108 protein-coding genes (2 of these 108 cut by a window edge) are annotated in these 115343 nt (G+C 57.7%); 44 read left to right on the top strand and 64 right to left on the bottom strand.

Annotated features, from left to right (window positions below; all coding sequences use genetic code 11):
- The 6 genes from pal to folD all read left to right on the top strand — a co-directional run.
- Positions 1–487 carry the 3' portion of a peptidoglycan-associated lipoprotein Pal gene (gene pal, locus ACN0TS_RS03740; protein ID WP_417257961.1) on the top strand. The gene continues 53 nt to the left of window position 1, outside the view, so only the last 487 of its 540 coding nucleotides appear in the window; the start codon falls outside the window, past its left edge; the stop codon is at positions 485–487.
- Between the two features lie 36 nt (positions 488–523).
- Positions 524–1360 carry a tol-pal system protein YbgF gene (ybgF, locus tag ACN0TS_RS03735; RefSeq protein WP_417257960.1) on the top strand — a complete coding sequence of 279 codons (837 nt, stop codon included), beginning with the start codon at positions 524–526 and terminating at the stop codon, positions 1358–1360.
- Between the two features lie 33 nt (positions 1361–1393).
- The gene (tilS, locus tag ACN0TS_RS03730) at positions 1394–2647 is read left to right on the top strand and encodes a tRNA lysidine(34) synthetase TilS (protein WP_417258181.1); all 1254 of its coding nucleotides are present in this window, start codon (positions 1394–1396) and stop codon (positions 2645–2647) included.
- A gap of 78 nt (positions 2648–2725) precedes the next feature.
- On the top strand, positions 2726–4645 hold the full coding sequence (gene ftsH, locus ACN0TS_RS03725; protein ID WP_417257959.1) for an ATP-dependent zinc metalloprotease FtsH: 1920 nt from the start codon (positions 2726–2728) through the stop codon (positions 4643–4645).
- A gap of 218 nt (positions 4646–4863) precedes the next feature.
- Positions 4864–5193, top strand: a complete 330-nt coding sequence (locus ACN0TS_RS03720) for a chorismate mutase (RefSeq protein ID WP_417257958.1) — start codon at positions 4864–4866, stop codon at positions 5191–5193.
- On the top strand, positions 5190–6092 hold the full coding sequence (gene folD, locus ACN0TS_RS03715; protein ID WP_417257957.1) for a bifunctional methylenetetrahydrofolate dehydrogenase/methenyltetrahydrofolate cyclohydrolase FolD: 903 nt from the start codon (positions 5190–5192) through the stop codon (positions 6090–6092). Before ACN0TS_RS03720 ends, folD begins: the two co-directional genes overlap by 4 nt.
- Positions 6093–6096: 4 nt before the next feature.
- On the opposite strand, the gene ACN0TS_RS03710 is transcribed toward folD, so the two are convergent.
- The 3 genes from ACN0TS_RS03710 to ACN0TS_RS03700 form a co-directional block, all read right to left on the bottom strand.
- Positions 6097–6621: a GNAT family N-acetyltransferase gene (locus tag ACN0TS_RS03710; protein WP_417257956.1), complete on the bottom strand. Its 525-nt coding sequence runs from the start codon at positions 6619–6621 to the stop codon at positions 6097–6099.
- Positions 6622–6755: 134 nt separating this feature from the next.
- The gene (locus tag ACN0TS_RS03705; RefSeq protein WP_417257955.1) at positions 6756–7556 is read right to left on the bottom strand and encodes an NAD(P)-dependent oxidoreductase; all 801 of its coding nucleotides are present in this window, start codon (positions 7554–7556) and stop codon (positions 6756–6758) included.
- Positions 7557–7678: 122 nt separating this feature from the next.
- The gene (locus ACN0TS_RS03700; protein ID WP_417257954.1) at positions 7679–8992 is read right to left on the bottom strand and encodes an ATPase; all 1314 of its coding nucleotides are present in this window, start codon (positions 8990–8992) and stop codon (positions 7679–7681) included.
- 192 nt (positions 8993–9184) lie between these two features.
- Here ACN0TS_RS03700 and ACN0TS_RS03695 point away from each other — a divergent pair, with 192 nt between their 5' ends.
- On the top strand, positions 9185–10822 hold the full coding sequence (locus tag ACN0TS_RS03695) for a hypothetical protein (RefSeq protein ID WP_417257953.1): 1638 nt from the start codon (positions 9185–9187) through the stop codon (positions 10820–10822).
- Positions 10823–10834: 12 nt separating this feature from the next.
- Here the strand turns inward: ACN0TS_RS03695 and ACN0TS_RS03690 are convergent, their stop codons facing one another.
- From ACN0TS_RS03690 to ACN0TS_RS03635, 12 genes are all read right to left on the bottom strand, one after another.
- Complete coding sequence (locus ACN0TS_RS03690) at positions 10835–11329, bottom strand: A24 family peptidase (RefSeq protein WP_417257952.1); 495 nt, start codon at positions 11327–11329, stop codon at positions 10835–10837.
- Positions 11329–12183 carry a tetratricopeptide repeat protein gene (locus ACN0TS_RS03685; RefSeq protein ID WP_417257951.1) on the bottom strand — a complete coding sequence of 285 codons (855 nt, stop codon included), beginning with the start codon at positions 12181–12183 and terminating at the stop codon, positions 11329–11331. Before ACN0TS_RS03685 ends, ACN0TS_RS03690 begins: the two co-directional genes overlap by 1 nt.
- Before the next feature lie 121 nt (positions 12184–12304).
- Entirely contained in the window at positions 12305–12883 is a 579-nt protein-coding gene (locus ACN0TS_RS03680; protein WP_417257950.1) for a tetratricopeptide repeat protein, read from the bottom strand.
- A gap of 42 nt (positions 12884–12925) precedes the next feature.
- A complete protein-coding gene (locus tag ACN0TS_RS03675) occupies positions 12926–13900 on the bottom strand; it encodes a type II secretion system F family protein (protein WP_417257949.1) in 975 nt (324 codons plus the stop codon).
- Between the two features lie 70 nt (positions 13901–13970).
- Positions 13971–14939, bottom strand: coding sequence for a type II secretion system F family protein (locus ACN0TS_RS03670; protein ID WP_417257948.1), 969 nt, complete (start codon positions 14937–14939; stop codon positions 13971–13973).
- Positions 14940–14957: 18 nt separating this feature from the next.
- Positions 14958–16403, bottom strand: a complete 1446-nt coding sequence (locus tag ACN0TS_RS03665) for a CpaF family protein (protein WP_417257947.1) — start codon at positions 16401–16403, stop codon at positions 14958–14960.
- 31 nt (positions 16404–16434) lie between these two features.
- Entirely contained in the window at positions 16435–17691 is a 1257-nt protein-coding gene (locus ACN0TS_RS03660) for an AAA family ATPase (protein ID WP_417257946.1), read from the bottom strand.
- A gap of 204 nt (positions 17692–17895) precedes the next feature.
- On the bottom strand, positions 17896–18552 hold the full coding sequence (locus tag ACN0TS_RS03655) for an OmpA family protein (RefSeq protein ID WP_417257945.1): 657 nt from the start codon (positions 18550–18552) through the stop codon (positions 17896–17898).
- Positions 18553–18556: 4 nt separating this feature from the next.
- A complete protein-coding gene (locus ACN0TS_RS03650) occupies positions 18557–19993 on the bottom strand; it encodes a type II and III secretion system protein family protein (RefSeq protein ID WP_417257944.1) in 1437 nt (478 codons plus the stop codon).
- 243 nt (positions 19994–20236) lie between these two features.
- Positions 20237–21079, bottom strand: coding sequence for a Flp pilus assembly protein CpaB (cpaB, locus tag ACN0TS_RS03645; RefSeq protein WP_417257943.1), 843 nt, complete (start codon positions 21077–21079; stop codon positions 20237–20239).
- Positions 21080–21350: 271 nt separating this feature from the next.
- A complete protein-coding gene (locus tag ACN0TS_RS03640) occupies positions 21351–21548 on the bottom strand; it encodes a Flp family type IVb pilin (RefSeq protein ID WP_417257942.1) in 198 nt (65 codons plus the stop codon).
- Positions 21549–21581: 33 nt separating this feature from the next.
- Positions 21582–21779: a Flp family type IVb pilin gene (locus tag ACN0TS_RS03635; RefSeq protein ID WP_417257941.1), complete on the bottom strand. Its 198-nt coding sequence runs from the start codon at positions 21777–21779 to the stop codon at positions 21582–21584.
- A 512-nt stretch (positions 21780–22291) separates the two neighbouring features.
- Here ACN0TS_RS03635 and ACN0TS_RS03630 point away from each other — a divergent pair.
- Positions 22292–23071 (top strand): lytic transglycosylase domain-containing protein, encoded by a 780-nt coding sequence (locus tag ACN0TS_RS03630; RefSeq protein ID WP_417257940.1) that lies wholly within the window; start codon positions 22292–22294, stop codon positions 23069–23071.
- Positions 23072–23135: 64 nt separating this feature from the next.
- Here ACN0TS_RS03630 and ACN0TS_RS03625 read toward each other — a convergent pair whose 3' ends face one another.
- The 10 genes from ACN0TS_RS03625 to tldD form a co-directional block, all read right to left on the bottom strand.
- Positions 23136–23873 carry an SDR family oxidoreductase gene (locus ACN0TS_RS03625; protein ID WP_417257939.1) on the bottom strand — a complete coding sequence of 246 codons (738 nt, stop codon included), beginning with the start codon at positions 23871–23873 and terminating at the stop codon, positions 23136–23138.
- A complete protein-coding gene (locus ACN0TS_RS03620) occupies positions 23870–25195 on the bottom strand; it encodes an FAD-binding protein (protein ID WP_417257938.1) in 1326 nt (441 codons plus the stop codon). Before ACN0TS_RS03620 ends, ACN0TS_RS03625 begins: the two co-directional genes overlap by 4 nt.
- The gene (locus tag ACN0TS_RS03615) at positions 25176–26180 is read right to left on the bottom strand and encodes a lysylphosphatidylglycerol synthase transmembrane domain-containing protein (protein ID WP_417257937.1); all 1005 of its coding nucleotides are present in this window, start codon (positions 26178–26180) and stop codon (positions 25176–25178) included. The genes ACN0TS_RS03620 and ACN0TS_RS03615 overlap by 20 nt, the downstream gene beginning before the upstream one ends.
- Before the next feature lie 166 nt (positions 26181–26346).
- On the bottom strand, positions 26347–26976 hold the full coding sequence (locus tag ACN0TS_RS03610) for a 3-oxoacid CoA-transferase subunit B (RefSeq protein ID WP_417257936.1): 630 nt from the start codon (positions 26974–26976) through the stop codon (positions 26347–26349).
- A gap of 29 nt (positions 26977–27005) precedes the next feature.
- A complete protein-coding gene (locus ACN0TS_RS03605) occupies positions 27006–27782 on the bottom strand; it encodes a hypothetical protein (protein ID WP_417257935.1) in 777 nt (258 codons plus the stop codon).
- Positions 27779–28828, bottom strand: coding sequence for a GSCFA domain-containing protein (locus ACN0TS_RS03600; protein WP_417257934.1), 1050 nt, complete (start codon positions 28826–28828; stop codon positions 27779–27781). The genes ACN0TS_RS03605 and ACN0TS_RS03600 overlap by 4 nt, the downstream gene beginning before the upstream one ends.
- A 14-nt stretch (positions 28829–28842) precedes the next feature.
- The gene (locus ACN0TS_RS03595) at positions 28843–29541 is read right to left on the bottom strand and encodes a CoA transferase subunit A (protein ID WP_417257933.1); all 699 of its coding nucleotides are present in this window, start codon (positions 29539–29541) and stop codon (positions 28843–28845) included.
- A gap of 160 nt (positions 29542–29701) precedes the next feature.
- Positions 29702–32332 (bottom strand): type I DNA topoisomerase, encoded by a 2631-nt coding sequence (gene topA / locus ACN0TS_RS03590; RefSeq protein ID WP_417257932.1) that lies wholly within the window; start codon positions 32330–32332, stop codon positions 29702–29704.
- Between the two features lie 139 nt (positions 32333–32471).
- Positions 32472–33626 carry a DNA-processing protein DprA gene (gene dprA, locus ACN0TS_RS03585; protein ID WP_417257931.1) on the bottom strand — a complete coding sequence of 385 codons (1155 nt, stop codon included), beginning with the start codon at positions 33624–33626 and terminating at the stop codon, positions 32472–32474.
- 358 nt (positions 33627–33984) lie between these two features.
- Entirely contained in the window at positions 33985–35406 is a 1422-nt protein-coding gene (gene tldD / locus ACN0TS_RS03580) for a metalloprotease TldD (RefSeq protein ID WP_417257930.1), read from the bottom strand.
- 179 nt (positions 35407–35585) lie between these two features.
- Here tldD and coxB point away from each other — a divergent pair, with 179 nt between their 5' ends.
- From coxB to ACN0TS_RS03530, 10 genes are all read left to right on the top strand, one after another.
- Complete coding sequence (coxB, locus tag ACN0TS_RS03575) at positions 35586–36491, top strand: cytochrome c oxidase subunit II (RefSeq protein WP_417257929.1); 906 nt, start codon at positions 35586–35588, stop codon at positions 36489–36491.
- A 133-nt stretch (positions 36492–36624) separates the two neighbouring features.
- Positions 36625–37563 carry a heme o synthase gene (gene cyoE, locus ACN0TS_RS03570; protein WP_417257928.1) on the top strand — a complete coding sequence of 313 codons (939 nt, stop codon included), beginning with the start codon at positions 36625–36627 and terminating at the stop codon, positions 37561–37563.
- Entirely contained in the window at positions 37563–37742 is a 180-nt protein-coding gene (locus tag ACN0TS_RS03565; protein WP_417257927.1) for a hypothetical protein, read from the top strand. The genes cyoE and ACN0TS_RS03565 overlap by 1 nt, the downstream gene beginning before the upstream one ends.
- Positions 37742–38323 carry a cytochrome c oxidase assembly protein gene (locus ACN0TS_RS03560; protein WP_417257926.1) on the top strand — a complete coding sequence of 194 codons (582 nt, stop codon included), beginning with the start codon at positions 37742–37744 and terminating at the stop codon, positions 38321–38323. Before ACN0TS_RS03565 ends, ACN0TS_RS03560 begins: the two co-directional genes overlap by 1 nt.
- Positions 38324–38361: 38 nt before the next feature.
- Positions 38362–39165 (top strand): cytochrome c oxidase subunit 3, encoded by an 804-nt coding sequence (locus ACN0TS_RS03555; RefSeq protein ID WP_417257925.1) that lies wholly within the window; start codon positions 38362–38364, stop codon positions 39163–39165.
- A gap of 85 nt (positions 39166–39250) precedes the next feature.
- A complete protein-coding gene (locus ACN0TS_RS03550) occupies positions 39251–39922 on the top strand; it encodes an SURF1 family protein (RefSeq protein WP_417257924.1) in 672 nt (223 codons plus the stop codon).
- A 41-nt stretch (positions 39923–39963) separates the two neighbouring features.
- The gene (gene thrC, locus ACN0TS_RS03545) at positions 39964–41346 is read left to right on the top strand and encodes a threonine synthase (protein WP_417257923.1); all 1383 of its coding nucleotides are present in this window, start codon (positions 39964–39966) and stop codon (positions 41344–41346) included.
- Complete coding sequence (locus tag ACN0TS_RS03540; protein ID WP_417257922.1) at positions 41343–42602, top strand: M16 family metallopeptidase; 1260 nt, start codon at positions 41343–41345, stop codon at positions 42600–42602. The genes thrC and ACN0TS_RS03540 overlap by 4 nt, the downstream gene beginning before the upstream one ends.
- On the top strand, positions 42602–43192 hold the full coding sequence (locus tag ACN0TS_RS03535; RefSeq protein ID WP_417257921.1) for a GNAT family N-acetyltransferase: 591 nt from the start codon (positions 42602–42604) through the stop codon (positions 43190–43192). The genes ACN0TS_RS03540 and ACN0TS_RS03535 overlap by 1 nt, the downstream gene beginning before the upstream one ends.
- Before the next feature lie 108 nt (positions 43193–43300).
- Positions 43301–44719 (top strand): FAD-binding oxidoreductase, encoded by a 1419-nt coding sequence (locus tag ACN0TS_RS03530; protein ID WP_417257920.1) that lies wholly within the window; start codon positions 43301–43303, stop codon positions 44717–44719.
- A gap of 168 nt (positions 44720–44887) precedes the next feature.
- Here ACN0TS_RS03530 and ACN0TS_RS03525 read toward each other — a convergent pair whose 3' ends face one another.
- Together ACN0TS_RS03525 and ACN0TS_RS03520 are read right to left on the bottom strand one after the other, a co-directional pair.
- On the bottom strand, positions 44888–45418 hold the full coding sequence (locus ACN0TS_RS03525) for an adenine phosphoribosyltransferase (protein WP_417257919.1): 531 nt from the start codon (positions 45416–45418) through the stop codon (positions 44888–44890).
- Between the two features lie 32 nt (positions 45419–45450).
- Positions 45451–46326 (bottom strand): S-methyl-5'-thioadenosine phosphorylase, encoded by an 876-nt coding sequence (locus ACN0TS_RS03520; protein WP_417257918.1) that lies wholly within the window; start codon positions 46324–46326, stop codon positions 45451–45453.
- Between the two features lie 218 nt (positions 46327–46544).
- Between ACN0TS_RS03520 and ACN0TS_RS03515 the strand changes: the two genes are divergently transcribed.
- Positions 46545–48152 (top strand): SulP family inorganic anion transporter, encoded by a 1608-nt coding sequence (locus ACN0TS_RS03515; protein ID WP_417257917.1) that lies wholly within the window; start codon positions 46545–46547, stop codon positions 48150–48152.
- Positions 48153–48228: 76 nt separating this feature from the next.
- Here the strand turns inward: ACN0TS_RS03515 and ACN0TS_RS03510 are convergent, their stop codons facing one another.
- The gene (locus ACN0TS_RS03510) at positions 48229–48813 is read right to left on the bottom strand and encodes a flavin reductase family protein (RefSeq protein ID WP_417257916.1); all 585 of its coding nucleotides are present in this window, start codon (positions 48811–48813) and stop codon (positions 48229–48231) included.
- Between the two features lie 141 nt (positions 48814–48954).
- Between ACN0TS_RS03510 and ACN0TS_RS03505 the strand changes: the two genes are divergently transcribed.
- Together ACN0TS_RS03505 and ACN0TS_RS03500 are read left to right on the top strand one after the other, a co-directional pair.
- On the top strand, positions 48955–49446 hold the full coding sequence (locus ACN0TS_RS03505; RefSeq protein WP_417257915.1) for a GNAT family N-acetyltransferase: 492 nt from the start codon (positions 48955–48957) through the stop codon (positions 49444–49446).
- A 46-nt stretch (positions 49447–49492) separates the two neighbouring features.
- On the top strand, positions 49493–50269 hold the full coding sequence (locus tag ACN0TS_RS03500; RefSeq protein ID WP_417257914.1) for an EcsC family protein: 777 nt from the start codon (positions 49493–49495) through the stop codon (positions 50267–50269).
- Positions 50270–50275: 6 nt separating this feature from the next.
- Here the strand turns inward: ACN0TS_RS03500 and ptsP are convergent, their stop codons facing one another.
- The 6 genes from ptsP to ACN0TS_RS03470 all read right to left on the bottom strand — a co-directional run bounded on the left by ptsP (position 50276) and on the right by ACN0TS_RS03470 (position 57189).
- The gene (ptsP, locus tag ACN0TS_RS03495; protein ID WP_417257913.1) at positions 50276–52525 is read right to left on the bottom strand and encodes a phosphoenolpyruvate--protein phosphotransferase; all 2250 of its coding nucleotides are present in this window, start codon (positions 52523–52525) and stop codon (positions 50276–50278) included.
- Positions 52526–52857: 332 nt separating this feature from the next.
- Positions 52858–54093: an aspartate kinase gene (locus tag ACN0TS_RS03490; protein WP_417257912.1), complete on the bottom strand. Its 1236-nt coding sequence runs from the start codon at positions 54091–54093 to the stop codon at positions 52858–52860.
- 139 nt (positions 54094–54232) lie between these two features.
- Positions 54233–54727 carry a DUF1178 family protein gene (locus tag ACN0TS_RS03485; protein WP_417257911.1) on the bottom strand — a complete coding sequence of 165 codons (495 nt, stop codon included), beginning with the start codon at positions 54725–54727 and terminating at the stop codon, positions 54233–54235.
- Between the two features lie 106 nt (positions 54728–54833).
- Entirely contained in the window at positions 54834–55307 is a 474-nt protein-coding gene (locus ACN0TS_RS03480) for an NUDIX hydrolase (RefSeq protein WP_417258180.1), read from the bottom strand.
- Between the two features lie 76 nt (positions 55308–55383).
- Positions 55384–56685 carry a 3-deoxy-D-manno-octulosonic acid transferase gene (locus tag ACN0TS_RS03475; protein WP_417257910.1) on the bottom strand — a complete coding sequence of 434 codons (1302 nt, stop codon included), beginning with the start codon at positions 56683–56685 and terminating at the stop codon, positions 55384–55386.
- Positions 56686–56898: 213 nt separating this feature from the next.
- Positions 56899–57189 (bottom strand): hypothetical protein, encoded by a 291-nt coding sequence (locus tag ACN0TS_RS03470; protein WP_417257909.1) that lies wholly within the window; start codon positions 57187–57189, stop codon positions 56899–56901.
- Between the two features lie 255 nt (positions 57190–57444).
- On the opposite strand from ACN0TS_RS03470, the gene rfbC reads away from it, so the two are divergent.
- Genes rfbC through rfbA form a run of 4 tightly spaced genes read left to right on the top strand, consistent with a single transcriptional unit; the run spans position 57445 to position 60772 of the window.
- Positions 57445–58005, top strand: coding sequence for a dTDP-4-dehydrorhamnose 3,5-epimerase (gene rfbC / locus ACN0TS_RS03465; RefSeq protein ID WP_417257908.1), 561 nt, complete (start codon positions 57445–57447; stop codon positions 58003–58005).
- 3 nt (positions 58006–58008) lie between these two features.
- On the top strand, positions 58009–59058 hold the full coding sequence (gene rfbB, locus ACN0TS_RS03460) for a dTDP-glucose 4,6-dehydratase (RefSeq protein WP_417257907.1): 1050 nt from the start codon (positions 58009–58011) through the stop codon (positions 59056–59058).
- Positions 59055–59906 (top strand): dTDP-4-dehydrorhamnose reductase, encoded by an 852-nt coding sequence (gene rfbD / locus ACN0TS_RS03455; RefSeq protein ID WP_417257906.1) that lies wholly within the window; start codon positions 59055–59057, stop codon positions 59904–59906. The genes rfbB and rfbD overlap by 4 nt, the downstream gene beginning before the upstream one ends.
- On the top strand, positions 59903–60772 hold the full coding sequence (gene rfbA, locus ACN0TS_RS03450) for a glucose-1-phosphate thymidylyltransferase RfbA (RefSeq protein ID WP_417257905.1): 870 nt from the start codon (positions 59903–59905) through the stop codon (positions 60770–60772). Before rfbD ends, rfbA begins: the two co-directional genes overlap by 4 nt.
- A gap of 41 nt (positions 60773–60813) precedes the next feature.
- Here rfbA and ACN0TS_RS03445 read toward each other — a convergent pair whose 3' ends face one another.
- The 3 genes from ACN0TS_RS03445 to ACN0TS_RS03435 are packed head-to-tail and all read right to left on the bottom strand — an operon-like array spanning position 60814 to position 63840.
- Positions 60814–61635, bottom strand: coding sequence for a metallophosphoesterase (locus tag ACN0TS_RS03445; protein WP_417257904.1), 822 nt, complete (start codon positions 61633–61635; stop codon positions 60814–60816).
- Positions 61632–63161: an O-antigen ligase family protein gene (locus ACN0TS_RS03440; RefSeq protein WP_417257903.1), complete on the bottom strand. Its 1530-nt coding sequence runs from the start codon at positions 63159–63161 to the stop codon at positions 61632–61634. Before ACN0TS_RS03440 ends, ACN0TS_RS03445 begins: the two co-directional genes overlap by 4 nt.
- A gap of 4 nt (positions 63162–63165) precedes the next feature.
- Entirely contained in the window at positions 63166–63840 is a 675-nt protein-coding gene (locus ACN0TS_RS03435) for a hypothetical protein (protein WP_417257902.1), read from the bottom strand.
- 242 nt (positions 63841–64082) lie between these two features.
- Between ACN0TS_RS03435 and ACN0TS_RS03430 the strand changes: the two genes are divergently transcribed.
- A complete protein-coding gene (locus tag ACN0TS_RS03430; RefSeq protein WP_417257901.1) occupies positions 64083–64532 on the top strand; it encodes a hypothetical protein in 450 nt (149 codons plus the stop codon).
- Positions 64533–64561: 29 nt separating this feature from the next.
- On the opposite strand, the gene ACN0TS_RS03425 is transcribed toward ACN0TS_RS03430, so the two are convergent.
- The 9 genes from ACN0TS_RS03425 to ACN0TS_RS03385 all read right to left on the bottom strand — a co-directional run bounded on the left by ACN0TS_RS03425 (position 64562) and on the right by ACN0TS_RS03385 (position 74120).
- Positions 64562–65095 (bottom strand): hypothetical protein, encoded by a 534-nt coding sequence (locus ACN0TS_RS03425; protein WP_417257900.1) that lies wholly within the window; start codon positions 65093–65095, stop codon positions 64562–64564.
- Positions 65096–65315: 220 nt separating this feature from the next.
- Positions 65316–65750 (bottom strand): glyoxalase superfamily protein, encoded by a 435-nt coding sequence (locus ACN0TS_RS03420; RefSeq protein WP_417257899.1) that lies wholly within the window; start codon positions 65748–65750, stop codon positions 65316–65318.
- Entirely contained in the window at positions 65747–67138 is a 1392-nt protein-coding gene (locus ACN0TS_RS03415; protein WP_417257898.1) for an MATE family efflux transporter, read from the bottom strand. Before ACN0TS_RS03415 ends, ACN0TS_RS03420 begins: the two co-directional genes overlap by 4 nt.
- Before the next feature lie 227 nt (positions 67139–67365).
- On the bottom strand, positions 67366–68286 hold the full coding sequence (locus ACN0TS_RS03410) for an aldo/keto reductase (protein WP_417257897.1): 921 nt from the start codon (positions 68284–68286) through the stop codon (positions 67366–67368).
- A gap of 80 nt (positions 68287–68366) precedes the next feature.
- Entirely contained in the window at positions 68367–69428 is a 1062-nt protein-coding gene (locus ACN0TS_RS03405; protein WP_417257896.1) for an ABC transporter ATP-binding protein, read from the bottom strand.
- 12 nt (positions 69429–69440) lie between these two features.
- Positions 69441–70967 (bottom strand): DUF5060 domain-containing protein, encoded by a 1527-nt coding sequence (locus ACN0TS_RS03400; protein WP_417257895.1) that lies wholly within the window; start codon positions 70965–70967, stop codon positions 69441–69443.
- 27 nt (positions 70968–70994) lie between these two features.
- A complete protein-coding gene (locus ACN0TS_RS03395; RefSeq protein ID WP_417257894.1) occupies positions 70995–71867 on the bottom strand; it encodes a carbohydrate ABC transporter permease in 873 nt (290 codons plus the stop codon).
- Entirely contained in the window at positions 71864–72763 is a 900-nt protein-coding gene (locus ACN0TS_RS03390; RefSeq protein ID WP_417257893.1) for a carbohydrate ABC transporter permease, read from the bottom strand. The genes ACN0TS_RS03395 and ACN0TS_RS03390 overlap by 4 nt, the downstream gene beginning before the upstream one ends.
- A 121-nt stretch (positions 72764–72884) precedes the next feature.
- On the bottom strand, positions 72885–74120 hold the full coding sequence (locus ACN0TS_RS03385) for an ABC transporter substrate-binding protein (protein ID WP_417257892.1): 1236 nt from the start codon (positions 74118–74120) through the stop codon (positions 72885–72887).
- Between the two features lie 214 nt (positions 74121–74334).
- On the opposite strand from ACN0TS_RS03385, the gene ACN0TS_RS03380 reads away from it, so the two are divergent.
- Positions 74335–74571 (top strand): hypothetical protein, encoded by a 237-nt coding sequence (locus tag ACN0TS_RS03380; protein WP_417257891.1) that lies wholly within the window; start codon positions 74335–74337, stop codon positions 74569–74571.
- A gap of 38 nt (positions 74572–74609) precedes the next feature.
- On the opposite strand, the gene ACN0TS_RS03375 is transcribed toward ACN0TS_RS03380, so the two are convergent.
- Together ACN0TS_RS03375 and ACN0TS_RS03370 are read right to left on the bottom strand one after the other, a co-directional pair.
- Positions 74610–75395 carry a 3-keto-5-aminohexanoate cleavage protein gene (locus tag ACN0TS_RS03375; protein ID WP_417257890.1) on the bottom strand — a complete coding sequence of 262 codons (786 nt, stop codon included), beginning with the start codon at positions 75393–75395 and terminating at the stop codon, positions 74610–74612.
- Entirely contained in the window at positions 75392–76711 is a 1320-nt protein-coding gene (locus ACN0TS_RS03370; protein ID WP_417257889.1) for an aspartate aminotransferase family protein, read from the bottom strand. The genes ACN0TS_RS03375 and ACN0TS_RS03370 overlap by 4 nt, the downstream gene beginning before the upstream one ends.
- Before the next feature lie 111 nt (positions 76712–76822).
- Between ACN0TS_RS03370 and ACN0TS_RS03365 the strand changes: the two genes are divergently transcribed.
- From ACN0TS_RS03365 to ACN0TS_RS03350, 4 genes are all read left to right on the top strand, one after another.
- Complete coding sequence (locus ACN0TS_RS03365; RefSeq protein ID WP_417257888.1) at positions 76823–77689, top strand: MurR/RpiR family transcriptional regulator; 867 nt, start codon at positions 76823–76825, stop codon at positions 77687–77689.
- A 31-nt stretch (positions 77690–77720) separates the two neighbouring features.
- The gene (locus tag ACN0TS_RS03360) at positions 77721–78689 is read left to right on the top strand and encodes a TAXI family TRAP transporter solute-binding subunit (protein ID WP_417257887.1); all 969 of its coding nucleotides are present in this window, start codon (positions 77721–77723) and stop codon (positions 78687–78689) included.
- Between the two features lie 93 nt (positions 78690–78782).
- Positions 78783–81389 carry a TRAP transporter permease gene (locus ACN0TS_RS03355; RefSeq protein WP_417257886.1) on the top strand — a complete coding sequence of 869 codons (2607 nt, stop codon included), beginning with the start codon at positions 78783–78785 and terminating at the stop codon, positions 81387–81389.
- Positions 81386–81817 carry a universal stress protein gene (locus ACN0TS_RS03350; RefSeq protein WP_417257885.1) on the top strand — a complete coding sequence of 144 codons (432 nt, stop codon included), beginning with the start codon at positions 81386–81388 and terminating at the stop codon, positions 81815–81817. Before ACN0TS_RS03355 ends, ACN0TS_RS03350 begins: the two co-directional genes overlap by 4 nt.
- A 56-nt stretch (positions 81818–81873) precedes the next feature.
- On the opposite strand, the gene ACN0TS_RS03345 is transcribed toward ACN0TS_RS03350, so the two are convergent.
- Both ACN0TS_RS03345 and ACN0TS_RS03340 read right to left on the bottom strand, forming a co-directional pair.
- Entirely contained in the window at positions 81874–82476 is a 603-nt protein-coding gene (locus ACN0TS_RS03345; RefSeq protein WP_417257884.1) for a class I SAM-dependent methyltransferase, read from the bottom strand.
- A gap of 138 nt (positions 82477–82614) precedes the next feature.
- On the bottom strand, positions 82615–83397 hold the full coding sequence (locus tag ACN0TS_RS03340) for a DeoR/GlpR family DNA-binding transcription regulator (protein WP_417257883.1): 783 nt from the start codon (positions 83395–83397) through the stop codon (positions 82615–82617).
- Between the two features lie 261 nt (positions 83398–83658).
- Here ACN0TS_RS03340 and glpD point away from each other — a divergent pair, with 261 nt between their 5' ends.
- From glpD to ACN0TS_RS03325, 3 genes are all read left to right on the top strand, one after another.
- Complete coding sequence (gene glpD, locus ACN0TS_RS03335; protein WP_417257882.1) at positions 83659–85293, top strand: glycerol-3-phosphate dehydrogenase; 1635 nt, start codon at positions 83659–83661, stop codon at positions 85291–85293.
- 151 nt (positions 85294–85444) lie between these two features.
- Positions 85445–86932 carry a glycerol kinase GlpK gene (gene glpK / locus ACN0TS_RS03330; protein ID WP_417257881.1) on the top strand — a complete coding sequence of 496 codons (1488 nt, stop codon included), beginning with the start codon at positions 85445–85447 and terminating at the stop codon, positions 86930–86932.
- Between the two features lie 83 nt (positions 86933–87015).
- Complete coding sequence (locus ACN0TS_RS03325; protein WP_417257880.1) at positions 87016–87192, top strand: hypothetical protein; 177 nt, start codon at positions 87016–87018, stop codon at positions 87190–87192.
- A gap of 100 nt (positions 87193–87292) precedes the next feature.
- On the opposite strand, the gene ACN0TS_RS03320 is transcribed toward ACN0TS_RS03325, so the two are convergent.
- Positions 87293–87736 carry an Lrp/AsnC family transcriptional regulator gene (locus ACN0TS_RS03320; RefSeq protein WP_417257879.1) on the bottom strand — a complete coding sequence of 148 codons (444 nt, stop codon included), beginning with the start codon at positions 87734–87736 and terminating at the stop codon, positions 87293–87295.
- A gap of 117 nt (positions 87737–87853) precedes the next feature.
- On the opposite strand from ACN0TS_RS03320, the gene rocF reads away from it, so the two are divergent.
- On the top strand, positions 87854–88780 hold the full coding sequence (rocF, locus tag ACN0TS_RS03315) for an arginase (protein WP_417257878.1): 927 nt from the start codon (positions 87854–87856) through the stop codon (positions 88778–88780).
- 23 nt (positions 88781–88803) lie between these two features.
- The gene (locus tag ACN0TS_RS03310; RefSeq protein ID WP_417257877.1) at positions 88804–89853 is read left to right on the top strand and encodes an ornithine cyclodeaminase; all 1050 of its coding nucleotides are present in this window, start codon (positions 88804–88806) and stop codon (positions 89851–89853) included.
- A gap of 13 nt (positions 89854–89866) precedes the next feature.
- Here ACN0TS_RS03310 and ACN0TS_RS03305 read toward each other — a convergent pair whose 3' ends face one another.
- Positions 89867–90934 carry a LuxR C-terminal-related transcriptional regulator gene (locus tag ACN0TS_RS03305; RefSeq protein ID WP_417257876.1) on the bottom strand — a complete coding sequence of 356 codons (1068 nt, stop codon included), beginning with the start codon at positions 90932–90934 and terminating at the stop codon, positions 89867–89869.
- Between the two features lie 257 nt (positions 90935–91191).
- On the opposite strand from ACN0TS_RS03305, the gene ACN0TS_RS03300 reads away from it, so the two are divergent.
- Both ACN0TS_RS03300 and ACN0TS_RS03295 read left to right on the top strand, forming a co-directional pair.
- Positions 91192–95703, top strand: a complete 4512-nt coding sequence (locus tag ACN0TS_RS03300) for a peptidoglycan-binding protein (protein ID WP_417257875.1) — start codon at positions 91192–91194, stop codon at positions 95701–95703.
- A 118-nt stretch (positions 95704–95821) separates the two neighbouring features.
- Complete coding sequence (locus ACN0TS_RS03295; RefSeq protein WP_417257874.1) at positions 95822–96946, top strand: SH3 domain-containing protein; 1125 nt, start codon at positions 95822–95824, stop codon at positions 96944–96946.
- Positions 96947–97010: 64 nt separating this feature from the next.
- Here ACN0TS_RS03295 and ACN0TS_RS03290 read toward each other — a convergent pair whose 3' ends face one another.
- From ACN0TS_RS03290 to ACN0TS_RS03280, 3 genes are all read right to left on the bottom strand, one after another.
- Positions 97011–98432 (bottom strand): GGDEF domain-containing protein, encoded by a 1422-nt coding sequence (locus tag ACN0TS_RS03290; protein WP_417257873.1) that lies wholly within the window; start codon positions 98430–98432, stop codon positions 97011–97013.
- An 89-nt stretch (positions 98433–98521) separates the two neighbouring features.
- Positions 98522–99775, bottom strand: coding sequence for a 3-oxo-isoapionate-4-phosphate decarboxylase OiaX (oiaX, locus tag ACN0TS_RS03285; protein WP_417257872.1), 1254 nt, complete (start codon positions 99773–99775; stop codon positions 98522–98524).
- 29 nt (positions 99776–99804) lie between these two features.
- Positions 99805–101166, bottom strand: a complete 1362-nt coding sequence (locus tag ACN0TS_RS03280) for a four-carbon acid sugar kinase family protein (RefSeq protein ID WP_417257871.1) — start codon at positions 101164–101166, stop codon at positions 99805–99807.
- A 256-nt stretch (positions 101167–101422) separates the two neighbouring features.
- Here ACN0TS_RS03280 and ACN0TS_RS03275 point away from each other — a divergent pair, with 256 nt between their 5' ends.
- Entirely contained in the window at positions 101423–102250 is an 828-nt protein-coding gene (locus tag ACN0TS_RS03275; RefSeq protein ID WP_417257870.1) for a phosphogluconate dehydrogenase C-terminal domain-containing protein, read from the top strand.
- An 82-nt stretch (positions 102251–102332) separates the two neighbouring features.
- Here ACN0TS_RS03275 and ACN0TS_RS03270 read toward each other — a convergent pair whose 3' ends face one another.
- Positions 102333–103037, bottom strand: a complete 705-nt coding sequence (locus tag ACN0TS_RS03270) for a sugar transferase (protein WP_417257869.1) — start codon at positions 103035–103037, stop codon at positions 102333–102335.
- 261 nt (positions 103038–103298) lie between these two features.
- On the opposite strand from ACN0TS_RS03270, the gene modA reads away from it, so the two are divergent.
- From modA to ACN0TS_RS03250, 4 genes are read left to right on the top strand one after another with little or no spacing between them, the layout of a single operon-like run.
- Positions 103299–104072 (top strand): molybdate ABC transporter substrate-binding protein, encoded by a 774-nt coding sequence (modA, locus tag ACN0TS_RS03265; protein ID WP_417257868.1) that lies wholly within the window; start codon positions 103299–103301, stop codon positions 104070–104072.
- The gene (modB, locus tag ACN0TS_RS03260) at positions 104069–104761 is read left to right on the top strand and encodes a molybdate ABC transporter permease subunit (RefSeq protein WP_417257867.1); all 693 of its coding nucleotides are present in this window, start codon (positions 104069–104071) and stop codon (positions 104759–104761) included. Before modA ends, modB begins: the two co-directional genes overlap by 4 nt.
- Complete coding sequence (modC, locus tag ACN0TS_RS03255; RefSeq protein WP_417257866.1) at positions 104758–105840, top strand: molybdenum ABC transporter ATP-binding protein; 1083 nt, start codon at positions 104758–104760, stop codon at positions 105838–105840. The genes modB and modC overlap by 4 nt, the downstream gene beginning before the upstream one ends.
- Positions 105841–105849: 9 nt before the next feature.
- Positions 105850–106608 carry an SDR family NAD(P)-dependent oxidoreductase gene (locus tag ACN0TS_RS03250; RefSeq protein WP_417257865.1) on the top strand — a complete coding sequence of 253 codons (759 nt, stop codon included), beginning with the start codon at positions 105850–105852 and terminating at the stop codon, positions 106606–106608.
- 71 nt (positions 106609–106679) lie between these two features.
- On the opposite strand, the gene ACN0TS_RS03245 is transcribed toward ACN0TS_RS03250, so the two are convergent.
- Positions 106680–108869, bottom strand: coding sequence for an NADP-dependent isocitrate dehydrogenase (locus ACN0TS_RS03245; RefSeq protein ID WP_417257864.1), 2190 nt, complete (start codon positions 108867–108869; stop codon positions 106680–106682).
- A gap of 247 nt (positions 108870–109116) precedes the next feature.
- Between ACN0TS_RS03245 and ACN0TS_RS03240 the strand changes: the two genes are divergently transcribed.
- Positions 109117–110142: a hypothetical protein gene (locus ACN0TS_RS03240; protein ID WP_417257863.1), complete on the top strand. Its 1026-nt coding sequence runs from the start codon at positions 109117–109119 to the stop codon at positions 110140–110142.
- Between the two features lie 5 nt (positions 110143–110147).
- Here ACN0TS_RS03240 and tsaD read toward each other — a convergent pair whose 3' ends face one another.
- From tsaD to ACN0TS_RS03205, 7 genes are all read right to left on the bottom strand, one after another.
- Positions 110148–111140 carry a tRNA (adenosine(37)-N6)-threonylcarbamoyltransferase complex transferase subunit TsaD gene (gene tsaD / locus ACN0TS_RS03235; RefSeq protein ID WP_417257862.1) on the bottom strand — a complete coding sequence of 331 codons (993 nt, stop codon included), beginning with the start codon at positions 111138–111140 and terminating at the stop codon, positions 110148–110150.
- Positions 111137–111736 (bottom strand): L-threonylcarbamoyladenylate synthase, encoded by a 600-nt coding sequence (locus ACN0TS_RS03230; protein WP_417257861.1) that lies wholly within the window; start codon positions 111734–111736, stop codon positions 111137–111139. Before ACN0TS_RS03230 ends, tsaD begins: the two co-directional genes overlap by 4 nt.
- A complete protein-coding gene (locus tag ACN0TS_RS03225; RefSeq protein ID WP_417257860.1) occupies positions 111733–112338 on the bottom strand; it encodes a hypothetical protein in 606 nt (201 codons plus the stop codon). Before ACN0TS_RS03225 ends, ACN0TS_RS03230 begins: the two co-directional genes overlap by 4 nt.
- Positions 112335–112805 (bottom strand): tRNA (adenosine(37)-N6)-threonylcarbamoyltransferase complex ATPase subunit type 1 TsaE, encoded by a 471-nt coding sequence (gene tsaE / locus ACN0TS_RS03220; RefSeq protein WP_417257859.1) that lies wholly within the window; start codon positions 112803–112805, stop codon positions 112335–112337. The genes ACN0TS_RS03225 and tsaE overlap by 4 nt, the downstream gene beginning before the upstream one ends.
- A gap of 74 nt (positions 112806–112879) precedes the next feature.
- Entirely contained in the window at positions 112880–113611 is a 732-nt protein-coding gene (locus ACN0TS_RS03215) for an SDR family NAD(P)-dependent oxidoreductase (RefSeq protein ID WP_417257858.1), read from the bottom strand.
- Positions 113612–113613: 2 nt separating this feature from the next.
- Positions 113614–114375 (bottom strand): DUF1365 domain-containing protein, encoded by a 762-nt coding sequence (locus ACN0TS_RS03210; protein ID WP_417257857.1) that lies wholly within the window; start codon positions 114373–114375, stop codon positions 113614–113616.
- A protein-coding gene (locus ACN0TS_RS03205) for an NAD(P)/FAD-dependent oxidoreductase (protein WP_417257856.1) crosses the window boundary here: on the bottom strand, positions 114372–115343 show its 3' portion. 327 nt of this gene lie beyond the right edge of the window; 972 of the gene's 1299 nt are visible here — the last part of the coding sequence; its start codon lies off the right edge, out of view; it ends in the stop codon at positions 114372–114374. The genes ACN0TS_RS03210 and ACN0TS_RS03205 overlap by 4 nt, the downstream gene beginning before the upstream one ends.

The raw sequence follows: 115343 nt of genomic DNA, 5'->3' as shown, positions 1-115343 counted from the left end.
TTTGGGCCTGTCGGCCTGTACCAACCCCGGTCGTTTTGGCGGCAATGGTGCGGATGGCATGAATGCAAACGCAGGGGCCAATTCCGGTATTATTCCCGGATCGGTGAATGATCCGACGTCGGTGGCCTATTTCAATCAGACCATCGGCGATCGTGTGCTGTTCCTTGTAGACCAGTCCACTCTGACCGACGAGGGGCGTGCGACCCTGCGTGGACAGGCGCAATGGTTGTTGGATAACCCTGATTACACCACCATCATCGAAGGCCACGCCGACGAGCAAGGCACCCGTGAATACAACCTTGCACTCGGCTCGCGCCGCGCTGCCGCTGTGCAAGCGTTCCTCATCTCGCAAGGGGTTCAACCGTCCCGCCTCAAAACCGTCACCTACGGTAAAGAGCGTCCATTGGCCGTGTGTTCCGACGAGAGCTGCTATGCGCAGAACCGTCGTGCTGTGACCGTTCTGGCCGCAGGCGCGGGCGTGAGCTAACCAACGTTCAAGACCAAACAAAGTGAGGCGCACGCGATGAAACGGGTGATCTTTGGGGCGGTATCTGCCCTTTGTATTCTAACTGCACAGGGCGGTGTCGCCCAAGACGCGCAAACGCTTGCCGATATCCGGCAAGAGGCAGCGGTCTTGTCGGTGGAGATCACCAAGCTGACGCGTGAGTTAAGCACCACGGGTGCGCCGAACACTGCCTTTGCGGGCGAAAGCACGTTGGAACGTGTGGACCTGATGGAGGCGGCTCTGTCGCGCCTGACCGCCAAGATCGAAGAGTTGGAATACCGTATCGGCCAAGTGGTCAAGGACGGGACCAACCAACTCGACGACATCAATTTCCGACTGTGCGAACTGGAGGCGGGATGTGATATCGGCAATCTGCCACCGCTCGCCCCGATTGGCGGCGTGGTCGAGACAGGGCCGACTGTCGCCACAGGGCCTGGCACTGAGGCACCGATGGATGGTGTCGGGTCGATGGCGATGACGGAGCAATCCGATTTCGATCACGCGATGAGCCTGTACGACGAGGCGCAATATGAAGCCGCTGCCGAAGCCTTTGCGACCTTTGCGATGACTTACACGGGTGGACCGTTGACAGGTGAAAGCCAGTTCATGCGCGGCGAGGCTCTGACCCAGTTGGGCCAGACTGCGGAAGCGGCGCGGGCCTATCTCGACAGTTTTTCCACCTCCCCTGAAGGCGACCGCGCTCCGACCGCTTTGTTGCGTTTAGGCATGTCGTTGGCGGCTTTGGGCCAAAAAGACCGTGGTTGTGTGATGCTCACTGAAGTGGGTAACCGCTTCCCCGGTGCGCCTGAGGATGCAGAAGCACAAACGGCGCGTCAGACCATTGGCTGTCCGTAAGGGGCAAGGTGTGGGACGAGTGTTGTGACAGGCATGAGCGAGACGGGACAGACCATGTTGCGTCATCAAATCGCGTCGGCCTTTGCCTATGACAAACCCGAAAAACTTGGTGTGGCCGTGTCTGGCGGCGGCGACAGCATGGCGCTTTTGCGGCTCTTGGCGGAGTGGGCCGCGTCGGAGCGGGTGACGCTTCATCCCGTGACTGTCGATCACGGTTTGCGTCCTGAGGCGGCCGCGGAGGCCCGTTTTGTGGCGGAGGCCTGCGAGGCGCTTAAACTCAAACATACGACTCTAACATGGACGGGGTGGTGCGGTCAGGGCAATGTGCAGGACGCCGCGCGGCGCGCCCGCTACGGGCTTATGACCGAATGGGCGAAGGCACGTGGCATTGATACCATCGCCTTGGCCCATACCGCCGATGATCAGGCGGAAACCTTTTTCATGCGCCTTGCACGGGCCTCTGGCATCGACGGGCTGACAGGGATGCAGCGGCGGCGTACTGCCGATGGTGTGACGTGGGTGCGTCCATTGCTCATGCAGGAGCGCGAAGAGTTGCGCGACTACCTGCGCAGCCTGAAACAGGTGTGGATCGACGATCCGTCCAATGAGGACGAGACCTATGATCGTGTGAAGGCCCGCAAGGCGATGGCGGCTTTGGAGCCGCTTGGTCTCGACATGCATGTTGTGGGGCGCGTGATGGACCATTTGGCGCAGGTGCGCTCGGCTCTTGATTTCGCCACCCATGACCATGCGCTTGACTGCATCACGGTTGAGGGCGGGGATTTGATCCTTGATCGACGTGCTTTTTTGGAAGGCTCCCCCGAGGTGAACCGCCGTTTGGTGGCTCATGCCCTGCGGTGGATTGCCTCGGCTGACTACGGACCACGTGGTGTGAAGCTGCAAGAGTTTCTATCGGCGATCTCTCGCGGACGGGATGCGACGCTGCACGGGGTGCGTCTCTTGGGCGGCGATAAAACGCTACGCCTGACCCGCGAGCACAGCGCTGTGGCGCAGGTGGTGGGGACTGTTGATCAGGTGTGGGATGGGCGGTGGTGTGTGCAGGCTGCTGAAAATAAACAGTTAATCGTCCGCGCCTTGGGCGATGACGGTTTGGCGCAACTTGGTGAGCGTTCCGATCAATGCCCGCCACGCGAAAGCCTGAAATCTTCACCGGCGTTATTTGACGGCGATATTTTGGTGTCTGCGCCTGTCGCAAACCACGGCGAGGGCCGCGCAGAATTGATTTTTCCGACCGGTCACTTCTACACTTCGCTTTTATCGCATTGAACTTACGCGCTCGATCCCTATTTTAAAGGAAAGCCCCGCGCCTATTCGCGCGGGCGACGTATTTTGAGGAGACCTCCCTTGGGTAATGCACGTAATCTCGCCTTCTGGCTTGTGCTTTTGATGCTCGTTGTGGCCCTGTTTAACGTTCTTGGGGGCAATCAAGCGTCCATGGCGTCGAATGAGATCGCATATTCCGACCTAATGAAGCGCGTTGACGCCGGGGAGATTTCCTCGGTCGAGATCGACGGCGAACGGATATTGTTTACAGGGGAGGACAATCGCCGCAGTTACGCGATTAACCCCGGTGATGATTCCATCGCGCGCGAACTTGTCGCCAAAGGCGTGGCCGTGAAAGGCACCCCGCAAGAAGAGAGCGGATTTGTTACAGTCCTGATGACCTTCTTGCCCTTCGTGTTGATCATCGGTGTCTGGATCTATTTCATGAACCGGATGCAGGGTGGCGGCAAAGGTGGAGCGATGGGCTTTGGTAAATCCAAGGCGAAACTGCTCACCGAGAAACATGGCCGCGTGACTTTTGACGATGTCGCAGGCATCGACGAGGCCAAGGAAGAGCTTGAGGAAATCGTCGAGTTCCTCCGCAATCCGCAGAAATTCTCGGCCCTTGGTGGGAAAATCCCCAAAGGCGCGCTGCTCGTTGGTCCTCCCGGTACGGGTAAAACCTTGCTTGCCCGCGCGATTGCGGGTGAGGCAGGCGTGCCCTTCTTCACAATTTCGGGGTCCGACTTTGTCGAGATGTTCGTCGGTGTGGGGGCCTCCCGCGTCCGCGATATGTTCGAACAGGGTAAAAAGAACGCGCCTTGTATCATCTTCATCGACGAAATCGACGCCGTGGGCCGCTCACGTGGCGCAGGCTACGGCGGCGGCAACGACGAGCGCGAGCAGACGCTCAACCAGTTGCTCGTCGAGATGGACGGTTTTGACGCCAACGAGGGCATCATCATCGTCGCGGCCACCAACCGCCCCGACGTGCTCGATCCCGCGCTTCTGCGTCCGGGCCGCTTCGACCGTCAGGTGCAGGTGCCAAACCCAGACATCAAGGGCCGCGAGAAAATTCTCGGCGTTCACGCTCGCAAGGTGCCGCTTGGCCCCAATGTCGACCTGCGCATCATCGCGCGCGGCACGCCAGGCTTTTCCGGTGCCGATCTGGCCAACCTCGTCAATGAGGCCGCATTGACCGCGGCGCGCATCGGTCGTCGTTTCGTGACGATGGAAGATTTCGAGAATGCCAAGGACAAGGTCATGATGGGCGCGGAACGTCGCTCTATGGTCATGACCGAGGACGAGAAAAAGCTGACCGCCTACCACGAAGCGGGCCACGCTATCGTCGGGCTGAACGTACCGCAACATGATCCGATCCACAAAGCGACGATCATCCCGCGCGGCCGTGCGCTTGGCCTCGTTCTGTCTTTGCCCGAGCGCGACCAACTGTCGGTGAGTTACACCAAATACACCTCCAAAATCGCGATGGCGATGGGTGGGCGTGTGGCCGAGGAGTTGATCTTCGGTAAGGAAAACATCACTTCTGGTGCGTCCTCTGATATCCAACAGGCGACCCGCATCGCCCGTGCAATGGTTACGCAGTTCGGCTTTGCCGAAGAACTGGGCTACGTCGATTATGCCAATGAGCAAGAGAGCCATTTGGGCAGCTACGGCGGTGCAACGAACCACTCGGCCGACACGCAAAAGATCATTGATGATAAGGTTAAAGAGATCATTGATGAGGGCTATGAAACAGCGCGTCGTATCCTGACGGAGAAGGCACAAGACCTCGAAAACCTCGCGCAGGGTCTTTTGGAATATGAAACGCTTACGGGCGCGGAAATCCAGAAGGTGATTGCGGGTGAGGCGCTGAATCGTGGTGATGACGACGATGGGTCGTCCTCCTCGGATACTGGATCGCCTTCGGTGACAGCCGTGCCTAAAACACGGGCCAAGCCGAAATCGGATGGCGGCATGGAGCCAGAGCCCTCTGCGTGATCTGTGCCGTGTGCTAGATACAAAACGATTTGAGAACCGCGCCTTTTGAGGTGCGGTTTTTCGTTGATGGGACGACGTATTGTGGTCTTGATCACGTGATGTCACAGTGCGTCCGGCGGTATCGTTGGGGGCGTTCAGATGACTTTTCGCCACCTTGTGCAAAGCGTGATCTTCAAACTCATTTAAACCCGTGCTACAGCGGGCGCGGAGGCCGCGACATGACATTTAAATCGCCGCAAGAATTCGACACGATGGCTGATCTGCGGATGCAGATTGACGAGATCGACCGCGCGTTGGTCCGTCTGCTTGCGCTGCGCCAAAAACACATTGATCGCGCGGCGGAGATCAAACCCGCAGCAGGTCTGCCCGCCCGCATCGAGTCCCGCGTTGAGGATGTCGTGGCAAAGGTACGTGCTGCGGCTGAGGTTGAGGGGTTCGAGCCCGAGACAGCCGCCGCGATGTGGCGCCTCATGATCGAGAGTATGATCGCCCGCGAAGACCGTGCGATGACCACCACCCCACAGCCCAATCAAGGAGCCAAGACATGACAGCTCAACTCATCGACGGAAAAGCCTTTGCCGCGACCGTACGGGCCAAAGTGGCCGACCACGTTGCCCGCCTCAAGGAAGCGCAAAACCTCACTCCTGGATTGGCTGTGGTTCTCGTCGGTGATGATCCCGCCTCCGAAGTCTATGTGCGCTCCAAAGGCAAATTGACCGTCGAAGTGGGAATGAAGTCATTCGAGCATAAATTGCCTGCCGATACTTCAGAGGCTGATCTTCTGGCTTTGATCGAACGGCTCAACGCCGACAGTGAGGTGCATGGCATTCTCGTGCAGTTGCCCTTGCCAAAGCACCTCGACGAGAGCCTTGTGATCAATGCCATCGCGCCCGAAAAGGACGTGGATGGATTCCACATTTCCAACGTCGGGCGGTTGGCTACGGGGCAAAAGGCAATGGTGCCCTGCACGCCGCTTGGCTGTCTGATGATGTTGCGCGATCACCTCGGCTCTCTGTCGGGGCTCGACGCGGTTGTGATCGGGCGGTCCAACATTGTGGGCAAACCGATGGCGCAGCTTTTGCTCGGCGATAGCTGCACCGTGACGGTGGCGCATTCGCGTACCAAAGACCTCGCCGATGTGGTGCGCCGCGCCGATATCGTTGTGGCCGCTGTGGGACGCGCCGAGTTTGTCCCTGGCGACTGGATCAAGAAGGGCGCGACCGTGATTGATGTGGGTATCAACCGCATTCCCGCGCCTGAAAAAGGCGAAGGCAAATCGCGTCTCGTCGGCGACGTCAATTTCGCGGAAGCCGTCCAGAACGCAGGTGCGATCACCCCTGTTCCTGGTGGGGTTGGCCCGATGACCATTGCGTGCCTGTTGGCCAATACGCTGACCGCGTGCTGCCGTACACATGGCTTGGCCGAGCCCAAGGGTCTGACGGCCTAAACGACTATAATTTCAGATACATATAGGTGGTGGCGTGCAGTGTCGCGCCATCAGGATCAAGGGCGAAATCAGGGATTTCTCCCGCCACTTCAAACCCCACTGACGCATAAAGCGGCTCAGCCACATCGCCGCTGCGTGTGTCCAAGGTGACTGTGCGTTTGCCGAGCGCACGGGCATGATCCAAGGCCGCAGCCATGAGCACCCGCCCGATGCCGCGTCGCCGCGCCGAGGGCGCCACCATCATTTTGGCGATCTCGCAGCGATGCGGTTGGTTTGGCGGCATAGAGGTGACCAGTTGCACCGTGCCGCAAAGGCCTGTGTTGTCGTGCGCCACAAAGAGCGCACGGTCGCCGCGCTCGACCTCTGGCAGTACGTTGCCTTGCCAAAAGGCGCGGGCGTCGGAGACGCCGAACGGGTGGACCATTCCAATGGCGGCGCCGTCTTCGACGCAGGCGGACATGAGGACGGCGAGACCGTCGACGGTTTGGGCCTCTATCGGTCCCGTCATATGTTTGATTGTGACGCTCATGCGTTGCGCTCCTCGGTTTTGGATCGAGGAAAACGCATCACAGGTGCGCAGGTCAATGCAATACGAAGGCCTGCCTCAGATTTTGAGCGTTTGGACGATGGGTTGGGCATATTTTAGGCTCGACCCATCGTATCTCAGTCAACGGGTTTGAGGCCGCGCATGTGTTCTATCAGCATCTCGGGAATGGCGGTCGAGGCGCCTTCGGGAACGGCATCGACCATGCAGCCGAGATCCTTGACAAAAATGGCGATTGTGTTGTCGGGCTCGTAGCCGTGTTTGGCAAATTCGATATCTTTGTAGCGTGAGGTGAACCAGTTTTGCGCCGTCGCGCCGTCAAAGAGATCAAGCAATTTATCCTCGTCCAGTCCTGCCTCACGGGCCCAATCGAGCGCCAGACGCCCGACGATAACATGCGAGGCGCAGAGCATGTTGTTGAGCACTTTGGCCTGAGCGCCCATGGAAAATTCGCCCATGTGTTTGAACAGTTTTCCCATGCCCTCGAACAGCACCATGTTGTCGGCCACTTGGGCCTCGGTTCCGCCGATCATGAAGGCAAGTGTGCCCTCGCGGGCGCCGACTTCGGCCCCTGACATCGGCGCGTCGATAACGTTAAGGTCTGCGGGGAGCTTCTCGCGCAGCGCCAACAGGTAGCGCGGCGAGACGGTGGAGGAGATGATGAGCGTGTGCAGGTCGGGAGCTGCTTCAATCATCTTTTGGGTTTCAAGCAGCAGCGCATCGGTCTGTGCCGCGTCGCGCACCACGGTGATGAGGGTGGTCAACCCGTCGGCAAAGGCCGCGACATCATTGGTGACGGGCAGGGTAAACTCGGAGGGGTCGCGAATGTCGAACCCCACCGCGTCGATCCCGTTTTTGCGCAAGTTATTGAGCATTCCGCCGCCCATTCGGCCGACGCCGGCCACACCGATTTTCGTCATTGGATGTCCTCCCTTTTCGGGGAGCATGACGTGGTGAGATCGGTTTGGAAAGTGAGAAGGCCTAATGCAAATGTGAAGCAGGGCTTCAAGGCGCGGGAGGATCATCCCCCGCGCGCATGATGTTAGTGGTCGAAGCTGCTTTCTTTGACGAACATGTTCGCCCACGCGCGGTCAATCAGCTCGGGTGTCATGTGATAGGGCTCGCCCTCAAACTCGTTGATGGCCATGATCTGATCAATCAGGAACACAGGTTGATAGTTCGCGTAGACGTTGTCGATCGTGCTGTATTTTTCCTGCAGCAAATGGATAAGCGACTGTTGATCGAGCGGCATACCTTTTTTCTTCGCCACCATCGCAAAGATTTTGAGGAAACCCGCCTGATCGGGGCCGTCAATTTTGATCTTGTAGAAAATACGACGCAGCGCCGCTTTATCGAAAATCTCGTTCGGGTGGAAGTTGGTGGAGAAAATCACCAGCGTGTCGAAGGGCACTTCGAATTTTTCACCCGATTGCAGGGCGAGAATATCCTTGTTCTCTTCGAGTGGCACGATCCAACGGTTGACGAGTTTTTGCGGTGGATCTTCTTGGCGGCCAAGGTCATCCACGATGAAGATGCCGCCAGTGGATTTAAGCTGTAGCGGCGCTTGATAGGTGCGTGCGGTTGGGTTGTAGACAAGGTCGAGCATGTCGAGCGACAATTCACCCCCTGTGACCACCGTGGGGCGCTCACAGCGCACATAGCGGCGGTCGAAGCGGTTGGCCGTGCGGCGCAGGGATGTTTCGCTGTCTTCGTTCTCTTCTCGTTTGACGTGCATCAGAGGGTCATAGACGGTGATGACCATGCCGTTGTATTCGATGGCCCGTGGCACATAGATCAGATCGCCCAAGGCATCGCGAATCCCGTTGGAAATTGAAGATTTACCGTTGCCGGGAGGGCCATACATCAGGATCGAGCGACCTGCACCAACAGCGGGTCCAAGCTGATCGAGCAAATCGGGCGGCAAGATGAGGTGCCCCATAGCGGAGACGAGCGCCTGCCGTGTGATCGTCATATTGCGCACGGATTGCTTTTTGACCTGCTCGGCGTAGCGTTCGAGCGGGACAGGCATCGGGCCAAAGTATTCCGATTGCGACAAGGCGTCGAGGGCGCGGGCTTTGCCCGTGTCAGACAGGCGGAAGCCCATCTCCGATCCTGATCCCGCATGCAATGTCCCTGTTGCCTCAACAAGGCCCTGTTCGCGCACATTATCCACGAGGTCTTGTGTCAGGGCGGCGGACAGGCACATGGTTCTTGAGAGTTGTGTGACGTGTTCCTGATTGGTCCGAAACATGGTTTTGAGCAAAATATCCCGCATCATCACCATGTTAAGGCCCGTGTCCTCCAACGTTTTGGGTTGGGTCGGGGCCAAGACATTCGGTTGCACTTGCATATTCATCGCAGGGTCTCTCAAATTGCTCGTGCTACGCATTGCGCAGCCGATTTGGTGGTTTGATCCTTGGTTAGAGGGGAAATTCGGCACCAATAAGGCCAATTTCGGATCTTTGTCTCTTTTGTGATGCCATGTTTGCCCGTACCTTGCCCGCGAACACCATTAACAGACATGACACCCAACCGAAGGTTCGGCCCCATGACCAAAATCCCCCCTCTACGTTATGCCCTCGTTCTCATTGCTTTGATTGTCGTTTGGGGCGGGATCGGGTTGGCCAAGGGCGGACTGTATGTCGACCGGTATGAGGGCGATACGTCCTATATGGTCGATATGATCGCGCGGATGTGGGCAGGGGCGGTGCCACATATTGATTTCGAAACACCGATTGGATTGGTGGCCCTGTTGCCCGTCGCATTGATGGCCAAGGCAGGTTTTGGCATTGGTCAGGCCTTTATCGCGGGGCAGGTTGTGATGGCGCTGATCCTCGCGCCGATGATCTGGCGTGTGGGCACATCGCGGCTGACGGGGATTTCCGCGTGGCTGTTCGGGGTGGTGAGCATCGCCTTTGTTCTCGCACTTGTGCATGGCGAAGACACGTTGTCGATTTCAGTGTCGATGTATTACAACCGTTGGGCATGGGTGATGGCCTTCGTCGCGATCTTGCTTGCCGTCATCGAGCCGCATAAGGATCTCGCCCATCCACGGATCGACGGGGCCTTTATCGGGTTGATGCTCACGGGCATGGCGATGAGCAAACCCACGTACTTTGTCGCGTTTTTCATTCCGATTGTGTTGGCTCTGGTGCTGCGCCGTGCCTATGCCTCGCTCCTCGCAGGTCTGGTGACGGGGGCGATCTGTGCCGGTGTGATTGCGCTGTTTTTCGGCGTGGGGATTTTTGAAGCCTATATCAGCGATCTGCTCACGGTGGTGGGGTCGGAGACCCGTGCCGCACCTGGTGTGCCCTTGTCCGAAGTGGTCAACGGCCCTCGGTTCTTTGTCGCGACGCTCGTGGCGATCCTGGCAATCATCGTGTTGCGGCAAAGTGGCCAGTCCCGTGCGGGACTGTTGCTGATGCTCTTGGTGCCGGGGTTCATTTATGTGACCTATCAGAACTTCGGCAATGATCCCAAATGGCTGATACTGCTCTGTATCTACCTGCTCGCGCATCGCCCTGTGCGTGGCATTCGGGTGCTGTTCAATGCCGAAGGAAAGGACGCGCTCGGGGCGCTTGCCCTTGTATCCTTTGCGTTGATTATGCCGTCGCTGCAAAACATCATAACCAGTCCGTTCCGCCATTACGCGGAGAACACCGAAAAATACAGTCTGCAAATTGATGGGCATCCGAAGACGGACGATGTCTTTGTCTATGATGACCGCTCAGCGGTGATGCTGGCGCGGCAATTCCTTGCGGACGATAAACCCGCGCTTGCCGCCTATGAGGCGGAGAGTAAAGCGCGTGATGCTACCACATTCCTTGGCGAGACGTTGCCACGCTGTACCTTGATGTCGGGGGACACGGCGATGGACCGTTATATTTCGGCACAGTTGAAAAAGCCTCCGTTGAACTATCCGCCCGAGGCGCAGTTTTACGTGGCAGACGTGGCTTCGATGGTGTGGATGATTGGCGGCTTCACTCCGCTAAAGGAGGGCGCACCGTGGTATTATGCGGGCACACCGGGCCTTGAAAATGCGGATGCGATTATCGTGCCCTTGTGCCCCTTGTCGGAGGCCTATCGAAAAGCATCGCTCAAGGCGTTGGAAAGTGCGGGATTGCAGTTGAAACCCGCGATCCGCGACGATGCGTTCCTGATCTATCCGATTGTGAAGGACGAGTAGGGGCCTGCGGCACTAGCCGGTAAAGGCCGCAAGCGCGAAATAGGTGACAAGCGTCCCAGCGAGGGCGAGGCCCATCGGGAATTTATTGTGGCCCCATGAGACCCAATCGGGAGTGGCGCGCCGCACGGCGGGGGTGGCTCGCAGCAAGCGGTGTGCCGCAAAGGCGCCGAGCAGGAAGGCGCAGAAAATCATCAAGACGGGCATTACATCTGCGACAGGGATGAACATCGACATGGCCGCGGCGAACTTGCCGTCACCCGCGCCGACACCTGCGAACATGAATAAAAAGATACCTACGCCATACATGATGATCCCGTGGGCAAAGCCCCATAGGTATTGATCAAACGGTAGGAAAAAAGGCGCAGTGACCACGTAGATCGCGGCCAAGGTCAAGACCAACCCGTTGGGCAGCTTCATCCGTTTGAGGTCATTGAAGGCGGAGAGAAAGGCGACGGGCGAGGTGGCAATGAGGAACCACAGCGCCGCACCTGTTGTCAGCGTCAGCATCAGTTCGTCACATTGTCCTCAAGGGCGCGCAAGCTGCGCACGGCGGCCTCGAAGTGCTGTGGATGCGTCTCGATGGCTTCCTTGATCAGACCTTTGCCGATCACGGTGTCGCCTGATTTCACAGCCGAGAGACCCAAGGTGTAGAGTAACTGGGCGCGTTCAATCTGTGTCATCTCGACGACGGGCAGATCGTATTTGCCCTGCGCGCCGCGGGCCAGAACCATGTTGTTCTTGGCCGTAAACAGCGAGGGATCATAGGTGATCGCGCGACCAAAGAGAACTTCGGCCTCTTTGTATTCGCCGCGGGTCAATTTGGAATAGCCCCAGTTGTTGAGAACCGAGGAGGGTTTGGTGGTCAGGCCTGCGGCAGTTTCATAGAAACTGTCGGCCTTTTTCCACTCTTGGTTGCTGTCGGCAATCATCGCCTCAAGGCGGTAGCGTTTGTAGGTCTCGTGGGTCGGTGGCACGGAGTTGAGTTGTTTCTCTGCGCCTTTCCAGTCGCCCACGCGGATTAGTGCGTCGGCGTAATCGACGCGGTCGTCGCTTGTCGCGTCCTCATGCTCCATCACGGCTGCCCATGCTTTGACAGCGGCATCGGCATGGCCTGCGCGGATCAGGGATTTGGCGAGGCCGCGTTTGAGATCAACGCGTGTGGGGTCTTGGGCAACGGAGCGCGAGAAGTAGGAGACCGCTTCATTGGGGTCTGCCGCGCCGAGCATCAATTCGTTGAGGTTGCTTTCGTCAATCACGTTGACGCCTGTTTTCGCCCTTTTCACTTCGGACATTGCGCCTTCGCATCCCGAAAGAGCCATCGCGCCCGTAAGAGCCAGCGAAATCATTACAATTTTACGCATGGTGCCTGTCACCTTTTTGTCTGCTCGTTCCGCTCAACTGCTCAGGGGCCGTTTTATAGCTATGGCTTTGCCCGTTTTCGGGTCGTTGTTGCCACAGATCGGGGTTGTCCCCGCGGTCCACCTAGCGTGCCAGTAGGAGATAGTCCCCCGTGCCACGACGCACCAAAGCGAAATCACTCTCGTTTTCATCAATATAAGCGGGGTTTTCGATTTTGGCGAGCGCCAAGCGTAAATTGTCGCGAATGTCGGCAGATTGGCCACTATCAAGGGCAAATGCGATGCGAAAGACCCGTTCGGCCTCCCCGTAATTGCCGCGCTCCATCAAAACGACGCCCAAGTTGTTCCACGCGGGGACAAAGGTTTCGTCCATATCCGTGGCACGGCGCAGGATGCTTTCAGCCTGACCCAATCGCCCCAGTTTGAGGTTGGCGGAGCCAATAGCGGAGAGGGTATCCACGGTGACGCCCTGTTCGCCTGCGGCGCGGTAATAGGATTTGAGGGCAAGCTCGTATTCGCCCGCTTCCATCAAACGGTGCCCGACCAAAAGCCCGTCCACGGTGTCGCCCGCGCGCCCAACTCCACTGGGGGCGTAGGGGCCATCTTTTAGCGGGTGAAGGCCGCCCGTGTTACAGGCGGCCAAAGACAGGGTTGCGGCGCAAAGAGCGGCAACGAAAGATAGACGGGTCGGGCGGCGCGGCATGTAGAGATGTCCTTGCTCGTTTTGCCGCGCCACGACCCGATTTTAGAACGATGTCGTGTTGAGCAGCGTGTAGATGTCATAGACCGACGGGCCGATTAGAATGATCAACAGCGGCGGCACTGTGAGCATCATTGTGGCAAGGGTCATCTTGGTAGGCAACTTGTTTGCGGCCTCTTCGGCGCGCATTACGCGTTTATCACGCATTTCGGCTGCGTACACACGCAAGGCATCGGCAATTGACGTCCCGAAGGCCTGCGATTGGATCAACACGGTCACAAAGGAGGCCACGTCAGCAACGCCTGCACGTTCGGCCATATCTTTGAGAACGTTGACCTTGTCCTTACCCGCTTTGATCTCATAGCTGACGATTTCAAACTCGTCTGCCAGAGCGGGAAACCCTGAGCGGATTTCCTTGGCCACGCGGATGATCGCCTGATCGAGCGATTGACCTGCCTCAACGCAGACGAGCATGAGGTCGAGTGCGTCGGGGAAACCATTGGTGATTTCCTCTTTGCGGGTCTCGACGCGGCGCGTCACCCAATACTTAGGGAAGTAATAGCCCACAGCGCCGGGAAGGACGATGTGCATGATCATCGCTTGGGTGCTGAGCTCCTGTGTCGAGCTTTTGATGAGCGCGAGGACCACACCAACCGCCAACAGGCTCAGGCCCAGAGCAAATTGCGAGAAGTGATACATCCGGACCGCGTTTTTCCCACGGTAGCCCGCTTGGATCAGCGTCAACTGGGCGGCGGAGTATTCTTCTTCGTTTTGCGGCTCGAGGAAGGCGGCATATTTTTCGAGTTTGTCGCCCTTCTTGTTGTCGCGCAGTTTGACGCCTTTGGCGTCAAAGGACTTGCTGTGGCTTGAGTCCTTGAGACGATCAAACGGGTCGCGCCGCTTGTTCATCAGCATAATCAATGCGCCAAGGACCATAACTGTTCCAAGCACGCCGATTAAAATCAGCGGACCAAAGGGGCCAAGCTCTTCTCCGAGCAGTTGTGTGAAAAGATCCGTCATGGGTTCTATCCTTGTGTGGCCGTTTCGGCCGTGTCTGGTCGTCGGCCGTGAAGGCCGTATTAGGGTCTGCTTAGACCTTGATGTTAACGAGGGCTTTCATCACGAAGATGTTGGCGACGAGGAAGCCCGCAACGATCAAAGCGGCAGGAATAAAGGCGGCTGTGTCTTTCACCGTGTCGTAGTAGTCGGGTTTGCCGACCGAGATCAGGATCAGCGCACCAAGCGGGAAGCCCGACAGGAATTTACCTGACCATTGGGCCTCGGCCGTGATGGCTTTCACGCGGCGGAACAGTTTGAAGCGTGAGCGGATCACCTTCGCCAAGCCATCGAGTACCTCGGCAAGGTTGCCGCCCGATTGCTGTTGGATGGACACGGCCACAGCGAGGAAGCGCAAATCCTGCATATCAAGGCGTTCGGCCATATCTTTGAGGGCTTCACCAACGTCACGTCCATAGGCGCTTTCGTCAGAGATAACGCCCATTTCGGTGCCAAGAGGGTCGGGGACTTCTTTGGCGACAATGCTGAGCGCGTTCGCAAAAGGGTGGCCGACGCGCAGCGAGCGCACCATCAATTCCACGGCATCGGGCAATTGCTCCTCGATCATCGCCAGGCGTTTTTTGGCTTTGCCGTTGATCCAGACAAAGACCGCGCCAACACCGATCACCACAGAGACCAACGCGCGTACCGGTACGGAGGTGGCGGTGCCGATGGTCAGGCCGACAAAGGCAATCACACCCAGAAACCCCATCAGCATCAACAGCTGAGAAGGGGTAAAGGCGATATTGGCCTTTTGCGCCTTCTCGGCGAGGATGGAATAGAGCGGGATCTGGCGTGAGCGCAGGTGTTGACCCATTTCCTTGCGGAGCTGGTTGAGAACCTGTTCGCGATCACCGTTTTTTTCGAGCAATTCGTAACGGCGGTTCACCTTTGAATTCAGCGAGATACTCTTGCCGAAAATGGTTAGGTAGATGCCTTCGACAAGCAGGAGTACCGCGACGAAGACGATCCCGTAGATGATTGGTTCAATAGAGAGGACCATGGGGTTTCCTTACGTGTCTTAAGAGAGTTTTGTGGGTTCAAACAGCGATGCAGGCAGATCGTAGCCCCACATGCGGAACCGCTCGGAATAGTGGGAGCGCACACCGGTGGCCGTGAAATGGCCGATGATCTTATTGTCGGGGGTGAGACCCGTGCGCTGGTAGCGGAAGACCTCCTGCATGGAGATAACGTCTCCTTCCATGCCCGTGATCTCGGTGATCGAGGTCATGCGACGTGAACCATCTTGCAGACGCGAGGCCTGCACGATGAGGTTCACAGCCGATGAAATCTGTGATCGCACGGCTTTGAGCGGCATCTCAATCCCGGCCATCGCGATCATGTTTTCAAGACGCGACACACCATCACGCGCCGAGTTGGCGTGGATTGTGGTCATGGAGCCATCGTGGCCTGTGTTCATGGCCTGCAACATGTCGATGACTTCTTCGCCACGGGTCTCCCCCACGATGATGCGGTCAGGACGCATACGCAGGGCGTTTTTCAAACAATCGCGCTGTGAAACGGCGCCTTTGCCCTCAACGTTGGCGGGGCGGCTTTCCATCCGGCCCACGTGGGTCTGTTGGAGTTGAAGTTCGGCGGTGTCTTCGATCGTCAGGATACGTTCATCGTTGTCGATGAAGGACGAGAGCGCGTTGAGCGTTGTCGTTTTACCGGAGCCTGTACCGCCAGACACAATGACGTTGAGGCGGGTGGACACGGCGGCTTGTAGATAGACCGCCATCTCTTCGGTGAAGGCGCCGAAACGCACGAGGTCGTCGATCGACAGCTTCTCTTTTTTAAACTTACGAATGGAGACGAGCGAGCCATCCACGGCCACAGGCGGCACCATCGCGTTGAAACGCGAACCATCGGCAAGACGGGCGTCAACGTAGGGGTTGCTTTCATCAACGCGGCGACCCACAGCGGAGACGATTTTGTCGATGATGCGGAGTAGGTGCTTTTCGTTTTTGAATGTAATATCAGTAAGTTGCAATTTCCCGTCGCGCTCAACGAAAATCTGTTGCGGGCCGTTGACGAGAATATCGTTGACCGTGTCGTCTTTCAAAAGTGTCTCGAGCGGGCCAAGGCCGCGCACCTCGTCGTAGAGGTTCTGGTTTAGTGTCGCACGCTCTTCGCGGTTGAGCACCATGCCAAGATCGGTCAGAGCTTCGGCGGTGATGGCCGAAATCTCTGCGCGCAACTCTTTCTCTGGAGCCTTTTCAAGGGCGGCAAGGTTGAGGTCTTCGAGGAGGCGTTTGTGCATCTCGACTTTGATGTCGGAGATACGTTCCTTGCGCTTCAATTCCTTGTCTGCGGGGACAACCTGCGCGGGTCGGGAATTGTCACGACGGGAGACCGCTACCTTTTGGGGGGCGGCTCCTGGAGCGGCGGGAGGAGGCACGGGAGTGGCTTTTGTGGCCACGGGTTGTGCCTTCGCAGTGTCGCTTTTTTTGTATCTCGAAAACATGCTCGTTAATCCTCAGGTACAGTGGGCAGCCTTATTCGGCGGCTTCCAGATGTTCGGCTTTGTGGGCGTGCAACGAGGCTGCAAGCTTCATAATTTCTTTGCGAAGCGGGGACTTGGCGGCTTCCAATGCGAGTGGCAAACCTTGGTCGCAGGCTTCGCGGACGATCTTTCCTCCGTCGGGGAGTTGCACGTCGATGGCGATTTCAAGGTTCTCGGAGAGCCGTTTGATCCGCGATTTTGCAGTCAGGTCCATGCCTTTGGGCGCACGGTTCAACAAGAACCGTAGTCTTTCCCATGGCAGGTCTTCGGCCTGAAGCGCGGTGCGCAGGCGCATGATGTTTTGCGCAGAGCGAAGATCCAGTTCAAAGGGCACGAAATAGAACTCGGACGCGTTCAAAACCGCTTCGGTCCAGTTGACCAAAGTTGTTGGCATATCCACGATCACATAGTCGAATTGCGACTTTGCCATCGCAAGAAGGCGTTCAATGTCTTCGCTGTTGATAAAGTCCAGCGGCAACAAATCTGGCGGCGCGGTCATCACAGAAAGGGTATCGTTGAACTCGACCAAGGCCTGACGGAAACTGTCGTCATCCATCAGTTCGGTTGAGGTCAAGAGCTCATAAATGGCTTCGCGGCGCGGCAGATCGAGATAGGTTGAGACCGATCCATATTGCAAGTTCAGGTCGATCAACACAACGCGGGGCTGTGGATCTTTCTTCTCGATATTGGCCAATTCCCATGCGAGGTTCACAGCAAAGGTGGTCGCACCTGCGCCACCGCATACGGCTTGCACCGGTAGGACAACGCCGTTTCGGTCATTTTTGGACTTGCCATAAAGCTGACCGGCGGATGTATCTATGAACTCGACTGCGGGAGCTACTTCAGGACGATCAAGGCGCTCAATCGCTTCGCCAAGCGCTCCTTCGGGGAGCGGGTAGGGGATGAAGTCCTCAGCGCCCAGCTGCAATAATTGGTGCAGCGCCATTGGCGACACTTCGTCAGCGATCAAAATGACCTTCACGCCCTGTGCTTTGGCCGCTTTGATCAAATCGGCAACCATTGCCAAGACGGCTTCGTCTTCTTGATCAATGGCCACGGCCACGAATTTGAGACTACCGCTGTCGGGTTGGCGGAAAAATAGGCGTGCGTCCTCAAACGAAAGATCACCCCAGGCTTCGCCCAGTGCATCTTCCATGTCTTCGATCAGGAGATCGAAGTTTTGCACATCTCGACTGATGGTACATGCCACCAGGGGTGCATCTGTCTGCAATGCAGTTTCACTCGTCATTGCCTGCGTCCTTCTTTGTCTCGGAGCGCCGAAAGGACGAGTGCATTGATTTTCAAATGAAAACCGCCACCCTTTCCTTTGGCGCGCAGTCCGACTCGGCTGTCGAACATACTGCTCCCAATAAGAAGAAGGTGACGGGGAAAGTGGGCAACAATGGGGCCGAAATCGCGTAATAATTCGCTATTTCAGAACATTGTTGATAATTTATTCCGTTTGTTCCTCACCGAATGCGATCAAATCGGACGGTGCCGTGGCACTTTCGATATATTCGCGGTGGATAATCTCGGCATAGCGGCTGTCCATCACAATTGGATTGCTTTGCACAAATCCCGACACTTCTGTCACAGTACGACGGTTGCGGCGTTCTGCGGCTTCGGTGACGACGATGGGTTGTGTCTCTCCGTAGGACACCATTGCTTCGAGACGCGATTTGGAAATCCCGTTGCGGGCCAACTCGTTGACGACCGCTTGAGCTCGGCGCAATCCGAGACGTTTGTTCGCGCTGTTCGAGCCAACCAGATCGGTGTGACCGTAAACGCGGAAGCGAACTTCTGGGAATTGAGCGATGAAATGGGCTTGCCGGCGGATCACAGCGCGCGATTCCGCGTCCAGAACCGCGGAGTTGAACGCGAAGTTCACCGTCGTTGGCACCGCAGCGGCGAAACGCTCGTTCAGGTTCACGGCGTATTGGAGTTCGCCGTTTTGAACCAACGTGTTGTTCATTGTTGCGTTGCCGAATTGACCGGCATTTAGGTAGCCACCTGCCTCTTCGTAAAAGCCGGAGAATGCTTTGGAATCGGAGCAGGCGGAAAGCGCCAATAGGGCCGACGCCGCGAGAGCTGATTTTGTCGTGACACGCATCTGATTACTCCATCACGTAGCCGTAGGACCCTTGGAAGTCCTGTTTCGCCACTTCGCCAGCACCGCCCGATTGGGGTTTGGTGTTGCCGCCGAATGTTTTGCCAAAGAGGAACATCTCTGCCTCGGTCGGGATACGTACGCGATCCGTTGGTAGGGCCAGAGCGGCACCCGATGTTGGCGAAACGAGGTGTGGGGTCACGATAATCACCAGTTCTGACTGAGCGCGTTGATAATCCATCGAGCGGAAAAGCGCGCCGAGAACGGGGATATCACCGAGCCACGGCACCTGACCGTTGAGGTCTTGGAAGTCATCTTGCAACAAGCCTGCAATAGCAAAGCTCTGACCATCACGCATTTCAACCGTTGTGGAGGCCTCGCGGCGTTTGAACGAGTTGAGTGAGAAGCCGTTGGAGGAGTAGTTCACTGTGCTGTCGATGCCCGAAACGGCGGCTTTCAATTCGAGGTTGATCTGATCGCCATTCACCACACGGGGAATGAATTCAAGTTCGACACCGAAGGGCTTGTATTCGATAGCAATGCCATCTTCCGTTTGAACGGGGATGGGGTATTCGCCACCTGCAAGGAACTTGGCCTGTTGACCCGAAAGGGCCGTGAGGTTGGGCTCTGCCAAGGTGCGGACAACGCCTTTTTGTTCCATGGCTTCGAGAACCACGGCCAATTCGACACCCCCCAAGGAGCCGCCAAATTTGATTGCGCCGAGCGCGTCCTCTTTTGCATTGAGCGGCCCTGTGAGGCCATTGCTTAGCATTGTTCCGGTTGATCCACCGCTCCAGTTGGTTGAGGGATCAATTGCACCCGTTGCCGGGTCGATGACGTTGATGTCGTTGAGAAACCCTACCGAGGAGGAAAGGTTTTTCGAGACCGAGCGCGCCATTTCGGCAAAGCGCACTTTCAGCATGACCTGCTGTGTGCCGCCGATATTCAGCAGGTTGGATACGCGGCCAGGGGCGTAGCGTTCAGCCAATTCGACCGCGCGTTCCATCCGCGTTACCGACGAGATGATACCGGATAGGACGATACCGTCATTGGCGGTGCGCACTTCGATCCCCTCACCGGGCATGATCTGGCGCAAGCGCTCTTTGAATTCTGTAATGTCGGGTGTGACCTGAATTTGCACGTTGGTGATCAACGAGCCATCAGGGGACAAAAGGGTCATGGTCGTACGACCAGGTGCACGACCAAGGACGTAGATCGAGCGATCCGATAAGGTCGAGATGTCCGCAATTTCCGCGTTCGCCACCGAGATCTCGGCGAACGGTTCATCGCTTTCGACCACGACTGCCCGGTTCATCGGAACGTTGAGCGTGCCTGACGGCGCGCCTGTCATGACACGAAGTTTGTCTGCGAAAGCTCCATGTGGGGTTGCGCCAATTACAGCACAGCCAAGGAGAGCTGCTCTAAATATATTCATCATTTTCATGTGATCCTGCCTCTGTGACCACGCCTCAAAAAGTGGGGTCTAGCGCCCCGATTGAAGACAACATGCGTCAAACGGCGATTTTTTGCAAGAATCAATCTGTTGGAGGTGTTTGGTGATGTGAATTGGGCACAGATCACAAATTGAGGCTGTTTGATTTGTGCAAGTATTAGCGCATTAACCTATTGAAAAGGCGACGCACCTGAGAGGTGAGCCGCCTTATGGTTTAGTTCGGTTGCCTTGTGCTTAATCATTGCATGGAATTGGCATTTCGATAATTTCGGCGCCTTTGCGGGTGCGCACGGTACAGACGCGAGCGCGTTCTGCTTCCACAACCACTTGCTCTTCGATGCCTAATAGAGCGTTTTGGTCGACTTGGACGGCTCCGATCTTTGTCTGGTCGTCGCGCCCGACCAGTGCGAGGGAGAGGCGACCAGAGGATTGAGCCTGTGCCAAGATGGCGACTTGGGCAGGGGTCACTTCGACAGTCACTGTGCGCGCGATGGTTGGTGACTGGCGTTCCCCGTCAGATGTTTGGTCGACAGCGACGAGAGGGATGGAGGACTGAATGAGTTTTGTCACGTCGCTTTGAGAGCCAGGCACGCGGCCTGTCCAGTACACGTCAACACGGTCACCTGGGCGCAAGAAGCCCGACACCCCTGTGGAGACGTTCACGGAGATTGCGAATGCGCGCATCCCCTGGCCAAGGCGGGCAGCGACGCCCGCGTCTTCACCGGGTTCGGTGACTTTTACAGCCAAGATCGGCTCCATCGCCTCAATACCCCGTAAAGCAATGCGAGGGGTATCTGTCCCTTGTGGAAACAGCTCTTCCTCGGTGCGGAACACGCCTTTAGGCAGACTTTCTTTTGGCCAACGAACTGTCTTTACGTTGTCGATGGTGACCGCATCGCCATAGCTGACACTGTCGGTTAGGACATATATGTCCTCAGTCTCAACGATCTGGGCGCGGTTTGCCCGTTCGGCGGCAAGTTCTGCCTGATAGGTCGACATATATCCGCGGGTCATATGGACAGCAAAGCCAGCGAGAGCCATGCCGATAACAAAAACAAGACCAAATATAAGACGCATGTGTGTTTCCTCTTGCTTAGGGCTTCGTTTGAAAGCCACGAGCGTTCCGGGCCAATATTCATTTGAAATGTGGCAAGTCAGTGGTCATGTCGCGGCACCGATAAGGATTTTTGGACAATCGAGATCAAAACCACTCATTGGTGCGCTTCGGCAATTTAGGACCATGGGACTATGAAAAGGGTAAAAGCCGCGCCCCTTGGGGCACGGCTTTGGTGTCTTGAGTCCGAACCTTGCGGCTCGAGATGGTAAGGCGAATGCCTTAACCAACGCTTTAGTCGACGTAGGACTGAACCGTACGAGATTGCAGGTCGGTAGAGATTTTGGAACCGAGCGATTTCGTGCCTTTCGAAACGGTAGAAAGAACAGCAACGCCGAGGCCAACAACTGCGGCAGTCAGAACGACCCAGTCAACAGTTACAGCGCCATCTTCGTCACGGTTAAAGCGGTTTGAGAGCTTGAAGAATTTCATGTTTTTGATCCTTAGATAAGAAGTGTGTGTGAATTAGTCGACGTAGGACTGAACAGTACGCGACTGAAGGTCGGTGGAGATTTTGGATCCGAGCGATTTCGTGCCGCCTGCAACGGTCGAAAGAACTGCAACGCCGAGGCCAACAACTGCGGCGGTCAGAACGACCCAGTCCACGGTTACGGCGCCATCTTCGTCACGGTTAAAGCGGTTTGCGAGTTTGAAGAATTTCATAGTATTCCCTCCTAGGGTCGTTTGATTTCATTTCCACGTCTTGGCGCTTCAGCGTCGGCGTTTCCCTTGCCGATGTGTCGCTGTCTGCGTTTCGATGTGGCTATATGGCCCCCGAACTGGGGCGAGAGTTGGGCAGCAATGGTACGTTTTTGGATCAGTTAAGTTTTTCGCGGATAATTTGGTTAAGTTATTGAAATATTTCAATAAAAAATCTTAACCATTTTTAAAAATTTTACTTTAGCGGTAAAAGTTGGGTTAATATCAAAATTCTATTGATCGCAAAAAGCTTCTAATCACTGGCCTGAAGGCGCGTTTTTTGCAATTCTGCAACAAACAGGCCCGATCAAACGTGGCCCCATCGAGCAGTTAGGTTCAGATTCTTGTCATTTCCTCGCATCTCTTCGCGTATCGCCCATGTCGTCTGCCTTTGCAGTTGCGCCATCCTGTTCGCTCCCGCTTACGGTCAAGAGACCGGGGGGCCGATTGTACCCAAAAAACTTGGCAGCAAGACTGTGACGACCACGCCTGCATGGGGCAAGGTGACGCCAAAGCGAATTGGTGTGCCCACGAGTGGCACCTCCAAGCGGATCACGGTTCAAATCCGCCCTGAGGATATTGCACGTCAGAAAGGCGTCAGGACGGAGGCTACCTCCAATACCGTGCAGGTGAATGCCGATCCCGAGGAACCTGCCGATCTCCAGGACTGGTTCTGGAACGCGGTGCCCCACGATGTGGGCGGCGCTGCCCCCGAGCGGTTTGCCCTCGCTCTTAAGGCGCTCGAAGCCCCTGAAGCTGTGGGCCTGTCCAAACCGTCTTTCCAGAACATTACGGATATCGCCAATTCCTATGGCACCGATTTGCTCATTCACTCTATTGGCACCAAGGTCAGCCCTGCCTTGGCTCTGGCCGTCATGGCGGTGGAAAGCGCGGGCAAAGCGGATGCGCAAAGCGGGGCAGGGGCGCAGGGCTTGATGCAGTTGATTCCCGCAACGGCGGAGCGATTTGGGGTCACGGACGCTCTTGATCCATCACAGAACATCAAAGGGGGCATTGCCTACCTCGATTGGCTGCTCACGCATTTTAACGGGGATTTGGCGATTGCTCTTGCGGGCTATAATGCCGGTGAGAATGCGGTCAGCAAATATAAGGGACCGCCGCCCTTTGCCGAAACACGAGCTTATGTACCTAAGGTGCTTGCGGCATGGCAGGTGGCGCGCAGGCTGTGCGTGACGCCGCCCGATCTGTATTCGGATGGCTGCGTGTTTGCCACCAACGCCATCAGGAGCGAATAGCAAAAGGGCGCCACATCGGGCGCCCCTTCTGTCTCTCGTATAAGGTATCGTCGATTTCGCGGCGTTAGATGCTCATCTTTTTAAAGATCGCTTCGGGGATGTGACGAATGATCAGCATGATGTAGCGCCAGAAAAACGGCGTGTAGATCACGTTCTTTTTCTTCTTCACCGCTTTGAGAATGTCATCGGCCACCTTTTCGGGGGGAGCGACGAGGAACATGCCATCGACATCCCATGTCATGGCGGTGTCCACGAACCCTGGCTTGACGGTGACAACATGGCCACCCGCGCGGGTCAGGCGATTGCGCAGACCCGACAGGTAGATGGCAAAGCCCGCTTTCGCAGAGCCGTAGACATAGTTGCCGATGCGACCACGGTCGCCCGCAACCGATCCCACGCCCACAACCGTGCCTTGCCCGCGCTCTTCGAGTTCGGGGGCAAGCATTTGCAAGAAGGTGGCGGGGCCTGTGTGGCTGTCTTGGATGACGCCTTCAATCAGGGACGGGTCGGCATCAATGGCCTCTTGGGCGGGCATGGAGCCGACGAAGACAGCACAGTTGATTTCGCCTTCCTCGGATGCGGCCCGTTCAATGATCGGCGCAAAGGTCTCGGTTTTGCGCGCATCAAAGGCCAAGGCTTCGGCGGCGGTGGCCCCACGGGCGACACAATCGGCGGCACTGGCGGTGAGGTCGTCCATGTCGCGACCGCAGAGCAATACGGTCGCACCCTGTGCGGCGAGTTTGCGGCTGAGTGCGCGTGCCATCGACGAGGTGGCACCTAGTATGATCCAAGTGGTGTTCATTGCGCTGTCTCCTGTGGGTCGCGCAGGCTCAGGCGGCGCACGATGTCTGTCTCGAGGTCGCGGTCGGGATCAGCCTTGTTCACGGCCTTTGCCCATTTGGCGTGATCGGGATACATGCCTGCGATTTGTTCTGCTGTCGCGACTCCATCCTTGGCGAAATAAATCCTTCCGCCCGCGTCACGGGCCAGATCGGTCAGTTCCTGAATGAGGAATTCTGATCCTTGGCGGTTGGGGAAGTCGACGGCAAGCGTATAACCTTCCATCGGGAAGGACATATAGCCACCACGTCCCGCGCCCATCTTTTTGAGCACAGCGAGCGGAGAGGCGAGGCCGGAGTTGGCGATGCGTTCCAACATGATGCGCAGACAACCAGTTTTATCCAGTGGCACCACGCATTGAAATTGGTTGAAGCCTTTTTTGCCATAGAGGCGGTTCCAGTTGTGAATCGCGTCGAGGGGAAAGAAAGGCTCGGAAATCGGCTTCACGCTCGTGCGTCCCTTGGCGGGAACGCGGCGGAAATACAGCTCGTTGAACAGCCGCACAATAGGGGCGGAGAGCGCCCAGCTTGGTGCGTCGAAGGGCACGGCGCGGGTTTTGTCTTTCTTGGCATGGACCCCAGAGGTGATTTCGCCCTCTTCGAGAATGCCTCGGCCAAGGGCATCGCCTTTGGCGGTCGCGTCGATCCAGCCCACGGTGTAGTCGGTTTTGCTGTCGTCAAAGGCCACGAGGAATTCGTCGAAGCTGTCTATGCGGCGTTCGGTCAGCACCATCATGTCGCCTTTGCAGGGCATGAGTTGCAGTTTAGCGGAGGCGATGACACCAGTTTGGCCGAGGCCGCCGACGGTGGCACGCCATAGATCTGGGGCGGATTTGGCGGTGATTTTGCGCGACTTGTCCCCTTGGATCAGCGTGATTTCGGTGACGTGTTGGCCAAAGGTGCCCGCCGTGTGGTGGTTCTTGCCGTGAACATCATTGGCGATACAGCCGCCGATGGTGGCAAAACCGGTGCCTGGCATGACGGGGGGAATCCATCCCTTGCCCGCGAAGGTGCGCCCAAGGTCACCGATGGGCATACCCGCCTCGACCTCGACCACACCCGTGTCCGCGTCAAAGGCGATGACACGATCAAGACGCGTCATATCATAGGCACGTCCCTCATCATTGAGAGCGGCGTCGCCATAAGAGCGGCGCATCCCAAAGGCGGGGGCGGTAACCTCGGCCACCATGCGTTTGAGCGCGGATTGGCGTTCGGGGCGGGCAACCTCACCTGTGGCGGTGCGGGCGCGGCCCCATCCGGTGTAATCAAGCGTTTTCCAAGTCATCGGAGACCTTCAAAGATTTGCGTTCTGCGAGGGGAAAGACCACGACACCAATCGCAATTGCGAACCAGAGTGTGGTCAAACGAATAATAGCTGTGGCGGGCACCGACATGGCGAGCGGTACGCCCTCAATGGCGAGAAGGGCGATCATCGCCGCCTCTGCGCCGCCCACACCTCCGGGGGCCCCAGTGAGGCCGCCCGCGAGTGTGGAGAATAGGAAAATGGCGATGGCTGTAGCGACAGAGACATCTGCGCCCATCCAGTCGAGCAAGAGATAAAAGGCGATGCCCTCGGCGAGCCATCCAAAGAGGGCAAAGACCGAGCCTACAAACATCACGCCGCCCCGCGAAAAGGGATCAAGTGAGCGGGCGGCGCGGCGGACGCGTGCAAAGGCACGAGGTGCTTTGCCCGTGGCGCGGTGGCCCCACTTGGCGATCGTGGCCAACAGGCGCGGACGGGTGACGATAAATGCGGCGGTAAGGGCCATGAGGGTCACGACAGGCCCGCCCGTAATGGCCGTGCCCGAGGACAGCAAGGCAGCCCCCATCAGGATCGCCATCGCGGCCAGATCAGAGGCACGGTCCACAAGCACAAGCGGGGCGGTGCGATCCATCGCCCAACCCGTCTCGCGTTTGATCCAGCGCATCCGCACCAGCTCACCCAAACGTCCCGGAGTGACAGTCATGGCAAAGCCGCCAAGGAAATGGCGCAGATTGTCGAAAAAGGACAAGTTTAACCCCAAATGGCGGGCAAAAAGGTGCCATCTCACGCCACGAAGGAGGTAATTGGCCAAGGATAAGCCCAACAGTGCTGCGACCTGCCACAGGGACAGTTTGCGAATCTGCGCCAGTGTTTCATCCCATCCCGTCGCCGCAGCCGCCCCGATCAGACCGACCACGACCAAGGCCAAAAGACCAAGCATGATAGCGCGGTCGCGCCATGCTGAGGTGGGCTTAAGGGTGGATGGTTGAGCGTTTGAAGCGGGCATGAGGCGGTGTCGTTCCACGATAGGGTCGTTCGATTGCTCGCATTTCTAGAGACAAAATAGGGCAGGAATATGATGCTGTTTCGATTTTATGAACAATCATGTGCTATGCAAAGCGGCCCCCGCATGAGCAGGGGCCGAGTATGTGAGGAGTGTGAAAACCGAGGTGTCAGTCGATGATTGTAGCTTCCGTTGCCGCCCGCAGTTCGGCTTCGGTGACGCCATCGGCGCATTCGACGATTTTCAACCCGCCTTCGACTACATCAAGTACACCGAGGTTGGTGATGACGCGGTCCACCACGCCCTTGCCTGTGAGTGGCAGGGTGCAGGTTTTGAGCAATTTGCTATCGCCATGTTTGTTGGTGTGATCCATGACCACCACCACACGGCCCACACCCGCAACAAGGTCCATCGCGCCGCCCATGCCTTTGACCAGCTTTCCGGGAATCATCCAGTTCGCCAGATCGCCTTTTTCGTCAACTTCCATCGCACCGAGGATCGCCATCGCGATCTTGCCGCCTCGGATCATGCCAAAGGAGGTGGCACTATCGAAATAGGAGGTCTGTGGCAGTTCCGTGATGGTCTGTTTGCCCGCGTTGATCAGATCGGCGTCCTCTTCTCCTTCGATGGGAAACGGTCCCATCCCGAGCATCCCGTTTTCGGATTGCAACGTCACCGTCACGCCCTCGGGAATGAAGTTTGGCACAAGCGTCGGGATGCCGATTCCGAGGTTCACATAGGTGCCGTCTTGCAGTTCGAGTGCGGCGCGTGCCGCCATTTGATTGCGATCCCAAGGCATGTCGTTCTCCTTTTCGCGTTTCCGCGTCTTTATGTATTGTGCGCCGCACGGGGGCGCATGTTCAAGAAGTCATTCGCGTATGCCGCAAAGGCAATGCGTGCGTAATCGGTGTTCAGATGGCGGTTATCGACGCGCTTGCCTGCGGCACCCTGTCCGCTGTTGGGCCACGCAAAGGCGTTGCGCGACCGAAAGGCATCGTGGCGAGTGGTTTCGGGTTGCGGCATGAAACCGTAGCCCGCTTCGGCAAGATGCACGTCAATACTCGCCTCAAACCGAGCCATCCACCGTGCTGTGCTGCTGCGATTGCTCAGTAAGGTGACGAAGCGTTCGTGGCCTGCGCCCTGTTTCCAACTGCGGGCGAGCGGGTAGGGGGCGGGCAGGTGTGTGATGCGGCCATCCGCGCCAAATCGCGCCGCAATGCCGTCGACCTGTGCGGCAACCGCGTCATCTATCAGGGCCTCGGCGGCGGCGGTGCTGATGAGCGGCTGGTCGTCACGAAAGGGCTCTTCCAACACATTATGAAGCGCCAACATGCGCGTCACGGATTGGAACGAAAACCGCTCGCCGACCATCAGGATATGATCGAACGGGGCCATGTCGACTTCGGTCACGCCGTTCCATTCCATCGCCACGTCATGGGCGTCGTCTGTGGCTCGAAATACCGTGCCTTCAAGGGACGTTGCGGCGAATTTCCCACCCGGTAGTCCAAAAACGCGTAGATCAAGGTCGGGAAAGTCCGTTCGCAAGTCGGGCAGGGCCTCGCGAAAGCACACGGTGTGGGACGTGCCGAGGATGAGCACCTTCATGGCACGCGCGCGCGAATGAGCGCCTCCTCACAGATCACATCGTCGTCGCCGTCATCGTCGCGTGGCGGCGCGGATGGCGGTGCATCTGTGTCCCCATCGGGGTCATGGGCGGCAAAGAACATGCGCATGGCTGAGGCCACTCCAACCTCCTCAATAGAGCGCAGGTTGTCTTTGAAAAACGATGAGCGCGCGGCGGGATTGGTGATGACTTCAAAAGACGGGAAATAGTCCACATCCTCATGGGTGGCGCTGAACTCTCCCGCTGCGGCGCGTAGCACGGCCTTGGAATAGGTCGATGCCGCAAGCACATGCCCGCCTGCCGCTGTGGCTGTCAAAGGCACAGGAGAGACTGTCAGCAGCATCTTCATCTGCGGGTTTATGACCTGCAATATCTCGCGCACCGCAGCCAGATCGGCCAGAATTTCGGAGGTTGTAAAGTTGTGGAACGTATAGATTGAGGCGTCAAAGTCGCCTGCGATTGTCCCCGGTGCGGTGGGGTAGACCGTGCCGCTGTCGCGGTGCATCCACACCTCTGTGAGGCCAAGCGTGAAGACGAAAACATCGGCCTTGGTCAGGGCCGCACAGATGGCTTTGAGGTGACTGGAACGAGCCTCTAGCACAAGCTCGGCGCTGTCCAGACCGTCGGGTTCGACATTGGGGCGCTGGGCATCAAAAAAGCGCCCGTCACGGGTCCACACAGGATTTGCGGGCGTAACATCGCCGTAGGCCTCGCGCAGCAGTTGCAGCAGTTGGCGCACCGTGTAGATGTTGCCGTAGCGTGCCGAATACATTGCGTAGCCGAAACGGTTGAGGGCCGCGCGGCTGAACATGCCTGTTGGAGATTCCGTGTCGATCACGCTCCAGTTGCGGTCTTTCAGAGTGCGATGGACATGTTGGGCAAAGCACGATCCAGCCGTCATAATTCCCGTATCTTTGGTGATCGGGAACTTCGGGCGGTAGAGATCCGCCACCGCATGTGGATCGCACGCCACAACGCCCGTGCGCCAAAAGGCTCGATCTTCAAGAGTATCATACGGGGACGCCACGGGCCGAACCGTCGTTACGCTGCGGGGCGGGTTGTGCGTTGCTCAATGCGCTTTTCGTGGTCGCCTTGGATCAAGCGATGCACATAGATGCCGGGCAGATGAATGCAATCGGGATCAAGCGAGCCTGTTGGCACGATTTCCTCAACCTCCATGATGCAGACCTTGCCGCACATGGCCGCAGGCGGGTTGAAATTGCGGGCTGTTTTGCGGAAAACCGCGTTGCCCGTCTCGTCGGCTTTCCACGCCTTCACAATGGAAATATCGGCAAAAATGCCCTCTTCCAGAATATAGGTCTCGCCGTTGAAATCCTTGTGTTCTTTGCCTTCTGCAATGACCGTGCCGACGCCCGTTTTGGTGTAGAAGCCCGGAATGCCGTGGCCACCTGCGCGCATACGTTCGGCCAATGTGCCTTGCGGGTTGAACTCCAATTCCAACTCACCAGACAGGTACTGGCGCATGAACTCGGCGTTCTCGCCTACGTAGGAGGACATCATCTTTTTGATCTGGCGGGTGTCGAGCAATTTGCCCAAGCCAAAACTGTCAACGCCTGCGTTGTTGGAGGCGACGGTGAGATCCTTGACGCCGCTTTCAACAATGGCGTCGATGAGCAACTCGGGGATGCCGCATAGGCCAAATCCGCCCGCCGCGATCAACATGCCATCGGTGAGCAAGCCGTCGAGCGCCTCGGTGGCGGAGCCATATACTTTGTTCATCTTGGGGTTCCTCTCAAATGGTGTTGGCTAACAGTGGCGAAGGCAATGCGCCCTGTCAATATTCTGCACCTGCGAAAGGATGGGCGCTGCGCGGTTGCGGTCAGACAAAAGGGCGCCACACTGGGCGCCCTTGATACGATCTCTGTTCTGACCTGTCCGCTTAGGCGTCTTTTGCCGCCGCTGGCTTTTTGGCGGGCGCTTTCTTCTTGGCTGCGGGTTTCTTTGCCGCCGCCTTTTTCTTTGGCGCGGCTTTCTTCTTCGCGGGCTTCTTGGTCGCAATCAGCTCAAGCGCCTGTTCGACAGTGATGTCTTCGGGCTTGATGTCCTTTGGCAAGGTCACATTGACCTTTTCCCATTTCACATAGGGGCCGAATTTGCCGTCCATGACATTGATTGCGCCGCCATCGGGGTGATCGCCCAACTCCTTGAGCGCCTTGGCGGTGCGGCGTCCACGGCCCGGGTTTTCGCGCTTGTGCGTGATCAATTCCATCGCGTGGTTCATGCCGATCTCGAATACCTCATCAGGGCTTGCGAGGTTGGCATAGACGGGTTTTTCCTCGTCGGGCAGTTGGTGCATCACGTACGGGCCAAAGCGGCCAAGGTTGGCGGAAATCACGCCGCCTTCGGGATGTTCGCCGATTTCGCGTGGCAAGTTGAGCAGCGTCAGCGCTTTCTCAAGGTCGATGCTCTCGGGGGCCCATCCTTTTGGCAGGGAGGCCCGTTTCGGTTTTTTGTTCTCCTCGGTGACTTCACCGCGTTGGACATAGGGGCCAAAGCGGCCCGAGCGCAGCGAAATGTCGTCGCCGTTGTCCTGTCCGAGAACCTTTTCGTAGCTTTCCGCGCCTTCGCCACTGATCGGGCGGGTGTAGCGGCATTCGGGGTAGTTGGAACAGCCGACAAAGCCCCCTGAGCGAGAGGTTTTGAGGTGCAGGCTCCCTTGGCCGCATTTGGGACAGATACGGGGATCTGTGCCATCTTCGCGGGGGGGGTAAAGCTGCGGGGCGAGGGCATCGTCGAGTTTGTCGAGCACTTCGGAGATGCGCAAATCGGAAGTCTCGCTAATCGCAGCGGAAAAATCACGCCAGAAGCGGCCTAACACGTCTTTATAGTCGCGCTCGCCTGCGGAAACCTCATCGAGTTCCGCCTCAAGGTCGGCGGTGAACTCATAGCCCACATATTTGCGGAAGAAGTTCATCAGGAAGATCGTCACGATCCGCCCTTTGTCCTCTGGAATCAGGCGGTTGTTTTCTTTTTTGACGTATTCGCGATCCACAATGGTGGACAGAACAGAGGCGTAGGTCGACGGGCGTCCAATGCCCAACTCTTCCATCCGTTTGACCAATGTGGCCTCGGTGTAGCGTGGAGGCGGGTTGGTAAAGTGTTGCAGACCCATCACCGCGTCGTTGTCCCCCATGACAACCGTTTTCTCGGCTGCTTGTGCGGTCAAGCCGCCCGAAATGCGTTTGAGCGTATCGGCTTGGGTGATCTGGGGAAGGCGGCCTTCGTCGTCCTCGTCCACATCATCGCGGCCTTCGGTGTAGACAGCCATGAAACCGTCGAACACCACGACCTGTCCCGTGGCGCGCAGCACCACTTCGCGGTCGTCGGAGGTGATGTCTACGGTTGTGCGCTCCATCTTCGCGCTTTCCATCTGGGCCGCAATCGTGCGTTTCCAGATCAGATCGTAGAGCTTGCGTTGGTCGGCGTCGCTCAGATTGACCTTGTCGGGGGCTGCGAACATATCCGTGGGGCGCACACATTCGTGGGCCTCTTGGGCGTTCTTGGCTTTGTTTTTGTAGATGCGCGGAGACTTGGGGACGTATTGCTCGCCATAGCGGCTTTTGATCGCGTCACGGGCTTGAGCGACGGCTTCGGGCGCCATGTCGATGCCGTCGGTTCGCATGTAGGTGATGAGACCCGCCTCATAGAGTCGCTGTGCCGCGTTCATGGTCTGGCGGGCGCCGAAGCCGAATTTGCGGCTTGCCTCCTGTTGCAGGGTGGAAGTCATAAAGGGCGCGGAGGGGTTACGCGTCGCCGGTTTGGCTTCTACCGTATCGACGTGCAGCGCTCGTGACGACACGGCGGACACAGCCATTTCCGCGCCGAGTTTGTCCTTCAGGTCGAACTTGTCGAGCTTCTTGCCCGAAAGATGTGTCAGTCGCGCCTCAAAAGCCTGACCACGTGGCGTTTCAAGCAGTGCTTTGACGGTCCAGTATTCTTGCGGATTGAACGCCTCGATCTCTTCCTCACGCTCGACGATGAGGCGCAGGCAAACCGATTGCACACGGCCCGCAGAGCGTGCGCCTGGCAATTTGCGCCACAACACAGGAGAGAGGTTGAAGCCCACGAGATAGTCGAGCGCACGGCGGGCGAGGTAAGCCTCAACCAGTGGCGCGTCGACTTGGCGTGGGTTTTTCATCGCCTCGGTCACGGCTTTTTCGGTGATGGCGTTGAAGGTGACGCGGGATACGGCGGTGGATTTCTTGATTGCCCTGCGTTTGGTCAGCGCCTCTTGAAGGTGCCACGAAATTGCTTCCCCTTCGCGATCGGGGTCGGTCGCGAGAATGAGAGTGTCATCGGTTTTGAGCGCGTCTGCGATGGCTTTGACGTGTTTGCGACTGTCTGCGCCGATCTCCCACGTCATCTCGAAATCGGCATCGGTGTCGACCGATCCGTTCTTGGCGGGCAGGTCGCGAACGTGTCCGTAGGAGGCAAGCACGGTGTAGTCCTTGCCGAGATATTTATTGATCGTTTTGGCTTTTGCCGGAGATTCAACCACAACAACAGGCATGCTCTGTCCTCTTACATAACGTTTCGCGCCTTATGGAGGCGCAAAATGTGTTGCGCAACTGGCGATTGTCAATTGGGTGAAAACGCTCAAATCATCCCTGCCCTTTAGGGCAGAATAATTTTCCGTTCTTTCGGACGGGTCAGGAAAGGGCCAACAAGCCTCCCGATTTGCGAGAAATGCGACCGGATAGCTCAAGGGTGAGAAGTTCGGCGCTGACCAGATCCTTGGGCGCATCGAGGTCGCGGATGAGAGCATCTTCGGGCAGGGCGGTGGTGCTCAGGCGCGACAATATCTCCGCATGAAGGGCTGCATGTTCGGACAGGCTGCGGGTTTGTGGAGGTGATGGCGGGATCGTCACGCGTGGCGCAGTTCGGGTTTCGCTTCGGTCACGAACCGTCGGTTTAGGGGGCGATAGCGGCATTTGCATTTGTTGCGCGGGGTGGGCGGTGATCTCGGGCGCGGATGATGCTAAGGCGTCGAGCACATCGCGCGCGCCTCGGATCAACGTTGCCCCGTCGCGTATCAACACATTACACCCCGAGGCGCGGCCATCAAAGGGATGCCCCGGCACGGCCATAACCTCGCGGCCTTGGTCAAGGGCGTTGCCGGCGGTGAGCAGCGATCCGGATTTGGCGGCTGCCTCGATCACAATCGTGGCGCGTGACAGACCAGAGACGATGCGATTGCGCATGGGGAAATGGCGGGCGAAGGGCTTCATGCCGAGCGGTTGTTCGGAAATCAGAATGCCTGTCTCCGCGATCCGATGATAAATCTCGGTGTTTTCTTTGGGATAGATATTGTCGATTCCGCCTGCGAGAACGGCAACTGTGCCACTTTCCAATGCGCCCTCATGGGCAGCGGCGTCGATGCCACGAGCCAGACCCGACACAATGCCAAACCCTTCCTCGCCCAAATCGGCGGCAAGCGTGCGGGCAAATCGTAGGCCCAAGGACGAGGCATTACGGGCCCCGACGATAGAGAGCATCGGACGTTCGGCCAGTGACAGATCGCCTTTCATCCACAGTAGCGGCGGCGCGTCGTCCAAATCAGTAAGCAAGGCAGGGTAGGCGGGATCGTCATAGGCCACCAATGTGGCGCCGAACTTGTGCCCTGCGGCCAACTCGGCCTCGACCACACGTTCAGGGCATATCTGGTAATCAGATACACCTGCGGCACGGGCGACATGCGGGAGCGCCTCAAGGGCAGCGGTCGCAGAGCCGTGTTCGTTGATCAATTTATGGAAAGTCGTCGGGCCAACGCGACGTGATCGCAAGAGGCGGAGACGTGGGGTCAAATCTTCCACAGAGTGGGGTGGGGTGAGGGGGTGATGGGAAGGGATGAAATCCAATTAAACCGTTCGCTCCGTCTCTTGCCCCCCTAATATCGTGCAAATTAGTTAATGAGCGGTTACCGCGGACAAAGAAATTCGCATTTTATTGAAATTACGGGGATTTCTTAATCGTTTTGGAAAGCATGAATTTCGAGAGCGTGCGGAGCATTGTCTTTGGGTGTCCTTTGTTCCCATCGGCTCTGGCTGCCCACCGAAAAACGGGGCGCTATATATTTCGCTGAAGCAGCCAAGGCGGTGCCTATAACCGCCTTGGTGCCAGTTCGGAAGCCGCAGCAGCTATGTCGGACTGCTATAGAGCGATCTACTTGGCCGATCCGCCAACAGTGAGACCGCCGATCATCAGGGTCGGCTGCCCCACGCCCACAGGCACCCATTGGCCCGCCTTGCCGCAATTGCCCATGCCCGGATCAAGCGCCATGTCATTGCCGATATGGCGAATCTGTTTGAGGGCCGTGGCCCCGTCACCAATCAGCGTTGCGCCTTTGACGGGCGCACCGACAATGCCGTTCTCGACGCGGTAGGCTTCGGTGCAGGAAAAGACGAATTTGCCGTTGGTGATGTCGACCTGACCGCCGCCAAAGCCCACGGCGTAAATACCGTCCTTGAGGTCGGATACGATCTCTTCGGGTGGGGTGTCGCCGCCAAGCATATAGGTGTTGGTCATGCGTGGCATCGGGGTATGCGCATAGCTTTCGCGGCGACCGTTGCCTGTAGGGGCCACGCCCATGAGACGGGCGTTCTGGCGGTCTTGCATGTAACCGACAAGCACGCCGTCCTCGATGAGGGTGTTTTTGCCGCTCGGGGTGCCTTCGTCATCGACGGTGATCGACCCGCGACGGTCGGGAATCGTGCCATCGTCCAAAACGGTCACGCCTTTGGCTGCGACTTGTTGTCCCATCAGGCCCGCGAAGGCCGAGGTCTTTTTGCGATTAAAATCGCCCTCAAGTCCGTGCCCCACGGCTTCGTGCAACAAGATTCCCGGCCATCCCGGTCCAAGAACCACATCCATGACGCCTGCGGGTGCGGGAACCGCTTCCAGATTCACGCAGGCCACGCGCAGCGCCTCGCGGGCGACGGGCTTCCAATGATCGGGAGCCATCAATCCCGTGATGCCCGTGCGTCCGCCACCGCCCGACGATCCGCTTTCGCGTCGTCCACCCTGTTCGACAATCACAGAGACATTCAGGCGCGTCATCGGGCGAATGTCAGAGACAAGTCCTCCCTCCGGACGCAGGATAAAGACCTCTTGGTAGGAGGCGGCGAGCGAGGCCGTGACTTGGACAACGCGCGGGTCAAGGTCGCGTAAATAGGCGTCAATTTCTGCGAGTGTGTCGATCTTGGCATCAAACGCGGTGCCTTCCAACGGGTTGTCGTCGGTATAGAGTTTGGTGTTGGTGGCTCGCGGCTCATCGGCCAAAGTGCCGCCACCGTGGCCTACGGCGAGACGTGCCGTTTCGGCGGCTCGCTTGATCGCAGACTCGGAGATTTCGGTGGAATGGGCATAGCCCGCCGTTTCGCCGCGCACCGCCCGCAAGCCGAATCCTTCGCTCGCATCATAAGAGGCGTTGCGAATCCGTCCGTCATCGAAAACCAAGCCTTCCGATGTGCGTCTTTCAAGGAAAAGCTCGCCGTCATCGGCTCCGTTTACTGCTTCGCGCAGTGTTTTGAGGGCCGCATCGCGGTCCAGAGCGTCGTTGAATGGGGCAAAACGTCTCGCTGACATAAAATTATGGTCCTCAGGGCTTGATCTAGATCAAAAAAAGCGGTCAAACGGGAACCCAAAGCTGGGTGTTGAAGGACTAGTATGACCTTCGGTGCCAAAGACACAAATGAAAATGCGTTCGACCAACGGGCGCGGCGACACAGGACACGTAGTCCTGAATGCACAAATGGGAAGAGAACATGCGCACTAAATCCCTCACTTCTGGTCTTATGGCCGCCTTTTTTGCCGTGACAGGAGCCGTTTCGGCTGTTGCTCAAGACGCAGGCGAGCTTCTCGGCGCTCCGCATAGTGGGGGCATCGGTTTCCAAGAACCTGCAACCGAACTTGCGCGCGATCTGCAATGGCTCGACGGCATGTTGAACTGGATCATCGGCGTGATTGTTCTGTTCGTTGTTTTGTTGATTGCGGTCGTCATTGTGCGCTTTAACCGCCGCACCAACCCGACGCCTTCCACATTCACACACAACACACCGATTGAGGTGGCATGGACGATCGTTCCTATCCTGGTGTTGGTTGTGATCGGTGCCTATTCGCTGCCCGTTCTGTTCAAGCAACAAGAAATTCCCGATGGCGACATCTATATCAAGGTGACTGGCAACCAGTGGTACTGGACCTACGAGTATGTGGACGAAGGCTTCGGTTTCGACAGCTACATGATTGGTCAGCCCGCAACGGGCGGTGATTACACACGCACCCCTGAGATCGAGCAAGCACTGGTTGATGCCGGCTACACCGCTGACCAGTTCCTCTTGGCCACCGATACTCAGGTTGTTGTGCCCGTTGGCAAGACCATCGTTATGGGCGTAACCGGATCTGACGTGATCCACTCGTGGACCATCCCAGCCTTCGGCGTGAAACAGGATGCCGTTCCGGGCCGTGTGGCCGAGCTTTGGTTCAAGGCCGAGAAAACAGGCACCTTCTTTGGCCAGTGTTCCGAGCTGTGCGGCAAGGACCACGCCTATATGCCAATCACTGTGAAAGTCGTGTCCGAAGAGGATTACGAAGCATGGCTTGCGGGTGCGAAAGACGAATATGCGGCGCTGGACACGGGTCCACAGACGATCCGTCTCGCGTCCGCCGACTAAGTAACGCGACGATATTTGAGAGCGGGCGGCGTGGTCGCCCCTCTCGCACAAACTAGCCCACGCACATATTGCTGCCCCTGACCAGAGGCTCAGCCCACGACGGGGTGGCAGCACGAAGGATAGAAAGAGCGCGATGACTGACGCGACCATCAATTTTGACGACGACCGCGAGGCGGGCTTTGGCGATTTCTTCGCCTTGCTCAAGCCGCGTGTTATGTCGTTGGTCGTGTTTACAGCGCTTGCGGGCCTGTACGTGGCCCCCGGTCATATCCATCCCTTTGTCGCTTTCTTCTCGATCCTGTGCATCGCTATTGGTGGCGGCGCATCGGGCGCGTTGAACATGTGGTACGATGCCGACATCGACCGCGTGATGAAACGCACATCCAAACGTCCCATTCCCGCAGGCAAGGTTCAGCCCGGTGAGGCGCTCGCCATTGGTTTGACGCTATCGGGGTTTTCCGTTGTGATGTTGGGCCTTGCGTCCAATTGGGTCGCGGCGGGTCTTTTGGCTTTCACCATCTTCTTTTACGCCGTGGTTTACACCATGTGGCTTAAACGCTCGACACCACAGAACATCGTCATCGGCGGTGCCGCAGGGGCCTTCCCTCCGATGATCGGTTGGGCGGCGGTCACAGGGGACATCACCCTTGCCTCAACGCTGATGTTCATGCTGACCTTCATGTGGACGCCACCGCATTTCTGGGCTTTGGCGCTATTTATGAATTCGGATTATGACAAGGCCAAGGTGCCGATGCTCACCGTGACACACGGTAGACGCGCGACCCGTGCCCATATCCTTGTCTACACCGTTGCACTGGTGATGACGGCTTTTGCCTTGTTCCTTACGCCACTTGCTGGATGGACCTATCTGGTGGTTGCCGTGGTGATGAACGCTGCATTCCTCAAGGGCGCATGGGACATCTACCGCCGTGACGAGGTGCAGGCCGAGGCCGACAACTATAAAGTCGAGAAGTTCGTCTTTAAACTGTCTCTCGCCTATCTGTTCTTACATTTTACAGCCCTGATGGTGGACAAAGCGCTCCTCGGTTTCGGTATTGGAGGCCCATTCTAATGGCCATTGCTCACCTTCATAAAGTTCACGAGAACCGCAAGTCTCGCAATGTCGGGCTCGGGATCGTGCTTGGTCTGTTCGTCGTTTTGGTGATGGGGTTGACCGTTGTTAAACTGACCGCCCAAAACGAGGCCTTGATGCCTGGCGTCGGGCCTGCGCAACAAGGGGTGAACCAGTAATGTCTGCCGCAAATCCGAAAAAGACGGCTCTCATCCTTGTTGGTGTTGTCGTCATGATGGGCGGGCTCGCATGGGCATCCGTTCCGTTCTATTCGTGGTTCTGCAAGGTCACGGGCTTTGGCGGCGAAACTGCGGTGGCCGATGCCGGTTCTGATGTGATTCTCGACGAGACCATCAAAATCCGTTTCGACGCGTCTATTGATCGCGGTTTCCCGTGGGAGTTCCGCCCCGTCGAACGCGAGATGGAGCTACGCATCGGCGAGACGGGCTTGGCGTTTTACGAGGCCATAAACACCTCCGACCGTCCGGTTGCAGGGACTGCTACATACAATGTCGCCCCCTTTGAGGCGGGCGGATTTTTCACCAAAATCGACTGCTTTTGCTTTACCGAGCAAATTTTGCAACCCGGAGAGCGCGTGCTGATGCCTGTGACTTTCTATGTCGACCCCGAAATCACCACGGACAGAGATGCAAAATTCGTGCATCGTATTACGCTGTCCTATACATTCTACGAAACAGATCTGCCGGAAGACTACGCCGCTCTTGAGAGTGACAAGGTCGAATCGACAGGTCTCAACTAACCCGATCAGGGACCATCTCAAGGGAGAGGGACGCACCAATGGCGCACGAAAAGAACCACGACTATCACATTTTGCCGCCGTCGCCGTGGCCACTGCTTGGCGCAGTTGCAGCATTTGTCATGCTGTTCGGCGCTGTTCAGTGGATGGCCAACGACAATCCGTTCATCTTTTTGATCGGCTTTGTTGGTGTGCTCTACGTGATGTGGAGCTGGTGGCGTGATACCATTCTGGAAAACCAAGCGGGCGATCACACCCCAGTGGTTCGTATCGGTCTGCGCTACGGCTTCATCATGTTTATCATGTCCGAAGTGATGTTCTTTGCTGCTTGGTTCTGGGCGTTTTTCAAAAACGCTTTGTATCCGATGTACGAATACGCAGGCACAGAATACGTCAAGCCAGAGATCATTCCTGTCGACGCCTTCCACTTGCCGCTGATTAACACGCTGCTTTTGTTGTGTTCCGGCGCAATGGTCACATGGGCGCACCACGCGCTTGTTCACGGCAATATCCGCAAGGACATCGTTGCCGGTCTCGCAGGTGGCGTTCTGTTCGGTGCTGTGTTCACCCTGTTCCAAGCCTACGAATATTACGAACTTCTTGTGCATGAAGGCTGGTCCTTTGGCGGCGAGTTCTTCTACGGCTCCTTTTTCATGGCGACGGGCTTCCACGGTGCTCACGTGATCATCGGCACCATCTTCTTGTTGATCTGCCTGTTCCGTGCGCAACGCGGCCACTTCACACCCGAAGATCACATCGGTTTCGAGGCTGCTGCTTGGTACTGGCACTTCGTGGACGTTGTCTGGCTCTTCCTCTTCGTTGCGGTCTACATCTGGGGCCAATAAGCTCTGAGAGGTTTCGCCTGTAATCAATACGGATTAGAAGGGCGCGGGGAGGTTATCCCTGCGCCCTTTGCTTTTGGAGAGTCCCATGCGCCGCGGCTTTGTCACAACACTGGTCTTCGGGCTGATTGGCCTGAGTATCCTGATCTCACTTGGCATTTGGCAGATGAGACGTATCCCGCAAAAAGCGGCGGTGATTGCCCAGATCGAAGCGATGATCCACGACGCGCCTGTTGCGCTGCCCGAGCAGCCCGATCCGTTGCGTGATGCCTACCTTCCCGTGACCGTGCGCGGCACATTCGGCGATGCCGAGCTTCATGTGTTGGTTTCCTCGCGTGACTATGGCGCGGGGTTTCGCATTATCGCGCCACTGACGACCGACACCGGCCGCACCGTGATGGTGGATCGCGGTTATGTTCCGACCGCTGCCAAATCAGCCACGCGCCCCAAAGGCACGGTGGAGGTGATCGGCAATCTGCAATGGCCCGATGAGCGGGATCGTTTTATCCCCGAGGATGATCTTGAGGCGAACTATTGGTACGCGCGTGACGTGGTGAAAATGGCCGAGGCTCTTGGAACTGAGCCGATCCTGATCGTAGCGCGGGAGACGACAGGGGTGGGAATTTTGCCGATGCCCGCCAGTGTCGCCTCCATTCCCAACAATCACTTTAGCTACATGGTGCAATGGTTTTTGTTCGCTGCTGTTTGGTTCGGGATGACAAGCCTGCTGCTGTGGCGTATGAGGACCAAACGCGGATAACTCTGCGCGGTGAAACGGCCCTAACAAGGGAAAGACGAGCGATGAAATATATCTCCACACGCGGCCAAGCGCCCGAACTGTCGTTTGAAGATGCCATGCTCACGGGGCTGGCCTCTGATGGCGGGCTCTATGTGCCTGCGACCATCCCGACACTGTCGGCGGATGAGATCGCGGCCTTTGCGGGGCAATCCTACGAAGAGATCGCGTTTCGCGTGATGAAGCCCTTTATCGGTGAGACCTTCACCGATTCCGAGTTCAAAGAGATCATCGCCAAAGCCTACGCCACATTTGGACACGACGCCCGTGCGCCGCTTGTTCAACTCGGCCCGAACCATTTCCTGCTTGAGCTGTTTCATGGTCCGACCTTGGCGTTCAAGGATTTCGCAATGCAACTCATCGGTCAGCTGTTCCAAGCCGCGCTTGAGCGTCGCGGGGAACGCGTGACCATTGTCGGCGCGACCTCGGGTGATACGGGCTCGGCGGCGATTGAGGCCTTCAAGGGGCTGCACAACGTCGATGTTTTTATCCTATTCCCGCATGGTCGCGTCTCTGATGTGCAACGCCGTCAGATGACCACGCCGACCGAGGACAACGTCCATGCGCTCGCTGTCGAGGGTGACTTCGATGACTGTCAGGCGGCGCTCAAAGAGATGTTTGCCGACCATGAGTTCCGCGACGGCGTGAAACTTGCCGCTGTCAATTCGATCAACTGGGCGCGGGTTCTGGCGCAGGTGGTATACTATTTTACCTCTGCCGTGTCGCTCGGCGCGCCGCATCGCTCTGTGTCCTTTACCGTGCCAACGGGCAATTTTGGGGATATCTTCGCGGGCTATATCGCCAAGCGTATGGGGCTTCCCATTGACAAACTGGTGATCGCGACCAACCAGAACGACATTCTTCACCGCACGATGGAAACAGGGGCCTGCACCAAGCAAGGCGTCACTCCGTCAATTTCCCCGTCGATGGATATCCAAGTTAGCTCCAACTTCGAGCGGGCTTTGTTTGATGTCTATGATCGCGAAGGCGCTGCCATTGCGCAGTTGATGGATGAATTTAAATCGGGTGAGTTTAAAATCTCCCAAGGGGCGATGGACCGTTTGCGCGATCTGTTCGGCTCTGGTCGGGTCTCCGAGGAAGAAACCTCCGCCACGATCAAGGCATTCCACACCCGCACGGGTGAGGTGCTCTGCCCACACACCGCTGTCGCGGTGAAGGTGGCCGAGGCACATCTGTCTGATGTGCCAATGATTTCTCTCTCTACGGCGCATCCCGCAAAGTTCCCCTCCGCTGTTGAGGACGCCTGTGGCATCCACCCCGATTTGCCCGAACGGATGGGGGATTTGTTTGGCAAAGACGAACGCTTCACCGTTGTCCCTAATGATTTAGCCGCGCTCAAAGCGTTGGTGAAGGAGCGTATCGCTTGACCGTCCAAATCCACACTCTGTCCAACGGTTTTCGGATCGCCACTGAACATATGCCCGGGATGGAAAGCGCCTCAATCGGCGTGTGGGTTTTGGCTGGCGGCCGCCATGAACGGATCGAGCAGAACGGCATTGCGCATTTTCTCGAACATATGGCCTTTAAAGGGACCAAGCGGCGCTCGCCTCTGGAGATCGCAGAGGTGCTTGAAAATGTCGGGGGCTATCTGAACGCCTATACCTCGCGCGAGGCTACCGCCTATTATGCCCGCGTGCTGAAAGACGACGTGTCTTTGGCGCTCGACGTGATTGGAGACATCTTGATGAACCCCGTGTTCGATCCACGCGAGTTGGAGGTGGAACGCGGTGTGATTTTGCAAGAGATCGGTCAGTCTCTTGATACACCTGACGATGTGATTTTTGATTGGCTACAAGAGGCGGCCTATCCGGCGCAGCCGCTCGGGCGCACCATTTTGGGCCCCACCGAGCGGGTGAATGCGTTTTCGCGCGAAGACCTCGCAGGATTTGTTGCCGAGCATTATTGCCCCGAGCGCATGGTTCTGTCGGCAGCGGGAGCGGTGGATCATGACACGCTCGTGCGCGAAGCCGAGGCGATTTTTGGCGGGCTGCCTAAACGCGGGAACGATTTGGCCGACAATGCTGTCTTCCGTGGCGGCGAAGTACGCCGGTCCAAAGACCTCGAACAAGCGCATTTTACACTCGCGTTTGAAGGTCCGGGCTACCGCGATGAGGACATTTATGTCGCCCAGACAGCCGCAACGGCCTTGGGCGGTGGAATGTCGTCGCGCCTGTTTCAAACCATCCGCGAACAGCGCGGCCTGTGCTATACAATCTACGCCCAGTCGGGCGCCTACTTTGATACCGGCCTGACCACGATCTACGCAGGAACATCGGGCGACGAGATCAAAGATCTGGCCGAGCTGACCATCGACGAGATCAAACGTGCCGCCAATGAGATGAGAGCCGACGAGGTAGACCGCGCCCGCGCTCAGATCAAGGCTGGTCTGTTGATGGGCTTGGAAAGCCCCTCAAGCCGCGCCGAGCGCAACGCGCGCATGATCGGCATATGGAACCGTGTGCCCGAACTGTCCGAAACCGTTGCTCGCATTGATGATGTGAGTGTGGAGAAGGCTCGCAATTTCCTCGCCTCTATGGGGCAGGGACGAGCGGCCATGGCGCTTTACGGTCCGATTGATCAAACGCCCTCCTTGGAGGCGCTGCAAGACAGGTTTGCTGCTTGATGCTCACGCGAAAGCCCAAAGTCCGCATAGAAACGGAGCGTATGACGCTTCGGTTGCCACAACATAGCGACTTTCGGAATTGGGCACAGTTGCGCGATATGAGCCGCGAATTCTTGCAGCCGTGGGAGCCGAAATGGGCCGATGACCATCTGTCGCGCAAGGCCTTTTCCAATCGTGTCTATTGGGCGGAACGCGCGGTGAAATCGGATACTGGATTGCCTGTGTTCCTGATCCGCCGCGCCGACAACGCCTTGCTCGGTGCGATTACGCTCGACAACATCCGCCGCGGCCCTGCGCAATCTGGAACCATCGGCTATTGGGTCGGTGCGCCTTATGCCCGTGAGGGCTATATGCGTGAGGCTATTGAGGCGGTGACGCATTACGCCTTTGCCAAATTGGACCTCAGCCGCATCGAGGCCGCATGTCTGCCCGAAAACGTCGCCTCGCGCGGGGTGCTTGAGAAGGCGGGCTTCAAATATGAAGGCGTCGCGCAGGCCTATTTGCAAATCAACAACCGCTGGCGCAATCATGTGCTTTACTCGGCCCTGCGTAGCGATCGTCGCGGACGCACCGAGGTTGGTCTGGCCTAATCTCGACAGGAGGTATGATCGTGTAGCGTTGGATTGTCTTTTTGCGTGTGAACAGTGCAAATTGTCGATGGCATAGTGCCTGCCTTTTTGAATGAAAGACCCCACCCGATGACCCATGCCCCAACTCCAGACTTTTTGGCTCAACTGACTGCGGCTTTGCCCGAGGGGACGTTTCGTCCGCGTCAGGCGGGTGAATTGGACGATCCGCGTGGGCGTCATGAGGGGCGCGCGGCCTTGGTCGCGCGGCCGCGCACGGTGGAGCAGGTCGCCACAATCGTGCGTATGTGTAACGCAGAGGGAGTCGGTGTTGTCCCGCTTGGGGGCGGGACGGGGTTGGTTCTAGGTCAAGTGGCCTATGACGGACCTGAGCCGATAGCCATTTCGCTGGAGCGCATGAGCGCCGTGCGGGGTGTGTATCCGACCGAGAATGTGATTGTGGTCGAGGCAGGCGCGATTTTGGCCAATGTGCAGGCGGCTGCCGAGGCCGAGGACCGTCTCTTTCCCTTGTCGCTTGCTGCCGAAGGGGCGTGTCGGATCGGCGGCAATCTGGGCACCAATGCGGGCGGGCTGAATGTGCTGCGCTATGGCAATGCGCGGGACTTATGTTTGGGCCTTGAGGTGGTGATGCCCTCAGGCGAGATTTGGCATGGGCTGAAACGGCTGCGCAAAGACAACACGGGCTATGATCTCAAGAACCTGATGATCGGCTCTGAAGGGACGCTTGGCATCATCACTGCCGCCGCATTGCGCCTGTATCCGCGTCCCAAACAGGAGGCCGCGGCCTTTATGGCGGTGACGGACCCGCAAGCGGCGTTGGACCTACTGTCCTTAGCGCGGGATATGATCGGAGAGGGCATTTCTGCCTTTGAGCTCATCTCGGGTGTTGGACTGGATTTTCTGACCGAGACTTTGCCCGAAGTGCGCCAACCCTTTGCGGAGCGCCCCGAGTGGTGCGTGTTGATCGACCTTGGTCTGTCGGGGCAGGGGGAGCCGCAAGAGGCGCTTGGGGCGCTGTTCGAGGCTGCGTATGACGCGGGCCTGGTCAGCGATGGTGTGATTTCGTCGAGTGCGGCGCAGCGAGCCGAATTTTGGGCGGTGCGCGAGCGTATCCCTGAGGGAAACAAGCGGATCGGGTCGATTTCGAGCCACGATATTTCCGTGCCATTGTCGCGCATCCCTGCGTTCATCCCAGACGGGATCGCGCGGCTGAAAGCGTTGGGCGATATCCGCGTGAATTGCTTTGGCCACTTGGGAGATGGCAACCTGCATTACAACGTCTTCCCTGCCAAAGGGCAGACGCGGGAGGCCTATGAGAGCATTCGGGCGCAGGTCAAAAAGACGGTCCATGATTTGGTCTACGAGTATGACGGATCGGTGAGCGCCGAACACGGTGTCGGGCGGCTCAAGGTCGAGGATCTGGAGCGTTATCAAGATCCCGTAAAACTGGCCGCGATGCGTGCGATCAAGGATGTGTTGGACCCCAATGGCATCATGAACCCCGGTGCGGTGTTGCGGGTGCGTGATTGACGCGACGCGCTCCGATGGTGTGGCACACCCCGAAAAAGTTTACGCCCTGATCGGGGGGGGGCGATCAGGGCGCAATTTAGAAATTGATGTTTTCACATCGGGTGCAAGCAACGTTCCTTGCCCCCAAGGAACGGCTCATGCTTACGAGGTAAATCTTTACCAAAGTGTTCACGTGCCTTCGAAATCGCAAAGAGCGTGAACGGAATAACCTAAATCTTCCAGAACCTTGCGCCCGCCAAGCTCGGGCAGGTCAACGATGAAGGTTGTTCCCACAATCTCGCCGCCCAGACGTTCGATCAATTTGATCCCAGCTTTGGCGGTGCCACCCGTGGCCAGAAGGTCATCCACGATGAGGATTTTCTCGCCCGCTTTGATGGCGTCGTCGTGGATTTCCACAACGGCTTCCCCATATTCGAGGGTATAGGCCTCGGAGATCACCTTGCCCGGCAGCTTGCCCTTTTTGCGCACGGGAACGAAGCCCACGGACAGTTGGTGGGCAATCGCGCCACCAAGGATGAACCCGCGGGCCTCAAGGCCTACGACCTTATCGATCTGTTTGCCCACAAACGGGTCAAGCATCTGGTCAATTGCCAAACGCATGCCGCGAGGATCGGCAAACAAGGTTGTCACATCGCGAAACATGATCCCTTCGTGGGGAAAATCAACAATTGTGCGAATGTAGTCTTTGACGGTTTTCATCTGAGGGTCCTTAGAATTCGTGGTCTGTGCGTTCACAACGCAAGCATCCGTCCGGCGACGGCGTCGAGTTTGGCAACAATGGCGGGATCGCGTTTTTCGGGGGCGGTCATGATCGCATATTCCAAAGCGCGGTCACATCCGTGGGCACACGGTGCGTAGGCGGAGGTCAATAGCGCGGGCAGGGCGGCGACGAGGCTTTTTGCATGAGCCGTGTTAGCGACGAGCGTGGCGATGATCGCGTTGATATCGACCTCACCGTGTTCAGGGTGCCAACTGTCGTAATCCGTCACCATCGCCACAGAGGCGTAGCACATTTCGGCTTCGCGGGCGAGTTTGGCCTCGGGCATATTGGTCATGCCAATCACATCCGCGCCCCAACCTTCGCGGTACATGCGGCTTTCTGCAATGGACGAGAATTGCGGGCCTTCCATCGCCAGATATGTCCCCCCCATGTGAACCGTCACACCGGTTTGACGCGCAGCCTCATAGGCCAGACCCGACAGGCGGGCACAGGTGGGGTGCGCGAGCGAGACATGGGCGACGAGGCCCGTGTCGAAGAAAGTTTTGTCGCGATTCACGGTGCGGTCGATGAATTGGTCGACGATGACAAAATCACCGGGGGCAAGTTCGTCGCGAAATGATCCCACGGCGGAGACGGACAACAGATCCGTCACGCCAAGGCGCTTGAGCGCGTCGATGTTGGCGCGGTAGGGCACAGAGGTCGGGGTGTGGATATGCCCGCGCCCGTGACGTGGTAGAAACGCCATTTTGACGCCATCCAAGGTGCCGGTAAAGATCGCGTCGGAGGGATCACCCCACGGTGTTTCAACATGCACCCATTTGCCGTCTTCAAGCCCGTCGATTTCATAGACGCCCGAGCCGCCCATCACGCCAATCATTCGTTCCATCTGTGCCTCGTTCTTGTGGAATGTGTGCCAATTGTGCGGCGCTGTGGCGCGGTGCGCAAGGGTAAACGCCGTGGTGCAGCCTGACCTGCGCACCAAGTGATGTTATCATTGTTGCATGCCCCCTTATGCCATTTTGTTGTGCGCTCCCCTTTGCTTTTGGCGCTAACACTGTATAGAACGCGCCCAAACGCACATATCCAAAAAATTGGGGAACTCCCGTGATTCAATCGGCACTCGCATCTTTTGCGAAGAACATGTCCATTTCTGGTGGCAGCACCAAATTGACACCGACACAATTAAAAACCGAAGTTTTGTCAGGCCTGACTGTGGCCTTGGCTCTTGTCCCTGAAGCTGTGGCCTTTGCCTTTGTCGCGGGGGTTCACCCGCTGGTGGGCCTTTACGCGGCCTTTATGGTCGGTTTGATCACCGCCATTTTTGGCGGGCGTCCCGGAATGATCTCGGGCGCGACGGGGGCTTTGGCCGTTGTCATGGTGGCGCTCGTGGCCGAGCATGGGGTTGAATACCTCTTTGCCACCGTCGTGCTGATGGGCATTCTGCAAATCCTTGCGGGCGTGTTTCGTCTGGGTAAATTCATCCGATTGGTGCCGCATCCCGTGATGCTCGGCTTTGTGAACGGTCTGGCGATTGTGATCTTCCTCGCCCAGATGACGCAGTTCAAACAGCCGGGCTCGGACACATTTATGACGGGCGGCCCATTGATGATCATGCTCGTTTTGGTCGGTCTGACGATGGCGGTTGTGCATTTCCTGCCCAAAGTGACCAACATCATTCCCGCGCCGCTTGCGGGGATTTTGGTCACAGCGATTGTTGTGATCGCCTTTGATCTGCCCGTGCCGCGCGTAGGCGATATGGCCGCGATTAAAGGTGGCTTGCCACAGTTCCACATTCCCGCCGTTCCAATGTTTGACAGCTTTGCACAGTTCCAACACGTGATGGAAATCATCTTCCCCTACGCGTTGATCCTTGCTGCGATTGGCCTCATTGAGAGCCTTTTGACCCTGAACCTCGTGGGCGAAATCAAGGGCGAGCGCGGTGGCGTGTCCCAAGAGTGTATCGCTCAAGGGGCTGCTAACGTGGCCACAGGCTTCTTTGGTGGCATGGGCGGTTGTGCGATGATCGGTCAGTCGATGATCAACGTGAAATCGGGCGGGCGCACGCGTATCTCCGGTATCGCGGCGGCCCTGTTCCTGTTGGCCTTCATCATGGTGGCCTCGCCGCTAATTGAACAAATCCCGCTCGCCGCTTTGGTTGGTGTGATGTTCATGGTGGTGATCGGCACATTCGCATGGAACTCGTTTAACGTGATGCGCAAGGTTCCCCGCACCGATGCATTCGTGATCGTTCTCGTGACCGTTGTTACCGTGCTCGAAGACCTTGCTATCGCGGTGGTCGTAGGGGTGATCGTCTCGGCCTTGGCCTACGCATGGCAAAACGCCTCACGCATTCATGCGAAACGCTACGAGACCCCAGAAGGCGCGAAAGTCTACCAGATCCAAGGCCCATTGTTCTTTGGCTCTGCCGAAGGGTTCCAAGAGTTGTTTGACCCTGCCTCTGATCCGTCCGTGGTCATTATTGATTTCGCAGACAGCCGTGTGGCTGACCAATCGGCGCTGACGGCGATCGAGGCTGTGGCCCTCAAATACGAGGCCGCAGGCAAAACGATCCAACTGCGTCACCTCAGCCACGACTGCCACAGATTGCTCAATAAAGCGGGCCACCTGATGGTCGATAGCGACGATGATCCCGATTACGAAATCGCCACGGATTACCAGGTCCGCACCGGTATCTTGGGCGCGGGTCACTAGAGCGCTGCGATAAGTGATATGAGAAAGGCCCTTCCGTTCGGAGGGGCCTTTTCTTATGCGTTACGGTCCTGTCCCGTCAGTCGTTCGGGCGCACGAGTTCGAACACCTCTTTGACCTCGGCGTAATCGCGGTAGCCCAAGCGTGACAGCATCCGTGCTTTGACGACATCAAAGCGGCCGTCCACCACACAGTCGTCGCGCATGTGGATACCGACCACTTCGCCGAATATCGCGTAATTATCCGCCCCCGCCAGGCGCACCACCTGTGTGAGTTTGCATTCAAGCGACGCAGGGGCGTTGGCTACACGCGCACAGGCGATCTCGCCGCAGTCCGCGCGCACGGCCCCTGAATGGGCAAATTCGTCCTCGTGGTGCGCGAGAGCGGCGGAGGACAGGTTCATCACATGTGCAGCCTCGGCACCGACGATATTGACGCAAAAGACGCCCGTTTGTTCGATATTGGTCAGCGTATCCTTGCGAGAAGTCGAGGCGAACATGACTTGGGGTGGCTCATAAGCCACGGCGTTAAAGAACGAATAGGGCGCGAGATTGTCGTGGCCATCAGCTGAGCGCGTTGAAATCCACCCGATAGGGCGCGGCGATACAATCGCATTGAACGGATTGTGGGGCAGGCCGTGGCCGTCTGCGGGGCGGTAAAACATCTTGCGTCTTTCTCGGAGGGCGGGCGTCAGTCATAAAGGTGCGTTGCCCCTCCCTTAGTCCCATGTTAGCAAAATTTCGAGAACAAACTGGACTCGCTGCGACATAAGGGACGCACTGCGGGCAGAGGCAGGGAGCACGCGGTGTATCGGGTCGACGTCGAAACGGCGGATGATTATTGGGAGGTGGAATACCTTTACGACACCTGTTTCGCACCAGGGCGTGAGCTGCTGTCCTCTTATCGTTTGCGCCACGGGGTCCAACGTGTGACCGATTTGTGCATTGTTGCGCGAGACGAGGGCGAGGTTCTTGCCGCAGCGATCCGCTACTGGCCTGTCCGTATCGGCGCTCAGGGCGCGAGGGCACTTTTGCTCGGGCCGATTGCGGTCCACCCGACGCGGCAGGGCGAGGGCCTAGGCGGGCTATTGATGACCGACAGTCTTGAACGGGCGGCCAATCTTGGATGGGAACGCGTGCTTTTGGTGGGCGATGCGCCCTATTATTCACGCTTTGGTTTCGAGCGGCTCGACGGAGTTGTGATGCCTCCGCCAACCAACCCCGACCGTGTCTTGGGGTATTCCTTGATTGAGGGGGCTTGGGACGGTGTGACGGGTGAGGTCGAAAAGGCGATTTAGACCTGTTTGCCTTGGCAAATGCACCGTGCATCCCCACATTGATGCTATGACACACAAAGCACCCGCACTCACCGATGGCGACAATATCGTTTTGCACGCTCCGACAGAGGCGGCGATTGCCGATCTGGCGCGCAAACTCAAACGGGCCAATAACCCAGGAATGCAGGTCCTAAATCTCGTGGGCGGTACAGCAGACGGGTTGTTTGGCAAGCTGCCCAAACCCGTGCGCGGTGGGTTGGAAAGCGCCACGCTCTCGGCGCTGGAGTTGGCCTTTGACGGCGCGTCGCGCACGCGGGCCAATGGCTATACCGGTGGCGGATGGCTGAGCCGTGCAATGTCATCGGCCTTGGGTGCCGTTGGTGGGGCAGGGGGATTGCCCACGGCTTTGGCTGAATTGCCAGTGACCACAACCGTGCTGTTGCACACCATCCAAGGTGTCGCGGAAGAATACGGGTTTGATCCCGCGCGCGATGATGTGCGCAAAGCCTGTATCCAGACCTTTGCCGCAGCGGGGCCACTGGCCGATGATGATGGTGCTGATCTGGGATTTCTGGCAGCGCGAACCACGCTGACCGGAGCCACATTGAACGGGATTATCGCCAAAGTCGCGCCGCGGTTCTCAATTGTTTTGGGGCAAAAACTTGCCACGCAAACCGTGCCTGTTCTAGGGGCCGTTGCGGGGGCTGCAACAAACTACGCCTATACAGCCTATTATCAGGACATGGCGCATGTGACCTTTGGCATGATGCGTATGGCCGAAGATTCCGCCGAGCCCTATGAGGTGCTCAAGCAACGATTGGCCGTGGCCTATAAGGCGCTGTAGCGCGGCTTAGACCGCGATGCCATTGTCCGACAGATAGCCCACAATTGCCGAGCGGACGGATTGATCGCCTCGCTCTGCGGCGGCGTCTACAAGGGCGACCACCTCATCGAGATTGACCTTGCGCAGCACGGATTTGACTGGACCGATAGAGGCGGGGCGCATCGACAAGGTGCGCACCCCCATTGCGGCAAAGGCCACGGCCTCGACGGGCCGGCCTGCATCCTCACCACAAAAAGATACGGGTGTGCCGTGGGTGTTACAGCGCTCAACGATTTGACGGATAAAGGTCAAGAACGACACGTTCAGGGTATCATACCGGCGGCGCACCCGTTCGTTTTCACGGTCTGCGGCAAAGAAGAACTGTTTGAGATCATTGCCGCCGATGGAGATGAAATCGGTTTCTTTGAAGAACTGATCGGGCGCGAAGGCGAGCGACGGGGTTTCCAACATCGCGCCCACTTCAACGTCTGAGGGCAGCACATGGCCCAAGCGTTTTTCGTTCGCCAGCTCGGCGTCCAACATGGCCTTGGCGGCGCGGAACTCTTCGAACTGTGCCACAAACGGGAACATGATGGACAAGGGACGTCCTGCACAGGCGCGAATGAGGGCTTGCAACTGCATCCGCATCACGCCGCGTTTGTCGAGGCCCACACGAATTGCACGCCACCCCATTGCGGGGTTCGGCTCGTCTTGCGGCTTCATATACGGCAGCACTTTGTCCGAGCCGATATCAAGGGTGCGAAAGGCGACACGTTTGCCGCGGGCGGCATCCATGACGCGCCCGTAAATGGAGGCCAGTTCACCCCGACGCGGTACTTTGTTGCGGATCAGGAATTGAAGCTCGGTGCGAAACAGTCCCACACCCTCGGCACCTGAGGAGGTCAGTGAGGGCAGGTCGGCCATCAATCCGGCGTTCATGTGCAGCCCGATGCGCTTTCCACAGGTGGTGGTGGCGGGCAGATCGACGAGGCCGACATAGCGTTCCACGGCCTGTGCCTGCATCGCGATTTTCTCGCGAAAGGCGCGGGCAACGTTGTCTTCGGGGCGCAGATGCACGATCCCTTGATCGCCGTCGATGAGGATATGATCGCCATTGAGCGCCTGAGTGGTGATGCGGTCGGCGTGGATCACAAGCGGGATTGCCCATGCACGGGCCACTACAGCGGCGTGACTGCCCACGGAGCCATGCTCCAACACAATGCCGCGTAGGTTCTTGCCGTAGTCCAGCAGCTCCCCAGGTCCGATATTGCGCGCAATGAGAACCGCGTTTTCGGGCATCTCGGCACCTGTCTCGTGGCCTTGTCCCGTCAAAATCCGCAACAGGCGGTTGGACAGGTCGTCAAGGTCATGCAGCCGTTCGCGCATATAGGGGTCGGACGAGGAGGACAGACGCGTGCGCGCCACCGATTGCTCTTTCTCGACGGCGGCTTCGGCAGAGAGGCCACGGGTGATGTCAGCCTCCATACGGCGCATCCATCCGCGCGAGTTGGCAAACATGCGGTAGGTTTCCAAGACTTCGCGTTGGTCTTTGTCCTTTGGCCCCAGATGCGAGAGCATTTCATCCACGGAAATGCGCAGCGTATCTACAGCTTCCGTGAGGCGTTTGGTTTCGACTTCGGGATCATCTGCCACGGGATTGGTGACGACGACTCGCGGTTCGTGGAGATAGACATTGCCTTCCGCCACGCCCTCTTGGCCTGTTGTGCCTCGGAACATGACGGGTTGAGTATGCACGCTAAAGGCGGAATCTTCACCGACAAACGCGCCGAGTTCATTCATTTCGGCCAAGACCATTGCGACCACTTCGAGGGCGTAAACCTCGTCGCCGGAAAACTGGCGGGCCTGTTTGGATTGGACCACCAAGACGCCAAGTGTTTCGCCGAGGCGTTGGATCGGCAATCCGAGGAAGGAAGAGTAAATTTCCTCACCTGTTTCAGGCATATAGCGAAAGCCGCGCTCAGAGGGGGCATCTGCGGTGTTGATGGTACGTTTGGAGCGGGCCACGCGGCCGACGAGCCCTTCGCCTACGCGCATACGGGTCTGGTGGACGGCTTCCGCTTTGAGGCCTTCAGTGGCGCAAAGCTCCAAGGTATCGCTATCACGAAACAGGTAAATGGAGCACACTTCGGTGCCCATGCTATCCGCAATCAGGTGGGTAATATGATCGAGGCGTTCTTGGCTTCCCGTATCTTCAGCCAGCGTATCACGCAGGCGACCGAGAAGCTTTCGACTGTCACTTTCGCTTCCGTCTTGCATCCGTTCTGATCGTCCCTGCCTGTTTTTGCCCCCTTAAAGAGGTGATAGGTTCGTTTAGAGCACAAATGGGGGCGGGTGCCAGTGCAAATCAACCCCAAGACGCACATCAAGGCGCTTTGAGCGTAAAATCGCATAGTTTTCCGACAGTTAATGCTGCAACTGCAAAGATATGCTGCATCTGCGAGGTCGATTTGTGCCCCAAAAACCTGTGGAGAAGGTGCTTTTTTGGCCTGAGTTAGATGAGGGTCGGGGGGCATCCCATTGGGACAAAAGAAACCCCCGCGCCTCACGGGAAGGGCGGGGGCAAGCTGTTTAAGGGAGTATGTCGACCGTTAAACTTGGTCGAGATTGAACGCATCGTGCAGCGCTTGCACGGCCAGCTCCGTGTACTTGCGATCAACCAGAACGGAGATTTTGATCTCCGAGGTGGCGATGACTTTGAGGTTGATGCCCTCTTTGGACAGAACCTCGAACATCTTGGCGGCGACACCCGATTGGGAGCGCATACCGATGCCAACGAGCGAGATTTTGGCGACGTCCGGATCGCAGAGCAATTCGGAGAAGTTGATCCCGCCACTTACCTTGGCGGCGTCAAGTGCGGCCTTGGCGCGTGCCACCTGATCGGTGGGGCACGAGAACGTCATATCGGTCTCGCCATTGTCGGAGATGTTTTGCACGATCATATCGACGTTAATGCCCGCTTCGGCCAAGGGGCCAAAGATGGCGGCGGCGATACCGGGACGGTCGGCCACCGCAACGAGGGTCATTTTCGCTTCTTCGCGCGATGCGGCGATGCCGGAGACAGGTTGGTTTTCCACGATTTCCTCCTCGGCACAGATCAACGTGCCAGCATTGGGGTCATATTCCTCGAACGACGACAAAACGCGCAGCTTGACGCCATAGCGCATGGCAAGCTCGACGGAGCGTGTTTGCAGCACCTTCGCGCCCAATGAGGCCAGCTCAAGCATCTCTTCGAAGGCGATTTTTTCCATCTTGCGCGCTTTGTTCTCAATGCGCGGGTCGGTGGTGTAAACGCCGTCAACGTCGGTGTAGATATCGCAGCGCTCTGCGCCGAAAGCAGCGGCAAAGGCCACTGCCGTGGTGTCCGAGCCGCCACGGCCAAGTGTGGTGATGCGGCCTTCGGGCGAAATGCCTTGGAAGCCTGCGACCACGGCCACTTTCATGCCTTCGTCGAATTTGGCGGTGATGTTGTCGGTCGGGATCTCTTCGATCCGGGCGGCACCATGCGCGGAGGTGGTCTTGAGCGGCACTTGCCAGCCCTGCCAGGACCGCGCAGGCACGTCCATTTCCTGAAGCGTCAAGGCCATGAGACCCGCCGTCACGTTCTCGCCCGAGGAGACAATGGCGTCATATTCACGCGCATCGTACATCGGGGAGGTGTCGTTGACATAGCCGACAAGTTTGTTGGTTTCGCCCGACATGGCGGAGACCACGACGATAACGTCGTAGCCATTGGCCACTTCGCGTCCCACGCGCTTTGCAGCGCGTTTGATTTTGTCGAGCGTAGCGACAGATGTGCCGCCGAATTTCATCACGAGAACTGGCATCTGGGCCTCATCTCCCCCGTCTGAATGATCTGGGGTTCTTTAAGAGTGCTAGGGGGAAAGGGCAAGGCCATGCGGGGGAACGCGCGACTTTTTTGCACTGCGCGTTGCGGTCAGTCCTCCAAATGGCGCAATGTGTGCGTCAGTTGGTGTTGCGCTTGGGCGTAAAGGGCAAGGGCATGACCGAGATGCCATCCTCAAGCAAGGCTTTTGCATCGGCCAGATTGGCCTCGCCATAGATAGATCGCGCGGGGGCGTCACCGTCGTGCATGGCGCGGGCCTGTTTGGTAAATTCAAGCCCCACGTAGTCGGAGGTGCTTTCCACATGTTTGCGCATCGCCTCAATGGCGCGTTCCGTGTCATTGGCGGGAGCCGAGAGCGGTGTCGGAATGGCGTCGGGCGTGGTGTCTGGCGTGATGTCCGACGGCTCTTGCTGCACATGAGTTTCAGCATCAGGCGCGGCGCTCTTGCGCGCGGTAGAGACAGGCGGGGCCATGAGAGCCTTGCTCACCGTCTCGCTACCACAAACGGGACAGCTCATCTGACCCGCAGCTTTCAACATGTCAAAGCTGTCAGCGGATTTAAACCAACTGTCAAAGCTGTGATCGTTCGAGCATTTGAGCGTGTAGCGGATCATGGGAACTCGCGGTGAAGGTTGTTGTCGTCGGCTTGGGGAGATGCGCCCTATATCCATATATAGGGCGCATGTGTGCGGTGCAAAAGGGTGTGAACAGGTCTGTGAGTTATAGGCCGCGCGGATCAAATTTGCGGATGATCTGTGCCAACTCGGGAAATGGTACGCGTGAGGCGGCCTTTTGGGGCGACATCCATTTGCGTTTGCGTTGCCCCTTTTCCGGGAAGTCGTCGAGCATTTCGGCCACTTGCAGCGGGAATACGGCAACGACACAGGGTATTGGCGTCGTGTCGGGAGAGCGCAGTTTTTTGTAGGAGTAGATTCCGAGGCAGACTTCGGATGGGGAGCCTTTGACGCCGGCCTCTTCCCATGCTTCGGTGGCGGCGGCTTCGGCGGGGGTGGCTTTATGCATTGGCCATCCCTTTGGAATGATCCACCGTTTGCGATTGCGCGACTTGATCAACAGCACCTGTAGTTTGTCGTCTTTTACACGCCAACACAGGGCGCCGAATTGTGTGCGCACACCCGTTTTGGGCGTGTTGCCCAGTTTCAGGCGACGTTGTTTGGTTTTGATTGGCGACATATGGGTCATTGTCTGCTCGGAGTGCTTTTTTACAGGTTAACCCTAACGGGCAAACAGACGAAAGCATTTTCGTCCCTTATTGGTGATGTTCCGTGCGGGGAGGTGACAGGCAGGGGCGCTGCATGGCCTTTGAAAGTGCCAACCAGAAGGCGTCATAACCCGCACCGGAAATGCGCAACGGATCAAGGGCACGATGTGCGGCCTGTGCGAGATCACGCGTTTGGTCGGGGTGTGCCAACATGCTGTCCCAAGCTGTGCACAGCGATGCCGCATCGGTTACCGTGACAGCCCCGTGGGCGGCGTTCAATGCGCGATAGGCGAGAGTGTGGTTATCTACGTGAGGGCCGTGGATGATCGCCGTCTCGAACTGTTCAGGTTCAAACGGGGTATGTCCCCCACGGTCGACCAAGGAGTTGCCCATGAAGCAACACCCCGCGAGTTGATACCAAAGCGCCATCTCGCCCAAAACATCCGCAATATAGACAGGAGAGCCGTTCGGCGCGTCGCCCCGTGAACGGGAGGCATGGCGCAATCCCGCTCGATCGAGACGTGCGCAAATGTCCGCGCGGCGCGCGGGGTGGCGTGGAGCAATAATCAGGCGTGTGTCGGGATGTTTGCGGTGGATGTCGCGAAACGCCGTAATCACTGTCTTTTCTTCGCCTTCGTGCAGGGATGCGGCAAGCAGGGTTTTGTCGCGATCAAATGCAGCCGAAAACTGTGCGAGAGTGTCGGCGGGAACCGTGCCCAAGGAGACGCTGCTCACAAGGTTCATGCGTGGCAGGAGGCGTTGGGGAGAGATGCCCAGCTGCAAAAAACGCTGTTCGGATTCAACGTCGAGGGCGGCGAAGGCGGTGATGGCATTTAATGTTGTGCGAATGGCGCCACCTAAAAATGTCGACATGGCGGTGTAGCGCCGCGATGCACGTTCGGACATGCGTGCGCCAGCAACGATCACAGGGATGCCACGGCGGGCACACAGATCAAAACGGTTTGGCCATAGAGCGCGTTCAATGGCAATGAAGGCCGAGGGGCGGGTTGCGTCCATAAACCGTGTCACCGCGCCGCGCAGGTCGACAGGGGCAAGGCAGGGATGGAAACGCTGCAAATCCCATGTACGCACAAGGGCGCAAGAGGTGTCGCTATCGGTGCTGAGGATCACATGGATTGATGGATCGCGCGCCAAGGCTTCTTCGATCAGACTTCTCGCGGAGACCACTGCGCCATGAGATGTGGCGTGAATCCAGATACGTGGTGCTTCTGTGGGGATGGAGAAGGTCAGCCCTCTGGCGAAGCGTATCCGCAGCCCAGAAAGAGTTGTGCGCCCCCGCATCACCTGTAGGATGAGCAGGGCGAACAAGAGCGGTGACAGAAGTGTCAATAGAAACCGATATACGAACAAAACAACCTTCCGATGCGCGGATGGACTTGCCGCGGAATACGCGGGCGAGGGGAGGTTTGGCAAGTCTGATACCGCAGACTGTGCCTGTATTTGCGTAATTTGGCAGGGGTGCAACGGATTTTATGTTGCGCGCGATTTATGCCCTTGCCGGCGGCCTCTCTTGTGCCGTCAGGCGCAGGGTGGTTTGGGACGCTAATCGTCTTTGCTGCGGTTGAGGTAGGCCTGTGTCATGGTCATCCCGATGCGCTCAACGGTGTCGGCCAGTTTCAATTCCTGTCGTTCGCCGTAGTGTTGGCAACTGTCGAGCATCCGCATGATCACGTCGCGTTCCCGTGCCGATATGCCCTGTGCCATATCCGTGTCCTCGCCGTTTCGTGGCATGGATCGTGCGGGCACGCTTTCGGGCGCGGAGAGCGTCATGAATAGATGGACGTCGCGTGCAGAAATCACGAGCGAGAGGGTATGGGACTGGCGATAGGTCATAATGCGTCGAAGCTTTGCCAATTTTTCGGGTGTCTACAAGTTGAAACTGATGAATGTGGGCAAGGTGTTGCTGTGGTGCAAATAGTCATAGAGCCTTAACTTATCCTTAACCGTGCAGTCATCGGGTCGTGACGTGGTGTCGGATTATGCGTGCATTGGGAGTGGTTTGACAGGCGCGGCAGTGATAGCTTTGTTAACGAATGCCCCGCTCGGGGTGCCAAGGTTCGTATGCGTAGATCAAAAAGGGACTGCCCTATGCAGATAGAGACAACGTCTCTTTTGGATGTTTTGATAATCACGCCGCCCCGCTTCGGGGACCATCGCGGCTTTTTTTGCGAGAGTTGGAATGTCGCGGCGCTTGAGGCTGCGGGCGTGCACTTGCCCGTATTTGTTCAGGACAATCATTCACTGTCGCGCGAAATCGGCACGGTGCGTGGATTGCACTATCAACGCCCGCCTCATGCGCAGGGCAAATTGGTGCGCTGTGGCCGTGGGGCGATTTTTGATGTGGCCGTGGATGTGCGCAAAGGCTCTCCGACGTACGGGCAGTCCTTTGGTCTTGAGTTGTCGTATGAAAATGGCAAACAGCTTTGGGTGCCTGCGGGATTTTTGCACGGGTTTATGACGTTACAGGCCGATAGTGAGATCATTTATAAATGCACTGACCACTATGCGCCCGAATGCGATGGCGCGGTGAAATGGGACAGTTGCGGTGTCGCGTGGCCGATTGATACCGTGACGCCGGTGATTTCCGACAAAGACGCGGCGGCACAACCATTGAGCGCGTTCGAGACGCCATTCGAATTTGAGGGCTAAGGGATGAAGATACTTGTGACGGGCGGCGCTGGGTTTATCGGCTCGGCGGTGGTGCGCCTTGCGGTCGCGCGCGGGCATCATGTGGTCAATCTTGATGCTCTGACCTATGCGGCCTGTTTGGACAATGTGGCGAGCGTCGCGAATAGCTCGCTTTACGCCTTTGAGCACGTCGATATTCGTGATCGGGCGGCTCTAGATGCGGTGTTTGCCAAACATGCTCCCGACGCGGTGATGCACTTGGCGGCGGAAAGCCATGTGGACCGCTCTATCGACGGACCCTCGGATTTTGTCGAAACCAACATTACAGGCACCTTTCACCTGCTTGAGGCGGCGCGCGCCTATTGGACCTGTGCGGGTGAGCCCGACACGTTTCGGTTCCACCACATTTCCACCGACGAAGTCTTTGGCTCATTGCCCGACGATCCCGATGCGCTCTTCACCGAAGAGAGCCCCTATGACCCGCGCAGTCCCTATTCGGCGTCCAAAGCGGCGTCGGACCATTTGGTGCGGGCTTGGCATGAGACTTACGGCCTGCCTGTGGTCCTGACCAATTGTTCCAACAACTACGGCCCATTCCATTTCCCCGAAAAGCTGATCCCCGTGGTGATCCTGAATGCTTTGGCGGGGAAAGAACTGCCGATTTATGGCGACGGCTCGAACATCCGCGATTGGCTCTACGTCGAGGATCACGCCGATGCCTTGTTGCTTGTCTTGGAGAAAGGCGTGATTGGCCGTTCTTATAATGTGGGCGGAGAAAACGAGCGCACCAATCTGGAACTGGTGCAGGCGCTCTGTGCCATTCTGGATCGAAAGCGTCCCAAGCCAAATGGGCGCTATGCGGATCAAATCACCTTTGTGCCCGACCGCCCCGGCCATGATGCCCGCTACGCCATTGATCCGTCGCGGTTGCGCGATGAGTTGGGGTGGCGTCCTTCGGTGACGGTCGAGGAGGGGCTTGAGAAAACCGTTCAATGGTATCTGGACAACGAGCCGTGGTGGCGCGCTTTGCAAGATCGAGCGGGTGTGGGCGCACGGTTGGGAGTGCGGGCATGATCCTTGTCTTCGGTTCTTCGGGTCAGGTGGCGATAGAGCTAAAGGCGCTCTTACCGGACGCCCGTTTCCTGTCTCGCGTCGACGCGGATTTGACCGACGCGGTGAGCTGTGGCGTGGTGATCCGCGCGGCACGTCCCGAAGCCGTCATTAACGCGGCGGCCTACACGGCGGTGGATAAGGCTGAAACGGATGAGGCGGCAGCCCTGCGCGTCAATGGCGCGGCCCCAACCGCGATGGCGCAGGCCTGCGCCGAATTGGGCATTCCGTTTGTGCATATCTCGACGGATTACGTGTTTGACGGTGCGGGGAAGGTGCCGTTTGCGCCCGATGATCCAACCGCGCCACTCGGTGCTTACGGTCGCACAAAGCTGGCGGGCGAACAGGGCGTTCGTGCGGCGGGCGGAGCCTATGCCATTTTGCGCACCTCTTGGGTATTTTCGGCGCATGGGGCGAACTTCGTTAAAACCATGCTGCGCTTGTCGCAGAGCCGTGATGAGCTTTCGGTCGTGGCCGATCAGGTGGGCGGGCCGACCTCGGCGCGATCAATTGCGGCGGGCTGCGTCCAGATTGTCCGCGCGTTGCAAATAGACGCGACCAAAAGCGGCACCTATCATTTCGCGGGTGCGCCCGATGTGAGTTGGGCGCAATTCGCTCGCGCCATTTTTGCGGCCTCAGGGCGTCAGGTCAGGGTCAAGGATATTGCGACCTCGGACTATCCTACGCCCGCCAAACGTCCCGCCAACTCGCGGTTGGACTGCCGCTCGACGGCGGAAGTATTCGGCCTTGAACGCCCCGACTGGCGGGCGGACCTTTCAGACGTTTTGACAGAATTGGACACCCTCGCATGACACAGCGCAAAGGCATTATCCTCGCAGGTGGATCGGGTTCACGGCTTTTCCCGCTGACGATGGCAATCTCCAAACAGCTCATGCCGATATATGACAAGCCGATGATCTACTATCCGATTTCGGTGCTGATGCTTGCAGGTATCCGCGAGATCGCGGTGATCACAACACCGCAAGATCAGTCGCAATTCAGGCGGCTTTTGGGCGATGGCAGCCAGTGGGGCGTGTCCTTTACCTATATCGAACAACCATCGCCAGATGGTTTGGCACAGGCCTATATTCTTGCCGAAGACTTCCTGGACGGTGCTCCTTCTGCAATGGTGTTGGGCGACAATATTTTCTTTGGTCACGGCCTACCCGAAATGCTGACGGCGGCGAATGCCAAGGAGACGGGTGGAACGGTGTTTGGCTACCATGTTGCCGATCCGGAACGCTACGGCGTGGTGAAATTCGACGCGGAGGGCACGGTCGAACAAATCATCGAAAAACCCGAGAAAGCACCGTCAAACTATGCGGTGACAGGGCTCTATTTCCTTGATGGAGATGCGCCGCGCCGTGCCAAAATGATCAAACCGTCCGCGCGTGGCGAGGTTGAAATCGTCACCTTGCTCGAAAGCTATTTGGCCGAGGGTGCCTTGACCGTCGAGCGGATGGGGCGCGGCTATGCGTGGCTTGACACAGGCACGCATGAATCGCTTCTGGATGCGGGAAATTTCGTGCGCACCCTGTCCAAACGTCAAGGGATGCAATCGGGCTGCCCCGAGGAAATTGCCTTTACCTCTGGCTGGATCGACCGCGACAAACTGGCCGAACACGCCGAGACCTTTGGCAAGACGGACTACGGGGCCTACCTCGCCACACTGCTTTGATGAGCGATTGCGTCGTTGCGAAAGGACACGGACGTCGCGGGTTATGGTAAGGGATCAGGCGTGTGGAGAGTAACATTCATCGGCCTGACGTCGTGATCTTTTACAAGCCTGACGGCACTTAGCACACCAGTAACAAATGCCCCTGTGTCTACGTTTATTGCGCCTTTAGCAAAACGAACCTCATCAACAGGCACGTGCCCGTGGACAATGCGCTTGGCAAAACTGCGCCCCGCTAATGCAGATGGATTCCCCCAGATAAGGTCGTCTTTTGTTTGATCGTCGATGGCGCGTTCGGGATTGATTCCCGCGTGCGAAAAGAACCAGTGGGGCAGGCTGACGCAGAGCGGCATGTCGCGCAAAAAGCTGCGATGACTTTGCGGGATGGCGGCGGCAAGGGTTTGACGCCACCGTGTCGGGTCAAACTCATATCCCGTTTCGGGATCGGGGTGGATACCGTAGGAGGCGAGCGTTTGTGCCCCGCCCCAAGTGATCCAGTCTTTTGCGCCAGAGGGGGTGTCGAGGGCATGCAGGAACATATCTTCATGGTTGCCGCGCAGGCAGACGCGGGTGATGCCGTCAGGGGGCGGGGTTATGAGGTGATCGAGCAACTGCGCGGAGTTGGGGCCGCGATCCATCATGTCCCCGAGCAGGATGATCAAGGCTGGCCCGTGAAAGGCCGCAGCGTCCGCAATGATTTGGGCTTCGAGCTTTCGGTAAAGATCAAAATGGCCGTGAATGTCACCCACAGCATAGGTCACGGCGGGGGTGGTGTGCAGAGTGAATTTGCGCAGCATACGCTGCGTGTTTTGCCGTAATGCGCTCTTGGCCGTGGAGCGGGGGCGTAATCGTTTCCACATGTTCATGGGCGTCCCCCTCTTGGTCGTCGCGGCGTCTGGCTCAGGCCCATTGCGATCAGAACGATCAAAAGCATGGCGTTGGCTTCGATCTCGAAGCTGAAGTCCAGAAGGGAGTGGGTGGCGGCGAGGCTGAGCGCACCCAAGGAGAGCGCTATGGCCAGTGAAGGAGCGGCAGACCTGCGCAGGGCGCGAGTCAGGCGCAAGGCGGCTGCGGCAAGGGCGAGTAGCGATGCGCTGCCCGCGATCAGACCCAGTTCTGCCCAGAGTGTCAGATAGGTGTTGTGTGCCAAGTCCCAAATGAAGGCGGGCGAAACACGGTCGTCATGGACTAGGGGGTAGGCCAACTCAAAGCTGTCCAATCCGTACCCTGTCCACGGACGTGTCAGAATCAAGTCCCAGACATTTTGGTAAAGCGCGAGGCGGGTATCGAAGGCGACGCCGCTAAAGATCAGCCGTTCCCCGACGCTTTGGGATAGGATCGCAATCGCGGTGAGGCCGATGACCAATACGAACAGGATGACTTTGCGCGGACGCGTTGAGGTTGTGGCGCTTTCGGGTTTGGTGTGGCCTGACATGGCGATGAGGGTGACAATTGTCCCGATGCCCGTGGCGGCGAGGCCCATGCGAGAGCCAGAGGCGACGAGCGCGGTGCCCATGAGGGCGATGCACACCCAATAGATACCCGTCTCGATCATCTGCGGAGACAAGACGTTTCTGTGCGATTTGCGGCGTGGCTGTGGCGTGTTTGGGGGCTGTGCCGTTACGAGGGCGATCCCTGTGAGGATGCCCAGCCCCATGAAGCTTGCAAAGGAGTTGCGGTTCACGAATGTGCCTGTGGCCCAACCAAGATAAGAGGTCTTGTCACCCCAGAGAAATCGGTCGCCCAAGATATTCAAAGAGATCATCGCCAGAATGGCATGGGCGGTGAGGCCGTAGAAAATGTAGCGAGCCAATTGGTGCGTGCGTTGGGGGCGCGAGCAGACCTCCATGGTCATCAAGAAAACCCCTGCGTAGCTCATCAGCCGCAAGACGGCGAACAGGGTCGCGGAGGTGTTTAGGGTGATGGCGGTGGGGGCGAGGTCGGGGGCAAAGGCCCAAGGCACCAAATGCCCCAAAGGCAGCAGTTGGAGCAGCGCGAAGGCGGGCATAGCGAGGGCCAAAAGGATCAGGTCGGCATGGGCGAGGCTGCGCAGCTTGCGGTCCGGTTCGCGCACAATCAAGCGGAGCATAAATCCCAAAACAAGACAGGCAACGACAACCGACCAAAGCGCCCACGGCACGGGTCGATGAGAGGCCAAGGGGATCGGAACGATCAATACGAGCAGCCCGATGAGCCGGATATAGAGAGAGTTGAGACGATTTTGTCGTTCGGCTCGGTCGCGGGGCTCGGGGATGTAGGTCACGTCGAACTGCAACGGTTCTGTGGTCGAGGGGCGTAAACTCTCGCCTGTCGTTTTCGGGCCAACGTCTTGTCTTCCGCTTGGGGAGCGCTGTGCGTCGAGGGGCACAGGTTTGACCTTGTCGAAGTCCATGGCCTCAGCCTCCCGCTGTATTCAGGCGGCGCACTTGGGCTACGAAATCGTTTTGCGTGGCGTTTGAGGTGGTCTCCACTACGGAGATAATACGCTCTTGGGCGGCGGGGCGTAGAGTGTAGACCTGTGCGAGCCATGCGCGTGTGGTTGGCGTCGAGACCAACAGTGTCAGGTCGTGGGTCAGGATGACGCCGGTCGCGGGCGAAGTTGGCAGATCAAGCGCCAATAACACACGTTTTTGCGCGATCCATCCTTCGTTTGCGGCTGCTCGGGCGGACAGGATTAGTGCGTTTTGCGCGGATTTAGTGTCGCCCAATGCAGCTGCGGCGCGGGCTTCGCTGAAGCGGGCCAGTCCCCATGCGGGGGCCTTTTCGCTGATCTGTTGCGCAATGACGCGGCAACGTGTGGCAATTTCGGCGTAGTCCTCGGTGGGTACGACGGATGAAATCGGGGCGATGAGAGCCTCGTTGCACATTTCGAGTACAGCCGTCTGTGTGCGGATGGCCCAAGGGGAAAAGGACAAATCCCTGTCGCCGTGCAATTTCAGAAAGGCGTCGTTGCCTGTTGTTTCGATCTGGCGAAAGCTGCGGTATTCATCCCACAGAACCTTTGCGGCGAGGCCCCCTGATGCGAGGGCGGCGAAAACGATGCCTGCATATATCGAAATGAACGGTCTCATCAGTCCCTTTGCTGTCGGCGTCGCATGGCGCGTTTGTACGAAAATGCGCGGCTTGTTCGTATTAGGATGCAGCTCGCGGCCCGTATGTCTGCGTAGAATACTGGCGTCATGGTGGCCGCTTTGGCAAGGCCTTTTGCAACTATAGGATGATAGGGCGCGGATTTATCTATTTGTGAATAAGGGTGTATATGGTACATTGCGTTCACTGGTTGCACAATTTACAACCCTGAGTGGATGCTTTCATGATCAAAAAACGACTGAATTTCGCGATCGTAGCAGCAACGGCGGCGCTGAGCTTTTCAGCGGTTCCCGTCGCGGCTCAAGAGGTTGATATTGCGGAATCTTGTTCGGCGGCTCCCGAGGGATGCGCTGCACTTGTTCTGGCTCAAATTGCGGCCTTGAAAGCGGCGGGACTGTCAGGGGAGACCCTCGATACGGCAATCGCACAAATTGCGGCCTCTGTGTATCGTGTGGCTCAGATCACCCCGTCTCCTGTGGTTGTGAGCGCCCTCGCGTCGGCGCTCAGTTCTGCGGCGTCGAGCATGTCCAACCCTGCGGCTGCCAGTGGCGTTCTGCAAGCTGCGAGTGTCGTTGCGAGTGGGGCAGCCGCGTCGACACAACCAACAGCGTTTGGTTTGTCTGCGCCCGAGGTGACGCTCGACACAACAGGCCTGCCTGCCTCGCCGACCTGATCCATAGCATCAGGTGTGGATGGGCGTCCCTAGCGGCATTCGGGGACCCCGAGACGGATCAATTCACTCCCCGAAACTGACCGCAGGCCAACAAGCGTATAGCGCGCATCGTGCATATACCATGACCGAACCGCCTGCGGGTAATAGGAGGCCATGATGCCAGACCAGTATTCGAACTCATCTGGAGCAAGGGCCACGCCGTAGAATTGGCTCATGGGGCCATGGAAGCCGAAGGTAACCGATCGGGATACGCATGTGTTGGGCAGACCAAGATACATGGTGCAGGCCGAGTTGCAGTAATCTCCCACGATACGAACCTGCGTACCACTTTGACGGAGGCGGTTGATCTCGTTGATCCGTAGTTGCAGCGATCCGCCAGAATCGTTGCGGATGGTGATGGCGGATTGCGACTGTGCGGCCTGCGTGGTTTGCGGGAGCTGTATGGCGGTGAGGGCAGCACCCAAAAGCAGGGCTTTTGCCCCCAGTCCTTTTCGTGCGCCTTGGCGTCGTCCCATTGCGGAGAAGAGCGCACGCCTCTTGCCCGCACCGAATCTTCGGAACATTTTCATGATTTCACCCACTCTTTCACTGAGCTGGCATGACACCAGCTTGGCAAGCCCACCTCGCCACGGCGCTATGAAAGAGCAGAAAGATTAAGAAGCGGTTGGTTGGGCGTTGGGTGTCCCCGTAAAACTCATTCGCATTGTCTTAGAGTTTTCTGGAATAGAGGCTGTTTTGGGGAAAGGACTTGCGGCGTAATCGCGGGGCGCGTGCCGCAAATCGCTAGGGCAAAAGGTTAAGCTGCAACTGTGGCTGTCCGTCGCTTGTCCGTTCTTCAGAATGGCCTTTGGGGCCAACAACACCGAAGATGTGCTTGCGAAAATTCGAGAACCGCGATGAGGTCACCACGTCGATGGCCTCATCCAAATGCAGTTCAAGGCGCACCCAGTCCGCCCTCACCGTCGTGCGTGACATCACCGTTGCGGTGAAGGGGTGGGACAAATAGGTGCCGCTGACTTTTGCGCCGATGGGCCAGTCATGGGACGGGCCGCCTGCGAGGGCTGCGGACATTGTGTTCCAATCGCGAAACCCGTGTTGATGGGCGATCATTTCAAGTGACGCGCCATGTCCGATTTCGGTTCCGTCATCGGCCAATTTCATGCGCAATCGCTTGGCCAGTTCTTTTGCTTGGCGGGCCGTTGGTAGGGGCGCATTCATAACTCGGTTCCTTTGTCGGCATGAAAGATGCCCCACTTGAGGCGCGTGTCGCGTGCCGTTTTCCAAAGCACGGTGAGCGTGAGACAGAGCAGCAGCACTTCGGCCATTGGACCCGCAAACCAGATACCCGTTTCACCTTGCCAAAGAGGCAGCAAGAAGGTCAATGGGATCGCAAAGATGTACGCTTTGCTAAGGCCCAATATGGCGGCTTTCGCAGCGGAGCCGATGGCTTGGAAATAGGCAGAGATCATCATCAACGGTCCCGCCAGAAAGAATGCGCAGCTCATGATTGGCAAAATGCGCACGACCTGTTCAATGACTGCCGCGTCATTGACAAAGGCACTGGCGATTTGGCGCGGCATGCTCATCAGGGCGGTCTGCACCACGGCGCAATAGACAAAGGCGGTGCAAACCGCGATGCGCAAGCTTACGTCTGAGCGATACCAAAGCGCTGCACCGAAATTGTTGCCCGTTATGGTTTGCATGGCAAAGGACAGCCCAAGCAGCGGCAAGAAGGTAAAGGTGAGGACACGTGTTATGATGCCGTAGGCTGTGATGGTGTCGGGGTATCCGGGGCGTCCGACCCATTGCAATGCGGTGATGATGGCAGTCGAGCCGAGGGCGATGCCGATGAAGTTCAGGCTTTGCGGCGCGCCCAAAGCGAGAATACGCCCCCATCCGCGGCATATTGAATTGTGCCGCAGAACAGAGGGGCGCAACGAGGTGGTGCCAAACACACGAAACGCCACGATGATGGCGAGGGCGAGGGCTTGAGCCGCCGCCGTGCCGTATGCGGAGCCTGCGACGCCCATCTCGAACACGGCGATGAGAAGATAGTTGAAGCCGATGTTGGCGAGTGAGACCAAAAGGCTCATCGCGGCCATGAAACCCACACGCCCTTCGTTGCGCAGGGCGTCCGAATTGACGGAAAGCACAAACAGCAGCGGTGAGAAAAACACGGTGATCCGCAGGTAGACCAAGCCCATCTGCGCCAAGGTGTCCGATCCGCCCGACAGCAGTAAGGTGACGGTCTGGCCGAGGATAAAAAATGCGCCGATGAGGAGGGCGCCGATGACGAGGGCCAAGCCGTGCGCGCCTGCGAAAACGGCGTGAGCTTTCTCTATATCTCCCGCGCCGAGGGCACGTGCCAACAGGCTCGACATGCCGTTAGCGACAAGCGTAGAGAGCGCCACGATCAGCATGTAAATCGGGAACATCAACGTCACGGCGGCCAAGGCATCGGGACCAACGTAGTGGCCTAGAAACAGCGCATCAGCGACGGACAAAAGCCCGCTCATTCCCATCACGAAAATGATCGGTAGGGCGGTTTTCACGTAGGTGAGGCCAAGCGGCCCAGTGGTAAACGAATTGGTCGGGGTGGTCGACATATCCCAAATTCCTCATTCCAGATCGCGCACAGTGAGGTGGGGCCCGCATTGCCGTCCGCGCGATAAGCGAAAGGAGTGATTTCGAGATGTCAGATCATAGAACTTTACCAAGACAAATGTCAGCGGGAGGCAGGCGTCTACAGCCTGTCCTCCCTCTAATCGGTGGAATATCTGACGTCAAGTTATCTGTGGTAGAGTGCGTGTCGTGGTCGTCTTGTCCCGTGGTCTTAGAGGAACAGTGACGGGTTCGTTGCGGCGATGATGGAATACCAATCTTGGCGATCCATGTCGGTGTTGATCGCTTTGATCGCGCCCAAAATACGGTCGCGGTTGCCCGATCCGACAACGGGAATGCCGCCAACGGGGTGCTTGTTGACAAAGGCAATAGCCGCATCCGCAGGGCCATCCAAGCCATAGGTTTTTGCAATGGTTCCAAGCAAACCGCGCAGCTTGACCACGTGTTCATCCTCAGAGGTCAAAAGCCGTCCGCCGCCAATGGGCGACCAGATCATCGGTTTGTATCCCGTTCTAATGGCGTGATCGAAAGTGCCGTCCGAGATGGGGTTCAGATGCAGGGGAGAGAACTCGATTTGGTTGGTCACAATTGGGGCCTTGAGACGAGAGGCCACCAGTTCGGTGCGAGAGACAGAGAGGTTGGACACGCCGACGTGTTTGATTTTGCCCTGAGCCACCAAGTCGTCAAGCGTGCCTGCGGTTTCATCGGGGTCCATGAGGTAATCGGGACGGTGCAAAAGCATCACATCGAGACAATCGACCCCCAGTTTTTGCAAGGACAGATCCGTTGATTTCCGGATCTCTTTTTCGCTGAAATCAAAGTGGCGCACTTTGTTTTCAGGGCGGTGTTTGGAGAGCCGTTGGATGCCGCATTTTGTGACGATCTCGAACTTGTCCGCGCCGACCTGGGCGAGGGCCTCGCCCAAGAATTCCTCCACCGTGAACGGGTCGGGGTGGCCGTAGACGCTTGCGGTATCCAGCGTCGTAATGCCGTGATCCAAGAGCCAGCGTAGGTGATCGGCTAACGCATGTGCATTGGAAAACTGGGACTGTGATCGCATGGTGCCCCAGACAAGACCCGAACAGGGCGGACCGCTTTTGTGCATTTGGACTTTGGGAATGGTAAGGGTCATTGTGTGCCTCCGTGAGATAAAAAAGGGCTGCGGTATGAACGCAGCCCAGGGAGATTTTTTGATCTTGAAAGACCTTGGGCTTATGCAAGTCGCTGTTCTGTTTCTGGATCGAAGTAGTGCACATGCTCGCTTTTGAACGACAGATGAATTTCGCTTCCAAGCTCGTATTCAAAGCGAGGTGGCAAGACGCAAGACACAGTTTGGCCTGCCAGTTCAACGGAGACATGGGTGTCTGCACCCGTGGGTTCGATCAGTGTGACCGTGGCCGGTGTGCCGTGTTTCGGGTCAATGGTGATGTCTTGGGGGCGGATGCCCAAAATCACATCGCCCTCGTGACCTGCGGCGTGGGAGAGAGCCACTTTGCTTTGATCCGCAAGGATGAGCGAGGGCCCACCCTCATTCGACAGCGTCCCTTTGAGAAAGTTCATTGAGGGCGATCCAATGAAGCCCGCAACGAACATATTGTTTGGCTGCTCGTATAGCTCAAGCGGTGTGCCGACCTGTTCAATCCGTCCTGCCCGCAAGACCACGATCCTGTCAGCCATAGTCATGGCTTCGATTTGGTCGTGGGTCACGTAGACAATCGTCGAGCCGAGCCGTTGGTGAAGTGACTTGATTTCGGCTCGCATTTCGCCGCGCAGTTTGGCGTCGAGGTTTGACAAAGGTTCGTCGAACAAAAACACATCAGGATCGCGCACAATGGCGCGTCCCATCGCGACGCGTTGTCTCTGACCGCCTGACAGTTGCGATGGTTTGCGCGACAACAGGGGGGTAAGGCTGAGGATTTCCGCAGCGTTATCGACCTTGCGTTTGATCTCGTCCTTGGGCACGCGCGAAATTTCGAGCGAGAACCCAAGGTTCTGAGCCACGGTCATTTGCGGATAAAGCGCATAGTTTTGGAACACCATCGCGATATTGCGCTCTTTCGGGGAGAGGGTGTTCACGACCCTGTCCCCAATAGATACGGTGCCGCCGGAAATATCCTCCAACCCTGCGATCATACGCAGGATTGTGGATTTGCCGCAGCCGGAAGGCCCTACGAGAATAACGAACTCGCCATTTTCGATTTCCAAGTCGACGCTGTGGATCACCTCAACGCCGCCATAGGATTTGTTCAGGCCGTTAATTTCGACAGTTGCCATACTCTTGCCCCCTTATGCTTTGCGTCGACGAACGCGCAGCGCCAAGCGCGGCTTCGAGGGTAGGGATACCGCAAAATCAGCATCAGGCTTGCCGCCACGAATGAGCGTGCCGTGCCGTGTAACGGGGACCACGTGGGCCTCGATGATTTTGGCAGGCTCAATCGTCATGTTCCATGTGTCGATCACATCAACATCATAGTCGCCGCCATCCGTGGGCAGGCCCGTTGACCAGACTGCGGGTTGGTGTTCCCCGAAGTAGATAAAGGTCGTCCCGTCCTTGCCATCACGTGCGCCAGAGATGCGGCTCCACGGAAATCCGTAGTATGAGCCGATGGGTTCAAGCCCGTGTTCGACATCTTGCTCCAACATTTCGCGCAGCCACTTGATCCGTTTCCACGCTTGCCCGTGCAGCTTGCCACCTTTGGCCCACCAGATCAGATCGTCGGGGTCATTATAGGTTTCGCCATGACCTGCGTAGCCACCACGCAGGGTCGTGGTCCAGAAGCGGTGTGTGAGTTCCTCGGCCGTGATGTTGCCCCAGCTTTGATACAGATCGCCCTCGTATTCCGGCTCGTCATTGATGACGGGTTTGCCGTAGGTGTTGCGCCACAGTGGGGTCTGTTTGACGTCCCAGTGCTGGATGCAGACGTGGGTGATCCAAGGCAGACGGTGATCGTAGTTCTTGGCGGGGTCGCCGTTATGGTTCGACATCAGGTGATGCAAATGGTCGTATTGTTCCAAGGTGTTACAGAACTTGTGCCAGAGCTCCATTGGCTTGGTGTTGAGCATGAAGTCATACTCGTTGGCCAAGGACCACCACACGTTGCGGTAGGCCGAAATGCGCGCTGCGAGGTATTTCAGGAAGTTGCAATCCTGTTCGGGTGTCATATCGGCATAGCCCCAACGGTCGTAGGGGTGGAACAGAATGATGTCCGCTTCGATGCCCATGTCGGCCAGTTTGCCGATCTGTGTTTCAAAGTGGCGGAAGGCTTCGGGGTTGGGACGGTCAAAGTCCATATCCCCCTCACCCTCACCGATCTGCTCGTAGACGTTATGCAGCGCGGGGTTGGCGTTGTAGGGGTAGCTTTTGGGGAAGACGCCCATACGCACCTTGTTAAACCCTGCTGTTTCCAGAGTTTTCAAGGTTTCGTTTTGCATCTCGATCGGCTGGTGTGTCCACGCGTAGCAGGTTGTCCCGAACGGCTTGTATGGTGTGCCGTCAGCGTAGGCGAAGTGGAAGGTGTTGCGGACCCGTACAGGACCATGCACACCGTCGCGCGGGGCTGTGGCGACGAAGCTGTCGGTCAGGCCGTCGAGCGCAGACGCATTCGATGTCGTCGTGAGTTCCCAGTCGCCTTCGGTGTCAGGGCAGAACCGCAGTTTGTAAGTGCCGTCGCCATCGTAGAAACCTGGAACTTTGACGGTGCGATTGCCCAAGGAAAAGACGCCATCAAAGGTTACGTCCAAAAACGGGTTGCCATCAGATGGGCCTGTCGCGGTGAATTCGAAAATGTCCCAGACTGGTGTTTGGGTAGTCATTTTTAGTGCTCCTAATTTTGTTTCTATTCAGCCCTTTACAGCGCCAGAGGTAAGCCCGCTGACGAAGTAGCGCTGGAAAATGAGGTAGACGAGGACCGCCGGGAGGACAGTCATGACGATGGCGGCGTTGAGCTGGCCATAGTCGTTTGAGAATTGGCCTTGGAACGACATCAGTCCCAAGGGCAGCGTCCACATGTGTTTGTCTTGCAGCAGCACTAGGGCCATCGCAAATTCGTTCCATGTGGAGACGAAATCCAAGATCAACAGGGCGGCGAGAACTGGCAATGAAATCGGCAGGAAGACACGGCGGAACGTGGTGAAATGAGACGCGCCATCAATGAGGGCGGCTTCGCTCAACTCTTTTGGAACCGCTTTGAAAAAGCCGTGCAGGATGAACACCTGATAGGGGATACCAAAGGCCAGATAGGGCAAGATAACGCCAACATAGGTGTCAATCAGCCCGAGCGAGTTTACCAAGGTGAACAAGGGGGCCAACATGACCTGAAACGGGATCATCGCGCCGAGCAGCAAGAACAACAAGATTGCCTTGCCCCACCGCATCTGAATGCGTGCCAAGGCATAGGCCCCCATTGCAGAAATCAAGAGCCCAACAGGCACTTTGATAAAGGTGATGATGACACTGTTCACCATGAGTTCCGAGAAGTTTCCCGTCACCCATGCTTTGGTGAAGTTCTCCGTCTCGAAATGTGTCGGCGGCGCAAAGGCACTTGTCGTCATAACGTCGGCGTTGTTCTTCAGCGAGGTGAACAGGATAAAGATGAACGGCGCGATCCAGATCATGGCCAGAACCACAAGGGCGAGCCACAGGATGATCAAGACAGGATCGCGGCGTTTCTTATGAACCGTGATCATAGCGGGGTCGGTGGATGTCAGTGTCATTGCGCCTGCTCCTCGCGTTTTTGCGACCAAATCATGTAGGGGACAACGACGCTCAGTGTGAGGATCAGCAAGATCACGGAGATCGCGGAGCCGCGGCCGAAGTCAAAGATTTGCATCGACTGGGTAAAGGCCCACATCGCGAGCATTTGTGTCGATTGAGCGGGGCCACCGCCGGTCATGCCGTAGACAATATCAAAGGCCCGCAGGGACGAGATCGTCGACAGCACCACCACAATGGTCATGGTGACTTGCAACGCGGGTAGGGTCACATAACGGAACATCTGCCACCGCGACGTGCCATCAATCCGGGCGGCTTCTACCAGTGAGCGGTCGACGCCTTGAAGGCCTGCGAGGAACAACACCATCGAGAATCCGACGTGTTGCCAGATATAGGCGACGAACATGGAATAGAGCGCGATATCGCGGTCTCCGAGCCAGTCCAGAATCCATGTCCGAAGTCCGATGTCGGTGAGGATTTGAGTGAACAGCCCAAAGAACGGATCATACATCCACCGCCACATGGTCGCGACCGCGATGGGCGCAATGATGACGGGCAGATAGTAAATTGCGCGTAGGCTGCTGCGCGCGAAAATCTTCTGGTTCAATCCCAAGGCCAAGAGCAAGCCAATGGCTGGCGGGAACAGGATGGAAAGAACGGTCCAGATGATCGTATTTTTAAACGCGACCCAGAAGACGGGGTCTTTGGTGAAGACGTGCCTGTAATTGTCCAACCCGGCAAAGGCGCGATGTGGGTCCAGTCCGTTCCAGCGTTGAAAGCTGAGAATGAAGACGTCGATCATCGGCCAGATTGCAAAAATGGCGTAAACGCCGACGGCGGGGACAAGAAGGACCATCGCCTGAGACTGTGTCGATTGAAATCTCTTGTGCTTGGTCATGTGTCTGACTCTTGTTGAAAGTGGGAGGTTTTGGCTTAGGCGTGGCGAAGGCTGCGCAAGCTCAGGCTTGCAGCGACGCGATCATCGCGCCGCTGCAAGGGAGGTAACTCAAGGCGCGCCGTTAGAGGTTGCCGATAAAGGTTGCCATGGCTTCCGCTGCGGGCTTGGGCTCCATTTCACCTGAGGCCACTTCGTTGATGATACGGAAGTATTCCGTAGTCACCGCCAGTGGGAAGGCTTGGTCGCCGTTCACGAAGGTGCCGCCTGCGGCATCGAAAATCTCGATCCATTCCTTGTGAAGATCCATCGCATCGTCGCCCAGTTTGACATCTTTGTTGACGGACAGAGCGCCAAAGGATCCGTTGATCTTGGATTGGAACGGTGTCGAGATGAACATGTCGACGAATTCAGCCGCCAGATCAGGATTCTTGGATTTAGACGAGACATAGAGATATTCGGCAAAGCCATAGAGGCGGTTTGTGCCTGTCGGGAATGGGAAAATTCCGTATTCCGAGACGTCGGCGTTCTCGTCGATGGCATTCACCATCCAGTCGCCTTCGAGCATCATAGCGGCGCGTTTTGCGTACCACAGTGTCGAGGCTTGTTTCTCATCAATCCCCATGAATGGTGCGAGGATGTAGTCATCGGCCCACCATTTCATCTCTGCGAATGCGGCTTCTGCACAGGGCTCGGTGGCCCAGTCCAGTTCCATGCTTGTCAGCGCGTCATGTTTCTCTGCGCCACACGTCGTTTCCAAGAGCACATCCATCAGGCGCATCACGTGCCAGTTAACGGCACCGCCAAAGGTGAACGCGGCATAGCCGTTTTCCTTGAGTTTGACCGCTGCGGCTTTGAGCTCTTCGTAGGTCTCCGGCTCTTTGTCGATGCCAACTTCGTCAAAGATGGTCTGGTCGTAGTAGACGGCCTCGCCGCTAAAGCGATATGGCGCACCGTGTTTGCCATCGGCATAGGCTTCCACAAAGGCTTGCGATGGGACGGAGACGCGATCGGCCCAACCGTATTTCTCGTAGTATTTGGTCAAATCAAGGCTGAGACCGGCGTTTACATATTCGCCGCCAAGGCCAAGACCCGCCCACATTGTGTAGACGTCAGGCCCAGTGTCGGAACCTGCGGCCACGCGGAGTGCGGTTTTATGTTCGTCCGTCCCACGGTGGATGACTTCCACGTTGTCGTCAGGATTTCGTGCTTCAAAGGCTTCTTCGGCCAGTTTGAATGCGAGCGATTGTTTTTCTGACGAATAGCTGAGTGTCCAGACCGTCAGGTCTTCAGCCGTAGCGCCACCAGCCAAAAGCGCAAGGCTCGCCGCGGAACTCAAAATTAGGGTATTCAGTTTCATAGTTTCTCTCCTCCAAAACGTCCAATCTTCACCCCTCCACAAGATCCGATTTTCCATGACTTCACGCTCATGGAACCTCATCATCTTGTCAACTGGTATGTTGAGATAATGAGTTTGGTTTGAGCGTGCTTTTCCGAGTGGGAGCCATGGTTGACCTAAGGGAAGACTCTGCGATGCAGCGAGCTAAATGTTGAGGGTAAACAATAGGAAATGGATGATTTTTGCAGAAGCTGGCTGTCCGCTTCAAAAATCGAAGTCCATGCGCCTCGGCACTAATATTTTTGTAAATTTTTCTTTCTGGCCGCTGCTGCGTTGGTCGTTTTGGGCGCGTGTGTTCAAAATTTCCGCACCAAAAACCAAAGGATTCGTTCCGAATCTGACGGATCAGGAGCGGTTTCCATTGCCGCCCCGTTTGGCGCGAGGCCGCAACGCATGGCTATTCATGCCGTAGGTCACAGATGTGCTGCGGTGGAGCGTGCGGTGCCTAGATTAGGACGCGGCGGTGCTATCGGTCGAAAAAGCCTTGCGCAGTTCCGCGACGCGCTCCGCATTGGAGGCCGCGACTGTGCCGTCCGCATTCCAGACCGAGTTTTCAAACCCGACGCGCACGTGTCCGCCCTGGCGATGGGTCGCCACAAGGCAGTCGGTTTCGCGCCTGCCAAAGGCGCACACGGCCCATTGAGACTCTGGGCAGGTCGCAGTCCTCCACGTGGCAAAAGGCGCGATATCTTCGGGGGTGCTTTGTTGGTTTTCGCTGTAGCGGCCCAAAACGAACAGAAGTTGAAGGTCCGTGTGTTTGATCCGTCCGTCGCGTAAGAGGTCCGACATCAGCGCCAAATCCGTCGGCCCATAGAGGATGTGTTGCACGGCGATGTCGGCCTCGGCGCAACGGGCATAAAATGCGACCGCCGCCTCGATATCGCCATCGGCGCACATTTCGGCCAAGGAGACCGATACGGCTTCAGGCTTGACCTGATCGACAACCGCGCGCTGTTCAGCGGGGGTATATTGCCCCACGGCCTCGGTGGTGATCTGTAGCGTCATGTCGGGCACGGCGCGGCGTAGCTCGGTCAGGGTTTCGGTGTAAAGACCCGCATCAAGAGTGTGTCGGCCCTGCGCGTCACGCACATGAAGGTGCAAGCCGTCTGCGCCCGCTGCATGACACGCCACGGCCTCCGCCACGATCTCCTCTATCGTGATCGGCAGGGCAGGGTGGTCCGCTTTTGTCTTTCGCGCCCCGTTGGGGGCGACCATCAGTTTGGGCAGCGGGATCACAGGACTTTCCCAATCGCAATGCCGAGTTTGGTTACGATCTCGTCGATGTGCTGATCCTCAAGGATAAAGGGCGGTGCGAGCAAGATGTGATCGCCGTTTTGACCATCAATGGTTCCACCCATCGGGTAACAGGCAAGCCCTGCTGCAAAGGCTTGTTTCTTGAGCGCTTTGTGAATGGCGCGGGAGGGATCAAAGGGGCGTTTGCTGTCGCGGTCCTCTACGATCTCAAGGCCACGGAACAATCCGCGCCCGCGAATATCGCCAATGTTGGGATGTTGTTCAAAGGCCTCTTCGAGCGCGTTTTGTAGTTTTTCACCCATCACCGCGCTGCGCTGAACAAGCCCGCCATCGGTGAGTTTCGTCAAAACGGCGAGCGCGGCGGCGCAGGCTGTGGGATGCCCGACATAGGTGTGTCCGTGTTGGAAAAATCCTGATCCGGCCTCAATAGCGGCGTAGATTTGGGCGGAACATAGCATCGCGCCGATGGGTTGGTAGCCCGCCCCCAATCCCTTGGCGACGCAGACAATATCGGGGCGCACCCCGTCCTGTTCGCAGGCGAAAAGCGTCCCCGTGCGCCCCATGCCGCACATGACCTCGTCGAGTATCAGGAGCACGCCGTATGTGTCGCAAATCTCGCGCACGCGTTTGAAATAGCCTTCTACGGGCGGGACGGCACCGGCGGTGGCGCCGACCACGGGTTCGGCGACAAAGGCCATGACGGCATCCTCGCCAAGGCGCAGGACTTCCGTCTCAAGCTCATTGGCGACCCGTTGGCCGTAGTCGTAAGTCGATTCGTCGTCGCGTTTGCCGCGGTATTCAAAGCAGGCGGAAATATGTGTGGTCTCGACCAACATCGGCGCAAATGGCGCGCGTCGCCATTCATTGCCCCCTGTGGCCAAAGCGCCAAGCGTGTTGCCGTGGTAGCTTTGCTTGCGGGCAATCACATGGCGGCGTTGGGGTTGGCCGATCTCGACGAAATACTGACGCGCCAGTTTCAAGGCCGATTCCATCGCCTCGGAGCCGCCCGACACGAGATAAACTCGGTCAATGCCTTCAGGCGCGTGGCGAATCAGGGCATCGGCCAAACGTTCCGCAGGATCCGAGGTGAAGAAACTTGTATGGGCATAGGCGATCTGATCGAGCTGTGCTTTGATCGCATTGATCACATCCGTATCGCCGTGCCCCAAGCACGACACAGCCGCACCGCCAGAGCCATCGAGATATTGCTTTCCCTCGTTATCATAGAGATAAACGCCTGATCCCCGCGCAACAGTGGGCAGAGATGATTTCGTATGCCTTGGGAACACATGTGACACGGCGAGACCCTTTCCGATGTGGTGCTTTCATTGGTGAAACATATAATTCTGCCGTTGACAATATGTGAAACAAGTGAAACATTTCAGGTCACTTTGGAGGGGTCACTTCGTTTGCATTTGTCGTTTGAACAACAGTTGTCGGGAAAATATGCCTCGCTCAGCGCAAAGCTGAAAGAGGCGGCTGACTTTGTTGTTTCGCATCCCGTTGATGTGGCGACACGCAGTCTGCGCACGATCTCCAAAGATGCCAATCTGTCGCCCGCGACATTTTCACGGATGTCTACGGCTGTCGGTTATGACAGTTACGAAGACCTGCGCGATGTGTTGCGTCAGGCGATTGATCAACGCAGCAATACCTTTTCGCATCGCATTGGCGCTCTACAGGATCGCCACAATGAGGGCGATCAAGGGTTTCTCGGTCAACACCTTTTGGACTGCGCCACGAATGTGCAAAGCCTTGAGGCCGCGATAAATCCTGCAACGCTTGAAACATGCGTCGAACGGTTGCATGAGGCGCGGCGGGTTTTGGTACTCGGGGCGCTCGGCTCCACGGGGGTTGCTGAGTATCTGACCTATATGGCCAATTTTATCGCTGATAACTGGTCGATGGCGAATCGGATGGGGGCGTCATTGGCCAGTGGTCTGGTGGGGCTGGATGAGCAGGATGTGCTGATCATCATGACCAAGCCCCCCTTTGCCCGTAACGCTATCAACGCGGCGCGAGAGGCGCGCGAGGCGGGGGCGTTTGTGATTGTCATCACCGACACCCATACCTGCCCCGCGCTGATTCACGCATCTGCGTATTTTATTATTCCCACGCAAAGCCAACATTTTTTCTCGTCTTATGCAGCGACACTTGTACTGTGTGAGGTGATGGTTGGTATGCTTGCCAGTCGCGCAGGAGCGCCCGCACGGGCGCGTATTGCCGATGTGGAATTGCGAAATCGTCGTCTCAGTGAAGTCTGGGTCGATGACTGATATCAAAAACATCAATCTAAGGGAGATACTGATGTCTAAGAACCTGAAACTATCCTTCGCTGCCCTTGCTGTTGGCGCCATGATGGCTCCTGCGGCATATGCAGAAGAGTTCATCACAATCGGGACAGGTGGCGTCACGGGCGTCTACTATCCCACAGGTGGCGCGATCTGCCGTCTTGTGAACCAGGGCCGCAAAGAGCACGGTATCCGTTGCTCCGTGGAATCCACAGGTGGGTCCGTTTATAACATCAACACCATTCGCGAAGGCGAGTTGGAGTTCGGTGTGGCGCAATCCGATTGGCAGTACCACGCCTATAACGGTACCTCCAAATTCGAAGAAGCAGGCCCATTCGAAGGCCTTCGCGCTGTGTTCTCCGTCCACCCCGAGCCCTTTACCGTTGTGGCTCGCGCAGATGCGGGCATCAAAACCTTTGACGATCTGAAGGGCAAACGCGTCAACATCGGCAACCCCGGTTCCGGTCAGCGCGGCACAATGGAAGTTCTGCTTGATGCCAAAGGTTGGACAACAGACGATTTCGCTCTGGCAACCGAGCTGAAAGCTGCTGAACAGTCCGCCGCTCTTTGCGACAACCAGATTGATGCGATGGTCTACACCGTTGGTCACCCATCCGGTTCGATCCAAGAGGCAACAACAGCCTGTGATTCCGTTTTGGTAACCGTCGATGGTGCCGAAGTTGAAAAGCTGATCGAAGAAAACTCCTTCTACCGGACAGCAACCATTCCCGGCGGCATGTACCGTGGCAATGATGAAGACACCACAACCTTTGGTGTGGGCGCGACATTCGTGACTTCGGCTGATGTGTCCGAAGAAGCGGTGTATGCGGTTGTGAAATCCGTGATGGAAAACATTGACGATTTCCGAAAACTGCACCCTGCATTCGCCATCCTTGAGCCCAAGGAAATGGCAACGGCAGGTCTGTCCGCTCCTCTGCACCCCGGTGCTGAGAAATACTACAAAGAAGCAGGTCTGATCGACTAAGGCTATGTTTTTTGGAGGGGCGCACTGCGCCCCTCCATTGCGATTAAGAACAATAAAGGCAGTTCCAAAACTGCATATCAGGGGGAAAAGATAATGGTCGAAAACGACGTCAAAAACCGCGCACTAAGCGAAGAGGAGCTACAGGATCTTGTTGCCTCCTCTGATGCCGGCGCGCGCAATCCGGCGGGGATGGTGGGCTTATTGTTGGCCACTGTTGCTGTCGTTTGGTCTTTGTTCCAAATTCTTCTGGCGTCGCCCTTGGCGAACTACGTGTTGCCTGGGGATCTGATCAACAATTCCCGCCAAATCCATTTGGCTTTTGCAATTTTTCTGGCCTTTATGGCCTATCCCGCACTCAAATCGAGCCCTCGCCACTACATCCCTATTCAGGATTGGATCTTTGCGCTCTTGGGTGTGTTTACGGCCCTTTATGGCCTGATCTTCTATCAGAAAGTTGTCGACGCGGGTGGTCTTGCCGATGACGTTGACAAATGGTTTGCCTTCCTCGGTCTGCTGATCCTGTTCGAGGGCGCCCGTCGCGCACTTGGACCTGCAATGGCGCTCATTGCCACGATCTTTCTGGCCTATGTCTTCTTCGGGTCATCCGAATGGGTCACAGATGTGATCCGGTGGAAAGGCGCGTCGTTGAAGAAAGCGATGAGCCACATGTGGATCACCTCCGAAGGGGTCTTTGGTATCGCCCTTGGTGTGTCCACCAAGTTTGTCTTCTTGTTCGTTCTCTTCGGGGCTTTGCTCGATAAAGCGGGGGCAGGGAACTACTTTATCAAAATGGCGTTCGGCGCACTGGGCCACCTCAAGGGCGGGCCTGCAAAAGCCGCCGTTGTCGGCTCTGCTGCGACGGGCCTGATCTCTGGTTCTTCCATCGCAAACGTTGTGACCACGGGCACATTCACCATTCCCCTGATGAAGCGTGTCGGGTTCTCGTCTGAAAAAGCGGGCGCGGTCGAAGTGGCCTCCTCGGTGAACGGACAAATCATGCCGCCTGTCATGGGCGCAGCGGCGTTTTTGATGGTTGAATATGTGGGCATCTCATATGTCGAAGTGATCACACATGCCTTCTTGCCTGCGACGATTTCCTATATCGCGCTCGTCTATATCGTTCACCTCGAAGCGGTGAAAAACAACATGCCGACCTTGGGCAACCGCGTCGTGTCGATGGGCAAGACGATTGGGGGCATGGCTGCATTTTTCTTTGGCTTCGCGGCTCTGTGCTACGGCGTTCAATATCCTGTGGGTTGGGTCGTCTCGGCGCTTCCTGAAGGGGCAGGGCTTGTTATGTCTTTGCTGATTTTCATTGCCTATGTCGCTCTGCTCTGGCTTGCGTCGAGTGTTCCTGATCTGGAACCAGACGATCCGAATGCCGAAGAGGTCGAGCTTCCTGTTGTGGGCGAGATCTACAAATCGGGTCTCTACTTCTTGCTGCCGATTGTCGTCTTGGTCTACTTCTTGATGATCGAGCAAAAGTCACCCGGCCTCTCGGCCTTCTGGGCGACCTCGCTTCTCTTCGTGATCTTGCTGACGCAGCGCCCGTTGAAAGCCATGTTCCGTGGCGAGAGCGATCTGTTCAATGCCTGTAAGGCAGGTGTCGTCGATCTGACCCACGGTCTTATTGATGGCGCGCGCAACATGATCGGTATCGGCCTTGCGACCGCAACGGCGGGGGTCATTGTTGGTACCGTCACACTCACAGGCGTTGGTCAGGTGATGGCCGACTTGGTTGAGTTGCTGTCGGGCGGTAATCTGATCTTGATGCTTGTTATGGTCGGGCTGTTGTCTCTTGTCCTCGGTATGGGCTTGCCCACCACCGCGAACTATATCGTTGTGTCATCCCTGATGGCGGGCGTTGTGGTCGAGCTTGGGGCGCAGTCGGGTCTGATTGTGCCGCTGATCGCGGTCCACTTGTTTGTGTTCTACTTCGGGATCATGGCCGATGTGACGCCACCCGTGGGGCTTGCGAGTTTCGCTGCTGCCGCCGTATCGGGGGGCGACGCGATCAAGACGGGCTTCGTGGCGTTCTTCTACAGCCTGCGCACCGTGGCCTTGCCGTTTGTGTTCATCTTCAACACCGACTTGTTGTTGATTGATGTGACGTGGACCCAAGGTGTATTGGTCTTTATCACAGCCTCGATTGCCATCCTCGTCTTTACGGCGGGCACGATGGGGTGGTTCCTGACCAAGAGCCGTCTGTATGAAAGCATTGCTTTGATTTTGGTCGCTTTCGTCCTCTTCCGTCCCGACTTTGTCATGGATCGTATCCAACCGCCGTTCACACAGGCCGCCCCTGCGGATGTTGTCACGGTGCTTGGCGAAGCATCCGAGGGTGACGAGTTGCGCCTGACTGTCTCGGGCCCTGACTACGATACGGGCGAGATCAAAGAAACCACCTTGGTTCTTCCTGTTGGCGCGGGTTCTGGCGAAGAGCGGCTTACGGACACGGGGTTGCTTCTGATGATCGAAGACGGTCTTGCGAAAATGGATGAACCTGCCTTTGGCTCACCGTTCTCGTCCTCTTTGGCTAACTTTGATTTCTATGGCGACGAGCCGGTGCAAATCACAGAAGTGCAAGCACCTGTTCATCAAATGGCCAAGGAAATCGTCTTTGTTCCGGCGCTGATCTTTCTCTTGCTCATTGCTCTTATGCAACGCGCCCGTATGTCTCGTGAAGGAGTTCCAGCATGACAAATTCTGTTCTATGTGCGGTCGATGTCAGCAATGACGACGACGATATCCGAGTGATCCAAGCGGCGGCCCGTCTTGCCGAATTGGATGAGGCGCAACTTGATGTGATTGCCGTTCTTCCCGATTTCGGGATGAGTCAGGTTAGCGCCTTCTTCAATGAGGGGCATCACGCCAAAATGGTCGCTCAGGCAAAGAGCCACCTCAATGAATTGGTGACAAAGGCATTGGGGGCGGATCAAAACGCGAAGGTCCGTCACGTGATCGCAACGGGGCGTGTCTATGATGAGGTGTTGAGCCTTGCCGAGAAATCCTCTGCGTCGCTGATCGTCGTTGGTGCACACAAAGCCGATCTGGCCGATTATCTGTTGGGGCCGAACGCTGCGCGTATCGTGCGCCATGCGAAATGCTCGGTCTACGTCGTTCGCTAGGCACGTCTGACAGAAGTAAATCTTACAAAACGTCCGCGTTTCGGCGCGGGCGTTTTTTATGCGATCATGAACACATCATAGCGTGTGGATTTTCCCACGATTTGATGGGAGCAGGGCTTGATACCCGCAATCGGGTCGGCCTTCGCGGGCCATTTTAACACCACACGTTTCTCCGCAGTTTCGAGCGCCACGCGCAGCAAATCCGCAGCATCCTCGTCCGTGCCCACGATCTCGCGCACTTGCCGCAACTCGCGTTTGACCAGTGCCGAGTTCTTGCGCGGCGGGTGCATCGGGTCGATCAGGATCGCCTCGCCTGAGAGCGTTGGTAGCAGCTCTTTTGCATCCCCCTTGAGCAGCGTCATGCGCTCGATTATTTCACGAAATACACCGCCCTCGTCATGGGCACGGGCCATGCCGTCCGCCAGTAAAGCGTGCATCTTGTCCGATCGCTCGATCATCGTGACCTGTGCGCCAAGAGAGGCCAACAGGAATGAATCACGCCCCAAGCCCGCTGTAGCGTCGATAATCGTCGGGGTCTTGCCCGCACGCAGTCCCATTGCTTTCGGGAGATCCTGCCCCCGTCCACCACCGAATTTCAGGCGATGCGCGACTGCGCCGCTGACAAAGTCAACCCGTAATTCCCCAACTGTCTGCGCCATATTCGCTGCGTTGCCTTGTCGTTTGGTTGCGTTGGAACGTGAATAATGCGCAGTTTCTACTGCGTTTGAGCCGTCAGGTGCAGCCCTAAAATTTGCCAACGATTAGGGGGCGGTGATGCCGCAGACGCCTGTTCGGTTTCACCGCATATCGTCACGACGTGCGTTCGCCTCAATCACGCGCGTCCCCCATGTGTCGCATTTTTCCTTTAGATCGGGCGCAATTGCTGCGTCCGTATAAAGCGCATCGACATCCGCGAGGGAGCAGATGGTAAGCGGTGCCTTGCGCTGGAATTTGAGATGACAGGCCACAACCATCACATCGCGGGAGCGTTTGATTGCGGTGTTGCTGACGATGATTTCCTGCCCGTCGAAGTCTAGCAAATCGCCATCTGAATCAATCGCGGAGCAGCCCAGAACCGAGTAATCAAACTTGAACTGCTTGACCATTTCAACGGTGAGCCCGCCGACGATGCCGCCATCGGTGCGGCGCAACACGCCCCCCGCGACGATGATCTCACAGCTTTTGTTGGCTGCGAGGATGTTGGCGATATTGATGTTGTTGGTGACGACCAACAGGTTTTCGTGGTCCAGAAGCGCGCGGGCGACGGCTTCGGTCGTTGTGCCGATGTTCATAAACACCGAGGCCCCGTTGGGGATCTGTGCCGCACAGGCCTTGCCGATGGATTTCTTGCCTGCTTCGTTCAGGCGTCTGCGTTCCTCGTAGACAATATTGATCACGCCGGAGGGCGGGACAGCGCCGCCATGCACCCGTTCCAATCGCCCCTCTTGTGCAAGGTCGGACAGGTCGCGTCGGATAGTTTGCACGGTGACGCCATAGTGGGCGGCCAGATCCTCGACCATCACTTTGCCCTCTTTGCGGGCGCGTTCCAAAATCTCTTTCTGCCTGAAATTTGAAACCATCCGTATTCTCTCCCTTGCACCAGCTCTGCGGGTTACGGAACTGGTCGCCCTTTGCCTCAAAGAACCTACACAAAGCCGCTGACGTCAAGTGTTCGAATCGGATGGGATGGAGAATTGCGCACAAAAGAGAAAATTCGAGGGGAAATTTGATGGTCAATATCCAGACTAATCATCTATTTATGGAATAGCGAAAGAAAACGAACATTCGTTATTGATTTTAGTCTCGCCGTCGTATTGTGTTCATGGTGTTGCTGTATCGCGATGGCAACTCAACCAGAATACGTGGAGGCGACTTTGGGCCAGTTAGAACAACAGGACGTGATTGATCTGTTCGTCATCGGTGGTGGCATCAATGGATGCGGTATTGCGCGTGATGCGGTCGGGCGCGGCTTGAGTGTCGAACTGGCCGAGATGAATGATCTCGCCTCTGCTACATCTTCGGCCTCGACGAAGCTGTTTCATGGCGGTCTGCGCTATCTTGAATATTGGGAAGTCCGTTTGGTTCGCGAAGCGTTGATCGAACGCGAAACCTTGCTACGGGCCATGCCGCATATCTCGTGGCCGATGCGGTTTGTGTTGCCCTACCACAAAGACATGCGGTTCGAGGGCAATACGCCAACCTCCAAACTCCTGAGCTTTGTCATGCCGTGGATGAAGGGGCGTCGCCCCGCGTGGCTGATCCGTCTTGGTCTGTTCATGTATGACAATCTCGGCGGGCGCAAAATTCTCAAGGGCACGACCTCTGTGTCCCTGACGGGCACTCCCGAGGGCGCGCCGTTGAATGACCGGTTTTCAAAGGCCTACGAGTATTCGGATTGTTGGATCGAAGACAGTCGTCTTGTCGTTCTCAACGCTCGTGATGCCCAAGCGCGTGGTGCGAAAATTAACGTGCGCACCAAAGTTCTGTCGGCCGCACAGCGCGATGGGCTGTGGGTTGTGACCGTGCAGGATCGCGACAGCGGCGAGACCCGCGAGGTTCGTGCCAAGATGCTTGTGAACGCGGGCGGCCCTTGGGTTGAGGACATCATCCGTAACGCTGTGCATATCAAATCCGCAGATGGGGTGCGCCTCGTACGCGGTAGCCACATCGTGACGCGCAAGCTCTATGATCATGATAAATGCTACTTCTTCCAAGGCGAAGACGGGCGCATCATCTTTACGATTCCTTATGAGGGCGATTTCACCCTGATCGGCACCACCGACAAGGATCACGCCGATGCAAACGAGAAGCCCGTCTGCACCGAGGAGGAGGCAGCCTATCTGATGGAGTTTGCCTCTAATTACCTCAAAACGCCCGTGACCAAAGAGGATGTGGTCTGGAGCTATTCAGGGGTGCGCCCGCTCTACAATGATGGTGCGAGTTCTGCGACAGCGGCTACGCGCGATTACGTGTTGAAGGTGGATGAAACCACGGGCGCGCCTCTGCTGAACGTCTTTGGCGGCAAGATCACAACCTATCGTAAACTGGCCGAATCCGCGCTTGAGAAAATCACGCCATTCTTTGACGGGGATCGCAAGCCGTGGACAGCAGGTGTCGCACTTCCGGGCGGGGATTTCCCCGTCGATGGTGTTGCGGATCTGACGTCTCGTTTGCAGGCAGCCTATCCGTTTTTGACGCCGAAATGGGCGAAGCGTTTGATCAAGGCTTACGGGACAGAGGCGTTTGATGTGGTGGGGGAGGCGACCGAAGCCAGCGATCTCGGGCGCGATTTCGGGGCTACATTGACAGAGCGCGAAATCAAGTGGCTCATGGATAAAGAATTTGCACGGACGGCGGAGGATGTTGTTTGGCGTCGTTCGAAGTTGGGCCTTCGCCTGACGCAAGAGGAAATAGCGGCCTTGGATGACTGGATGTCCAAAGTGCTCAAAAATTCGGAGCAACAAGGCGCAGCTTAAGTTGCAAAGAGGGGGAGAGACATGTCGCTTGAAACCCTGTGTGTTTGGCCTCTAGGCTACGCTGAAACTTGCTCGGCTGCCATGGCTGGTGGCCACCTTCATCGCTCACGGCACGAGCCGTTCCACGCGCTCAATTAAACGAGGTTGCCTTATGACTTATGTTCTTGCGATTGACCAAGGGACAACATCGTCCCGCGCTATTTTGTTCAATGCGGCGATGGAACCCGTCGCCCAAGCGCAAGAAGAGTTCGCGCAACACTTTCCTCAATCGGGATGGGTCGAGCATGATCCCAACGATCTATGGGTGACAACCGCAGGCACGTGCCGCGAAGCGATTGAACGTGCAGGTATTTCCTCGTCACAGATTGCGGCCATTGGCATCACCAATCAGCGCGAAACCGTTGTGGTTTGGGAGAAAGCTACGGGTAAACCCATTCACAACGCGATCGTCTGGCAGGACCGCCGCACGGCTGACTATTGTCATAGCCTGCGTGAGGCTGGGCATGGGCAGATGATCAACGACCGGACTGGTCTTTTGCTCGACCCCTATTTCTCAGGCACCAAACTTAAATGGGTGCTCGACAATGTTGAGGGGGCGCGTGACCGCGCACGAAACGGCGAATTGCTGTTTGGCACCGTCGATAGCTTCCTGATCTGGAAGCTCACCAACGGCGCGGTCCATGCCACGGATGCAACGAACGCCGCGCGGACAATGCTTTACGATATTCGCAAGGGCCGTTGGAGCCAGACCATTTGCGATCTGTTGGACATCCCGATGGCGATGCTCCCCGAGGTCAAGGATTGCGCCGCCGATTTCGGCATGAGCCGCGCGGACCTGTTTGGCAAAGAGATCCCGATTTGTGGCGTCGCGGGCGATCAACAGGCCGCGACCGTCGGTCAGGCGTGCTTCAAGCCGGGGATGTTGAAATCCACCTATGGCACGGGCTGTTTTGCGCTGTTGAACACAGGCGACACGCCCGTGACCTCCAACAACAACCTGCTGACCACCATTGCCTATCAGCTTGATGGTAAGCCGACCTATGCGCTCGAAGGATCGATCTTCATCGCGGGGGCGGTGGTGCAATGGCTGCGTGACGAGTTGCAAATCATCAAATCCGCCTCCGAGACGCAAAGCCTCGCCGAACAGGCCGACCCTCACCAGAACGTCATCATGGTGCCCGCCTTTGTCGGTCTTGGTGCGCCCTATTGGAATGCGGAGTGCCGTGGCGCGATGTTTGGCCTCACGCGCGGCTCAGGGGCCGCTGAACTGGCCAAGGCCGCGCTTGAAAGCGTCGGCTTCCAGACCCGCGATTTGCTTGAGGCGATGTCTGCCGACTGGAAAGCCGAGGGAGTGCAGCCGACCCTGCGCGTGGATGGCGGCATGTCTGCAAGCGATTGGGCGATGCAGTTTCTCTCCGACATCATTGCCGCCCCAGTGGACCGCCCCAAAATTCAGGAAACGACCGCACTTGGCGTGGCGTGGCTCGCGGGGATGCACGCAGGCATTTATCCCGATCAGGCAACATTTGCAGACAGTTGGGCCTTGGATAAGCAGTTCTTGCCCAACCTGAGCGATGCCGAACGGGATGCGAAATATACAGGGTGGAAAAAAGCGGTGCAGGCCACGATGAGTGTCTGACGCGGCTTTAGGTCACGGGCTGTGATGCAAAACGGGAAAGAAGGCGCGTGACAAACGGGTCCGACACCCGCTACCTATGCGTCATGAAATATGTTCCCAAGAAAAACACCGATGACGCCCTTATTCAGGAATACTTGAACAAAGGGGGTAAAGTCAGTGTTGGTGAAACCAAACCTCTTCCGAGCGAACTTGGTCTGAGCAAAAATGTTTGGAACAACAAGCTGACGAAAGAAGAGAAAGCCGCTCGCGACAAAAAGTGAGTGTGCGGCTTGTCTGAGCAGCCACGTGGCGTCCTTTCGATGATCTCGAAAGTAAGAGGCGTCTATTTGTTTGCTTGAGACCCGTGGAGATGTCTTTGCCTTAGACCTGTCGGGCGGTTGCCCCATGATGATGGGTCGCCAAAAGCAGGTTGGTCTCTGATTCCGAAATCCCGTCGATCTCGCGCATCGCGCCAAGGGCAGCATCGAAGGTGGCGAGGTCTTCACTGGCAAGCTCTGCGATCAGATCCCATTTTCCATTGGTGGAATGAATGGCCTGAATGGCCGTGATCTTGTGCAGCTGCGCAATGATCCGCGCGGTTCTGTGGCCTGCGATCTTGATAAGAGTGATGCCGCGCACGGGTTGGGCAAGGTCGTCTTCGCGCAGGCGCAGGGTGAAGCCCGTGATCACGCCCGCATTGACCAATTTGTCCAAGCGTGTGCGCACGGTGGCACGTGATACGCCGAGACTGGTGGCGAGATTCGCGATGGGGTCGCGGCTGTTGCGCCGCAAGAGTGCGATGAGGCGCTTATCGATATCGTCCATTGTGACACCTATGCCTTTCGTTTTGCGCAAATCATATGCCGAAATGATCACTTATTGCACTTAAATCTGCCGATTTTTGCGATGAAAATGAACGCCTGACAATCATCGGAGTTGCGCGTGACACATTGCATACTTATCGGAGCCCCCGTTCAGGAGGGCGCAAGCCAACGCGGGTGCCGCATGGGGCCAGAGGCCCTGCGCACCGCAGGATTGGTGGAGGCGCTGACCGCCTTGGACTGCACGGTTGAGGATCGCGGTGACGTGACGCCCGATGTACAACCGTGCCCGCCACACGAAAATTCTGCCATTCACCATATGGACGAGGTGGTCGCATGGACTCGTGCCTTGAGCGATGCAGCTTACCATGGGGCGCGTGATGGCACGCCGATCTTCCTTGGCGGGGATCATAGTCTGGCGGCGGGCACCGTGACGGGCGTGGCGCGTGCGGCGGCAGAACAAGGTCGCCCGATGTTCGTGCTTTGGCTTGATGCCCACCCTGATTTCCATTCACTCGACACCACCGAAAGCGGCAATCTGCACGGAACACCCGTGGCCTATTATACGGGCCAATCAGGCTTTACGCCGCATTTTCCCGAGGTGAGCCATCCAGTTGCGCCTGAAAACATTTGCATGATGGGTCTGCGCTCGGTGGATCGCCATGAGGCGACGGCGATACAGGCGGCGGGTATCGAATTGAACGATATGCGTGCGATTGACGAGTTCGGCATTGTGGCCCCGTTGCGGGAGTTTCTGGCCAAGGTCGAGGCCGCCAATGGCTGGCTTCACATCAGTCTCGACGTGGATTTTCTCGACCCTGCGATTGCGCCCGCTGTTGGCACCACGGTGCCGGGCGGGGCGACGTTCCGCGAGGCGCATTTGATCATGGAAATGGTCGAGGAGGCGGGGTTGGTGCATTCGCTCGATCTGGTGGAACTCAATCCGTTTCTGGACGAGCGCGGCCGCACGGCGAAGCTCTTGGTCAATCTGACTGCGAGCCTGTTCGGGCGGCGCGTTCTGGATCGTATGACGCGCAGCGCCCAATAACTTTTCCCAAATCGAGGAAGATCATGCAAAAAGACCTGAATACCGTCCCCTTTGTGAGTGTCGAAAACATGATGCGTCTGGTGCTCGATATCGGGATCGAGACCTGCATCGCGCAGATCGCGGAGTGTATCGAAGACGATTTTCGCCGTTGGCCCCAGTTTGACAAAACACCGCGTGTGGCCTCCCATAGCCGTGAGGGCGTGATCGAATTGATGCCCACATCCGACGGGATCGATTACGGGTTCAAATACGTCAACGGGCACCCCAAAAATATGAAAGAGGGGCTGCAAACCGTGACGGCCTTTGGCCTGTTGGCCTCTGTCGATACGGGCTACCCCGTGTTGCTGTCCGAGATGACCATCCTGACCGCGCTGCGCACGGCGGCGACCTCGGCTGTGGCGACGAAATACCTCGCCCGCAAAGACGCCCGCACCTTGGCCCTGATCGGCAACGGCGCTCAGTCGGAGTTTCAGGCACTTGGGCTGAAGCGGATTTGTGGCATCGACACCGTGCGGCTTTACGATATTGATCCTGCGGCCACCCGAAAATGTGTCGAAAACCTTGCGGGATCGGGCCTCACGGTTGTGTCGTGCCGCTCGCCCGAGGAGGCGATACAGGGCGCGGATGTGGTCACGACCTGCACCGCAGACAAGCAATATGCGACGATCCTGACCGACAACATGGTGGGCGCAGGGCTGCACATCAACGGCATTGGCGGCGACTGTCCGGGGAAGACGGAAATCCACCGTGACATTCTGCTACGCTCTGACATCTTTGTGGAATACCCCGAACAAACCCGCATCGAAGGCGACATTCAGCAACTCGACGATGACTACCCCGTCAAAGAATTGTGGCAGGTCATTACGGGCGCAGTGGAAGGGCGCAAAGATGACCGCGCGATTACGCTGTTCGATGGCGTGGGCTTTGCGATTGAGGATTTTTCGGCCCTGCGGTGGCTGCGCAGTGCCCTGATCGGCTCAACGCGGTTTACACAGTTGGATATGATCGCCGACCCCGACGATCCGCGCGACCTGTTTGGCATGGTTCAGCGCGAGAAAGAGCGCATGGCGTAGTGCAGGGCGGCACTTAAAGCTGACCGTAGAGTCCGACCAATTCGACTTGGCTGCCGACATTGACCTTATGGTAAATGAGTTTGAGCCGTTGACGGATGCTGTTGGGTTTCAGGCTCATGATCTCCGCAATCATCGCGGGGGTTTTGCCCGAAGCCAACAGATCGACAGTGGTGATCTCGGTCTCTGTGAGACTGAACTGTTCACGCAAACGGCGCTGTTTCATGGCACTTGAATCGCTGCATTGGGTCCGGATGGCGCAGGCTTTGAGCGGCATGAAAAAGTGTCGCAACCGTGGGGGGATCTGGATGACCAAAACATTGACCGTGTGGCCGCCTGTGTTGAATTGATAGGCGTTGCTGAGCGACAAGCTCGGGTCGCTGGTCAATGTGTCGCGCAGCTCGGTATTGAGGCTGTCGCTGATTTCTTCGGGCAGGAGCGTCTCTAACCTGTTGGTGGATGTGATGCGCCCCGCCGTGTCGATGTTGAAACACTGATTGCCATCGGCGTCGAAAAGGAACACGTCGGATTGTGTGCCTCTGAAAAACTGCGCGAATTCGTAGATGCGTTCGTGCGCAATGTCCGCAGCCTGTCTTGTGGCGCGTTCAAATAGGGGTTGGATCGCTTTGATCCGCGCCACATCGTCGGCGGTGATCGGTGGGTGGTCATTGCCGAAGTGTAGGGTCATCGGCCAGTACCCGTTGGGCGTCATAATGCGGATGGTGCAGACATTCCCGAAATTCTTGGGGCGGAGAAAGTCGCGATAAAACGGCATTTCCGCTTTGGCCGCGCGGTCGGGAAAGACCTCGTCATCGGAGGCATAGCCGCGCTCGAACATGCGCGTCAGCACCCCTTCGCGCGGGTCTTTCAGGTTCCATTTGTCGGATAGATACTCGCCCAAGGCTTGCTTCATTTCCTTGGTCCCCGACATCCACAATCCGCGATATTGCGGGTTGCTTGGGGGGAGAAGCGCCCCTGTCGCTCCGAATAAGTCAACGACGTTTGCACAGGCCTCGTCCCAATATTTCGCATCCTTGGTGGCGCGTTCAAGGGTGTCTTTTAGAGGCTGAAAAATGTCGGTCATGGACTCTCCTGTCGCATAGATACCGACGTTTTGTCAGTATCTTAGTCGATGGAAACTCAATTGCGTGTCAGGATTTCCATATTTTGACCCATTGAACAAAACTTTTACGAAGATTGCACCCCCATACCCAAACGGTAGTTCAGTTAATTTCACTTCCCTTTACCAATGTTGCCTTGGGGCCTCTGAATTGGGGCCGTCGACCTGTTGTGTGATCACAAATTAATCAAATCCTCTAAATGTCTCGATTGGAGCCAACAATGTCATACCGCGTGTCCGTGGGTTTTTTCGCCGCTTCGCTCTTCGCCTCTGTGCTTGGTTCAGCAGCTTTTGCACAGAATTTACTCGTAGACGGTGGTTTTGACGGGGCACCGCAAACGCAGTTTGGCGATCGGTTTGACGAGGATCTCCCACCGTGGATGTTTGCGACGGTCGCGCCGACGAATGTCATTTTGAACACGCAAAATCTCGTGGTGGTCGACGGGCCGGGCGGACATGATTATCTCGACCTCGGGCCAGAGTCCGACGCATCGGGCGCGCCTGCGGGCGAAACGCAGTATTACATCGATAGCGGCAATATCCCACTCTATGGGTGGCAGTATTTCACACCGAGTTGCAGCGGCACGGCGACGGCGCGTGTGATGGTGACCAACCGAGAAGGACACGGCGTGACTGGGCCGACGCTCACAGGCGCGGATGTTCCCGCGCAGCCTGCTCCGTTTACATTCGGCAGTACGCAAGGCGGCTTGGCGCTTTTGCAGGTTCAAAACCAGATCCCCGCGTTTCCCGTGGGGTTTGCGGTCGCACCTGCGTCAACGGCGCAGCTTGTGATTGATCTCAAAACGCAATTTGACGCCGAGAAAATGCCGTTCCTTTTGGCTGCTGGTACCACGCGGACCTATCCGTGGACCCCGATGACGGTACAGGCCCCTGTGACCGCGGGGCAGCTCTATGCCTTCATGGCCGAGCTTGGTCATAGCGTGAATATGGACAATGCCTCTGTCGAGGTGGCCTGTGACGAGCCGCCCACCACGCCGAACCTGACGCCCAAAATCGAACACATCAAGTCAAGCAAGGTTTGTGAGCAACCCGTTCAGGCCACCGTCAATGGCGTGCTCGGATACACGTGGGATTGCCAAGCCGAAATCACCGTGACGCCGACCCCGTTTGCGGGCACCTACACGCTTGAGGACGATGCCTCCAATATCTCGATTGGTGCGGCGCAATTCGTGTCTATTTCGGAGCCGAACTGCTCGCCGCTCGGGTTGGACCATATTAGTTGCGAGATGGATGGCGCGACGATGACCGCGCCGCATGTCGTGGATTATCAATTGTTTACCGAACTGACAGACCCCAACGAGGTGATCGAATGGGAAAACTGTCTGGATGGACATGCGGACACAGCGGCAGGAACCTTCCCCGCCATTCCCATGTGCATGGGCCGCACGATCAAACCCGAGATCGTTGTCGATCCCAAAGAACCGCCCGTTATCGCGTTGAAAAAGGGGTGTCGCGCAATGGGCGAAGACAATGGCACCGCTTACTATCTGTGTTCGGTCTATGTGAGCCCGCCCTCCAGCGGCACCCTTACGGGGCCTTTGACCTTGGACGAGTTGTTCACCACCACGTCTGGTGCCTCTGCCACGCAATATATCCAATCGCTGATTGGCACGCCCGCTGCATCAAATGGATGGACCTGCCAACAGCCCGCCTTTCCCAACGGCGCATCCTGCACCATTTCGGCCGCAGACTTTAACAGCAATACAGGCCACCGCATTGACGCCCAGATTGTGATCCCGACAGCCGTCTTGGCCAAAGAGGGCTTCACCAACTGCGCCCAAGTGCGCATCGGTGATCAGGTTGTCGGCACGGCGGATTGCGTTGATATCGCCGTGGAAACCGAGACGACATTTGACGTTGATAAGTCCTGTAAACCTTCGGGCGACCGGATGATCTTTAGCGAGGCCTTCTGGGTGCAACCCTACCAATGCACCTTGACGGTAACGACAGCAGGCGCGCCCTTTACGGGGCCGCTTTGGGTCTCCGAGGATTTGCATTTCGGACAAAACCCGGGCGCATCTCAGATCCTGACCATGACATCTGCTGATCCGTGGGACTGCAGCAATCCGCCCTATACCGCAGCAGGGCAGGGCGGCAACGCACCCTACTGTGGCATTCAGGGCAGCCAGTTCCCCGCATCGGGTAGCTCTACGATCACTGTTGATCTGCTGATGAACGCCTCGATGGACTTATTCGGCGCGGAAAACTGCGTATCGTTGAGCGTGGGAGAGCCCGATGCCAATGGTTTGCCTGCGCCCGTTGCCGAGGATTGCTTTGAAATCGCACCGGCACCTGTGAGTGCCCCGACAGAGCCGTCGATTGATCTTGCTAAAAGCTGTTCGCCCGCTGTGCTTGGCGCGGATGGAATCTGGACGGCGCAGTGCGAAGTGACCTTGACGCTGAATGACTATGTGTATGACCCAAGTGCGGGCAACGCGCCCTATATTGATCTCGTGGACGAGTTGGTTCCAAACGGTGTGCAAACTCCGCTGACAAGCCTGATGCCCTTGCAAACTCCTGACTACGGTTGCTGTTGGGGGCCATTCACGGGAACACCCGCAGGCTTCAACAACGCGCGTATTAACCCGCGCAAATTGGCCGACCGTGGGGGCAGCGTCACCTTGGATTACACCGCGACCTTCGCGGGTCCGGGAGGGCGTCCTGTGAACGGGCAAAACGTGATGAATTGCGTGTCCGCATCTTCTCCTGCCCTGAACCTGCGCGTTCCCGAAGGCCCACTTGGTACCGAGCGAATTTGTGTGCCCATTGAGTTCCCGCTGACTGCCGTTGTCGGCCCCGATGTTGGCAGTATCGCTGATCCCGGAAGACCGACACCAGGGACAGGCGGGTCAAATCCAGGCCCGGTGATTGATGATGATGAGGGGCCACTGACGGCCACGGACAGTATCTTCACCGAAGCTGCTAATCCCAGCATTCCGATGACACCACTCGCAGGTGACAGCGCCAGTTGCAGCCTGAATACCATGTTTGTCATCGACAATTCCTACTGGATGGACGCCGCGCATGGTAACCGTCTGGACATCACTAAAACCGCCATCGTTCGGGCCCTCGACGGGTTGCGTGGCAACGGATCGGCTGTGGCTTTTAATGCGGGCAACACGGCGAGCGGCGTGCATGGCACGTATCGCGACATTGACGCCTTCTACTCATCCATCGTCTCCAATACCCTGCCCACGATCCAAGCGGGCGGACAATCCAGTTGGCAAATGGCATTTGGAAACATGCAGCAAAATGCGACCCCGCCGTTGGTTGTGTTCATCACCGCAGGCCCGCCGAGCTATAGCATCATCCCCAACACCTACACCTATCATCAGGTGCCTGTGGCGGATGCGATTGCGGCGACAGTGCCAAGTATTGCGGCGCTGCGTGCCTCAGGGAGCCGTGTGATCGGTATCGGCATCGGGACAGACATCAGCGCCGCGCATCTGACGGCGGCACTGGGCGGGACCGTCACCAATTTCGCAGCAGGGGGCGCGGTCAATCCTCTTGTGAATGACGTGATTATGATCCCGAACGCGCAAGATGCGCCAGAAGCCTTCGCCAAGATTGCGGCGACCTATTGTCCGACATCGCCTGCGCCGTTGAGTGCATCAGATGCTGTGGCTGACCTTCAGGTGCTCACGCCGACGCCAGTTCTGCCGCTGCCGCGCCCGATGTTGACGATCAAAAAGTCGCAAACGTCGGCTTGTCTCGCCAATCGCGGAACTCAGACCTATGACTGCGGGTTCCGCTTGTCGGTGACAAACACCGGCACTGGCCCCTTTGTCGGTCCATTGGTTGTCACCGATACGATCGGCAATCCCGGTGCGACTTCGGCCACGTTACGGTCTGGCAACGGATGGTCCTGTGCGGGCCCTGTTGGCGGGGCGGTGACTTGCGATACGTCGCTGTTGAACCTCGCGGCGGGCGCCACCACGCATCTTGATCTCACGATGGGCATCAAAGGTTTGCGCAAAGGCGGAAGTTTTGAAAACTGTGCCGCCGTTGGCATCCCTGACAATCGCACGCAACGTGTCGCCGCGATCCAGCAGGTGATGAACGCCCGTGGTCTCAATGCCGGACCTGTGGACGGAAAACCGGGTCAAAAGACCTACGCCGCTTTGGCGAAGCTCCAAGCCTCCCTTGGCCTGCCTGTGAGCCGCGAGTTTGATGACGCCTTGTTCCAAGCGCTCGGATTGCCGCTGCAAACGCCTGACGGGGAAAGCTGTGTTTCGGCGCAGTTGCCCGTTATGCCTGCGCCGCCGCTGCAATGTGATCGCGCCACGACGGTGAAACAGGGCGAAAGCTGTGCCTGCCGTTATGACGATATGGAACGCCGCAACGCGACATCGTGCCAATGTGGCGGCGGGATGCGATTGGTTACAGGCAAAGGCTGTGTGGTTGAGGCCGTGCCTGTCCCCGAGCCAGTGCCCGCACCGAAACCCGCGCCTGACGTGACGCCGTTGAGCTGTGATCCTGCGTCGACCCGTTTGAGCGGTGATCAATGTGTTTGTCTTGATCAAAAGAACGCCAAGAAGGTGTCCGATACCCAGTGCCGTTGCTCAAATGGTCTCCCGATGATCGGTGGGCGGTGCCTCCCTGTGGTGATCAAGCCAAGCATCGGAACAGGGGGAGATTCAGGACCTGTGGATGATGCAGCGGGCACCGAGAAGTGCAAAATCATGTTCAATGGTGTTTGCCTTAAAAAATAATGACTTAGCCGCGTGCTATTGGGTAGCATGCGGCTGATGTCGTATTCTTCTCTACGGCACTTTCGCGCCTGCGTGAGTGCCGAATACTCCTTTACAAAACACCACAACGAGGCCCGATATGTCCCGCTCGAAACTGACCGCAACCGCCACCGTAATCGCCGCTGGAGCCATGAGCCTTTGGGCCGCGAGCGCATTTGCCGAGATGATGCAAGTCACGGGCGTGCCTGATGGCGATAGCCTCAATGTGCGGTCAGGCCCGAACGGGCAGAGCGCCGATATCGGTGATTTGCAAGAGGGTGAGGTCGTCAATGTGCTTGGCAAGAACTTTGCAGGTACTTGGTCTCAAATCGACTATCGCGGTCAAAAGGCGTGGGTCGCGTCGCGCTATCTGACCGACACGCAGGACAGTGATCGTGCGGCGGTGTCCACAGGGCCACATGTCGTTTCGGGCATTCCGTCCGATGATCCTGATGGCGGCTTGGTTGTCCGCGATGGGGCAGGGACGGATTTTGCAGCACTCGGTGTGTTGCGTAATGATACGGCTGTCCACATCATCCAGATGTCCGCCGACGGTAAATGGGGCATGATCGCCTTGGCCGATGGCGTGGGGTGGGTTTCTACCCGCTATCTTGTGGCGATGATGGCGACCCCCATGCCAATGCCTACGGCGGACCCGCAAACGGCGCCGGACGGCGGGCCGCTTCCTGCGGTGTTTACCGTTACGGGCGTGGCAGCGGGCGATAAACTTTGGGTGCGTGACGCGCCACAGGCTGCGGGGGCGCGTATCGGTGGACTGGTCCCCGGCGCGGTGGTGAATGTCACGGGCCACGCCTCGGGAAACTGGGTGCAGATCACGCTCAATGGCCAGATCGGCTATGTGAATGCCACGTACCTGACCCGCGCGACCGAAAGCGGTGGCGGCTCCACGGTCAACGGGTTCCCGCTTGGCATCACCTGCCGCGGCACCGAACCCTTCTGGACCTTCACCATCGCGGATGATCGCACGGTGGAATTTACCTCCCTCATCGACGGGCCCGAGCCGATTGCCTCGCTGACGCAGACGACGCCCTCACTGGGCGGAGGCTACCCGTTCGACTTTGCCGCGTCGCCATATGCGGGATCGATCAACGCGCAGGCCTGCTCGGACGGGATGTCGGATATTGCCTATACGATGTCGATCATGCTGACCAAACCGTCAAGCAACTGGACAGGGCCGCTTCATGGCTGTTGCAACGTCGATTGAGTGAGCGAATGCCTTGGGTGCGGGGGAGATGCCCCCACGCACCGTTTTCGGCCATGTGACCCACCTAGGCGGTGTTTTGTTGCAAGACTGTGACCCCGAAGCTGTCCGTCCAACACAGGGCATTACGCCCCGCATCTTTTGCCTCATAGAGTGCATTATCCGCACGGCGCAGGGCTGCATCGGGATCGCTATCGTCGGCAAAGAACTCGGAGGCGCCGATGGATGCGGTGACGTTCAAAATGGATCTGTCGTCCACTTGAATGTTTGTGGTCTCCGATAGGATTTGTCGGATTTCTTTGATGGCGTCTTTCGCGTGATCCTCTAACCTGTCAGGCAAGATCACAATGAATTCGTCTCCTCCCCAACGACACACGATGCCATTATCGCCAACGTGATCATGCAATGTGGCCGCAAAGGATTTGAGAACCATATCGCCTATGTCGTGCCCGTGGGTGTCATTGACGGTTTTGAAATGATCAATGTCGATCATGGCAATGCTGGTTGGGGTGTCATCCGTTCTAAAATCATCGAAATAGGCCGATAGGGCATCCCATCCCGCGTGCCGATTGAGAACGCCCGTAAGCATGTCGGTTTTCGCCATACGTTCGAGGCGGCGCTTTGCGATGCGTCTTTGGACCGCTTCCGTGTGTGTGGTTTGCGCCAGTAAAATCACCTGTATGGCCGAAAGCACAATCGTGGTGGTCAGAGCGATGACAATGGCAACACCTGTCAACTGATTGAATTCCTCGCGAAAGCTGCGCATGAAAAAGACCACGCTGACGCCACAGACGGTGGAAATTACAAGCAGTCCAGCGAGGATTCTGCGTGTGGTTTGTCCCGTGGTCGATGGCAGCAGAATGACCGCAAAAGGTTGTTTGTGGGACACGGTTGCCACCACCGATAGTTGGAACGCGACAAGGCTCAGGAAGGTGAACAGCGACATGTCTTGGCCAAACATCGGGAGATCATAGAGCTTCGCGAAGGTGGTCAGCGCGAGCAGTTCGATAGACATCGCACTCGCAACAAACATAAGGCGTAAATGGTGGACCCGAAGTAGCAGTGAGACGAGCAGTAGTAGGGCGATGATGGCTGTATCCAACCCCATCATACCGAAGTCACGATCAATCCAGACACGCGTTGCGCCCAGCTCGCGTGATGCCGCCCCGCTTAAATGGACCACAATCACCACCACGCATATTGTGATGGCCACCAATGTATAGAGACGCAGCCAAGCGGGCGCGTGACGGGGGCGTTGGACAAAGACGAGATTGAAGCCGATGGCGAGTAAGCAAACGAGTGTCAGGGGGTGGGTGAGTGACGTGGCCTCGAACCCCATGAGACCCGCTTTGATGCCGGCGAAATTGACCACGCCTCCGAGAAGCGCAAACACCATCCCCGCGTAGGCGAGATTGGGTTGAGCCCGTTTTATGAGGTGGATCAACCTGAGTGTACGCTTTGGCATATTGGCTTTCTGAAAACGCGGCATATGCGAAAACCATATTTTAAGACTGGTAAACACTCAGTTTACGTTAGGGGATTTTTAACTAAAAATCACCAAAAATTGCCTCTGTGCGCTTATTCGCCTCCCCATTTCGCCAATGCTGCCGCAAGTTCCGGGTGCTCTTTGGCATAGGCCGCGAGTGTTACGCCCGCCTCGGCGGCCTCCCATGCCTGACGGATTGCCCGCACACCTGCGCCCATCCCCATAGGGTGTCCGTGGACGCCACCACCGCCCAGATACATCAGGTCAAGGTTGCCACCCGTGCGCGTGTAGGTATCCACCGCCTGACCGCCCCATTGCCCCGAACAGACCACGGGAAGAGGGCAGTCGTCAGGGGAAAAGATCGGCGTGGTCACGTCTTTGAACGATTGCACAAAGCTGTCGTCAGGTTCCCAGTATTTGGCACGAATGCCGTTGATCTGGAACTGATCGACGCCCAAAAGACGCCAGACTTTCTGATACGCCCGAAACTCCATACCCAGACCCGGATGTCTGGTCAGAATGTCCCATCCGTTGCGGTGCGCGTGCAGGCAAAGCGCCGACCGTTTGCGCAGGAACGACATGCCGCCATAGCCAACCGAATTGATATTGATGACGGCAGCATTGCCACCCGCCGCAACGACAGTGTCATGGTTGCGCATCATCGTATCGGGATCGGCGGATGAGATGCCAAAGGCATACATGACCCGCTTTCCCGTCTTGTCCTCATGGGCGCGGATGACGGGCATGATCGCTTTGACGCGATCCTCTAATGACGAATAGGCGGGGCTCATCAGCTTTTCGTCGTCCTTGATGAAATCGACACCCGCCGCGCATAATTGCGCCACCACCTCGGCTGTGGCATCGGGCAACAGGCCAAGCGAAGGTTTGATGATCGAGGCAATCATCGGCCCGCGAGAGACCCCCATCAGATCGCGCGATCCTTGCACGCCATATTGCGGCCCGGGATGACAGGCCCACTCGGATGGCAGGTCAATATCCATGACCCGCACACCCGACAGCCCTTTGACCGCATAGACGCCGCCAACGGTGATGGTCATCAGGGCCGCGATATCCGTGCCAACGGCGTCGAGCGGGAAAGAGATCACCACATCGGCACGTTTGACGGGGCCAGTGCCCTCCGCGTCGGGAAGCGACGGTATCTGCGCATCGGGCAGCGGCGTGATCGACACCACCTGCGCCGCACAGCGGGCCCGCACATCGGCGGTCTCATTCGGCAATTCGGTGAAGGTGCCCGTGGATTGGTCCGACGCAATCTTGGCCGCGAGAGCGCCCATGTCGCCGCGGGTTTCCAACCGATAGGTCACGTTGATTTTGGATGCCGACATGGGGAGGGCCTTTCGTTGAGTGTATGTGTTTACCGCGGACCGCCGCCGTCGCGGATCCATCCAAAGAAGTCCTTCGACCCCATTTGACCGCCCTTGAGGGCAATTTCCAACCCGTCATGCGGGCTGTCGCCGTAGCCGATGCAAAGCGCGGCTCCCGGAATGGTGGGGGCGAGGGCTTGGAGCGCGTCCAGTTTGAGCGCCCGCATCCCGTGCCCTGACGTGTCACCGCCTGAAATGACAGCGCGGCGAATGTCGGTTTGCGTCAGAATGCCGTCAAGGATCGCGCCGAGGGCTTGGCCGATCATGTCGTTGGCGCTCTCCACCGTCTTGCCCGAGCTGGCCAATGCCGCGCGAAACGCAGCAACGGCTGGATCGCTCGGACCTGTGGCGGAGCATACAAGCGGGGAGTGCCCGTCGTTTGCCGCGCTTACACCGTGGGCGATGGCGTTTTCGATTTCACTCGCGAGCGCCTCAGGGGAGACCAAGGCACGGGCCGCGTCAAAGCGGATAATGGCAAAGCCGTTTTCCTGTGCCCAATCAATCTGTTGCGCCGTGGAGGGGGAGACCGATCCAGAGACCGCCGCGATCTGTGCGACCTGTCCTGCGGAGGTGAGCGCGGGGGCTTCGGGGGTCAGGCCGATGTTTTGCCAATGGCGCACAAGCGCGTATTCGACGCCCTGTGAGCCTGCGACAAAACTCAAATCGGCGCGGTTGTCCCAGATTAGTTTGCCAGCCGCTTGCTCGCTGACAGGCTCCATACTGTCGATGGATACGATGCGTTTGCCCCGCAATATCGCAGTGTCCAAGGCGGGCTGCGGGTCCGTCCATAAGGCTTCCAAATCAATGAGCGTGGAGGGGAGATCCGTTTGGTGTGACAGATGCACCAAGAGGTCAGACTCGTCCATCGGTGTCACAGGGTGGTGCGCCATGACGGGGTGGCGATCAAGGCGGTAGACCCCGTCGAATGTGCCCGCGAACAAATGGCCAAAGGATTGGTAGCGGCGCATTTGCGGCGCGGCGGTGAGCACGGGGGCAGCTCTTGCTTTCGTCACGTCGAGACCGATTTCGATGGCCTTGCCGATGCTGCCCGAGACAGGGGAGCTGTCAAAGGTCGAGCAGACTTTATAGTGCAAAAGCGGCGCGCCGAGACCGTGCAGGAATTGCAGTGGCGCAGGTAGGTTGTCCTCCATCCATTTGGGGGCGTGTGTGCGTGCGGTCGAGGCGATTCCAATCGCACGGGCGCCTTTGAATCTCTCCATGAGGGCGGGGCTCGGGATGTCGGAAAACAGGACCGTTTCGACTCCCGCAAAGGCGAGAACCTCCATGACAGCGGCCGATCCCGTAAAGTCATCCCCGAACCATGTGATCAGTGGGGCTGTGTGTGCGGTCATCTTGTCGGTCCTTTTGGTCGCATTCTGTTATACCCATGAACACAGGTCATTTGTCGTGTCGTATCAGCACGGTAGCGCAAAGTTCGTGCCGCATCGCGTGATCGAAATGGCCTCGACATCCAAGGGTCGGTTTCCGTCTTTCGAGACTCTGTGTGGCATGTTTTTTTGCGAAACGCTTTGACAATCTCCGCAAGATATTATCTCATCATACCAGCTACGCAAGCCCGAGATAGGCAAACTAAGGAGAAATAACGATATGACGACTGTAGCCCTCTTGGGCGCTGGTGGGAAAATGGGCGTTCGCCTGTCCCAAAATCTGGCCCAAACCGATTTTGATGTTCGACACGTAGAAGTAAGCGATGCAGGACGCGCGCGCCTCAAAGAGGCCGTTGGTGTTGACTGCGTTGAGATGTACGCGGCGCTTTCTGGCGCGGATGTCGTGGTGATGGCCGTGCCTGATACGGCGATTGGCAAGGTCGCGAGCGGGATCATCGACAAGCTTGATTCTGGCACGATGGTTGTGATTCTCGACGCGGCGGCTCCCTATGCGGGGCACTTGCCCGAGCGTGAAGACATCACATATTTCGTGTCCCACCCGTGCCATCCGATGATCTACCACAACGAAGACACCGAAGCCGCACGTCTCGACCGTTTTGGCGGTGTTGCCCACCCACAAGGTGTGGTGAACGCGCTGATGCAGGGCCCAGAGGAGCATTATGCCCTCGGTGATTCCATCGCCAAAGCCATCTACGCCCCTGTGCGCCAAACCTACCGCGTGACGGTCGAACAAATGGCTTACCTCGAGCCAGGTCTGTCCGAAACGGTCTGTGCATCGCTTCTGGTGGTGATGAAACAGGCAATGGACGAAGTGGTCAAAACGGGTGTGACCGAAGAATGCGCGCGCGATTTCCTCCTTGGCCACATGAACATTCTGGGCGCTGTGATCTTCGGCATTCAACAAGGCCAGTTCTCGGATGCCTGTAACAAGGCCATCGAGTTTGGCATTCCTGCCTTGATGCGCGACGACTGGAAGTCGGTCTTTGAGCGTGATGAAATTATGGCGTCGATTAAACGGATTACCTAACAAATTCATCTTAATTCCGATGAGGAACGCCCCGCTTGCTGATGCAGGCGGGGCGTTTCATTTGTAATCGTTTGATGGTGGGTTAACGGCCGGTTTTGGCCAGAACCACGCCAAATGTGCGGGCGATGAGCGACAAATCCAGAGCCAAAGACTGGCGCGCGCCGTAGTCATTATCGTAGCGTGCGCGGTCGATGAAGGTGGTCGTCGAGCGACCTTCAACCTGCCAAATTCCAGTGATTCCGGGGCGCATGGAGCGGTAGGCATGACCGCCCGCGTTTTCATACATGGCCTCTTGATCAGCCGTATAAGGACGGGGGCCGACAAAGCTCATGTCGCCCTTGATGACATTCCAAAGTTGCGGCAACTCATCAAGGCTCGTGGCACGCAAAAAACGTCCGATGCGGGTGATACGCGGATCGTTTTCGAGCTTTTGATAGGTATGCCACTCTGCCGCGATCTCGGGGTTCTCGGCGCAGAGCTTCGCCAGAATGGCATCGGCGTCGAGCTTCATCGTGCGCAGTTTGTAGCAATTGAACAGTTTGCCATCTTTGCCAACACGGCTGTGGGCGTAAATGGCGGGCTTGCCTTCGATTCGCACCAAGGCCCACAAAAGCGCGATGAGGGGGACGGCAATAGGGGCGATCATGAGAGCAAAAACGAGATCAAACACGCGTTTGAGCCCGTCTGCATAAAGGCGCACAGGCTTTTTGGGGGGGAGGCCTGCGTATGTTTGAACTGCGGCCAAATGGGTCGCAGGTTTCGCAAATGTATTGGCGTTTACAAACATGTATGTCTCGGACTTCTGCCCGCTCCTTTAGTGTCTGAGGACCGTTATTAAGGATTCGTTAACCAATTTTTGGACCGAAACAGGGCGAAATTGGGTCATCTGAAATGACGTAGGGTCACAGGTGTTGGTCGTTCCACTGTGGTCGCTTGGACAAAAACTGCGTGGAGTTGCGGTGACTTGCGGTGCCGTGGTGCCTTGCGCTTTTGGTCACACTGCCCATTATGCGAGGGCCCACACGCCCATTCAGGATGACGCACGACCATGCCTTTTCGCTTTCTCCTATTCTTGCTGATTTGCGCGAGCGGCCTATGGGGCGCGCGCGCGGCGAGCGCTGCGGATGTCACCGTCTTTGCCGCAGCAAGCCTCAAAACCGCACTTGATGAAGCGGCACGGGAGTTCGAGGCGCAGACGGGGATGGATGTGGCGCTGTCCTATGCGGGCTCCTCGGCGCTGGCGCGGCAGATCCAATATGGTGCGCCCGCTGATCTCTTTGTCTCCGCCAATGTGGACTGGATGGATGTCTTGCAAGAGGACGGACTGTTGGTTTCGGGATCGCGTGTTGATCTGCTTGGCAATGATCTGGTCTTGGTGGCGTTCGGGACGGGAACCCCCGTGGACCTGTCCGACCCGACCGATTTGCCCGCGCGATTGGGCGGTGATTACCTCGCGATGGCCTTGGTCGATGCGGTGCCTGCGGGTCTTTATGGCAAAGCTGCTCTGCAAAGCCTTGGCCTATGGGACAGCGTGCAAGGACAAGTGGCGCAAAGCGATAATGTCCGTTCGGCCCTCGCGCTCGTGGCAACGGGAGAAGCGCCCTTGGGTGTGGTCTATGCTACGGACGCGCAGTCGTCCGAGCATGTGCATGTCGTGGCGACATTCCCCGAGGACAGCCACCCGCCAATCATCTACCCGATGGCCGAGATCGCGGGACACGGCGGCGAGGCGACACAGGCGTTTCGTGATTTCCTGACAAGTGAGTCCGCGCGTGACGTGTTTGTGACGCATGGGTTCACTGTTTTGGACACAACCCCATGACTTGGCTCGGCCCCGATGAATGGCAGGCCGTTGCCCTGTCGCTCAAGGTTGCCTTCTGGGCCACTGCGCTTAGCTTGCCCTTCGGTATCTTTGCCGCCTATGCCCTGTCGCGTTGGGACTTCGCGGGCAAACAAATCGTCAACGGATTGATCCACTTGCCGCTGATCCTGCCGCCCGTGGTGACGGGCTATTTGCTCCTTCTGACCTTTGGCGCGCGCGGACCGATTGGCGGGGCGTTGGCCGAAATCGGCATCACCTTCGCGTTTCGGTGGACAGGGGCGGCGCTTGCGGCGGCGGTGATGGCCTTTCCGCTCATGGTCCGTGCCATTCGCCTGTCGATGGACGCCGCTGATCCGAAACTGGAACAGGCGGCCGCCACTTTGGGCGCATCGCGCCTTTGGGTCTTTGCCACGATCACCCTGCCGCTCGCCGTGCCGGGGATCATCACAGGGGCGATTCTGGCCTTTGCCAAGGCGATGGGCGAATTTGGCGCCACGATCACCTTTGTCTCCAATATTCCGGGTCAGACCCAGACGCTACCCTCGGCGGTCTATGTCTTTTTACAGGTGCCCAATGGCGAGAGCGCGGCGCTGCGCCTTGTGATGGTGTCGATCGTGATCGCCATGAGCGCGCTCATTCTGTCCGAGGTTTTGGCCAAACGCGCCGCGAAACGGGTGGGCGGACAATGAGCCTGTCGGTCTGTCTCAAACACGCCTTTGACGGTTTTGCCCTCGATGTGGATTTCACAGCGCCCAAGGGGATTACCGTGCTGTTTGGCCGCTCTGGCGCGGGAAAATCCACCATCGTCAACGCGGTTGCGGGGCTGCAAAGGCCTGACGCGGGGCGGATCGTTCTGGATGGGGACGTGCTGCTTGATACGCAATCGGGCATAAACGTGCCCGCGCACAAGCGTCGCGTGGGCTACATCTTTCAGGACGCACGGCTGTTCCCGCATTTCACCGTGCGCGGCAATCTCGACTACGGGCGCAGGTTCGCCGGCAAAGGGGGCAGTGCCGCAGAGGTCGCGCGGGTGGTGGAGCTACTGGGGATCGGTGATTTGTTGGAGCGTCGCCCCGCAGGGCTTTCGGGGGGCGAGCGTCAACGGGTGGCGATCGGGCGGGCTTTGCTGTCAGGCCCGCGCTTGCTTTTAGCCGACGAGCCTTTGGCGGCCCTTGACGAAGCACGTAAAGCGGACATCCTGCCGTATTTCGAGCGGTTGCGCGACGAGGTGGACGTGCCGATCCTCTATGTGAGCCACGCGCCGACAGAAGTGGCGCGACTGGCGACCACGGTTGTGGCGCTTGAGGGTGGCAAGGTCGCACGACAGGGCGATGCTTTGGATGTGCTGTCGGACCCAAGCGTGTTGCCCACGGGGGTGCGCGGCGCAGGGGCCGTGATCGAGGCGCGGGTGATTGCACACCACGACGACGGGTTGAGCGAATTGGACGCGGGCGGTGTGCCGCTGTTTTTGCCCCATGTGCCACGCACCATCGGCGCGGTGATGCGGGTGCGGATCGCGGCGCAGGATGTGATCCTGTCGCGCGATAAGCCCACAGGCCTGTCCGCGCTCAACATCTTGGCGGGCGAGATCACGGACGTGAAACGCGGCAATGGGCCGGGCGCGATTGTGTCGCTCAAAACGGACGCAGGGGTGATCCTCGCACGGGTCACGCGGCGCTCGGCGGATGCGATGGGACTTGCCGTGGGCGGGCGCTGTCACGCGGTGGTCAAAACCGTCTCCATCGCGCCGGAAGATGCAGGAAAGTAGGACAAACACATGACGAAAATTGCCATTCTCACAGGGGGAAGCACGGGCATCGGCGCCCATCTTGTCGGCGCATTGATCGCGGCGGGCTACCGTGTCGGCTTTTCTTACAACAGCTCCGAGGCTCCCGCACGTGCGGTTGAGTCGCTCTACGATGGCGCGGCCTTTGCGGTGAAATGCGATGCGGGTGATGAGGTGCAGGTGCCCGCCTTCCACGCCGCTGTCGCCGACCATTTCGGGGGCGCACCTGATCTGCTCGTCAATAATGCGGGTATTCAGACATGGGCCTCGCTGTTGGATCTCAAGGTGGAGGATTTCGACAAGGTGATCCGCACCAATCTGCGCGGCGCGTTCCTCAACACCCAAGAGGCCGCCCGCGCAATGAAGGCCGCGGGCAAAGGCGGCGCGATCATCAACATCGGGTCGGGCTGCAACAAAGTGGCCTTCCCGAACCTCGTGGATTACGCCGCATCAAAGGGCGGGATCGAGCAGTTCACCAAAACCGCCGCTTCCGAGCTTGGCCCGCTTGGCATTCGCGTCAATTGCGTGGCTCCGGGGGCGATTGCCAACGAGCGCACAGCCGAGGAAGCCGAGGGCTACGCCGACAAATGGGCCGCGCTGACGCCGCTGCGCCGTGTGGGGCAGGCGGCGGATATTGCGGGCCCCGTGGTGTTTTTGGCCTCCGAGGCAGCAGGCTTCGTGACGGGTCAGACGCTTTACGTTGATGGCGGTGTCTTCGCCTGTGCGCCGTGGCCCGATTACGGCGGATAAGACACATCGTTCAGAATTAAAAAAAGGGGCACCCGTGGGCGCCCCTTTCTCATGTCTGTATGGCCATAGCCTTAGCCGATGATGGCGTTCAACGTTGCCGACGGACGCATGATCGCGGCGATCTTGGCAGGGTCGGCGTGGTAGTAGCCGCCCATATCCGCAGGCTTGCCTTCATCCGCTTTCAGCTCTTCAAGAATGACCGCTTCTTTCTCGGCCAGTTCTTTGGCAATCGGGGCGAAGTGGGCTTTCAGCTCGGCATCGTCATCTTGAGCCGCCAAGGCCTCGGCCCAGTAGCGGGCGAACCAGTAGTGCGAGGAACGGTTGTCGTTCTGGCCGACCTTGCGCTCAGGCGATTTGTTTTCGAGCAGCAGCTTCTGCGTTGCCGCCTCGACAGCAGCGCCAAGGACACCTGCTTTGGCTTTGCCTTTGGAGGAGGCGAGGAAGTTGTAGCTTTCACCCAACGCACAGAACTCGCCGAGGCTGTCCCAACGCAGGTGGTTTTCCTCAACCAACTGTTGGACGTGCTTCGGCGCGGAGCCGCCAGCGCCCGTCTCGAACAACCCGCCACCGTTCATCAGTTTCACGATGGAGAGCATCTTGGCGGAGGTGCCAAGTTCGAGGATCGGGAACAGATCGGTGAGATAGTCGCGCAGCACGTTGCCCGTGATGGTCACGACATCTTTGCCTTTGCGCATTTCTTCCCAAGAGAAGCGGGTGGCTTCGCGTGGGGCCATGATCGGAATGTCCTTGCCAGCGGCTTTGAGCGCGGGCTCGACGTATTTGATCAGTTCGGCGTCATGGGCGCGGTTTTTGTCGAGCCAGAAGGCTCCTGTGCCGATGACGTCGTAACGCTCGATACCCGTTTTGATCCAGTCGAGGATCGGTGCTTTCTTCGCCGTGCAGGAGCGCCAGATGTCGCCTGCTTCCACCTCGTTGGACAAAAGCACCTCGCCACTGTCGAGAACGATGGAAATCGTCCCGTCTGCGGGGGCTTGGAACGTGGTGGGGTGGGAGCCGTATTCTTCGGCTTTTTGCGCCATCAGGCCGACGTTGGACACCGCGCCACAGGAGGTGACGTCGAGTGTGCCTGTCTCTTTGAAATACTCAACCGTTTCGTCATAGACGCAGGCATAAGCATTGTCAGGGATGCAGCATTTGGTGTCGGCGGCTTTGCCGTCCGGACCCCAACCGATGCCACCGGCTTTGATCACGGCGGGCATGGAGGCGTCGATGATCACGTCGGAGGGGACGTGCAGGTTGGTGATGCCCTTGTCGGAATCAACCATGTAGAGCGGCGGTTTCGCGGCCAATGCGGCCTTGAGGTCGGCTTCCATTTCGGCGTTGCCCGCGATCAGCGCTTCGAGTGCGCCCAGACCGGAGTTCGGGTTGAAGTCGAGCTTGTCGCCGTGCTTGGCGAGGAAGTCCTCGATGTAGACCGAGACGAAGTGACCGAAGATGATCGGGTCGGAGACCTTCATCATCGTGGCTTTGAGGTGGACGGAGAAGAGAACGCCATCCTCCATGCTTTCGATCTCTTTCTTGATATAGGCGCGCAGGGCCTTGGCGGAGAGGAATGTCGCATCGACGATCTCGCCTTCGAGGTAGCTCAGCCCGTCTTTGAGAACTGTCTCGGAGCCATCTTTGCCCTTGAACAGGATTTTCGCACCACCGGCTTGTGCCGCGGTGATAGTTGCGGATTTCTCGTTGGCGTAGAAATCGTTGCCGGGCATGGCGGCGACGGTGGTTTTCGACGTGGATTCCCACTCGCCCATACGGTGCGGGTTGGCTTTCGCGTATTCTTTTACGGCCTTGGCCGAGCGACGATCCGAGTTGCCTTCGCGCAGAACGGGGTTCACAGCGGAGCCTTTGACGGTGTCGTATTTGGCGCGAACGGCCTTTTCGGCATCGGTTTGCGGATCGGCAGGGTAGTCAGGGATCGGATAGCCCTGCGATTGCAGTTCCTTGATCGCGGCTTCAAGCTGCGGCACGGAAGCCGAAACGTTGGGCAGTTTGATGACGTTGGCCTCAGGGGTTTTCACCAATTGACCAAGGGCCGCAAGGTCGTCGGAGACGCGTTGCTCGTCGCTCAATTCATCGGGGAAGAGCGCCAGAATGCGAGCCGCCAAAGAAATGTCGCGGGTGCCGACGTTGATATCGGCCGCTTTGGAAAAGGAGGTGATGATTGGCAAGAGCGAGCCACGGGCCAACTCGGGGGCTTCGTCAACAATGGTGTAGATGATGTCGGGGGTCTCTTGGGCCATTTGGGTCTCCACATTTGCGGGTTAAGGCGCAGCCGCCATCGGGCGACATACGTTTGAAAGAGCGCCTAGCTTAGCGGGGGCGCAAAGTCAATGTATCCCGATGTATACAATGGAAGTCTGTGCGGTCACGCCGCAGGGCATCCGTTTGGCTCGAACGGGCCACCACAGGCAAAGGATCGCGCCGCAGTTGTGTCAGGGGCGTGAGTGATTTAGACCTGATGCAAGCGGTCTTAAAGGCATACATGTTATGGGTAAAAAACTGACGATCCATGTGGGCATGGGGAAAACGGGCACCTCGGCGCTCCAGAAATTTCTGTTGAAAGAAACGGGATTTTTGAAACGCTCGGGCATCCACTATCTGGGCCGTTTTCTCGAACACATTGACGATTTTGACGGGCTGATCGGGCCTGGCGAAGTGAATACGCCCGCCGCCCTCGCTGTCGGTCTGGCCGAGTTGGAAACCTTTGCCGCCAAAAGCGAGGCAACTCATTTTATCTGGTCGAACGAAGTTCTGGCCCAAGCCCGCAACGCGCCCGATACCAGTGCCGTGATCGGCGCCTATGCCAAGGAAAGTGCGGTGTTTGACGAGGTGGAAATCCTCTTGGTCTTCCGCCGCCAAGATGAATGGATCGAAAGCGCCTATCGCCAATGGGGCCTGAAACACAAATTGCATGTCGGGCATTCGACCAAAACACCGCAGGAATTTGTCGATGAGAGCGCCCATCACCTCGATTACGCGGCGATTTATGACCTGTGGTCGGGGGCGGCGCCCACGACCGTGCATTCCTATGACGATATTCGGAACGTTGATGGAATTGTGCAATATTTCTGCCGCTATTGGGGGCTGCGCCACCCTGATAGGTTCGATGAGTACAAGTCGGTCCACGGCTCGCTCGGCCCGTCACAGGCCAATTTCGTTGCCCTTTATAACCGTGGTCACGCCGATAAGGTGCGCGACTACGACATGCGCCGCGTGATGCGGATCTATAACCTGCCTGAAATGTCGCCGCCTGATACAGCGGCAATGCCCCTTGACGTGCGCGAGGCGGTTCTGGCCGCGCAGCAGGAGACCAACGCCAAACTGGCCAAGGCCTTGGGCCGTGAGACGCTATTCCACGACCGTCCTGTTGCGAAGCCACAACACTATGACAACCGTATCGAGGATGCGCTGACCTATCTGGCGGTGATTTCGCGCGAACAGGCCGAGGAAATCCAACGCCTGCGCCACCGCCTTAACGCGCTTGAAAAGCAAATCGGCAAGCGCGACGGTTAAGCGGATTACGGCGTCTCGAGGCTCAGGTTTGGCTTTGGCATAAGGTCGGGTTGCACGCCGCGCTCGACATAGTCCCACGCCGCCATCGCGATCATCGCGGCATTGTCCGTGGCCCATTTCACGGGCGGTAGGCTCAAGGTGACACCGTAGCGATCCGCAAGCGCGCCCATCGTGTCGCGCAACTGCGCCGAGGCCGCAACCCCGCCCACAATCACCAATGATTTCGGTGCGCATTCCCTGAGTGCGCGTTCCGCCTTGGCCGCCAACACGTCCATACAGGCCGCCACGAAAGAGGCCGACATGTCGTCGACGCTGACCTCGGGGTGGGTTTCGACGTGACGCGCGACCGAGGATTTCAGCCCCGAAAAGGAAAACTCGTAGGCCTCGTTCTTCATCGGGCGGGGCAGGCGCAACACGGGCGTGCCACGTTCGGCGGCGCGGTCAATCGCAGGACCGCCAGGCATCCCGAGGCCGAGCGTGCGGGCCACCTTGTCGTAGCATTCCCCCACACTGTCGTCGCGGGTGGTGCCAAGCAGTCGGTAGGACCATTCGTTTTCGAGGTAGGCGATGAGAGTGTGCCCGCCCGAGGCCAACATGATCACGGCTGGAAATTCGGTGATCCCCCCCTCAAGAGCGGCGGAGCGGATGTGCCCGCGCAGGTGGTTGATCCCGTAGGCGGGCACGCCCCATCCCATCGATAGCGCTTCGGCGGTGGACAACCCGACCAAGAGCGAGCCGATCAGCCCCGGACCGCGCGTGACCGCGATGGCCTCAAGGTCAGATGGCGTGGTGGAGGCCTCTTCCATAACGGATTGAATCGTCGGCAAAATCGCCTGCAAGTGGGCACGGGAGGCCAGTTCGGGATAGACCCCGCCAAAGGCCTCGTGAATGTCATATTGCGACACGGTTTTGATCGCCGCCACCGTGCCGTCCCGTGCGACCAAAGCCACCGACGTGTCGTCACAGGAGGTCTCGATTCCAAGGATCAATTTGCTCATGGGGCGTCCTCGAACAGGGCGTCGATCTGTGCCGCAGGCACCGCGCCGATGCGGATGATCGCGGGCGGCGATGTGCGGCAATTCACGATGGTGGAGGGGGCTGCGGCCTTGCCTGTGCCCGCCACGATCAGATCGGGCAGGGCGGTTAGTTGCGCGCTTGCCGCGTCGCTGGTGTGGGGTGTGTCATGGCCCGCGCGGTTGGCGGAGGTCACAAGCAACGGGCCGGTGGAGCGCAACACATCGCGCAGACGCGCGTCATCGGGAATGCGCAGGGCAATCTCGTCGCGCCCCGCGAGCCAGTCTGGGCGCTGCGGGCCGAGTTCCAGAACAAGCGTCACCGCGCCGGGCACATAGGGCGAGGCCAACAGGTGCCGCGCCGCATCGGTCAGGATCGCACCGAGGCTTTCGATCTGGTCCATGTCCGCGACCATGACGGGCAGGTTTTTCTCGCGCGGGCGGTTTTTGAGCGCATAAAGCCGCGCGACGGCTGCGTCATGGAGGGGCGACACCGCCAGTCCCAAAACCGTATCGGTGGGCAATAGCACAACACCGCCGTCGCGCAGGCATCGGGCGATCTCGGTGACAGAGGCGGTCATTCAAGCACCTCTACGATGGGATAGGCGCGGGCTTGTGGTGCGGGCGCGGGTTTGGATCGTGCCACGGTGAGCATGGTCGGGAGTGTTGCCGCATTGGTCAGCGGCGGCTCAACGCCCTCAAGCGGGACATTGCCCACAAGGTTGAATTCATCCAACTCTTTGATCTGACTAAGCGCCGCATCCCGCGTTAAATGTTCGTAATGTGCAAGTTGGCCGTCACGGTAGATGCCGAAATGCACATAAGGCCGCGCTGCTTTTCGCAGCAAAACCACGGGCGTGTCACCCTTGGCCACCTGTGCGCCGAGCATCTCGAACGCAGGGATCGCCAAAACGGGCAGGCCAAGCGCAAAGCCGAGCGCATTGGCAAAAGATGCCCCCGTGCGCGTGACGCCCATGCCTCCCGGTCCGATGTCGACACTGATCGCGGTCAGGTCGGAAAGCTGTGCGCCGAGTGCCTTCAGCCCCGCGTCCACCATCGCGCGGTAATCGCGTGATCCCTCCCATTCGGGCAGGGCCGAGGTGTCAAAGACGATTTGATCGTCTCGGGCAAAGCCCAACATCGGGACGCCATTGGAGGTTTGCAGCAACAGCATCAGGCTCATGTCATGGCCTCCAGATCGCTCAGGACATCATTCCATCGGGCGCTGTCGGCGGTGAGCGTAAAGCTGCGCGACGTGTCATCGTCACTAAAACCGATACGGATGGACAAGGGCGCGTCAAAGAACCCCTCGACCCGCTCACCCCATTCAATCAGGCTTACGCCCGTGTCGAAATAGTCATCAAGACCAAGGTGATAGAACTCTTGCGCGCCCTTGAGACGGTAGGCGTCGACATGCAGCACAGGGCAGGCGGGCGTCTCATAGATGTTGGCGATGGTATAGGTTGGCGACGTCACATCCTCGTCACTGCCCATAGCCCGCACCAAGGCACGGATGAAGAACGTCTTTCCCGCCGCCAGAGACCCGTCGAGCAACACCGCATCGCCCGCCCGCAATTGCGTCGCGAGGCGGGTGGCGAGCGCGATTGTGCCTTGCTCGTCGTTTACTGTGAGGGTCGTGGTGCGCGTCACGGGCTTTGTCCAACGGGTGATTTCTGGCCCAAGGCTTTAGGCGAAAGCGCGGCTAAGGTCCATATGGTGTGCGCTCATGCGAACAGGCGATTGAACAAACGGCGCGGCAAAAACCGCCCAAGCGTGAAGAGGAGAGAAAACGGACGCGGGAAGGCCGTCTCGAACCGCCCCTTGTCGATGGCGCGGATGACGTGATCCGCGGCCGTGTCGGGCTGCATCAGTTGCGGCATTTTGAACGCGTTCTTTTTGGTCAGGCGGGTGTCGATAAAGCCGGGATTGGCCATTTGCACCGTGACGCCCGTGCCCTTGAGATCAATCAACAGGTTCTCGGCCAGATGCATCAGCGCGGCTTTTGAGGCCCCATATCCGATGGCGTCGGGCAATCCGCGATAGCCCGATAGCGAACCGATCAACATGATCCGTCCCTGACCGCGTGCGGCATAGTTGGGGACAACATGGGACAACACGCGCACGGCGCCTGTGAAATTCGTCTCGATCATCATCTCCACCGCATCGGCGTCCCATGCGGTGGCGGGCATCGGCTCGTAGGCGCCTACACAATAGAGCACCCCATCCGCGTCAGAGGCGCGTTCCCATGCCTCGCTCACCGACGCCCTGTCGGTGACATCGAGCGGCAGAACCGTTGCATCGGACAGGCCGGAGGCGAGCGAGCGCAGCGGGTCTTTCGAGCGGGCGGAGAGGATGAGACGCGCCCCGCGTTTGTCCATGGCCACGGCCAAAGCGCGGCCCAATCCTTCGGACGCGCCAATGAGCCACCAAGTTTTGCCTGCGAACGGATCGGACATGGTTACAGGTCTCCTGATTTGGTGAGTTCGGTCTTGGGTGCGGGCGGTTGGCGGCGGTAGGTCGCGCCCTTGAGTTTGAGGATCAGCGCCTGCCAATGGATCAGGGCGGTGGTGCGAAACGCGCCAAGCGGGCGGCGCAGGTAGGCGCGTAAAATACTGCGGTTGGTCAAGGGGTTGCGCGGTCCGCTCAATGTGGCGATCACGCCCTCATCACCATTCTCGTGCAGGATGCGCACGGCGATCCCGTCGGGGCGAATGTCGAAGTTGAAGTGATACAGGCCTTCGACGGTTTGAAAGGGCGAGACATGCAGGTGCTTGGCGGCGGTGATGCGCTGATCCTTGGTGATGGGCGCATGATCTGGCGTGGTGCACAGGTAAGAATGGCGGTCGCCAAACGGGGTGGAGACCTCGGCGATGACCGCGATCAGATCATCCCCTCGCCACCCGAGCCAAAAGCTCACGGGATTAAACCCGTAGCCCATGAACCGTGGTTGGGTCAAAAGCTCAATGCGCAGATCGCATAGGCCTTCGGCGGCGAAAACCTCACGCGCCCAGACGGTGCCGCGCCCCTGTCCCACGGGGCCGCCGTGGTCACGGTCATACACCGCAGACAGGTTGAACCGATTGCGCGAAAACAGCGCGGGACCACGCGCACTGTCGGGGTCGATTAACACGAAATCGACGCCATAGCGAAAGGCGTTGCCTATGGCTCCGCGCCGCGCATGGACCGTTTGGCCCGCGATATGATCGGGGCGTGTGCTCATTCGGCCGCCATTGGCACGTTGATCTGTGCCTTCATTGCGTCGGCGACCTGAACGGCGGAATGGAACCCGTCCTCGTGAAACCCGTGGCGCAGATAGGCCCCTGCGAACCACGTGCGGTTGTCGCCTTGGATCGCGGCAATCTCGTGTTGGGCGGCGAGGGCGGCGGTGTCAAAGACGGGGTGATGAAACGTCGCCTCGTCATAGATCATCTCTTGTGGCACCTCGTGGGCGGGATTGAGCGTGACAAAGAGCGGATCACTTTCGGGAATGGATTGCAAACGGTTCATCCAATAGGTCACGCCCAATCGGGTGGCCTGCGTGTTGGTGTCGGCCTTGTAGACCCAGCTTGACCAACAGGCTTTGCGTTTGGGCATTTGCGCGGTGTCGCGGTGCAAAATCACGCGGTTGGGTTGATAGCGCAGATTGCCGAGGGCGTGGTTTTCTTGCGGCGTGCAGAAGTCCAACATCGCGAGGGCTTGATCCGAATGGCAGGCAAAGACCACTTGGTCAAAGCTGTCGGCGGGGCGGTCCTTGGCGTGGATCGTGACGTGGACGCCATTGCGCGACACGCTCTTGACGGGCGCGTTGAGATGGAACGTCACGCCCTTGGCCCGTAGATGCGCCTCAAGGCGGCGCACATATTCAATCGAGCCGCCTTTGACGGTCCACCATTGATGCTGTCCCGTGGCAGAGAGCAGCGCGTGATTGCGGAAAAAGCGCAGCAAGGACGCGGCGGGATAGGCGGAAATGTCCTGCACAGAGGTGGACCAGATCGCGCCGCAAATCGGCATGAGGTAATGGTCGCGAAATTCCCTGCCCAAGCCCATCTCGGAAATCAGCTCGCCAATGGTCGTGGTCTCATCATCGACGCGGGATTCGGCCTTGGCGTTGAACTTGAGAATATCACGGACCATGCGCAAGAACGCGGGCCGTGCAATGTTGCGGCGTTGACCGAAGAGCGCACTCAG

The organism is Celeribacter sp. (genome assembly GCF_048266405.1).
Classification (GTDB): Bacteria; Pseudomonadota; Alphaproteobacteria; order Rhodobacterales; family Rhodobacteraceae; genus Celeribacter.
The sequence above is the reverse complement of the archived record's forward strand: the minus strand, read 5'-3'. Positions and strand labels throughout refer to the sequence as shown.

Bases quoted from the DNA above. Each gene is read 5' to 3' on its own strand.
- ybgF (WP_417257960.1), top strand. From the start codon at position 524: ATGAAACGGGTGATCTTTGGGGCGGTATCTGCCCTTTGTATTCTAACT.
- tilS (WP_417258181.1), top strand. From the start codon at position 1,394: ATGAGCGAGACGGGACAGACCATGTTGCGTCATCAAATCGCGTCGGCC.
- ACN0TS_RS03720 (WP_417257958.1), top strand. From the start codon at position 4,864: ATGACATTTAAATCGCCGCAAGAATTCGACACGATGGCTGATCTGCGG.
- folD (WP_417257957.1), top strand. From the start codon at position 5,190: ATGACAGCTCAACTCATCGACGGAAAAGCCTTTGCCGCGACCGTACGG.
- ACN0TS_RS03710 (WP_417257956.1), bottom strand. From the start codon at position 6,621: ATGAGCGTCACAATCAAACATATGACGGGACCGATAGAGGCCCAAACC.
- ACN0TS_RS03705 (WP_417257955.1), bottom strand. From the start codon at position 7,556: ATGACGAAAATCGGTGTGGCCGGCGTCGGCCGAATGGGCGGCGGAATG.
- ACN0TS_RS03700 (WP_417257954.1), bottom strand. From the start codon at position 8,992: ATGAATATGCAAGTGCAACCGAATGTCTTGGCCCCGACCCAACCCAAA.
- ACN0TS_RS03695 (WP_417257953.1), top strand. From the start codon at position 9,185: ATGACCAAAATCCCCCCTCTACGTTATGCCCTCGTTCTCATTGCTTTG.
- ACN0TS_RS03690 (WP_417257952.1), bottom strand. From the start codon at position 11,329: ATGCTGACGCTGACAACAGGTGCGGCGCTGTGGTTCCTCATTGCCACC.
- ACN0TS_RS03685 (WP_417257951.1), bottom strand. From the start codon at position 12,183: ATGCGTAAAATTGTAATGATTTCGCTGGCTCTTACGGGCGCGATGGCT.
- ACN0TS_RS03680 (WP_417257950.1), bottom strand. From the start codon at position 12,883: ATGCCGCGCCGCCCGACCCGTCTATCTTTCGTTGCCGCTCTTTGCGCC.
- ACN0TS_RS03675 (WP_417257949.1), bottom strand. From the start codon at position 13,900: ATGACGGATCTTTTCACACAACTGCTCGGAGAAGAGCTTGGCCCCTTT.
- ACN0TS_RS03670 (WP_417257948.1), bottom strand. From the start codon at position 14,939: ATGGTCCTCTCTATTGAACCAATCATCTACGGGATCGTCTTCGTCGCG.
- ACN0TS_RS03665 (WP_417257947.1), bottom strand. From the start codon at position 16,403: ATGTTTTCGAGATACAAAAAAAGCGACACTGCGAAGGCACAACCCGTG.
- ACN0TS_RS03660 (WP_417257946.1), bottom strand. From the start codon at position 17,691: ATGACGAGTGAAACTGCATTGCAGACAGATGCACCCCTGGTGGCATGT.
- ACN0TS_RS03655 (WP_417257945.1), bottom strand. From the start codon at position 18,552: ATGCGTGTCACGACAAAATCAGCTCTCGCGGCGTCGGCCCTATTGGCG.
- ACN0TS_RS03650 (WP_417257944.1), bottom strand. From the start codon at position 19,993: ATGAAAATGATGAATATATTTAGAGCAGCTCTCCTTGGCTGTGCTGTA.
- cpaB (WP_417257943.1), bottom strand. From the start codon at position 21,079: ATGCGTCTTATATTTGGTCTTGTTTTTGTTATCGGCATGGCTCTCGCT.
- ACN0TS_RS03640 (WP_417257942.1), bottom strand. From the start codon at position 21,548: ATGAAATTCTTCAAGCTCTCAAACCGCTTTAACCGTGACGAAGATGGC.
- ACN0TS_RS03635 (WP_417257941.1), bottom strand. From the start codon at position 21,779: ATGAAATTCTTCAAACTCGCAAACCGCTTTAACCGTGACGAAGATGGC.
- ACN0TS_RS03625 (WP_417257939.1), bottom strand. From the start codon at position 23,873: ATGAACACCACTTGGATCATACTAGGTGCCACCTCGTCGATGGCACGC.
- ACN0TS_RS03620 (WP_417257938.1), bottom strand. From the start codon at position 25,195: ATGACTTGGAAAACGCTTGATTACACCGGATGGGGCCGCGCCCGCACC.
- ACN0TS_RS03615 (WP_417257937.1), bottom strand. From the start codon at position 26,180: ATGCCCGCTTCAAACGCTCAACCATCCACCCTTAAGCCCACCTCAGCA.
- ACN0TS_RS03610 (WP_417257936.1), bottom strand. From the start codon at position 26,976: ATGCCTTGGGATCGCAATCAAATGGCGGCACGCGCCGCACTCGAACTG.
- ACN0TS_RS03605 (WP_417257935.1), bottom strand. From the start codon at position 27,782: ATGAAGGTGCTCATCCTCGGCACGTCCCACACCGTGTGCTTTCGCGAG.
- ACN0TS_RS03595 (WP_417257933.1), bottom strand. From the start codon at position 29,541: ATGAACAAAGTATATGGCTCCGCCACCGAGGCGCTCGACGGCTTGCTC.
- topA (WP_417257932.1), bottom strand. From the start codon at position 32,332: ATGCCTGTTGTTGTGGTTGAATCTCCGGCAAAAGCCAAAACGATCAAT.
- tldD (WP_417257930.1), bottom strand. From the start codon at position 35,406: ATGTCAGCGAGACGTTTTGCCCCATTCAACGACGCTCTGGACCGCGAT.
- coxB (WP_417257929.1), top strand. From the start codon at position 35,586: ATGCGCACTAAATCCCTCACTTCTGGTCTTATGGCCGCCTTTTTTGCC.
- cyoE (WP_417257928.1), top strand. From the start codon at position 36,625: ATGACTGACGCGACCATCAATTTTGACGACGACCGCGAGGCGGGCTTT.
- ACN0TS_RS03565 (WP_417257927.1), top strand. From the start codon at position 37,563: ATGGCCATTGCTCACCTTCATAAAGTTCACGAGAACCGCAAGTCTCGC.
- ACN0TS_RS03560 (WP_417257926.1), top strand. From the start codon at position 37,742: ATGTCTGCCGCAAATCCGAAAAAGACGGCTCTCATCCTTGTTGGTGTT.
- ACN0TS_RS03555 (WP_417257925.1), top strand. From the start codon at position 38,362: ATGGCGCACGAAAAGAACCACGACTATCACATTTTGCCGCCGTCGCCG.
- ACN0TS_RS03550 (WP_417257924.1), top strand. From the start codon at position 39,251: ATGCGCCGCGGCTTTGTCACAACACTGGTCTTCGGGCTGATTGGCCTG.
- thrC (WP_417257923.1), top strand. From the start codon at position 39,964: ATGAAATATATCTCCACACGCGGCCAAGCGCCCGAACTGTCGTTTGAA.
- ACN0TS_RS03535 (WP_417257921.1), top strand. From the start codon at position 42,602: ATGCTCACGCGAAAGCCCAAAGTCCGCATAGAAACGGAGCGTATGACG.
- ACN0TS_RS03530 (WP_417257920.1), top strand. From the start codon at position 43,301: ATGACCCATGCCCCAACTCCAGACTTTTTGGCTCAACTGACTGCGGCT.
- ACN0TS_RS03525 (WP_417257919.1), bottom strand. From the start codon at position 45,418: ATGAAAACCGTCAAAGACTACATTCGCACAATTGTTGATTTTCCCCAC.
- ACN0TS_RS03520 (WP_417257918.1), bottom strand. From the start codon at position 46,326: ATGGAACGAATGATTGGCGTGATGGGCGGCTCGGGCGTCTATGAAATC.
- ACN0TS_RS03510 (WP_417257916.1), bottom strand. From the start codon at position 48,813: ATGTTTTACCGCCCCGCAGACGGCCACGGCCTGCCCCACAATCCGTTC.
- ACN0TS_RS03500 (WP_417257914.1), top strand. From the start codon at position 49,493: ATGACACACAAAGCACCCGCACTCACCGATGGCGACAATATCGTTTTG.
- ptsP (WP_417257913.1), bottom strand. From the start codon at position 52,525: ATGCAAGACGGAAGCGAAAGTGACAGTCGAAAGCTTCTCGGTCGCCTG.
- ACN0TS_RS03490 (WP_417257912.1), bottom strand. From the start codon at position 54,093: ATGCCAGTTCTCGTGATGAAATTCGGCGGCACATCTGTCGCTACGCTC.
- ACN0TS_RS03485 (WP_417257911.1), bottom strand. From the start codon at position 54,727: ATGATCCGCTACACGCTCAAATGCTCGAACGATCACAGCTTTGACAGT.
- ACN0TS_RS03480 (WP_417258180.1), bottom strand. From the start codon at position 55,307: ATGTCGCCAATCAAAACCAAACAACGTCGCCTGAAACTGGGCAACACG.
- ACN0TS_RS03470 (WP_417257909.1), bottom strand. From the start codon at position 57,189: ATGACCTATCGCCAGTCCCATACCCTCTCGCTCGTGATTTCTGCACGC.
- rfbC (WP_417257908.1), top strand. From the start codon at position 57,445: ATGCAGATAGAGACAACGTCTCTTTTGGATGTTTTGATAATCACGCCG.
- rfbB (WP_417257907.1), top strand. From the start codon at position 58,009: ATGAAGATACTTGTGACGGGCGGCGCTGGGTTTATCGGCTCGGCGGTG.
- rfbD (WP_417257906.1), top strand. From the start codon at position 59,055: ATGATCCTTGTCTTCGGTTCTTCGGGTCAGGTGGCGATAGAGCTAAAG.
- rfbA (WP_417257905.1), top strand. From the start codon at position 59,903: ATGACACAGCGCAAAGGCATTATCCTCGCAGGTGGATCGGGTTCACGG.
- ACN0TS_RS03445 (WP_417257904.1), bottom strand. From the start codon at position 61,635: ATGAACATGTGGAAACGATTACGCCCCCGCTCCACGGCCAAGAGCGCA.
- ACN0TS_RS03440 (WP_417257903.1), bottom strand. From the start codon at position 63,161: ATGGACTTCGACAAGGTCAAACCTGTGCCCCTCGACGCACAGCGCTCC.
- ACN0TS_RS03435 (WP_417257902.1), bottom strand. From the start codon at position 63,840: ATGAGACCGTTCATTTCGATATATGCAGGCATCGTTTTCGCCGCCCTC.
- ACN0TS_RS03430 (WP_417257901.1), top strand. From the start codon at position 64,083: ATGATCAAAAAACGACTGAATTTCGCGATCGTAGCAGCAACGGCGGCG.
- ACN0TS_RS03425 (WP_417257900.1), bottom strand. From the start codon at position 65,095: ATGTTCCGAAGATTCGGTGCGGGCAAGAGGCGTGCGCTCTTCTCCGCA.
- ACN0TS_RS03420 (WP_417257899.1), bottom strand. From the start codon at position 65,750: ATGAATGCGCCCCTACCAACGGCCCGCCAAGCAAAAGAACTGGCCAAG.
- ACN0TS_RS03415 (WP_417257898.1), bottom strand. From the start codon at position 67,138: ATGTCGACCACCCCGACCAATTCGTTTACCACTGGGCCGCTTGGCCTC.
- ACN0TS_RS03410 (WP_417257897.1), bottom strand. From the start codon at position 68,286: ATGACCCTTACCATTCCCAAAGTCCAAATGCACAAAAGCGGTCCGCCC.
- ACN0TS_RS03405 (WP_417257896.1), bottom strand. From the start codon at position 69,428: ATGGCAACTGTCGAAATTAACGGCCTGAACAAATCCTATGGCGGCGTT.
- ACN0TS_RS03400 (WP_417257895.1), bottom strand. From the start codon at position 70,967: ATGACTACCCAAACACCAGTCTGGGACATTTTCGAATTCACCGCGACA.
- ACN0TS_RS03395 (WP_417257894.1), bottom strand. From the start codon at position 71,867: ATGACACTGACATCCACCGACCCCGCTATGATCACGGTTCATAAGAAA.
- ACN0TS_RS03390 (WP_417257893.1), bottom strand. From the start codon at position 72,763: ATGACCAAGCACAAGAGATTTCAATCGACACAGTCTCAGGCGATGGTC.
- ACN0TS_RS03385 (WP_417257892.1), bottom strand. From the start codon at position 74,120: ATGAAACTGAATACCCTAATTTTGAGTTCCGCGGCGAGCCTTGCGCTT.
- ACN0TS_RS03380 (WP_417257891.1), top strand. From the start codon at position 74,335: ATGATTTTTGCAGAAGCTGGCTGTCCGCTTCAAAAATCGAAGTCCATG.
- ACN0TS_RS03360 (WP_417257887.1), top strand. From the start codon at position 77,721: ATGTCTAAGAACCTGAAACTATCCTTCGCTGCCCTTGCTGTTGGCGCC.
- ACN0TS_RS03355 (WP_417257886.1), top strand. From the start codon at position 78,783: ATGGTCGAAAACGACGTCAAAAACCGCGCACTAAGCGAAGAGGAGCTA.
- ACN0TS_RS03350 (WP_417257885.1), top strand. From the start codon at position 81,386: ATGACAAATTCTGTTCTATGTGCGGTCGATGTCAGCAATGACGACGAC.
- ACN0TS_RS03345 (WP_417257884.1), bottom strand. From the start codon at position 82,476: ATGGCGCAGACAGTTGGGGAATTACGGGTTGACTTTGTCAGCGGCGCA.
- ACN0TS_RS03340 (WP_417257883.1), bottom strand. From the start codon at position 83,397: ATGGTTTCAAATTTCAGGCAGAAAGAGATTTTGGAACGCGCCCGCAAA.
- glpD (WP_417257882.1), top strand. From the start codon at position 83,659: ATGGCAACTCAACCAGAATACGTGGAGGCGACTTTGGGCCAGTTAGAA.
- glpK (WP_417257881.1), top strand. From the start codon at position 85,445: ATGACTTATGTTCTTGCGATTGACCAAGGGACAACATCGTCCCGCGCT.
- ACN0TS_RS03325 (WP_417257880.1), top strand. From the start codon at position 87,016: ATGAAATATGTTCCCAAGAAAAACACCGATGACGCCCTTATTCAGGAA.
- ACN0TS_RS03320 (WP_417257879.1), bottom strand. From the start codon at position 87,736: ATGGACGATATCGATAAGCGCCTCATCGCACTCTTGCGGCGCAACAGC.
- ACN0TS_RS03310 (WP_417257877.1), top strand. From the start codon at position 88,804: ATGCAAAAAGACCTGAATACCGTCCCCTTTGTGAGTGTCGAAAACATG.
- ACN0TS_RS03305 (WP_417257876.1), bottom strand. From the start codon at position 90,934: ATGACCGACATTTTTCAGCCTCTAAAAGACACCCTTGAACGCGCCACC.
- ACN0TS_RS03300 (WP_417257875.1), top strand. From the start codon at position 91,192: ATGTCATACCGCGTGTCCGTGGGTTTTTTCGCCGCTTCGCTCTTCGCC.
- ACN0TS_RS03295 (WP_417257874.1), top strand. From the start codon at position 95,822: ATGTCCCGCTCGAAACTGACCGCAACCGCCACCGTAATCGCCGCTGGA.
- ACN0TS_RS03290 (WP_417257873.1), bottom strand. From the start codon at position 98,432: ATGCCGCGTTTTCAGAAAGCCAATATGCCAAAGCGTACACTCAGGTTG.
- oiaX (WP_417257872.1), bottom strand. From the start codon at position 99,775: ATGTCGGCATCCAAAATCAACGTGACCTATCGGTTGGAAACCCGCGGC.
- ACN0TS_RS03280 (WP_417257871.1), bottom strand. From the start codon at position 101,166: ATGACCGCACACACAGCCCCACTGATCACATGGTTCGGGGATGACTTT.
- ACN0TS_RS03275 (WP_417257870.1), top strand. From the start codon at position 101,423: ATGACGACTGTAGCCCTCTTGGGCGCTGGTGGGAAAATGGGCGTTCGC.
- ACN0TS_RS03270 (WP_417257869.1), bottom strand. From the start codon at position 103,037: ATGTTTGTAAACGCCAATACATTTGCGAAACCTGCGACCCATTTGGCC.
- modA (WP_417257868.1), top strand. From the start codon at position 103,299: ATGCCTTTTCGCTTTCTCCTATTCTTGCTGATTTGCGCGAGCGGCCTA.
- modB (WP_417257867.1), top strand. From the start codon at position 104,069: ATGACTTGGCTCGGCCCCGATGAATGGCAGGCCGTTGCCCTGTCGCTC.
- modC (WP_417257866.1), top strand. From the start codon at position 104,758: ATGAGCCTGTCGGTCTGTCTCAAACACGCCTTTGACGGTTTTGCCCTC.
- ACN0TS_RS03250 (WP_417257865.1), top strand. From the start codon at position 105,850: ATGACGAAAATTGCCATTCTCACAGGGGGAAGCACGGGCATCGGCGCC.
- ACN0TS_RS03245 (WP_417257864.1), bottom strand. From the start codon at position 108,869: ATGGCCCAAGAGACCCCCGACATCATCTACACCATTGTTGACGAAGCC.
- ACN0TS_RS03240 (WP_417257863.1), top strand. From the start codon at position 109,117: ATGGGTAAAAAACTGACGATCCATGTGGGCATGGGGAAAACGGGCACC.
- tsaD (WP_417257862.1), bottom strand. From the start codon at position 111,140: ATGAGCAAATTGATCCTTGGAATCGAGACCTCCTGTGACGACACGTCG.
- ACN0TS_RS03230 (WP_417257861.1), bottom strand. From the start codon at position 111,736: ATGACCGCCTCTGTCACCGAGATCGCCCGATGCCTGCGCGACGGCGGT.
- ACN0TS_RS03225 (WP_417257860.1), bottom strand. From the start codon at position 112,338: ATGAGCCTGATGCTGTTGCTGCAAACCTCCAATGGCGTCCCGATGTTG.
- ACN0TS_RS03215 (WP_417257858.1), bottom strand. From the start codon at position 113,611: ATGTCCGATCCGTTCGCAGGCAAAACTTGGTGGCTCATTGGCGCGTCC.
- ACN0TS_RS03210 (WP_417257857.1), bottom strand. From the start codon at position 114,375: ATGAGCACACGCCCCGATCATATCGCGGGCCAAACGGTCCATGCGCGG.